We start from the raw sequence: 115,343 nt of genomic DNA, 5'->3' as shown, positions 1-115,343 counted from the left end.
GAACAGGTCGTTGATGAGTCCTTCGTCGCCCGCAAGGCTCCGGATAAGTGGAGGGATTTCTGGCTCGCAACCCAGGCCCGCGGCGGGCAGCCGGTCCGTATGGGCACTCAGGTAGCCACCGTCGACGAATGTTTCGAAGCCATCATGGGTGAGCGGGGCATTGCGTTCACTCAGGCCTCGACCCAACGCTTCTATGACCGTCCCGGGCTGTCTTTCATCCCGGTCAGAGACGTCCCGCCCTCTCCGCTGTCGATTGCATGGCGCACTGACGTCAATGACGGGCTGGCGCGCGAGTTCGTGGAGACGGCCCGGACCCTGGCCTCCTTCGGGGGCGTACCAAACCTCGTCGACTCCCCTCTGCCTGTCTCGCTGTCCTCTTCGCTCCAGTCCAATTAGCGCCACTGACGATCGCAGTGCAGCCAAGAAATGCCGCCAACGATCGCCTGGGCGACCTTGCCGTCCTCGATCAGCAGGGCATCGCCGGGATTGACGTCCTCGCGGAGGGACTTGAGCGTCTGGAACGGGGACACGCACGGCCCATAAGGGACGATAGCGGGAAACCGCCCGTCGTCGTCCGCTGTTATTGAGCTACTTCGTGAGTGCCCCCTCCAACCAGGACCTCAGCACCGGCGCGGGAGCCGCACCGGCCTGCCTCGCGACGATCTTGCCGTCGACGATGACCATTAACGTTGGCACCGCCTGAATGGCGAACCTGGCGGAGAGCTGCGGCGAGTGGTCCACGTCGACCTTCACAAGTTTGATCTGCCCCGCGCGTTCGTGTGCCAACTGGTCCAGCACGGGGCTCACCATCCTGCAGGGTCCGCACCACACCGCCCAAAAGTCCACCATCACCGGAACGCCGGACCGTTCGGCGATCTCGCCGAAGTCATCGTCGCCCGCTTCAACCACCCAAGGAAGCTCCCGGTGGCAACTCCCGCAGCGCGGCCGGCCCTCGGCGACAGCCGGAACCCGGTTGGATTTGCCGCAATGGGGACATTTGATGATGGCCTTGTTCATGCTGTTCCAGCCCCCTCCAGCTCCATCGTGCTGTAGTCAACCACTAATTCCCCTCCGGATTCGGTCACCGTGACGACTCCGCCCTCCGCGATGCTGCCACGCAGCAAGGCCCGGCCCACCTGCGTTTCCACCACATGGGAAATATAACGGCGCAAGGGCCGGGCTCCGTACACCGGATCGAAGCCGCGCTCGGCTATCAGAAGGCGCGCCTCCTCGGTTAGGTGCAGCTCTACTTGCTGCTCGGCCAGCCGCTGCCGCAGCTGCTGGAACTGCAGGTCAACGATGCGTTCGATTTGCGGCAGTCCCAGGGGAGCGAACAGAACCGTATCGTCCACGCGGTTGAGGAACTCGGGGCGGAAATGCGCCCGGAGCTCACCCATCACCATGCCGCGCGCCTCCTCGGTGATCGCTCCGCCTTCGGACGAACCCTCCAAAAGATACTGGGAGCCGATATTGGAGGTCATGATGATGACGGTATTGCGGAAATCGACGGTCCGGCCCTGCGAGTCCGTAATCCGTCCGTCGTCGAGCACCTGGAGCAAGGTGTTGAAAATGTCCGGATGGGCTTTTTCCACCTCATCGAACAGCACTACCGAGTACGGCTTCCGGCGTACCGCTTCCGTAAGCTGTCCTCCTTCGTCGTAACCGATGTAGCCAGGAGGCGCCCCCAGCAGGCGGCTCACGGTGTGCCGCTCCTGGTACTCACTCATGTCCAGCCGGATCATTGCGTTCTCGCTGTCAAAGAGCGCCGCAGCCAGAGCCTTGGCAAGCTCGGTCTTCCCGACGCCGGTCGGGCCGAGGAAGATAAAGGAGCCGATGGGCCGGCGGGGATCCCGGATCCCGGAGCGGGCGCGGATGATGGCGTCCGACACCGCGCTAATCGCTTCTTCCTGCCCCACAACGCGGGTGCGCAGGATTTCATCCAGGTGCAGGACTTTTTCGCGTTCGCCCTCCTTCAGCCGTGCGACCGGTATTCCTGTCCAGGCCGCGACGATGTCGGCGATCTCCTCCTCCGTCACTACCTCGCGGAGCAGGCGCTTTTCACCCTGTTTGGCGGTCAGCCGTTCTTCCTCGGCGGCCAGCCGCCGTTCGAGGTCGGCAAGCCGGCCGTAGCGCAGCTCCGCCGCCCGGTTGAGGTCGTAGTTCCGCTCGGCTTCCTCAGCCTCCAGTCGCAGCCGTTCCAGTTCGCTGCGGATTTCCTGCAGCTTGTGGATCGCCTGGCGTTCGGCTTCCCATTGGGCCCTCTTCGCGTCGGCCTCTGCGCGCAGGTCCGCCAATTCACGCCTCAGCTCCTCAAGCCGGGTCTTGCTGGCCGGATCGGTCTCCTTGGAGAGTGCCGCCTCTTCGATTTCGAGCCGCGTGACCTTTCGGGTGAGCTCATCCAATTCCGCCGGCATCGAATCAATTTCCGTCCGCAGCCGGGCGCACGCTTCATCCACGAGGTCAATGGCCTTGTCCGGAAGAAACCGGTCAGTGATGTACCTGTGGGAAAGGGTAGCCGCAGCCACCAGAGCACTATCCTGGATCCGTACGCCGTGGAAGACCTCAAGTCGCTCACGCAGCCCGCGAAGGATGGAAATGGCGTCCTCGACGTCGGGCTCGTCAACCGTGACCGGCTGGAAGCGGCGTTCCAAAGCCGCATCCGACTCAATGTGTTTGCGGTATTCGTCGAGGGTGGTGGCGCCGATCATGTGCAGCTCCCCGCGGGCCAGCATGGGCTTGAGCATGTTACCGGCGTCCATCGACCCCTCGGACGCGCCTGCCCCGACGACGGTGTGCAACTCGTCCACGAAGAGCAGGATCCTGCCTTCTGCCGCCAGCACCTCGGCCAGCACCGCCTTCAGCCGCTCCTCGAATTCGCCGCGGTACTTGGCGCCGGCCACGAGGGCGCTCAGGTCGAGCGAGAAAATGGTCTTGTTCTTTAGGCCTTCCGGCACATCCTGCCGGACGATCCGCTGGGCCAGTCCCTCCACAATGGCGGTTTTGCCGACTCCAGGCTCGCCGATAAGCACCGGATTGTTTTTGGTCTTGCGTGAAAGTATCTGGACGACCCGCCGGATTTCCGCATCGCGGCCGATGACCGGATCCAGCTTTCCGGTGCGGGCGTCCGCCACCAGATCGCGGCCATACTTCTCCAGCGCCTCGTAGGTCTGCTCCGGCGTTGCCGAGGTGACGCGCTGGTTTCCCCTGACCTGGGTCAGGACCGAGAGGAACGCCTCGCGGGTGATGCCGTGCTCGGCCAGCACCCTGCCGGCCGCCGTGGACCGGCCTTCCTCCGCCAGCGCGACCAGCAAGTGTTCCACCGAGACGTACTCGTCTTTGAGTCGTTTGGCTTCACGTTCAGCAGCGTCGAGGAGTGTGCCGAGCCTGCGGCTCACGTACACCTGCCCTGGCGCTGCCCCCGGGCCGGTGACCTTCGGCTTCCGCCGCAGCTCGGTCTCGACCGCCCTGTTCAGCTCGTCCACGTCCACCTGCATGCCAACGAGTAGTCGCGGGACGAGGCCCCCCTCCTGCTCCAGCAGGGCCGCCAGCAGATGCTCGCCGTCGGTCTCGGTATGGCCGTGTTGCTGGGCGATCCGCTGGGCCCGTGCCAAGGCCTCCTGCGACTTCTGGGTCAAACTCTCCATGTTCATCGCGAAGTAGTCCTTTCCACTTGCGTGATTTCAACCAAACGTCGTTCCAGCGTGTCCACCCGCGCCAGCAAGTCCAGTACCAGCGGGATTGCCGCATAGTTCAGCGCCAGCTCCGAATGCAGCCGCAGGACGCGCGCGATCAGTTCCGGGGCCCGCGGACTGAACCAGGGGCCGCCCGGAGCATCGCCTCCTAGCGGCCGAATCAGATCCAGCTCTACGAACCGCCTGACGACGTCGGGGTGGACACCGCTGCTGCGTGCCACCGCCTCGAGATTCAGGCGCCACGGGTAGGCGAGCGCATACACTTCGCTCATCGCTCCTCCCTCGGATCAAAGTCGGAGATGCTGGCGAGTTTCTCGTACAGCTTGCGCTCCTCCTTGCTGAGGCTCGGGGGCACCATGATCTTGATCTCCGCATACAGGTGCCCCGGTAATCCCCGCGGGTTGGGCATACCCTGTCCTCGCAGCCGCAGCCGGCGGCCGCTAGAGGAGCCCTCGGGCACGGTGATCGTGACTGTCCCGGTTGGCGCCTGAGCCTTGATCTTGGCCCCTACGGCGGCCTCCGAAGGCGATACCGGAAGGTCGATGTAGATGTCCCGGCCCTTTAGCCGGTACCTGCTGTCGGGCTGAAACCGCACGGTCAGTAGGAGGTCGCCCGGCGGGCCCCCTTCGCGGCCCGCCGCGCCTTCCCCGGCCAGACGGATGCGCTGCCCATCGAGCACACCGGGAGGCACGTCGACGTCATAATCGCGGGTCTCCCCGTCCGGCTGAGCCAACCTGACGGTGTGCTTTCCGCCGCGGACAGCTTCCTCCACGGTCAGCCAAAGCTCGGCTTCGTGGTCCGCCCCCAGGGACGGGCCCCCTGCCTGTTGCCGGAACCAGCCACCGAGCAGATCCTCCCAACCGACGTCGCCTCCCATATCGACATGGGCGTTGCCGTACGCGCTGCGTCCCGGGCGCGGGCCCGGCCGGGGGCCGGGGCGCGGCCCGCCGGAACCCCACCGCGTGCCGCCGCCCCCCGGGCCAGCCCCGCTGCCGGCGTACTGCCGGTAGTCGGCGCCGAACCGGTCATAGCGCGCCCTGGTTTCGGGATCTGACAAGGTGTCGTAGGCCTCGCCGATCTCTTTGAACTTGTCGGCGGCATCCGGCTCCCGGTTGACGTCGGGATGGTATCTTCTTGCCAGTTTGCGGTAGGCGCGCTGGATTTCGTCAGGCTTCGCGGTGCGCGGGACGCCGAGAACTGAGTAGTGATCCTTAGCCACGGTCCGGGGTCACCGCCCGGCTCACAACGACGGCGGCTGGCCTGAGGATGGCGTCCGTGCCACCGTAGCCCGGACGCAGTACGGTCAGCACAGTCCCAGGGGGAGCCTCGTCCGTCTCCGACACACTGACCACCTCGTGAATCCTCGGGTCGAAAGGGACGTTCTCGGCGTCGATCCGCGGGTAGCCCAGGCGGGCCAGGGTATCGATGGCCTGAGAACGGATAGCGGCTATGCCATCAACGAGCGGGTCCGCGGCAGACGGGGCGTGAGCTAGGGCCAATTCCAGATTGTCCAAGACAGGCAACCACACCAAAGAGACCGCTGCGCGCTCCTGTGCCCTTAGCTGTGCGCCGTCCCGGGCGGCGCGCTTTCGAACGTTATCTGCGTCAGCCAGCGCACGGCGCCACAGATCCTCCATTTTGGCCAGCGCCTCCGCCTGTGCCGCCGCTCCGGTTTCCCTTTCATCGGGTGCGGCGGCCTCTGCCCCGTCACTTCCTGGATGGGCCTGTCCAGCCGGCCCTGTCTGGTCGCTCATGGCCGTTCCTAGCCACGATCGAATTCTGCATCGACGATGTCATCGTCATTTACATCGTTGGAGTCTCCGGGGTGTGATGCGGATCTCTGGCCGGCCCCTGCAGTGGCCGCGGAGGCAGCGGAGGCACTCAGCGCCGACTGCAGCTGCTGAAGCTCGGAAATTAGTTCCCTCGCGGTGCCAACATCCGCCTGGTTGCTGACAGCGTCACGCGCCTGGCCAACCAGCAGTTCCGCTCGGGCCTTATCATGCACCGGGACTGCGCCACCAAGCTCATTGACGGCCCGCTCAACGCGGTAGGCCACCGCATCGAGTTCGTTCAGGGTGTCAATCCGCTCCCGGTTCTGCAGGTCCTCGCTTCTGTGGGACTCAGCCTCGGCAATCATGCGCTCGACTTCCTTGGCGTCGAGGTTAGAGCCTTCGCTGATGGTGATGCCCTGTTCCTTACCCGTGTCCTTGTCGCGGGCCGTGACGTTCAGAATGCCGTTTGCGTCCACGTCGAAAGTGACCTCGACCTGCGGTTCCCCGCGGGGCGCTGGCCGGATGTCGGTCAGTTGGAACCGGCCTAGCACCCGATTATCCGTCGCCAGTTCCCGCTCCCCTTGCAAGACCACCACGTCAACAGCGGGCTGGTTGTCGTCGGCGGTGGAGAACACTTCGCTGCGCCTTGCGGGGATGGTCGTATTGCGCTCGATAATCTTTGTCATCACGCCGCCGCGGGTCTCGACACCCAGGGAAAGCGGCACAACGTCTAGTAGCAGTACGTCCGAAACCTCTCCCTTGAGCACCCCGGCCTGGATCGCCGCACCGATAGCCACGACTTCGTCGGGATTGACGCTCATGTTGGGGTCTTTGCCTCCGGTCAGACGCCGAACGACGTTCTGTACCGCAGGAATGCGCGTGGAGCCGCCAACCAAAATCACTTCATCGATGTCGTTGGCGGTAACCTTGGCGTCCGTCATCGCCTGCTTGACCGGATCCATGGTGCGTTCCACCAGGTCATGGGTGATGTCTTCAAAAACCGAACGCCGAACGGTGGTCGTCAGATGCTTGGGTCCCGTGGCGTCGGCGGTGATAAAGGGAAGGTTGACCTGGGTCTGGGTCACAGAACTCAGCTCGACCTTCGCTTTCTCGGCCGCCTCGAAAAGGCGTTGCAACGCCTGGGCGTCCGACCGGAGGTCGATGCCCGCCTCCTTCTGGAAGTCGTCGGCCAAGTAATCGACAAGTCGGCGGTCAAAATCGTCGCCGCCAAGATGGGTGTCACCCGCCGTCGAGCGGACCTCCACAACCCCGTCCCCCACGTCCAGCAGACTCACATCAAATGTTCCGCCGCCAAGGTCGAAAACCAACACCGTCTCATGCTGACGTTTGTCGATGCCGTAGGCCAGGGCCGCTGCAGTAGGTTCGTTGATGATGCGCAGGACTTCCAGTCCGGCAATCTTGCCCGCGTCCTTGGTCGCGGTGCGCTGTGCATCGTTAAAGTACGCAGGAACCGTAATGACGGCCTCCGTCACCTTTTCGCCCAGCTGCTTCGCGGCGTCGTCCACCAGCTTGCGGAGAACGAGCGCACTCACTTCTTCGGGTGCGACTTTCTTGCCCTGAACTTGAAAACGCGCCACGCCGTTGTCGTCCGCTACGACGTCGAAACTCACGGCCTTGGCCTCATCCGTAATCTCGTCATAGTGTCGGCCGATAAACCGCTTGGCCGACGTGATGGTTCCCTTGGGGTTGAGAATCGCCTGCCGGCGGGCCAGCTGCCCCACAAGCCGTTCCCCGGTGTCCGTATACGCCACAACTGACGGAGTGGTCCGGGCGCCTTCCGCATTGGCGATGACGCGAGCCTCCCCGCCTTCCCAGACGGCGATCACCGAGTTGGTTGTGCCGAGATCAATTCCTACTGCTTTGGCCATGACGCACTCCGGTCCTAGAGGGCGATCGGTCCGGTGGCGGCCTCCGCCCGAGATTGCACCGCATGACTCACCCCCTGTCCTGTTGGGCGACGAGGCGCAACGGGCTTTGTCATGGGCCTTATGGGTTTGAGTCTGCCCCTTGGACCGGAGCGACGGCATGACCCTCCAGGGTCCAAATATGCTCCAGTGAATTGACCTCTCAAGGCTAGGCTCGCCAGGCGTATCCTTCGAGGCGCCGAGATAATCTGAGGATTCGCCAGGTCAAATGGGTCGCGAACGACGCAGCTCCGGCTCGCGGGTCCAAGAACGACGGCCTCACCATTCACCGGAGCACCCGCGATACCGGTTATAGTCCACGCGTCTCTGGCGCCCACGTGCGCACGGCCGCCGAGGGATTGCAGGACCCCGGTCAAGCGCGAGGTGGAAGCGCGAACGAGCTGCCTCGAGTTGACCTGGGGGATTCATATGCGGGCCGTTTTTGGGCGTCCCGGGGCCATGCGGACGCGATGGCAGCGGAGGAGACTCAACCTATTACCTGTTTCCTAGACAGCCAGGGAAGGCAACGGGAATCCAATGAGTAAGAGCAGACCTGCGGCCGCCGAGAGAACGGCCTCACACCCGGCGCTAGGACGCAAGGGGGCGTGGACCGCCGTTCTCTGCGCAGGGGTCCTTATATTCGGGTCGGCGTGCACAGGGGCGCCTCCGGCTCCGGCACCACAATCAGCCAGCGCGGGGGGGTCGAGTTCCACAGGGGACCTTTCAGCCGTTCCAGGTATCGTCAGAGAAGTCGAGCCCTCTGTGGTCACGATCGTGACGTCAGGCGGCGTCGGCAGCGGAGTGATTTACCGCAGCGACGGGACCATCGTCACGGACGCCCACGTGGTGGAGGACCAACAGAAGAAGCCGTTGAAGAGCGTCCAGATCCACTTCGCGGACGGAACTCAGGCCTCCGCCGTCGTCCTCGGTGTTGACGACGCAACCGACGTGGCAGTGGTGAAGGCTGACCGGGCCAACCTTCCGGCCGCCAAGTTCTCGACGGCGCTTCCCGAAGTTGGGCAGCTGGCGGTTGTTATTGGCAGTCCGCTCGGGCTGGAGCAGACCGTCACGGCGGGCATTGTTTCCGCACTTCACCGAAATATGCCGCCGTCCGAGGGATCGCCGCAGGGGCTTATCGACCTTGTCCAGACAGACGCGCCCATCTCCCCGGGCAATTCCGGTGGAGCCGTGGTCAACAGCAGTTCGGAGATCATTGGACTCTCAGAAGCGTATCTGCCGCCCAGTTCGGGCGCCGTGTCGATCGGATTCGTGACTCCGGCGGCCACGGTGACCGACGTGGCGGACCAGATTCTGAAGAGCGGAGTAGCCACACACCCGGTCCTTGGAATCATTCCGACCGACATCTCTCCTGAGGTCGCAAACCGCTTTGGCCTCCCTACAACGTCAGGAGCGCTGGTCATCGAAGTTGCCCAGGGGGGACCGGCAGCCAAATCGGGATTGCAGCCAGGAGACATCATCACCCAGTTCGACGGGCAGAAGATCGCCAGTGTGACCGACCTCCTTGCCGCTATCCGCAAGAAAGAGCCGGGCCAGCAGTCCGACGTCGAGTTCCAGCGCGGGCAAGACACAAAGTCAGTGAAAGTCACATTGGGCAGCACTGCAACGAAATAGACCTGTTCGTGTGGCCCCGCTCAGCAAGATTACAATGTACCCATTCCAGAAACAGAGGTATGGCCATGTCTGACCCACTGGCACAACAATTGTTTAAGGGATCAGGAGCTGCGTTGATTATTCGGGGCATTGCGGCCGTTCTATTCGGCATTTCGGTTGTCGTCTGGCCCGGTGTTTCCGTACTCGCAATGGTGATCCTCTTCGGAATCTACGCTGTCTTAGACGGCGTCACCAACATCGTGCACTACGTCACGCGCAAGCGGCGCCGGTCCGTCTGGCAACTAGTGGGAGGCATCATCTCCGTGCTCGCGGGTCTCGTCGCGTTCGTCTGGCCGGGCATCACCGCCCTTTCGCTGGCGCTCGTAATCGGCCTGTGGGCGGTTATGCTCGGTGTCTCCCAGATGGCGCTGGCCTTTGAAGCCAAAAAGGCTGTCGGGTCATGGTGGCTCTGGCTGATCACAGGTATCGTCACCACTGTTTTCGGCCTCTTCTTAGTCGTTCTTCCCGGCCCGGGCATACTCAGCCTCCTGGGGCTGCTCTCGTCCTTCGCAATTCTCTTCGGAATACTCCTGATCGCCTCCGGTGTTGGACTGCGCAGGTTGGGCGAAAGCCCTGATACCCGGCTCTCGATGGGCTAACAGCCTGCCAACGGGGCAAGGGCTTTCGGGCTTGCGTGATTGCCTAATCCCCGATCAGCCTCCCGAGGCAGCAGGTCCAAGGAATTTCCGCGGGGCCGCGACTTCATCACTCGGGTACCGGACTCACTGCAATTCCGAAACACCGGGCGCGTCGGTGACGGCGGGAGGGTCCCGCCGTCGTCTAGCTCCCTGCTCGACGCGGATCTCCCGTGGGCATTGACACGCCAACGTTCCGGGTCTACTACTGGGCATAACCGGTGCACCCAATCCGCCCCCATGATGGTGCCCATGCCGCCGATCAGTGCCAACGCAACGCCTATGCCAGCTGTCGCGGCGATGCCGGTTTCGTAGCCGGGGACTGACATAGGAGCCAACATGATTTCTGGATTTCGTGATCCACATCTCGCGCAGATTCGTCCGGTTCGGGTACGCTCGCCGCAGGGCTGCGAGGAGTGTCTGTCTTTGGGCACGCCATGGGTACATTTGCGTTTGTGTCTCTCCTGCGGCCATGTCGGATGTTGTGATTCTTCCCCGCTGCGGCACGCGCGAGCTCATGCCACCGAGTTGCACCCAATCGTTCGTTCCTTGGAGCCCGGCGAGGACTGGCGCTGGTGCTATCCCCATGAGGCATTCGTCTAAGGTACCGGGGCAACCAACTGATGGAACCTGTCCAAGGCTCGAGGATGATCGAGACACCGGACGTCTCCGGCGCCTATCCACGGCTCGGCCAAGCCCAGATTGAATTGCTGGGCCGTGCCGGCACCAGCCGGGCTACCTCCGCCGGAGAAGTCCTCATACAGGCGGGAAACTTCGACACTGACTTCTTCGTCGTCCTGCAGGGCACGGTACTGGTCGTGGAGGGGCTGCATGCCGCCGGGAGCAGACAGCCTGCTGATCTGGGCCCCGGAACGAGGATCCTCGAAGTTCACGGTCCGGGACGGTTCCTCGGCGAATTGGGTCTGGTCGAGGGGCAACCGGCCTTTGCCAGTACTGTGTCCGCCGAGGCAGGCGAAGTGCTCCAGATCAGCGGGGAGGATCTGCGACGTGTGGTCCTGACCGACGCTGAGGTGGGCGAGACCATCCTGCGGGCACACCTTCAGCGCCGGATCCTGATGATCAGCTGGGGCGCGGGCATGCGCATCGTTGGATCCCGTTTCAGCCGTGACACGATTCGCCTGTTGGAATTTGCGGCCGCCAACCGCCTCCCCCACCGCCTGGTCGATCTGGAGAATGACGAGCAGGCGCAGGCCATCCTGGACCGGGTAGGGATCCTCGCGAACGACCTGCCCGCAGTGGTGCTCAGCGCCTCGCGGGTCCTCAGAAACCCTTCAACCGCAGATCTGGCCGTTGCCATGGGACTACGGACGGTGAAAGAGCACTCGGCCTCCTACGATCTCATGGTGATCGGGGCCGGGCCGGCAGGCCTGGCGGCCGCCGTCTACGCAGCGTCCGACGGATTGTCGGTCGTCCTTAAGGAAGGCTTCGCGATAGGTGGGCAGGCCGGGACGTCTCCGCGGATCGAGAACTTTCTCGGCTTTCCCGCTGGGATCTCCGGCGGGGAACTCACTGAAAGAGCGGTCATTCAGGCCCGCAAGTTCAGAGTCCAGATCAACGTCGCCTGCCGGGCAAGCACCATCGAGTTGAGGGACGGCGAGTTCCGCGCCGAGTTCAACGGGAGTGGCCCTGCCACCTCGCGGGCTGCGCTGCTCGCAACCGGGGTTCATTACCGCCGGCTGCCAGTCCCCGGGCTGGAGGAATTCGAGGGGATTAGTGTCTTCTACGCCGCCACGGTCCACGAGGCCAGGCTCTGCGGATCGCAACCGGTTACCGTCGTCGGCGGTGGAAACTCCGCGGGACAGGCCGCGCTTTTCCTGGCTGGCACTGGATCACCAGTGCGCCTCGTGGTCCGCGGGGCGGACCTCCTCGCGGACATGTCGAGATACCTCGCGGAACGGATCAAAGAGCACGCGGGCATAGAGGTACTGCTGGGGGCCAACATCGTGGGCGTAGACGGTTCAGGCGCCCTCGAACGGATCGTCGTCGATCTGCGAGCCACAGGCGAACAACGCATCTTCGACTCCCGATACCTCTTCATTTTCATCGGTGCCACGCCGCACACAGAATGGCTGCAGGGTACTGTCACCCTGGATGACCACGGTTTTGTGCTCACCGGGGCTGACCTCGAGGATCTTCCTCCTGAGTTCAGCCATCTGGGACGCAGACGACTGCCCCTGGAAACCAGCGTTCCCGGGATGTTCGCGGCAGGCGATGTTCGGCATGGATCGGTGAAGCGCGTAACGGCCGCCGCCGGTGAAGGCTCAACAGCCGTGGCAATGATCCACGAGCACCTCCGCCTCCTCCGGGATGGAGCATCCGGTGCGCGTTGGAACGAGGCACAGTGAAGTCAAACAGGACCGTGCCGATCTCTGGGTGTGATAAGACGGCAAGGGCACCAATTCCGGCGATTTTCAGTCAAGTCACGTCGGCCATTAGGTTGTGCCTCTCCGAGATGGACGATCGAAAGGCAGATCCGGCTGGAGGCCATACGAGCGTAGCTTGGCGGTATTGCAGCGCCGATCCCGGCCTCGCCGCATCGGCCGCCGAATTGGCCGAGCCCGCAAGAGACAGCAATGGGTCTCCCGGCCAAGTACGGCGTTGGATGGCCTGCGTCGAGGGTCATGTTCACGACGGCGTACCGAAGGACCCGAAAATGGTCGATTCTAGACTCCGTGATGGGGACAAGCGGCTCAAGCCGAATCCCGATCACGGAGAGCAACGGACTACGGTCTGCCAGGCTCGTATTCCCTGTCAGATCCCCGTTGCTGTGGACAGAGACGAGGATCATTGTGTTCGATCGACGTATGGCAGAGGAAATCCTCAACTTGACCGCGCAGGCGGTGTCGGAGACGTCGTTCTGCGAGGTCACGGACCGTTACCTCGCAGTGAATGGCCAGTTGGATCCCGTCCCCGAACGCGCGGCGTTGCCTCAGGACCTGGACGTCCGGTGTCTCAATGGCAGGGACTCCGTTCTCCCTTGCGCCAGGCCGGGCTGGCGGTATGCGCTCTTCACCGTTGGGGACGGTGGCGAGCTCAGCGGGTGTCTGGTGCTGTCCGCTGCCGGCCCTCCGGATCTCCCGCAACTGATACAGCTGCGGACAGTGGCGGGGACAACGGGAACGAATCACGCCAGGGGATCCCCCGGGGAACTCCCGAATGACTCAATCGGTCAGCCGCTCCCCCGTGACGACATGAACCAGCGTCTCCTGTCCCTCTCGGCGACGGTACTTGAGCTTGAAGAACACGCCAAGATCCGGGATGCCCTGGACCAGGGCACGACTCCCGACCTCGGGGATACTGACTCCAGGGAGGGACTCCTGGCGGAGGTCCTTTCACGGCTGACGGGGCGGCCCATCTGTATTGAGGACGCGTTCGGGCATATTAGCGCGGCGGCTGGGACCGGGTCCAGACGCCCCTACCCTAGGCTTGGCGCGGCGGCCAGGTCGCGCACTGCGCAGCTCTGGCTTGCCTCCGGCGCACCGGTCCCCGAACCGCGAAGGCTCGTTGCCCTTGCCCTTTCACACGGCGAGGTGTTGGGAGCTATTTGTATGCTGGAAACCGACAGGCCGGTCACAGCCGCCAACGTCTTCGCTTTGAAGTACGCAACACGGCTCTTGGAGGTCGAGTTGTTGCACCGCCGCAGCCTGGCCCGGCTGGAACTGAGGCTGGGGCGCGACCTGGTGGACGAACTAGTGTCCGGAATGGATGGCGCGACCGCACGCGTTCGTACCGAGGCATTGGGATATGACATTAGTGGTCCGCAGCACGTCATCGTGGCGGAGTGGCAGCCGCCAAGAACCGACGACACTGTCGTGGTCGCACTGCGCAGGACGTTGCTGGAACTTCGTTCATCCTCGCTCGTTTCACGGCGCGCGGACATGGCTGTTGCCGTGGTTCGTGGAGATCCGTTGGGTGCCGAGGTCTTTTCCGTTGTCGCCAGGACCCTACGAAGTGCCACCGGGGCCATGGGCATCGGCGGTCCAAGCCTGGATGTCGCCCAGATTCCGCGCTCCTTCTCGGAAGCCCTGCACGCGCTGCACATTCGGGCCGGTTCAATCGATCGCTACGGTGTCACCCGCTTTGATCAGCTGGGGATCTACCGCATCTTGGACACAGCTGGAGGCGAACCGGATCTGGCGGGCTATGTCGACGAGTGGCTCGGTAACCTTCAACGCGCCGACGACAGCCGGGGGTCTGACCTGGTGCAAACCCTGGCCCAGTACCTGGACCACGGCGGCAACTATGACAGTACGGCCGAGAGCCTGAGCATCCATCGAAGCACTCTGCGTTACCGCCTGAAGTGCATCCGGCAGATCAGCGGCTTCGACCTTGCCGATCCCGAGACCCGACTAAACCTGCACGTCGCAACGCGTGCATGGCGCCTTCGTCCGCACGGTGCCCCGTTTCATGTCCCATAGCAGGCATCAACAGGCCGAACAGCCGCAGTGAAGGCGGTGCCGGCTGACCTGCCGGATTCGAATATCGGCAGTTCTGGACGGGCGGGGCAATGCCACTTCCATGGCGCCAGAGGAACTACCGGATGAAGCCGCGGCCGTCAGCCCCCGACCGATTGAGCGGGGGAAGCCGGTAGGGCCACGGGCCGCGGCGGCCCGGAACAGACCCCACGGAATGAGACATCGGAAACCCGTGTCCACTGCGACGGCGACCTCCAAGTCGCTGGTCATAGACACTGAATCATAGGAGGCAGGGTGTGCCGGAAAATTCGGGCGACGTAAACCCCACCATTGCCCGTACGCTGGGCGTTCTCGCCGAACCGGAGGTCACCGCGGAGTTTGCCGAGCGTAACGGCCGCGAAGTGGGCCATCTTCTCAACCTCGCCGATCAGCGCCACGACTGGTCTGTGGTGATCGAGTACCAGGATTTCACGGCTGGCAATGGGTTGGCGCCGATGCTGGAGTCCATGGCAAAGCACCGGATCCTCCGTGCCTGGGATGTCATGGTCTGCCTAACCGATCTTCCCATTCGTTTCGAGGGCCGTACCGTGGTCGCGGAAGTTGCGCTTGGGGAGCCGATCTCCCTGGTTTCCTTGCCGGCGCTCGGCGCCGTCAATATCGACCGCCGGGTCCGCACTGCCGTCGCCGACCTCGGCTGGGCGATGCACCGCCATTTCGATCCCCAAGATGACGCCGGGGAATTCGGTCCGCCCTCTCTGCACCAATCGCGGCATATCGAGCCCGCTGTTCTTGATGACGGGCCTATTGGGTTCCGATATGTCTCAGCGACCCGCCTCGGCCGCGGGCGGTTGCTGGCGGGCATGCTGCGGGCGAACCGTCCTTGGCGGCTGGTCTTCGGATTGAGAAGCGCAATGGCTGCCGCGATCGCCACGGGCGCCTTCGCGCTTGTCACGGACACAATTTGGCAACTCGCAGACCGGCTGGGGGCACCAAGGCTAACGTTGCTGATGATCCTTTCGATTGGTTCGATGGTGTTCTGGATCATCACCCAACACGATCTGTGGGAAAGCCCCCGGCGCGACGATTCCCTCGAACGATACAAGGCCTCCCTATATAACACCTCTACTGTGTGGTCGTTGATGATCGGCGTGGTGATCAGCTACGTCCTGCTGTTCGTGGCTGTGCTGCTGGCCGCGGCGTTCACTATCGACGATGTCTTATTGGCGCTGACCCTGCAACATCCCGTGTCTGTTTGGGACTTTGTGGAAGTCGCCTGGATGACGACATCGGCGGCGCTCATCGGTGGTGCGTTGGGGTCTGGATTCGAGTCAAAAGAGGACATTCTTCGGGCGGCGTACGGCCAACGGGAACGTCATCGTCGCCAGTCGACGGACGCGGGCGAATAATCCGGCTTTGCCGGAGGCCTGTGCGGGGCAAAATCGTCGCCCGGACACCCGGAGGCAGCTATGATCCTGGGTGACCTCCTGGGAACTAGGCTCGTAAGCGACCTCGCCGAAGCCACGGAGGAAAGATGCTGGCCAAATCCATCGCTGAATTCGGCGGCAAGGACCTGGTGTGCATCGACGGGCTCGGGTTCATGGAACTAGTCCGCCGCGGCGCCGAACACTCACACTGTCCCGACAAACCCAGCAATCCGCGTCCCGGACACCGCGATGAGGGGCACTGTGGCCGCCTCAGGCACTGCGGGCGTATCCTTCGCGGATCCAGGCAAGCAATTCGGCATCGACCTCCGAGGGGTCCTTTAGGATCACTTCGTTCTGCCACCGGATGGCCGACACACGCTCGGCTCGGTGAACCCGTGCCGAGTCTAGTTCCCTAGTCAGAACGATGTTGACCAGAATCCCGCCACGGCGGGGACGGACCGCAACCGGCCGGAGCCGTTGGACAGTTCCCGCAGCAACCCGTCTTCCTGTCGGCCACATCGTACCGCCCGGCTCCTCCGCCGGAAAGGTCGCCCTGTCCAGGTCGACCAGGAAGTCTTCGACGTCTGCCTGGGTGGTCTCCGGCGGCATGTGGAAGCCGAAGCGGATCACGCGGGCAAGAAGGACGAAATCTCCGCCACTTTATATTCGGACTTGATGCCCGGGGCCACGTCACCAGTAGACCCACTCCATACTCCGACAACGCGAACGGTCGTCAGACGGGACTAACCGGATGCATGCTGCCGCTCACTTTTTGTTTGGAGGCGTTTCAGGTGTGTTTTGGTGAGGTGCTTTGGGGGTGGCACGAGTGGCGCTGTTGCGCACTACAAGCGTCGGCGTGATTGGCGTACGGTCGACGTCCCGGCCCTCCATGGCGCCGAGGAGCACCTCCGTGCTCATAAGTGCCAGCGCGGTAAAGTCCTGGCGCACGGTGGTCAGGGGCGGCAGGAAATAGTCTGACCCTTCGATGTCGTCGAATCCGACGACACTGACGTCGTCCGGGACGCGGATGCCGTTTTCGGCGAGAGCGCGAATAAGCCCAAGGGCGGTATGGTCGCTGGCTGCGAAGATCGCCTGAGGGATCCTTCCCTCCCGGACGAGCTGGAGGCCGGTCTCGTAGGCCCATTTGGGGCTCCAGTCGCCCTCGATGCACAGTCCTGGTGCAAGTCCGGCATCACGGAGCGCGGCCTCCCAGCCGCGCTTGCGTACGCGTCCGTCGAACCAGTCCATGGAGCCGGCGAAGTGGGCGATGTCGGTGTGGCCCAGGTCTATGAGGTGCTGGGTGGCCAGCCTCGCTCCGAGCTCCTGGTTTTCTGAGTATGTGAAGACGTTTGGAGTTGATGATGCTCCGGCCGCAATCATCTCCACTGGTACACGGCATGAGGCATTCCACACGGCTGCAGCCATGTCGACGAGAGGTGCGATGACTATGATCCCCCCGACGCCGGTATCGTCCAGGGTGTCGAGGGCGGCTTGCACAGACTCTTCATAGGGTTTTTCGACGCTGATGACGGTTGTGGCGTAGCCCTTCTTACGCGCAATGTTCTCAAGGGCCATGAGCGTCCCGACAGGGCCGAATCGTGGCGAGCCGTCCGAGAGTATGCCGATGGAAGTTGACCGGCTGGTGACCAGCGCGGTCGCGGCCCGATTCCGCCGGTACCCGATGTCTTTAACGATCTGCAGAACTCGTTCGCGAGTTGAAGCACTGACGTCCGGCGCGTTGTTGAGGACTCGCGAAACAGTCCCGAATGAGACGCCGGCGATTTGTGCCACATCGTTGATAGTCGGCTTCCGCCGCAAGGAAGTGTCCGGAAGTCGCTCATTCGCCTCGCGGGGGATCGCTGTTCCTCTCACGTGCTCTCCTGTCCTGCACTGGCCGGGCCGAGTCCGCGGTCGTTGCGTGCGTCTTAATCTTACGTCGCCGCGGGCTTCCCGAAACTCAAACCGGCCCGGAGCGTGATGGTTGACACACACGCCCGTAAACGTTTACGATTTGGAGCGTAAACGTTTACGGTATCGGCGTAAACGTTGACGGAGTCAGACTTCAACGAAGAGGGAACGGTATGAGCAACACCATCGTCGATGCACTTTTACTCGATCCCAGCGTTGGGCTACGAAATATTGACCCTGTCCAGTGGGCCAATTTGGAAGTGCTCCTGACGGACGCAGCACGTGATGATCTCGCAGCCGCTGTCCGCACCTTCGTCTCCGCAGGCTCCTCGGGCGTCGTCGGCATCTTCGATGACAACCTCCTTTGGGCGAGCCTGGTGGTCTCCGTCGACCAATCAGGCGCGCCGACGTCACTGTCAACCATTGACGGCTCGGTCACCGAGACAGCCGGCGCTGAAATGACCAAAGCGGCAGGCGAAGCGGTCCGGTGGGTTCAAGCCCATCACGGACCGTGTTCCCTGGGCCTCTTCGTCGACAAAGTGCGGGCAGAGGCGGTCCTGACGTCGTCAGACAAGGCCGCTGCTATCCGCACGGCCGCCGCCGCCGGCGGGCTCGTCCTCTCGCCGGTTCCCCCGGCCCTCGCCATAGCCCTGGCCTGACCCAACACCTCCATCCCACCTATCCATACACTCACAAGCACTGGAGAACAATGATGATCCGCAGGCTTCCCATCGTGGCCTTGGCCGCAGCCCTGTCCCTTTCCGTCGCTTCCTGCAGCAGTTCGACAACGGTCACCTCAAACGCTCCCGATGCAGGGGTGTCCGAGAAAGCCCAGCAGGCCCTTGACAAGATCAAGGGACAGGTCCTGAGCAAGGGCCCCAACGGCGAGACGCCCTCCCCGTCATCCGTTGCGGATCTGACGCCCGACGAGATCGAGAAGGTCAAGGCACTCAACGCCAAGGCCGCAATCGTGATGCACTACGGCGGCAACGACTGGGCAACCGCCCAAACCAACGGGCTTAAGAGCGAATTCGAAAAGCTCGGTATCAAGGTCATCGCCACAACCGATGCGAACTTCAAGCCGGACAAGCAGGTTTCGGACATCGAGACTGTCATGACGCAGAACCCGGACGTCATCGTCTCCATCCCCACGGACCCCGTGGCAACGGCCTCCGCCTACAAGAAAGTCGCGGCCGCCGGAACCAAGCTCGTCTTCATGGACAACATTCCCCAGGGGCTGACTGCCGGCAAGGACTACGTCTCTGTCGTCTCCGCCGACAATTACGGCAACGGCGTCGTTTCCGCCCACCAAATGGCCAAGGCCATCGGTGGCAAGGGAAAGATCGGACTCGTCTTCCACCAAGCCGACTTCTTCGTGACCAAGCAGCGCTATCAGGGATTCAAGGAAACGATCACCAAGGAGTACCCCGACATCAAGATCGTCGAGGAAAAGGGCATCGCCGGGCCGGACTTCGCAGGAGACGCCCAGGCGGCTGCGAACGCCATGCTGAGCAAATACGCCGACCTGTCGGGCATCTGGGCGGTCTGGGACGTCCCCGCAGAAGGTGTCATGGCCGCAGCCCGTGCTGCAGGCCGACAGGATTTGAAGATCGCCACTGAGGACCTTGGCAAGAACGTCGCCATCGCCTTGGCCAAAGACCAACTCATCGTCGGCCTCGGGGCCCAGGTTCCGTTCGACCAAGGCGTTACGGAGGCCCGGCTGGCCGCAGGAGCGCTCATCGGGAAAAAAGCGCCGGCATATGTGGCGCTGAGTGCACTCCCCGTTGACCATTCCAACGTCCTCGAAGCCTGGAAGCAGGTTTACCACGAGGACGCTCCCAAGGACATTCAAGAGTCCTACAAAAAGTAGCCAGACCCGACGGCGGGGGCACCCACCCTCCCCCACTGTCCCGAAAGGGCAACAATGAACACCGCAGACAATGTCGTCGAGATGCGCTCGATTTCCAAGGGCTTCAACGGGGTTTCAGTCCTGAAGGATGTCAGCTTCGACGTCCGGAAGGGCGAGGTCCACGCCCTCGCAGGAGGCAACGGGGCCGGGAAGTCCACCCTTATGAAAATCCTCCAAGGCGTCTATCAGGCAGACGCTGGCGAGATCCTCATTGGAGGCAAACCGGTCGCCATCAACTCGATCCAGGACGCGAAGTCCGCCGGCATCGGGATGGTTTTCCAGGAATTCAGCCTCGTACCGAGCCTGACTGTCGCTCAGAACATCTTCCTTGCTGGTGAACCGCTCGGGGCGGCCGGCCTCATCGACGACCGCGCCTCGGAGCGGCGGGCCAAGGAGATCTTCGCCGAGATGGAGGTGAACGTCGACCCCCGTGCCGAAGTCTCCCGGCTCGGCACGGCCTACTGGCAGCTGACCGAGATCGCCAAGGCACTCTCGCAAAACGCCCAGGTGCTCATCATGGACGAACCCACCGCCAGCCTTGCCCGGCACGAGTCCGAAGCGCTCTTCGAACTGATCGACCGTCTCAAGCAGCGCGGCATCTCAATCATCTACATCTCCCACCGCATGGACGAGGTATACCGTCTGGCCGACCGGATCACCATCCTGCGCGACGGTCGTCGACTCCTCACCGAGCCGCTGACCGGCGTGACACCCGAACAGATCGTGGAAGGCATCGTCGGCAAGAAGATCGAGGGCCAACTTGCCTACCGCGAGCGGGACCAGGTGGCTCATGACAGCGCCCCGCTGCTGGAGGTCCGGGGGCTGAACGCCGGGCCGCGGGTAAGGGACATCTCCTTCTCGCTTCGACCCGGTGAGATTCTGGGCCTGGCCGGTCTTATGGGTAGCGGTCGCACAGAACTGGCCCGCGCACTCTTCGGCATCGACCGGCGGGACAGCGGTGAGATCTTCATCCGGGGGGAGCGAATCAATCTAACCTCGCCGCAGCAGGCCATCACTGCGGGTGTCGCCCTCATCCCGGAGGACCGCAGGGCCCAAGGTCTCGTCTTGGAGCACTCAGTCCAAGACAACCTGCTGCTGCCGCTGCTTGGCCAGATCCAGCGAGGACCCTTTCTTGACGGTGCCAGGGGCAAGGAGTTGTCCTCTTCGCTGATCAAGAGGTTCGCAGTAAAAGTCGCTCACCCCCACCGACCGGTGCGGCTGCTCTCGGGCGGCAACCAGCAGAAAGTGGTCATCGCCAAGTGGCTGGGCACTGATCCGGACATCCTGATTCTGGACGAGCCAACGGCCGGCGTTGACATCGGCACCAAAAGCGAAATTTTGGACATGATCCGCGAGTTGGCAAGCGCCGGCAAAGCCGTCATCGTCATCTCTTCCGAGTACCCCGAACTACTCGCGGTCAGCGACCGCGTCCTCGTCCTTAAGGACGGCTCCATTATCCGCGACATCCCCCGCAGCGAGATCGCTGACGAGGAATATCTCCAACTTGCAGTCCAGGGAGTCTGAACAGTGAGCAAGGCAAACACCATCGCGCCCCGGGACACCGCGGCACCACGCAATTTCGGCACCATCCTGAAAGAACTCGACTGGCGACGTTACGTCATCTACATCGGCTTTGTCGTCGTCTTCCTCTTCTTCGCCATTCTGCTCCGCGATCAGGGCTTCCTGTCGCCGAACAACCTGCTGAACATTTTCCGGCAAACTGCCACAATCACCGTCATCGCCGTAGGTATGACATACGTCATCTCTTGTGCAGAAATCGACCTAAGCGTCGGATCGGTGGCCGGGTTGTCCAGCGTCTGCACGGCCATGGCGTTGTCCCAGTGGGGCCTGATCCCCGGAATCCTTGCCGGCCTTGCCGTCGGCCTCGTGGTCGGGTCAATAAATGGCGCACTGGTCAGTCTCCTTGGCATCCCCTCCTTCCTGGTGACGCTCGGCATGCTGGGTATCGCCGTCGGAGTCGCCCAGTGGATCACGGCCTCAGCCCCCCAGCCGATCCTGAATGACACCTTCAACATGCTGTTCGGATCCGGTGACTTCGGCCCCGTACCGGGCCTGGTTGTCTGGAGCGCTATCTTCGTTGCCATCGGCGCCGTCGTATTGAACCGCACCAAGTTCGGCCGACAGGTCCTAGCTACCGGCGGTAACCGCAACGCCGCGGAATTCACGGGCATCAACACCAAACGAATCAAATTCCAGGTGCTCCTCATCTCCGGCATGGTCGCGAGCGTTGCCGGCATGCTGTACGCCGGCCGCCTCCAGTCCGGCCGCTTCCAGTGGGGATCGGGCGATGAGCTCTCCGCCATCGCCGCCGTCATCCTCGGCGGGACAAGCCTGTTCGGCGGATTTGGCTCCATCATGGGAACGCTCTTCGGCGCCCTCCTGATTGGCTTGATCAACAACGGACTGATCCTGGCCGGCCTCGACAGCAGCCAGCAGCAGGTGGTCCGCGGCGCCATCATTATCCTGGCCGTCGCCCTCGCCCGGAAGAAATAGCACCCGTGACCTTAAAACTACGAGCCGGAATTATCGGTACAGGATTCATGGGCTCCGTCCACGCGCACGCAGTGCGCGCAGCGGGGGGCGAAGTCAGTGCAGTCGCCGGGCGCAGTCCGGCTGCCGCTGAGGCAGCCGCAGCCGGACTCGGCGCCCGAACCGCGGCAGAGTCCCCCGAGGCGCTGATCGCAAGAGACGACGTGGATGTCGTACACATCTGCACCCCCAACACCACTCACGCCGACCTCGCACGCAAGGCCATCGCAGCCGGGAAAGCCGTGGTTTGTGAGAAGCCCCTCGCGACCAGTGTTGAGGACGCCCTCGAACTGACCGACCTCGCGGACAGGGCAGGCGTCGTCACGGCTGTGCCCTTCGTCTACCGGTTCTATCCGGCCGTTCGCGAAGCACGCGATCGTATCCTCCGCGGTGACGCCGGCCGGCTTTGGCTGCTCCACGGCTCGTACCTTCAGGATTGGCTGGCCGGCGCAGACGCCACAAACTGGCGGGTCGATTCGACGCTCGGAGGAGCCTCCAGGGCATTCGGTGACATCGGCGTGCACTGGTGCGACCTGATGGAATTCACCACAGGGCACAGAATCACCAGACTAGTGGCCAAGACCAGCCGGGCTTACGACCAACGCGAAACCGGAGGACAGTTGTCCTCCGTGGCTACCGAGGACGGGGCCGCGCTCCTATTCGAGACCGACCACGGAGCCACAGGCTCCCTGGTAGTCAGCCAGGTGAGCCCGGGCCGAAAAAACCGCCTGTGGTTCTCGTTCGACGGGACCGAAGCTTCCTTCAGCTTCAACCAGGAGCGGCCGGACACACTTCACATCGGCCGCACGGACTCCAGTGCCCAAATCGCCGTCGGACCGCAAACCCTCACCACCTCTGGCGGACGCCGCTACAACAGGCTCCCCCCGGGTCATCCGCAGGGATACCAGGACAGCTTCAATGCCTTTGTCGCGGACGCATACGCGGCCGTCCAGGGTCAAGAACCCGAAGGGCTGCCCACCTTTCGGGACGGACTCCGGGCAGCCCGCCTCACTGAGGCACTGGTTACCTCCGCCGCCCGGCAGGTGTGGGTCAACGTCCCCGGACCTACATCCCCCTCTAATATTTCCAACCTTCCTTCGGAAGTTGAAAGGCAAAAGCAATGAAACTTGGTTACTGTTCCATCACTTGGGGCGGCGTTGTCGGCCATCCCGGAGGCGTGACAAGCGTCAAAGACCTCTTCTACCTAACCCACGGATCCATGAAGGACGCCATCCACGACATCGCATCTGTCGGATACGAAGGCGTCGAGATGTTCGACGGCAACCTTGCGGAATACGCAGACAAGCCCGAGGTGCTTAAAGAGCTCCTGAACAGCTCCGGGGTCTCCCTGACTAGCGTGTATACCGGCGCCAATTTCATCTATGCCGACATCCTTCCCGATGAACTGCACAGAATCCACCGCTCTGCCGAACTAGCAGCGAACTTCGGAGCTGACCGACTGGTAGTCGGAGGTGGAGCACGGCGCGCAGCAGGTACCACAGACGAGGACTACCACCGCCTCGGCCGGGCGCTGGACAGCGTGACGGACATCGCGGAAAGTTTCGGGCTGTCAGCAAGCTACCACCCGCACCTGACCACGATCGTCGAAAGCCCGGACGAGCTGGACAAGCTGATGCCGCTGACCCGAATCGGCTTCTGCCCGGACACCGCCCATCTCGCGGCCGGCGGAGCGGACCCGGCCGCGGTCATCCGGAAGTACCCCGACAGAATCCGACATGTCCACCTCAAGGACTTCCGGCAAGACCCGTTTACTTTCCTCCCCCTGGGCCAGGGCGAACTCGACTTCCCGGACATCCTCGCCGCAATCCGAGAGAGCGGATACGACAGCTGGCTCATGGTCGAACTCGACAACTACGACGGGGACCCCCGGGAAGCTGCCGAACTGAGTATGAAGTACCTCGAGAAGCTCCTCTAACCATCCACCACTTTGACCGCAAGGGAAAGCCACAATCGGCACCTCCCGCTTTCTTCCGGAAGGAACAAGATCCAGATGCAAAACCTCAACGTCGGCCTCATCGGAGGCGGCTTCATGGGCAAGGCCCACTCCCTCGCTTACGCCGCCATGCCCATGTTCTTTTGGCCAGCACCGGCGCTCCCGGTCCGCAAAGTCATCGCTGAAGCCAACACGGAACTGGCTGCTGAAGCGGCCCGCCGCTTCGGCTTCGAGAACTCCACTTCGGACTGGCGCAGCATCATCGACGATCCGGACATCGACGTCGTAGACATCGCCACGCCCAACCACCTCCACGCCGAAATCGCCATAGCCGCCGCCGAAGCAGGCAAGCACATCATCTGCGAAAAGCCGCTTGCACGCACAGGCGAAGAAGCCAAGGCCATGTACGATGCGGTCAAAGACGCCAATATCGTCCACATGGTCGCATTCAACTACCGGCGGACCCCCGCAGTCGCGCTGGCGAAGAAATACATTGAGGAAGGATCCATAGGCCGCATCCTCAGCTTCCGCGGAACCTACCTGCAGGACTGGAGCGCCGACCCCAACTCCCCCTTGTCCTGGCGTTTCCAGAAGTCGGTCGCCGGTTCCGGCGCCCTTGGCGACATCGCAACACACGTCATTGACATGGCCAGGTATCTTGTCGGAGAGTTCAGCGCAGTCAATGCCGTCCTGTCGACCTGGATCCCGGAGCGCCCCCTCCAAACAGGCGGTGCCGATGCACTTGGCACCGTTCGCGGCGGTGAAGGCCCGCGTGGCCAGGTTGACGTCGACGACGAAGTCATGACGATGATTCGCTTCGCAAATGGAGCCGTGGGATCCGTCGAGGCGACACGTAACGCGCATGGGAGGAACAACTACATCACCTTCGAAATCCATGGAACGGAAGGCAGCATCGTCTTCAACTACGAACGACGCGACGAGCTGCAGGTGTGCTTCGCTTCGGACCAGGCCGACCGGCGGGGATTCCGGACCGTGTACACGGGGCCGGCTCACCCATACGGAGAAGGCCTCTGGCCCATTCCAGCTCTAGGCATCGGCTATGGGGAAACGAAGATCATCGAAGCGTACGACTTCTTCAAGGCCATCGCAGAAGGCGGATCAGTAAGCCCCAATTTCGCCGACGGCTACCAGACCGCGCTCATCGACGACGCCATCGTCGAATCCGCTCAAAAAGAGTCATGGGTCCAGGTTCCACTGATCACCGATTAATCCTCTTGGGAGGGACGGGCAAGAACCGTCCCTCCCAAACTCACCGACCATCACTAAGGAAGACTGATGCTCAATCCCCTCCCGGACCGCCAAGAGACGGCAGGAGTCTGGCTAATGCCGGTCTTCGTCGCCAAAGCAGGGCACGAAGCCGAACTTCGAAACGCCCTTCACTCTCTCCAGACGCTAAGCCGAAACGACCCAGGATGCCTGGAGTACACCGTATTCTCGGACGGGCAGCGGCCCGGCACCTTCATCCTCTTCGAAGGCTGGGCTGATAACGAGGATCTCGAAGCTCACAACAAAGAAGTCCATGTAAAGGAATTCTTGACAGGAGCGGAACCGCTGTTAGCTGTTCCTCTCGCCGTAACTCCGCTAACGCCTCTCACCTAACATTCCAACTCACCTAAAGGACTGACATGCCCCGCCCGTACACCCTGTTCACCGGCCAGTGGGCCGACCTCCCCTTCGAGGAAGTCGCACGCCTGGCTTCCGGCTGGGGCTACGACGGCCTCGAAATCGCCGTCTCCGGTGACCACCTGGACGCCTGGCGCTGGGACGAACCCGGCTACGTCGAATCCAAACTCGCCGTGCTGGACAAATACAACCTGAAGGTCTGGGCCATCTCCAACCACCTCAAGGGCCAGGCCGTCTGCGATGACCCCATCGACTTCCGCCACGAAGCGATCGTCGGATCCAAGGTCTGGGGCGACGGCGACCCCGAAGGCGTCCGCACCCGCGCCGCCGAAGAAATGAAACACACTGCCCGGCTCGCCAAGGCCCTTGGCGTGGACACCGTCGTCGGGTTCACCGGCTCCTCCATCTGGCAGTACGTCGCCATGTTCCCGCCCGTCCCCGAAAAGGTCATCGAGGCCGGCTACCAGGACTTCGCGGACCGCTGGAACCCCATCCTGGACGTCTTCGACGAATGCGGCGTCCGCTTCGCCCACGAAGTCCACCCGAGCGAGATCGCCTACGACTACTGGACCACCGTCCGCACCCTCGAAGCGATCGGCCACCGGCCCGCGTTCGGGCTGAACTGGGACCCGTCCCACTTCATGTGGCAGGGCATCGACCCCGTCTCCTTCATCTGGGACTTCAAGGACCGGATCTACCACGTGGACTGCAAGGACACCAAGCTCCGCCCCACCGGCCGCAACACCGTCATGGGCTCCCACCTGCCCTGGGGCGACCCCCGACGCGGCTGGGACTTCGTCTCCGCCGGCCGCGGCGACGTGCCCTGGGAATCGTCCTTCCGCGCCCTCACCGCGATCGGCTATGACGGTCCCATCTCCGTCGAATGGGAAGACGCCGGCATGGACCGCCTCCACGGCGCCCCCGAAGCCCTCGCCGCCCTCAAAAAATTCGACTTCCCCGCCTCCCAGACCAGCTTCGACGCCGCCTTCAGCAGCAAGGACTGAAGTTATGACCGTTCCCCCTCGCGTTTCGGCGGGAGAGGTCTTCCAGCATTTTCGTGGCACGTCACCGTTGACCCGTGCCCGGCTTTCAGAACTGACTGGCCTTTCGCGGGCCGCAACGACAGACAGGATGAGAACCTTAGAGTCGCGGGGACTCATTGGTCCCGCCAACGAGGCGCCCTCGACGGGTGGCCGGCGATCCGCTCAGTATCGACTCATGCCGAACGGCGGAGCGGTTATGAGCGTCCTGCTGGGTGCCAGCGAGGCAAAGGTACAGGCATTCGACCTTTCCGGACAGCCGTTATCTGCTACGAAGCCGGTGGCAACCGTACGTGGCGGGTCTGCCGCTATCTTGGATTCCTGCCTGGCTTCGGCGTATTCGCTCCTGAATTCCATGGACCACCTTCCTGTCCAGCTCGTAGCAACGGGCGTTGTTCTGGATGAAGGTGCGCCGGATCTGGAATGGCCTGAATATTTTGCTGGCCGCCCGGTCGTCGTCGACTCCGCGCTGGGGGCCATGGCAACGGCGGAGGCCCTGTCGCGAAACCCTCGTCTGCAGAACATGTTCTTCCTGGACGTGGGAAAGACCATTGACTGTGCCGTGCTGGTTCACGGTAGGACGCTGGGGGTTCTCAGGACTTCCAAGGGGGCGTTCGGGCACACGCCGGTGAAGGGCACGTCGATGCGGGCCTGTGCTTGCGGCATCATGAATTGCCTGCAGGCTATCGCAGGGGAAGAGGCAATAATTGCGGGCCTCTCGTCAGACTTTAGAGACGAACAGGACGCGATCAGCGATGCTGTCCGGCGGAGCGATGCGGCTGCAGTCAGGGCTCTGCGACAGGCAGGTCGGTACATAGGAGAAACCCTGTTAGCGAGCATCCACCTCCTTCGACCTGAGTTCGTCACTGTCAGAACCCGGTGGCCGGGTGCCGCCGACTTTTTGCTGGCCGGCCTTAGGGAGGCAGTATACGAAAGCGGCGCCCCCGCTGTGACGGAGAAGCTGGTGTTGGCGAGTTCAAGGACCGGGTCTCCCGCCACCGGGATTGCACTTCGAGCCCTGGACGCCGGACTGGCGGTGGATCCAGTGGACCAATTGCTGTCAGCTCCACCCAACCTCAGCGAACAGCGGATCTATTGGCCAGCACCGCCCAAGTCGACCGACCGTCATCGGCACGCCAGCTGACCGGCCGCGGGTAGAATCTACTGGCGATCGACAACCCATACAACACGATCACTTGCTGCTGCACACTGGGCTCATTGGATCTCGGTTCAGCTGGAAGGTCCCAAGCCCATGGATGAAGTGTTTCGCGACGACGACGTCGCCGGCGATCCGGACAGGTCACCGCACGATCAGATCAGACGCTATAGTGTTCCGGCCGGGCTGAACCCCGACGAAAAATTCGAACATTGGCGGAGCTGGTACGGCAGCGCGATTGACGCTCCCGTTCGGTTGGAAAAAACCGACAAGCTAGTGCGATCCGGCTTCAATCCAACCGCCCTGAGCCTCGAGAGCCCGGGCTTCAGTCTTGTTGACGTCACGAATGAACCCGCCAGTTGCTACTGGAACGGGGACACGAATCCCAGCGACTGGCTCGTGTATTTCAGGACTTCATGTGACAAGTTCAGCTTCTCAGGACGCTCCGAGGCCGTCTCTCCCGGAACAGTCAGGTTCTTTGATCTTTCTTTGCCGGGAAACTTCCATGCGCCCGCCGGCTTAAGCGCTGTGCGGGTTCATTTCGACCGGAGCCTGCTCGGCTTGGACGACAGATCCGTCAAACGGCTGCAGGGATTGGCCGACATCAGAGAAAACCCCATTATGCGTGGGCTGATTCTTCCAGCCTTGTCCGGCTGGCAGCAGTCGGTCATAGCCCAGGAGATGCCGCGTCTTCAACCGGTCGTCCGGTCGATGATGACGGCCTTGGTCAGCTCTTTGCTCGAAACCACGGCCGATCCCGGCGACATAAAACTGGCCCGCATCGCAGCGATCAAGAAATTCGTGCGCAGGAACTTCAGAAACCCTGCCCTCACAGTTGACGAGGTCGTGGCCTACTCATTTCTTTCACGCCGTGCCCTCTACTACCTCTTCGAAGACGAAGGGCTCCAGGTCAGCGGACACATCCGCGCTCTGCGGACCTTGGAAGCCCTTGAGCTCCTCGCCGAAGCAACCTCATGGAAACGCTCTCTGACGGACATAGCGGGTGCCAGCGGGTTCACAAGCCTGCAAGCCATGCGGCGTGCCGTCAGGGAACTAACAGGGCTCTCGCTTGTGGACGCGCAGGAGAAACCGGAACTCCTGCGGACTCGAGCCGCCGAACTAAGAAAATTGACCGGGCTGTGAATCGGCCGGACAGAATCCCGCCTGGCATATAGTCCGTTCCACGCTTTCGCCGGACTCCCCGCCTGCCTCGATATCTGATGGGTCCCACACGACTCGTCCGCTTCGAAGGTGCCGACGCTGTCATGGATTTCTGGACCCGGGACCAAATGTGCCCCAAAGAGGGTACGACGCGGGTCCGCTCCTTCTTTTCTTTGACCCGGAGGGTCTCCCGGGTGATTCTCCTACCCAGCGAAAGTGCTTCCATGGATCCGTGCGGAGCCTCGAGGGCTATTTGTGGTCCGAGGCCGGACGCTACGACGACGAGGCGGGGCCGCGTCGAAGGACGATGTATCCGCTGCCATTGATGGGAGCCCGGCCGGCTCCGGCGGATTGGCTCTTAGGTGTCAAGACCATCCGTATCACCATTCACTGAAGACCGGTTCCGCTGACTCCAACGGGACCAATCCGATGAAAGCAGGGATGGTCTACCCAGTAAGTAGCCTTGCCCGGTGTTCACGCCCATCTCGGTAACGGCGGCTAATTCTGCATTGGTTTGGATTCCCTCGGCGACAAGGCTTGCCCCGATCTGTGACGCGAAGCTGACCATAGCCGTGCACAGGGCTCTCTGGTTGGGGTCACAGTCGACGCCCGCAACGATGGTCCGGTCAAGTTTGATGAGTTCCGGGCTGAGCCTAAGGATGTGACGCATGGATGAGAACCCGGCTCCGACGTCGTCGATAGCTATGCGTACGCCAGCGCTTCTGAGTGGGGCCAGTGCTGCCGCGAGACGTGCATAGTCAGCCACGGCTGAGCGCTCGGTCAGCTCTACGACGATCCGCGTGGGGTCCAGACCGGAATTCGTCACGATATCACTCAGCCTCGGGTCGAGGCATGCCGACGGGGAGAGATTGACGGCTACATAGATGTGGTCGGGAAGATCCGTTGCGGCCTGCATCGCCGTTTCCAGGGCAAGGAATTCGAGTTCGGGGCCACGTCCGATTGAATCCGCTTCGATGAACCACTGATCGGGCGACCTGAAGGGAGCGCTGACGAAGCGAGTGAGCGCTTCGGCGCCGACAACCTCGCCGGTTCCCAAATTACAGATGGGCTGAAACGCCGTGATCAGTGTCCGAGTGGCGAACAGGCGATCGAGGCGCGCCTGGATTTCCAAATCTGCAGGGCTCTCTGCCATGAAAACATCCAGCGGTCGCGCGATTCCCTCAAATCCTGATCCTCGGCCCTCCCTGTCGAATCGGCGCCGGCAGAAGACCTCGATGCTCAGGCTCCGACCACCGCGGTGGCGGGCCGAAAGCAAAAGTCCTTCCCGGCCCGCGCGTGCATCTGGTTTCCGCGCGGTCTTGAGGTCAGCGAGGTCGATGACGAGACTGCACGGGCGTCCCACCAACTCGGAGGGCTCAAAACCAAGTAGTTCCCGACTCGCCCGGCTTGAGAAGGTGAACCTACCGTCTGCTCCCACGGCCCACAGCCATTCACGGGTCGTGCTTAGTACTGGTTCCATGAGGCTGGCTGTAATTGACGCCTCCAACCGGTCGCGGCGCTGTTGCCGAATAAGGCGCCAAGCGGCATGAAGGACGGCCGGAAGGAGCAGGATCGAGGCGAGGGCCGACACTCTGGTGGGGACCTCGAGGCCGTTCCACGGCTCAAGACCAGATAGCAAAGGAAGGAGCAATGACAACACCGATACCAACTCGAGGGATAGAACGGCCAGCAACCGTCGACCGTCAGGGGTTGTCCAAGGTTGGCCGTTGTCAGTCCACGCCGGAGATGTGAACTCCGGGCGCCGAGAAAGTGATGATTCCAAGAGCGCGTTATGCTGCCGCAACAGTCGTGGGGCACCGCGTTGATGTATCGCGTCTGGTGACATGCGAGTCTTCTTCCGTGCTCGATTCGGAATTAGGTAAGCATCGCTAGATGTTCGTCTACCGCACGCCATAACGCGGCAGGGAATGCCCGGGATCGGGCTGGCCGCACATCGTTTTTCCCGGCACTGGATCGGTCCTAGGCGAGAGATCGCGTTCCAGAGTGATGCCGTAGGGAACGTCTGTGCTCAGAGTTACTGCGAACGAGGTCGGCCCATAGCGCGCCACAAGAATTCCGTGACGTCCCTCCCTCAGAGCCCGTTCCTGAGCCGATTTCTCCGCGGCGTCAAGGCGTTCGGCGACCAACTGGGGCTGGTCGGCCGTGACGTGGTAAGTCGGCGTGGTGTTGGCGGTGATCATGGGGTCGTTCCTGTTCTGGTAGTGCTCATAGGCAGTTCGATTCACGGCCGGTATCCCTGGAAGGAACCACCAAGTGGCGGCAGGGAATGGTCTCTAGGAATCGCGGCGCCGCGTCATGGCGTCACAAACGGCCGAAACCTTCCACCAGGAGTTGCCCGGTCAAATGCCGCCCGGCCGCTTTCAAAATCCTACGGTTGATGGTCGCGCAAGGAAGCGGGCAAGTGTTCCAAAGCGTGCATTCTTTGATCCCGGACCGCTCATTTCGTGCAGTAGTCTCCTCACCCTGAGCCTCAGCTCTCTCATACAACCAGGTCGATCCACCCGGCCTACCGTCATCTTTGCCTACACGATCAAGGGCCGCGGCCTTGCCACCGAAGGACACCCCAACAACCACTCAGCGCTCCTGACCAAAGGTCAGATGGAAACACTCGCGGAGACCTCCGGAATGGACCTTGGTAATCCCTGGCGCAAATTCCACCGGGCACCGTGGAAGAACGGGCCTGCGCCCGGACATCCCTCCGGCTCAAGCGCCGGCAACCCGCACTGGCCTCGTCCCTCCAGATCCCGGCTTCCCTGCCATGGGGCTACGGCGACAGAATTTCCACCCAAGCCGCCCTGGGACGGTTCCTGTCCGACCTGAAACGGGCAGCGCCGGAGGTGGCCCACCGTGTTGTCACGTGCAGTCCCGACGTCGCGTCCTCAACCAACCTTGGCGGCTGGATCAACAAAACCGGAGTGTGGTCCGTCGGTGAACGCCAGGACTGGCTCGCGGAAGACCTCGAACGGATCCTCCGCTGGATTGAAAACTCGGAGGGTCAGCATATCGAACTCGGCATAGCCGAAAGCAACCTGGGTGGGCCTGGTCTCGGAACTCGGAACAACCTGGAGCGGTGGGGCCGGCCGCTGATTCCTATCGCCACCATGTACGACCCGTTCGTGGCCAGCGCCCTCGAACCGTGGTCCCTCGGCATGTACGCCGGCGGCCAGTCAATCCGGGTTGGGACGCCGTCAGGGGTGACTCTGGCACCGGAGGGCGGCGCGCAACAGTCCATTACCACTCCATCCATCGGCTTGGAACAGCCCGAGTGCACGGCCTGGGAGCCAGCCTTCGCGCAGGACCTGGAATGGTGCATGCTCGAAACCATGAGCCCCATAGGCATTCCCGGAGGACGCTCGGCCTACTTCCGGCTCACGACCCGTCCACTGGACCAGGCTCACGCGGCCATGCCGACGGATGCGGTGCTGCAGGAGCGGCGCCGCAGGCACGCGGTGGCCGGCGGTTACCGGCTGACCGACCACGACCCAGTGGAGGACAGGGTCACTCTGGTCGGTGTCGGCGCAATGATGCCCAAAGTCATAGCGTCCGCCGCCCGGCTGAAGGCACTTGGCATCATGGCCGACGTCGTCTGCCTCACCAGCCCGGACCTGGTCTTCGAATCCCTCCAGCGGCGCAACTCACTAAACGCCGCCACGGGCAGCAGTGGGCCCGACATCATCGACGCACTCCTTCCACGACACGCCCCCGCGCCCCTCGTCACCGTCCAGGACGCCCCCCACACCTTGTCCTTCTTGGCCGGTGCCCGAGGCGACCGCACAGTCTCCCTGGGAGTAAAGGACTTCGGCCAGTCCTCTGATCTCCAGGACGCCTCCCGGATCCACGGCATCGACGAAGCGTCCATCGTCAACGCGGCGCTGAACCTAGTTCGCTAACATCGGCCGTCTACCGGTACCGGGGCGGGAGAGAGTCGTCTGGCGGGTCAGGAAGCGCGGCTACGTCCACGTCGAGTCAGCGGATCGCCGCGAGTTGGCGCCCTTGACTTCTCCGCTGACCGTTGTCAGTCTTTTCGACAAGAGGAGGGGGTGTCCGCCCGCTCCTGGCCCAATGGAGGCTACTGATGTTCCGTGCCAGGTCGCTGATGCGTTACGCAACCTCCGAAGACCGGGTCACGCGCCTTGAGTTATTCTTCGACCTGGTATTTGTCTTCGCGCTATCGCAACTGTCCCATCATTTGCTGGAGCATCCTTCATGGGTGGGGGCCGGTGAGACATTTGTGCTTCTTCTTGCGGTCTATAAGGTGTGGGTGTACACGACCTGGTCGGTGACGTTGCTGGACACTTCGCGGCTTGAGGTGCAGTGGATGCTGCTGGTCATCATGCTTGTCACACTGTTCATGAACGCCTCAGTCGGCTCAGCGTTTGGTGACTTCGGCTGGCTCTTTGCTGCGAGCTACCTCCTGGTCCAGCTGGGCCGAGGTGCGTGGATGCTCACTGCCGGACTTGACCGGACCACCCACGACCACTTCGTGCGCACGCTGATTTGGGGGTGTATGAGCGCGCCTTTTTGGATTGCCGGCGTCTTCTTCGCTCCGGGGCCGCGTTTGATGTTCTGGAGTGTCGCTGCCGCGATCGATCTGGGTGGCCATATGGTGGCCCACCGGTTGCCGGGCCGGAAAACCGAAGGCAGCCGTGTCCCGCTCCCGGGAGAGAGGATCTTTGAGCGGTTCGGGCTGTTCTACCTGATCGCGCTCGGCGAGACGATCCTTTCAACCGGCCTGGCGATTTCAGGCAATCTGGAGGACCCCTTGATATTTCTGACCGGGACCGTAGGTTTGGCCGGAAGCGTCGCGATCTGGTGGTGCTACTTCCATGGCCTCGAACAGGACATTCTGGAAAAGCTTGCTTCTGTCGATGATCAGTTCCGGCACGGCATTTTGGCGGGCAACACCTTGGTCATGTTGCTGGCAGGCCTGATCCTAGTGGCGGTTGGTGATCAGCTCGTGATCAGCGATCCGGCCGCCCGCCCCGATCTGGCCACCGTTCTACTTCTTTTTGGTGGGCCGGCTCTCTTCCTTGCCGGCCGGGGCTTCTTTATTCGACAGGTACTGGGCCAACGCCAACCATCTGATCTCGCCGGCATCGGAGCCTTGGTGGTGCTGGCAAATTTGAGCTTTCTCTTCCCGGCCTTCGTTGCCGCTATGGGGGCCGTCCTTCCCCTCATAGGCGTAGCAGTTTCCGACACCGTGAACCGCCGCCGCCGAACGCAACAGGGAGCGCGCTGACGGCCTATTTGGATGCCAGGGAACGTATCCCCGGCCGGCTTTGACAGCTTAAGGAGTCTTCTGCCAGTCCCCTCCCCCACTGTCCCGGGGTGCACCGTTACAACATTCGCAGCCCGACGTTCGACGCGTCGTTTGCGGAAAATGGGGCCTGTCGGCTTGGTCGACACGCGGCCCGGATATGTTCAGCGCATGAAAGATGGGCACTACCTTGGCGGCATGCAGGATCCGGGGTATCAGCCGGAACACTGGGAGCCGTTGGTTGAACGGCCGCAATGGCGTTCCCGGGTTGCGTCAACAGGCACTGGATCCGCGTCGGTGGCTTCCTGTTCCGGTCGTCAACGGGTCCAGCCATTACCTGTCCGAAGATGAGCGGATGTTGATCGCGGACCGTTTGTTGGCGCGATCAAGCGTTCGGTCGATTGCCCGGAGATGGACCGTTCCCATCAACGATCAGCCCGGAGCTGGCCCGCAACCGACCGGACACCAGACGCTATCATCCGTTTCGTGCTCACAAGATTGCCGACGACAGGCGCCCGAGAACCCGGCTCTCCAAGTTGGCCGGCGACCGCGAGCTGCGCGAGTTCGTCGTGGAACACCTGGCGCAGCGGTGGAGTCCTCAACAGGTCTGCCAAGCGTTGACGAAACGGTTTCCCGGGGCGTCCCACCGGCATCTGGCTCTCGCAAATCTCGGTCCTGCGTTCGATATCTGAGAGCGACCGTTTGTTCCTCCCAGCGCCTGCGGCACTCCGGCATCCCCATAAGTTGTCCCGATTCGGGTTGCCAAGGGCCGAGGGTGGCGCTACAGCCGCGGGCGCACAGGAGTCCTGGGGGCCTCCCCCGCTGGCGAGGAGCCCATTTCGTCTTGAGAAACGGGTACCGTGCCTTGACGATTCAGGCCCGGTGGACCGTGGGTGCAGTCTCTAGTTGGTCGGCCACGTGCTGCCAGCTGTCCGTGAACATGCCGTAAGCGGTTTTGATCTGGACGTCGACCGGGAGTTCGGGGCACTCGTTCTCGCCGTTGGTTCCCCAGTTGACCCAGCCGGATTGGCGGCGCTGGACAATCTGGAAGGCTCCAGACGGCGCAGAGGTCCACCAGATCATGGCTCTGTCGAGTTCGGAGTGGAATTCGGCGGTTTTGGATGCTGGTCCGGGGAAGATGGTTTCGTGTGGCAGGGCTGAGACGTCGATGGGCGCTTCGGTGATGGCCCACTGGCGGTCGGGCAGGTCGGCGAGCACGTGTGAGTCTGCCCGGACCCGGGCGAGGCGTTTGCGGATCTCAGTGTTGTCCAAGGCGCCTTCCCAGCTGCTGAAGAGGCGCCAGTATAGGTCCCAGTGGGCGGCTTCGATGGTGCCGGTAAGTTGGCGGCGGAATTCCTCGAATTTTGCGGTGTTTGAGGTTGAGGTGGCGATGGTTTCGTCGACCATTTTTGCGAGTTCGGCCGCGTAAGGGTCCCCTGCGCGGTATCGGGTGCCGCCGTATGCTTGGAAGCGGTCGAAGACGACGTTGCCCTGGCCGGCCTCGAATTCATCGCCGACGGTGATTTTGTTGGTTATTGAGCGCCCGTTGATGACGGTCTGGAAGTCGTCCACGCGGTAGCTGCGCGTGAAGTACGGGGTGCCGTGGGTGAATTTCCAGTCGATGGAAAATGTCTTGCCTTTGAGTTCGTCGAGCAAGCCGTCCGGGATGGTGCCGTTCATCCGGTAGTGGTGCAGGACCGGGCCTCGTTCAATGATTTCGATGTCGACGGTGGTGTGCTCGGGGGGGTTGATGAGGCCGTTCTCGGGTGTGAAGAAGGGCCCGTAGAAGCCGCCGATGGCGTTGTTGCCCGAGGGCAGCAGATCAATGCCTTCCTTCAGGGTTGAGAAGTGGCGCAGGCCCCATTTGGAGGAGCCGGTGCCCTCGGCCGTCCCTGAACACATTTCAAGGTCAAAGTATCCGGTGTCGAGGCGGACAAAGGCGTCGGTTTCGACGGGTTCCCGTTCCGTGATTCCCTCGACGTGTTGAGTTGCCGGCCCGGTCAGGGTGAGTTCGACGCTTCCCTCAAAGGTCGCGACCGTGATGAAGTTTGTCTTGCCGGGCACAGGGTTGGCGCGCAGTCGCTGGCAGGTGAGGGTTTCTCCGGTGTTGGTGGTCGCCGTCCAGAGGTCCTCCTGCAGTTCAGAGTCGACGGTGAAGGTCACGGGTTCGTTGGTCCGGCGGCCGGGAAGGGTGTCCTTCAGGACGATGGTGGGCAAAGCCACGGGCGTTCCTCTCGATTGATTTGGGGTGCGGGCTGCCTGCCCCACCTTGCTCCCGTAATAGCCGGGTTTGGTGGCGGGCTGGGCAGGGGGTAGCTGTCTGCCGCGTGGGGAGTAGGTTTATGCCGGTGTCTGGGCGGCGATGGCCCGGGACCACGGCATGCGGAGGGTGCGCTGTTTCAGGCTGTCGATGGCCACTGCCAAGATGATGACGAGGCCCTTGATCAGCAGCTGGGTGAAGAACTGGACGTTCATCAGGATCAGGCCGGTGCTCAGGACGCCGAGAATGACCGAACCGATGAGGGTGCCGTAGATCCGGCCTCGTCCGCCGACAAGACTGGTGCCTCCCAGGACGACTGCTGCAATGGCATCGAGCTCGTAGCCGGTGCCGGCTGTGGGCTGGGCCGAGACTACCCGGGCGGAGAAGATGACGCCTGCGAGCCCGGCGCAGGCCCCGGCGATGACGTAGACGGAGGTGAGGACGCGCTTGACGTTGATGCCGGCGAGTCTGGCGGCTTCGGCGTTGCCGCCAACGGCGTATACGTGCCGGCCGTAGCGTGTGCGCTCCAGGACGAACCACGCCACGATGTAGACGATGACCATGATCACCACGGGGACCGGTATCCCGGCCATGTACCCGTTGCCGACATCCCGGAAATTGAGGGTGTTGGAGACGATGGGCTGCCCGTCGGTCATGGTGTATGCCGCGCCGCGCAGGAATGTCATGGTGCCGAGGGTGACGATGAAGGCGGCCAATGACAGGTAGGCGCTGAGCATGCCGTTGATCAGTCCCGCGGCTGCCCCGGTGAGGACGCCGACCAGGATCGCGACGGGTGCAGGCAGTCCGGCAATGCCGGTCATGACCGATGCGACGCCCGCGACGGCCAGGATGGAGCCGACGGAGAGGTCGATGCCGGCGGCGAGAATGACGAATGTCATTCCGGCGGCGAGAATCGCGTTGATCGAGATGGACCGGGCGATGTTGAGCAGGTTGTTGACACTCGCGAAATTTGGCGCGATAACTACCATCAGCGCCACGAGTGCGACCAGGACGACGAGGATGCCGACGCGGTCCCACCAATACGCGAAGTCGAAGCCGCGACGGGGCGGCGGTGCTGCCTCTGGCCGGACGTCGGCGTCCTGCGGGTTGAGGGCCTTGTTAGTCATGGAATTCTCCGTTTGTCTGTGCTGCAGTACCGGTCGCGTGGGACATAACGTCCTCTTCGCTGGCGGTGCGGGAGTTTAGTTCGTGGACGATCCGGCCGGAGCGCATCACGAGGAGCCGGTCGCTGATGCCGATCGCTTCGGGCAGATCGGATGAGATGACCAGGATTGCTTTGCCGGCCCTGGCCAGGTCATTGATGACTTCGTAGATTTCGCTCTTCGCTCCGATGTCCACACCTCTAGTGGGCTCGTCGAGTATGAGCACGTCGGATTTGCGCATCAGCCAGCGGGCCAGGACCGCTTTTTGTTGGTTGCCGCCCGAAAGTGCGCTCACCGGCAGGCGCAGCGCGTTCTGCCGCAAATGGAGGCGTTCCATCTGCTTTGTCACCGCCGTCCGGATTTTGGTCCGCTGGAGCACCCCGGCGATAACGTGGCTGCCCAGGGAGCTGACGGCGATGTTGTCCTCCACGGTATGGGACACGAACAATGCCTGGTCTTTGCGGTCCTCGGGAACCATGGCGATTCCCCGGGCGATCGCCTGGGCAGGGCTCGACGCCGATGCCACCTTGCCCTGGACGGTGACCGTTCCGCCGCGGGACCGGTCCGCGCCGAAGATCATCCGTGCAGTTTCGGTGCGCCCGGCACCGATCAGCCCGGAAAGAGCGACGACTTCGCCCGAGCGCACGTGGAAACTGACCGGCCCGATGCCGGCTCCGTCGGTGAGCTCCTTGACGTCCAGCATGACGTCTCCTGGGCTGTGCCGGTCGTGGTGGTACAGGTCATCGAGGTTGCGTCCTACCATCATCCGTACGACGTCGGGCGGGCTGATCTCGTTCTTTTCCCGGGTGCCGACGTATGTCCCGTCGCGGAAGACGGTGACCCGGTCGGCAAGTTCCCAGACCTCCTCCATGCGGTGAGAGATATAGACGAGGCCGACTCCGGAGGCGCGCAGTTCGTTGATGATCGCGAAAAGGTGGAGGGTTTCGGTGCGTGAGAGAGCCGCCGTTGGCTCATCGAGGACGAGGATTCTGGCGTTCTCGCTGACGGCCCGGGCGATTTCAACCATCTGTTGCATGCCGATGCTGAGCTCGCCGAGCTCTCGGCGGGGATCGACCCGTGCGCCGACCCGGGCGAGCTTTTCCCGGGCCTGGGAGATCATGGCACGCCGGTCCAGTGCTCCGAACCGGGTTACCGGTTCACGTCCGAGGGCCAGATTTTCCGCTACTGTCATCGCCGGAACGGTGTTCAGCTCCTGGTGGATGATGGCGATGCCATGGGACACGGCCTCCTGCGGGGAGCGGATGTCGATTTCGTTGCCGTCCATCAGGATGCGGCCCGAATCGCGGGCAACGTTCCCGGCCAGGATCTTCATCAGGGTCGATTTTCCGGCGCCGTTCTCGCCCATCAGGGCGTGTACTTCACCGGCACGGAGGTCGAATTGGACGTTGTTCAGCGCGAGCGTGGCGGCAAAGCGTTTGGTGATGCCTTCGAGCTGCAGCAGCGGCTGGAGGGAGGGTGTTGTGGTCATGGTGGCCTATTTTCGGTCCGGCTGTGTGGGGCGGCTGGGAGTTCAGCAGCCCCACACAGCGATGGTGGAGCGTTACCAGCCTTTGTATTGGCTAACGGTGTCCCGGGTCACCAGTTCACTCGGAATCAGGATCGTGGTCTCCGTCGGGGGCTTGTTGTCGATGATGTTCTGGGCGACCTCGACGGCCTTGCGGACCATCTCGGCGGGGTTCTGCGTAGCGGTCCCAATGAAGGGCGATCCGGCCTGCTTGAGTTCGGCCACGGACTCCGGGCTTCCGTCCACGCCGGTGACCTTAACGGTGCCGCCCTTGTGGGCCTGCTGGACCGCCAGCACGGCGCCGAGGGCCGAGGGGTCGTTCATGCCGAAGATCCCCTGAACATCCGGGGTGGCAGTGAGCATGTCGGTGGTCACGGCCAGACCGGAGGCTCGGTCGTTCTTTGAGGCCTGCTGACCGACAACCTTGATGTCGGGGAATTTCTTCACGACGTTCTTGCATCCGGTGATCCGGTCACGGATCGTCTGGAGCGGGGTTCCGTCCACCATGAGAACGTTGCCCTTGCCCCCCATCTGCTCGAACAGGTACTGGCAGGATTTTTCGCCCGCCTGCACGGCGTTGGTCATCACCACTGCATCGGCGCTCTTGGCCGGGGTGTCCACGGCGATGACGATGATCCCGGCCTGCTTCGCACGTTCAATCGCCGGCTGGATGCCGCTTTCATCCACGGCACTGATGACGATCAGGTTCACGCCTTGTTGAATGAAGGTGTCGATCTGGGAATTCTGGTTAGCCAGGTCAAGCTGCGCATCCTGGGTGTTGGACGTCGCGCCGATCTTCGCGGCGGCTTCCTTGGCTCCCTTGTCCATGGCCGAAAAGAAGGGGTTGGACATGTCCTGCACCATGAGCCCGATTTTCTCGATTTTCTTCGGCTTATTGGCAGCGGGCTGCGCGTCGCCGGAGCTGCAGGCGGTCAGGCTGAGCGCGGCCAGTGTTGCGCTGGCGGCGAAGATTGCGGACTTCTTGGCGAGTTGATTCATTGTCGGATCTCCTTTGAACCGGAACCTGCCGGCCGTCGTGAAGCCGGTCAGGTCGGTGAAATAATTGGTAGGTGTTGTGTCGGCTCCCTTTGGGGCCGGGATCTTTCGGTTCGGTTCGGACATGATCACCGTCGGCGGGATCATCTTTTGTCGAACCAGGTTCGCCTCAGCAGCCGCAGGACCGCCGCACGATCAGGTCGGCGCTCACCTCCCGCCGGTCCTCGGGGCGGTAGTCGGGTGTAGGAGGCACACCGCGCCGTTCGGCATCGATTTGTCCGTCAAGGATTCGGGTCAGCGTCTGGGCGGCGAGAACGCCGATGGATTCGCTGTCCTCATCCACCACCGTCAGCGGCGGATCCAGCAAGGGGGCCCAGGCAAATTCGTCGAAGGCAATGAGTGCCACCTGATCGGGAACAGCGATCCCGCGTTGCTGGAGCACGGTGAGGACACCGTGGAGCAGGGGGTTGTTTCCCGCAATGATCGCCCTCGGCAGAGCCTGTCCGGGAGCATCCAGGTGGGCCCATAGCGACCGATGCGCCGATTCGGAGTCGTTTTCGGTCTCCAGCACCCGAAGTGAAGCACCGTGCTTGGCGGCGGCCTCACGGAGGCCGCGCTCCCGCTCTGCACGGGTGGACCAGCGGCCCGGATAGGCCAGGAAAAGCCAGTCCGTATAGCCGTGCTGGGCCAGGTGCGCTCCGGCTTTCATGCTGGCCGCAAAGTTGTCGGTCAGGATGCTCGGAACTCGAGTCGCGTCCACCGGTGGTGCCGAGTCCACGAACACCACCGGGATGTCCCAGCTTTCGAGGAGCTTGATGTTTTCCGTGCTCAACGTCAGTGTCGTGATGATGCCGGCAGTCCGCGACTGGATCAGGTCCTGAACAGTGGCATCTTCCACCTCGGCCGTGTAGACGCCCTCTGCGGCGATGTCTGCGACGACGGCATTGCGGTTGGATCCGCGCAGGACCCGCTGGATGCCCTTCATGAGGTCCAGGTAGTAATAGTTTGAGGTACTCGCCGTAATGACGGCGATGGAACTGCGCGTTTTCTTGCGGAGTTCCTGCGCGGCGCGGTTCGGAACGTAACCAAGCTCCCGGGCGGCCTTCAATACGAGCTTCCGGCTCGCGTCCGAGACATCCGCGCCGTTGCTCAACGCCCGGGAAACCGTGTAGGAAGACAGGCCCGTCACTTCGCTCAGGTCCCGCAACGTGGGTTTCTTTGCCACTTGCTCGATCGCCTCCTAATCGTTTAGGGGAAGGTTCGGCAAAATCTCTTTCGCGTTACCTAAAGGATTAGGGTCAACCATAATGTGATTATGCGCACACGTCAAGAAGCCGTCATTCACGAACGCCTCCAGGCCGCAGCGTGGGCTGAAAGCAAGCTGGGGGCCCGTTCAGCGCGGTAGCCTTAAAGGCCAGATATCGGCCCTGGTGGTGGAGCCGCCAGCTGGTCTCCTCGACCTCAGCGGGTTCAGTCCATTCCAGGGCGGCGACAAGGTGTCTCTCGTTTGGGAGAGCTTGTTGTTCGGCTTCGGGAAGCTTGTCGTAGGTGTAGGCAGCTACGCCATGGGGGACGTGGAGCTGCCCAGGCTGTAGCGAACGCTACGGTCGTTTTTAGTGCCGCAGATCAGGATGCCGAGGGTTTCGTTGTGGTATTCCCGGCGCAGCAGGTCATCGACGAGAGCGACGTAGAAGTTGAGTTTTCCGGCGTACTCGGGCTGGAACTTGCCCGTCTTGAGCTCGATAACGACGTAGCCCGTTAACCACACTAACGACTCACGTCTCAGTTCCTTCCTGCACCGCTCCCCGCGAGGAGTCTGCCAAATTGTGCACTATCTCTGAGGGGATCTGAAATTACGGTCTGCCCGTGAGGGATGTCGCGGTTACCAGGCCCGGCAGTCTGTCACTACCGCAGTCTGTAAGTCCGTTCCTGCAACCGATAGTGGAGATTACCTAAACCAGTAGGCTGGTTGTTGTACACAACGACTTTTCAGCCAGTCGAGCTCGCCGTTGTGCGGTAGACGCGGTTCCCTCGACTCGCCCCCTGTTGCTCGGCGAAGGGAACACAGGCCGTCACTGGTCGGTGGCTCCGAGGCATTCGTACGATGCAAGCACCCTGACACCGTCACCGCGGTGAATCAATCTGCGTCCGTTCCCACCGTCGAGCCATGCCCAGAATGCGGAACCGTTGGGCATGACGGCATCGATAACGGCGCCGGTCTCCTCCCTGCTGTCGACCAAGAGGACTCGGCTTCCCTCAGGAAGCTTGAGCCAGTCTTCTGTTTCCTGTTCACGCGGCCGATCGGGCTCAGGTACGGCGGGAAGCAGAACGGCGGCCGGGCCGTCCTCGGCTTTCAGTTCGGCGCTGGCAGGATTTGCCGGTGCGGTCACCCCGGATTGATCTTCGAGGGTCTCTGGTTCCTCGGTTGCCGGCGCCACGCCGGATGTCTCTAGAGTGGAGGGGGCAGCGGGCACTCCGGGCTCGGTGGACACTCTGGTTGCGGGCCCCCTGAGGGATCCGGAACGCAGCAGATAGGCCTGCTCATTCCTTTGGTAACCCAACTCAGCAATGACAGTCATTACTCTCTCCCGGGTCGCTGCCTTCACCAGGTGAGGGGTATTGATGACGTTCGAAACTGTTGCGACAGACACCGAAGCGGCGGCTGCTACGTCGGCCATGCGGCAAGACGTGGACATTTGGATACTTCCTCTGTATGGCTGAAGGGACACCGGGGAACGGGGAGCGGGCTGAAGCTAACGGACCGCCGCGCCTTGGAACACGTCGGTCTCGTCATCCCTGACGCCAGGAGTGCTCGGCCGGAAGGCATTGGCCACCCATTCCAGGCCGGGATGCTCGGCCAGCGAGACAATCCATTCGGCTGCCGCACGCTGCCGTGGTGGTTTCCTGATCGTGGCGACCAGTGAGTGCGTTCCGGCCGACAGCTGGACGTCCTTCCCGGATCCGGCCGGCGGACGGTGCTGGGTTGGCATGATCATAGAGGGCTGGTTGCCGAAGCAGAATTCCCCGTCGACCCAGACTCTGACGTCTTCGGAGCAGTTGAACATCAGCCGGCCGTCAACTGGACGGTCAAGATTGATCGTGTAGCGGATCACTAGGATGAGGTCCTCGAACTCCTCGCGCGGCCAGGTAGTCCAGGTGCCCGGGAGTGCTACTTCCTTGCTGCCTGCGGGCATCGGCGGTTCGGCCGAGCCCTCAAGGGGAAGAGATGAAATGTCGCGCTGGCCCCAGATCTTGCCATAGGGCGAGTCCCATCCGATTGTGACGGGCACCGAGAATTCCTGTGGGTCGAACGTGTCTTCCGGCGCTGGGGCGGGCCATTTTCCGTTCAGTGCATCGCGGAGCTCGGCCACTTGGTCTGCGAGGGCGTCCAGGGAAGCAGGGGCTTCGATGCCGACGACTTCCTTGTTCAGGACGAGTTCCCGACCGATCGGAGCGAGCCATCTGTCCGGAATGGATTCGGGGTCGATGATGGCCATGAGCGCACCGACGGATGCCGTGGAACTGTCCGTGTCGGCGCCGCAGCCGTTGGTAATGAGGATCGCCTTTTCGAAGTCCCCGCCGGAGGCGAGCCAGCCCAGGACCACAAAGCCTGTATTGATCCGGGTGTCCATGAAGTCGCCCGTGGCATATTTGTCCATGATCAGGTCCATCACATGTTCCCACGGGTGGCCTTGGGTCACCCATACCCGCGTATCGTGGACCACCTGGCGGATGCGGCTGCTCACGGGCAGAAGAGAGGATGCCTTGTCCAAGAGTACGTCCGGGCGGCTTTCGACGAAGGCATACGACTGAAGGGCGGCCATGAAGACTGCAGCCCAGATGCCGTCGCCAGCGTGGTCGAAGCAGGAGTCCTCGTAGGCGTAGGCTGCCGCCCGGTCGGGATCGGCGGGGGCAAGGCAGGCCCACAGCTCCGAGCGGATGACGGCGCCTTCGCCGCAGGTGTACCAGTTGTCGAAGGAGCCCGTGTAGGGAGGCACGAGGCCCTCGGCGAGGTTTCTCTTGGCTACGCCGTATTCGCACCAGGGGAAGCGGATGTGGTCCCGCCATGCCTGCGCTATCACGTGGCGGTCCACGGCTGGTTCCTCCATCTGGCTGAGCACTGAAGCGTAGACCACCTGCATGTCCAGGTCGTCATTCGGGACCATCGCGGTCGGCACCGGTGTGTAGAAGTCGGCAAGGATCGGACCGTCCAGGCCCTCGAAGGATTGTCCCAGCGAACCGCCTACGGCTTTGCCGAGCCAGCACCCGAGTACCTTTTCCCGGTAGCCGGCTACGAGCGGCGGGGCTGCCGTTGAAGTATCTAACATTCAAAATCTCCTGTGATTGTGCGGAAGTGGGACTTAGCCCTTGACCGACCCGGCCGTGAGTCCGCTGATGAGGTAGCGCTGGATAAGCATGAAAAGGACGACGGCGGGAATGGCAGTGATGATGCCTGCAGCCATGAGGTTGTTCCACTGCGGAAGTCCTCCGTCGGCCGCGGTGCTGACGAAGAGCTGCATGCCGATGCCTACCGTCCGGGTGTCGTTTTTGGTGAGGACGCTGGCGAACAGCACGTCGTTCCAGGCTAGGACGAAGGAAAAGATGGCGGTCACCACCAAGGCAGGGAGCGTGAGCGGAAGCACGATCTTAACCAGCGTCTGGAAGCGGCTGGCGCCGTCGATCGCGGCGGCTTCTTCGATGTCTGCCGGGAGCGTTGACAGGTAGCCGCTGAGCATCCAGATGGTGTAGGGAAGGCTGAAGGACATGTAGGTCAGGATGAGCAGGCCGTGCGATCCGATGATCTGAACACTCACCGCGTTCTGGATCTGGACGTAGATGACGTAGAGGGGAATGAGCAAGACGATCCCCGGCGTGGTGTAGCAGGCCAGCAGCGACAGGCGCAGGAAATTGCGGAATCTGAACCTGAACCTCGCCAGGACGTACGCGGCTCCAAACCCGACCAACGAGGACGCCACGGCTGTGACGGAGGAAATGATCAGGCTGTTCGCCAGGTAGCCGGCCAGGTCGATCGTCTTCCAGACCTCGACGAAGGATGTCAGGCTCAGCCGTTCGGGGACAAGTGTGGATCCGGCCACTTCGACAGGCTGCAGCGCCACGAGGAGCATGTAGCCCACCGGGAGCAGCACCACCAGTGCGAAGAACGCTCCGACGAGATACAGGATCCCCTTGTTCGGGCCCCTCTTCCTGGGGCGGTTCAGGCTCCCCGGAGTCCGGCCGGGATTCGACTCGGCAGGAGTGCCCGTAGCAGGGCCCCCTGTCCGGGGCCCGGTGGTTCTGGTGTCAGTTCTCATCGCTGCGGGCTTTCTTCAGGTAATACGCGATCGGAATGAGGAGCACGAGCAGGTTCACGACGGCAATGGCGGAGGCATGTCCATAGTCATTTGCGGTAAACGACGTCGTGTAAATCTCAATCGGCAAAACATTCGCTTCCTCGGACGGCGGGTGACCGAGCAGGACGAACGGCAGTGTGAAGCTGTTGAACTCGTTGATGACCGACAGGCACACGGCCAGGACCAGAGTGGGCTTGATGGACGGCACCGTGATGGACCAGAACCTTCTCATGATCCCTGCCCCGTCGACTTCGGCCGCGTCGTAGTACTCTGCTGGAACTGCCTGCAGGGCGGCGAGGGCCATGATGTAAACGAAGGGCCACGCGGACCAGATGCTGGAAATGGTCAGTGCCCAGAAGGAGTTGGGTCCTATGAGCCAGAGGTTGTAGTCCGCCCCGATTCCCAGGAAGCGAAGCACTTGGTCGATTGCACCTGTGCCGGACTGAAACATCAAACGCCAGATGAGGGCAGTGACGAAGTGCGGCAGGATGAAGGGAATGAGCATGACTGTCCGAAGTACCGCGCGGCCCCGGAACTTTTGATTTACGAGCACGGCGGCGCCCACGCCCAGTGGCACGGCCACCAAGGTGGTGATGACGGTGAACAGGATGCTGACGCGCAGGGGTCCCAGTACCGAGAGCGGTCCCGCAGGGTTCAGCACGTCCAGATAGTTCGCCAGGCCGACGAGGCCGGCCTGCCCGACGTCGCCGATGGAGAAGATGCTGAGTGCGGTGACGCTGATGACGACGGCAAGGAATAAGGGAACGTAACTGACCACCGTCATCAGCGCGAAGCTGGGCATCAACAGCCCGAACGGAACCCGCCCCGAGGCGCGGAGCCGCCGTCGTGGCTTTACTTCAGGCGACGGCAGTAGCGGGGCTGTCGGCGTCACCTCCAAAGCTTGTTGGGACATTAGCGCTTCTCACTGTTCAGTGCAGCCTTGAGCTTTTCGTTTGCCGTATCAAGCTGGGCTTTAAGAGTGTCGGTGTTGTATTTGCCGTTCGCAGCAAGTTCGGAGAAGCTGGGCTTGACCGCGGCGGCAAGGAGCGGAGACACCTGACCGAATGACGGCGACCACGGTGTTGCCTGTGCGCTGACGGCAGCGTCGTAGATGACCTTCCAGTCACCTGCCCGGGTTTCAGGGTGTTTGGTGAATGTTTCGTTCGTGGTGGGAAGTCCGCCCACTTCCTTCCAGGTCAGCTGCTGGACGTCGGGGTCGCCCATGATCTTTGCCAGCCCCAGAGCCAGGTCGCGGTTCTTGCTGAATTTGGAGATCGCCCAGGTCGCACCGCCCAGGTACGACTGGACCGGCTTGGCGCCGCTGGGCATGCTCTGCTGGCCGTAGGGAACGGTGGGGTTTCCGGCCAGCGCCCATTCCTTCTCCACAGGCGTACCAGGCATGCTGCTGATGGCCTGCGTGAAACCGCAGGGGAACATGGCGTTCTGCTTGTTGACGAACTGCTGAATCTGCTGGGCGGAGGTGTTCGTGGCGTCCTTCTGATTGACGATCTTGTGCTTGGAGATCCAGTCCAGCCAGAAGGAAATGCCCTGCACGACTTCCGGAGAATTCAGCTGCGCCGTCCTGCCGTCCGCGCTGATCAGCTGGCCGCCGAGCTGGGTGGTGAGAAGCCAGATCACGTGCCACGGGTGTGAAGGCTCCCCTGCCGCGTCGCCCACGGCAAACTTGCTTCCGCTCGCGTCGGACAACTTCTGGCCGGTTTCGATGAAGTCATTCCACGTGGTGGGCGCGCCCGAGATGCCGGCGTCGGCGAACATCTTCTTGTTGTAGTACATGGCCATCGTCGAGGCGTAGTACGGGATGGCGACGTGGTCCTTGTTGTCCTTGCCTGTCACGGCCAGCACCGAGGCGAGGTACCTGTCCTTGCCGCCGAGGTCGGACCATTCGCTGTCCGAGAGCGCGGTGAACACGCCCGTTGCGGCGCCCGTCGGCAGAACCTGCGGGCCGACTTCGAAGATGTCCGGGCCTTCCTTGGTCGCTGCGGTGTTGATGACAGCGTTTGAGACTGCTGATCCCAGCTGCACGACGTCGAACTTGACTGTATTGCCAGGATGCGCGGCCTCGAATTTCTGCCGCATCAGGTTCAGAATGCGCTTTTGGCCTTCCGGGGCGGTCGGGCTCTGGGACACCATGACGGTAATCGTCTTCGAACCGCCGCCGGAACCGGATCCGGTGCTGCAGCCGGCCAGCACGGAGGAACCTGCTGCTGCCGCAATGCCGAAGCTTCCGAGCTTCAGTAGGCTGCGGCGCGAGACCGGCGTTCCGAGCTGCTTGGTGAGGCTTGCAACATTCCCGCCTGCTTCATTGACGAATGGGATCTTGGTCATGCCTTTGCTCCTTGTATGTTGTCCGGCTGCTTTGCAGGACAGTTGGATGATGCTGATCGGGGCGGGCACAGGGCGTACCGCCACCGAAGTTCTTGGGGCCGGCCCGAAACGGGTTGCGGGGCCGCTTTGCTGATTGTCAGCCCGCACTGGCTGTTGAGCTTGCCGGTTACTCAGTTTGCCAGCCGAGCGGGCTCTGCCTTGGCGAGCATGTCTTGCAGCGACCGGATGTCCGCCAAGGTGTTTTGCTGGAGGACCGGGTCTTCTTCGGGTTTTCGAGGGTGGTAGACACGTTCGGCCGTGAACCACCCTGAGTAACCGATCTCGAACAGACGCCCGATAATCGCCGGGTAGGGGATGTCACCCTCGCCGAGTACGACTTGCTCGAAGGCCGGCGCATCCGGCTTCCCGGTTTGGCTGCGCGCGTCCTTCGTCTGGACGTCAACAATGTTCAGATCGCGCACCAGCGGCCACCCCTCTTCCAAGGGCAGTTCGCCGGACCACCATCCGTTGCAAACGTCCCAGCACAGTGCCAAGGCCGGATTCTGTACATGGCGCAGCAGTTCCCTGGCCTCGGCGACCTGTCCGATATAGCTGGCGCCCTCAAGCTCGACCATGAGAGTCACCCCTGCTTCCTCGGCGATGGACAGGGATGGAGCCAGCCACTCGGCAATCGCCTCGAGCCGGTCCGCCAGTAGGGGCCGGTCGGCCCAACGCTCCAGCGGATCATGGCAGTGAAGCCAGGGGCCGAACATCCGGACATTTGCAGCGCCCAGTACCGCTGCGTGGCCGATGACCGGGCGAAGCAGTTCTGCCGCCTTCTTGGCGGAATTTGCCTCCTCCAGGAAACTGTTGCGGCCCAGCTGGGACCCGAGCGCGGAGATTTCCAGTCCATGGGCATCGGCCACCCGCTTAACTTCCGCGACCTCGCGGTCACCAATCGCGGCGATGTTCCGTCCGCCCACGTTCCGGACGGCCAGACCGTCGAGTCCCGCCCCTCCGGCCAGCGCCGCTGCCTGGGCGAAGACCGATGACAGGTCATCGCTGAAAGCTGCCGTCTTGTAGCTCACGTAAGGTCTCCTCTGCCGCTTGGAGGAATCCGGAGCACTGCCGGGCGCTGCCATAGCGAACATGTCGATTATTCATATTGATGTATCGTTACATCAAGTGCTGGATGTTTATCGATACAGCTTCGGTGATGTGCGACACTCTATGGCAGGGTTTTCGGCCATGTCAATAGCAAGAGTATTTGCTGTATCGATAAATCCTGATAGTCTGCTGCTTGTCCGCCGAGGGAGTCGGCCACGCATATTGGATTGGAAAGAGATGTCAGTATCGGAGCTGGGCGCTGCGCCGGCATTCACGCGCTACGACCTGGGGGTAAGCCCGTTCTGGCAGACCGCCACCCCCGCCGAACACGAAGCCCAGCGAAGCTGGCAGTCCGAACTCCGGCAACGAGGTGCGATGCAGTTTGGTGAGGATTCCTTCATCTCATCCTTGGCTGCGGTTTACGCCGACAGCCTGGCCCTGGGCGCACGATCCTATATCGCCGCCCACGTGTGCCTGTGGGGCAACCACGAACTGGGCGCCGATTGCACCCTGAATCCGTTCTCCGAACTGCGAGGCCGTGTGCGGCTGGGCGACGGTGTCCGGGTGGGGGCGCACACTTCCATCCTCGGCTTCAACCACGCCATGTCAACGGACGCGCCGATCCATGAACAACCCCTTGTGTCGGAAGGCATCACGATCGGCGACGACGTCTGGATCGGCTCGCACGTGGTCATCGTCGACGGCGTGAGCATCGGCGCCCACAGCATTATCGGTGCCGGCTCAGTTGTCACCAAGGACGTCCCGGAGTGGTCCGTCGTTGCCGGCAATCCGGCCCGCCGGATCAGGGACAGGAGGGAGGAACGCCCGGCCGCATCCACGGGTCTGGACGGCAGGCTGCACACCTTGGCAGGGAAGGCCCGGACGCAGCTTGACGACGTCGTCGGCCGTTGCTGGACACCAGCCGGTGCGGTCGACGCAGCTTCCGACGCCGGGGCGCCGGCCGGCGGGACGTACCGCGACAGCCCCGGCGAGCCGCCCACCCTGAGGGCCTGGGCCGATGCTGTGGAACTATATGACCTGCTGCGTGGATCCGCACCCACACAGACGTCAAAAGGGAACATCGCCGACGTGCTCAGGCGCGGTCAGGACCCGGACACCGGTCTGACCCCTGAACTCCACCTTCAAGGCGAGCCCGCCAACGCGGGGCCCAGCATAGACGGCCATGCCGCCGTGAACTACCACATCCTGTCCGCCGGATACGCGCTGGACCTACTCGGTTCCCGTTCCGAGCACCCTATCCGATCTTTTCATGAACTCAGCTCCGCGGACCTCACCCGCTGCCTCGCGGAACTCCCCTGGCGCCGCGAGGGCTGGAAGGCCGGCGCCTGGGTGGATGCGGCAGGCACAGCATATTTCCGCAACGCGAAGGATTTCGGCCTGCATGGGGAGCTCGAAACCCTGTTCGGATGGCTGACCCTCCACTGCGACCCGGCCACTGGGCTGTGGGGCACGGCCGACGCCCGATCCGGACTGCTTGAACCAGTTAACGGTTTCTACCGCCTCACTCGCGGTACGTACGCCCAGTTCGGCGTGCCGCTGCCGTACCCCGAACGGACCATCGACAGCGTGCTTGCCCATGCCGAGGATGCGAACTACTTCGGCCCGGATAGGGGCACCGCCTGCAACGTCCTGGATGTGATCCACCCGTTGTGGCTGGCGGCGAAGCAAACAAACCACCGCAGGAGTGCCGGCCAGGACTGGGCCAAGCAACAGCTTGAGCGCGCACTGCACTCCTGGAATGAAGGGGCCGGATTCAGCTTCGCACTGCACCACGGGTATGGCCCGCAAAGGGTCCCGGGGCTCTTGGGTACTGAAATGTGGTTGTCCATCATCTGGCTGCTGGCCGACTACCTCGGCATCGAAGACGCCTTGGGCTACCGACCGCGCGGAGTCCACCGCCCCGAGCCCGCCCACACCCTCGAATCGAGACTTTGGTAATGCAAGCCGCCGTCTTTGCCTTGGAAACAGAACTGGAGTCATCCCGGATGTCAGAGCTAAACATCGTGGTCGCCATGACCGAGAACCACGCCCGGGGAACACTCACCGAAGCGATGAGGCAGCAGTTGAGTGCGTTCGGGCAGGTCAGCTTTGTTTCTTCCGCGACCGACCACCGGTCCGAGGAGAGCGCCGAACTGCTGTCCGCCGCCAATGTCATCCTGACGGGAACCGGGACGGCCATGCTCGACGACGACGTGCTGGACCGGGCGCCGAAGCTGAAGGCGATCATCCATGCCGCAGGCACCGTACGCCCGATCGTTAAGGACACGATCTATGACCGCGGGATCCGCATCTCCTCCCAGGCAGCCGCCAATGCGATGCCGGTTGCGGAATACACCCTGGCCATGACCCTCCTGGAACTCAAAGGGGTTCCGGTCGCCGAACGACTCTACCGTGCCGCGCGTAACGGCATCGATGTCGATGACGCCTTGGCGAACCACGGCAGCTACAGGCGCACGGTGGGCATCATCAGCGCCTCCAACATCGGCCGGCGTGTGATGGAGCTGCTCCATCCCTTTGACCTCAACGTTCTCGTGTTCGACCCCTTCCTGAGCGAGGAAGCGGCCACCGAACTAGGTGCCGCCAAAGCAGAACTCGCGGAACTAATGGCAGTGTCCGACGTCGTCTCCGTGCACGCCCCCCTGCTTCCGGAGACGACGGGGATGATCGGTGTCAAGGAGCTTGCGCTGTTGCGCGACGGAAGCGTGCTGATCAACACCGCCCGTGGGGCGATCCTGGACCAGGATGCGCTGGTCGCGGAACTCCTGACCGGCCGCATTCGAGCCGTCATCGATGTGACCGACCCGGAAGTACCGGAAGCTGATTCTCCGTTGTGGGAGCTGGAGAACCTGGTGCTGACGCCGCATGTCGCGGGTTCCCGGGGGCTGGAACTTCACCGGATCGGTCAGCGCGCCGTCGAGGAAGTGGAAAGACTGTGGCGTGGCGAGGACCTCCGCTACGAGGTCACGCGCGAACGCTACCGGACGAACGCCTGAATCAGGGAAGGCCGACATGCCATTAAATGCTGAAGGAAAAGGCCCGGGAACGCGGAAACGGAAGACCCCCGGTGGGGTACGCATTAAGGATGTGGCCAAACACGCCGGCGTCTCCGTAACCACCGTCTCCAACGTCCTGAACGAGTGGGGCAGAACCTCTGACGCAACCCGCAAACGGGTCATGTCATCGATTGAGACACTCGGCTACATCCGCAATGCCGCCGCATGGCAGCTCCGGGCCGGCTACAGCACCACCATCGGACTCATCGTCCAAGACGCGGACAACCCCTTCTACACCGCCGTTGCGCGTGGCGCCGAGGACCACGCCCTGGAAAACGGCAGCGCGGTGATCGTCGGCAACAGCGATCACAACACTGAACGGCAATCCCGCTACATCGACCTGTTTGAAGAGCAGCGCGTCCAGGGCCTGCTCATCGCACCCGTCGGGGACATTACGGACCGGATTGAACTGCTGAAGAAGCGCGGGATAACCGCCGTCGTCGTAGGCCGCCCGGAATACGGCACGCCCTACAGTTCGGTATCGATGGACAACGTGGCAGGCGGCTACCTCGCCACAAAGCATCTGCTCAGCACCGGGAAGCGGGCCATCGGCTTCGTAGGAGGACCACTGAACCTCAGGGGGGTCACTGAACGCTTGAACGGCTGCAAGTCCGCAGTGCAGGAAGTTCCCGGCGCAACCCTGGAAGTTTTCGCCACTACCGAGCAGAGCGTCATGGCTGGACGCGATGCCGGCTCACAGCTTCTGGGCCGTAGACCTGGGGACATACCGGACGCCTTGTTCTGCGCCAACGATCTGCTGGCCATCGGTGCCATGCAGACGATCCTGCAAGACAGCACACTGCGCATCCCGGAAGACATCGCCATCATCGGCTACGACGACATCGATTTCGCCCAATCGGCGGTTGTTCCGTTGTCATCGATTCGCCAGCCGGCCCGCCTGATTGGCCAGACAGCGGTGGACCTGCTGCTTCAGGAACTGAAGCAGCCCGGGAATGACCATCGGCACATCGGGTTCGAACCCAATTTGGTGGCGAGGGAAAGTACCCTCGGCTCCAGGCATCGACTTCCAAATCCGGAGCAGACCGCGACGATTTGAAAACTCGGTAAATCCGCGCCCTTGGCGCAGGCTCGCTGGCAACCGTCTCCCGTTCAGTGGCCTCGACGGCCATTCCCCCCGTTTACGGTGACGCCGATCAGGGCCAGCCGCGGTTCCGGGCTCGTCCTGGCTTAGCCGACCGATCCCCCGCGCGGCCGGTGAGCGGGTGGTCTTATACTCAAAATTTCGCTCGAACCACGCCTCAGGAGCAAGTTTGAAGGAAGCTCGTGGCATCAGGGCGCGCCTGGAAAGTCACGGTGTGGCCGCTGTCGTCGTGGAAGACGGCCTGCGAGCCTGCCCCGGTGATGGTGCCCGATTGGTTGATCGGTCCCAGACCGCCGGCCGCGATTCGCCTGTAGGTGACCCAGGCGAAGATTGCCAGGATGGCAATCGTCATCGGAGTGGCGTATTTCAGGATCAGGCGATTCAGGCTGCACCTGTTTGACCGGAGGAACCTCGTACGGGCCCTCTACGATGGCCGCTCCGGGTAGATAGGCGCGGAGCATGAGCTTGAACCGGCCGGGCGGTGTCGCTATCCAGGTCTGCGCCGCATGAGACAGGACAGCTGCCCTGCTACCGAGAAGGGTGACCTATCCCCCGGCGCGTTCTATAGCTTAACGGAAGATCCGTTATCGGCCTTTCGAAACCGCGGCAGAGGGTGGGGGATCCAAGGTCCTGCTCGCAAGGCCCGATCAAGGGCCTCACCTCAGTCATTGAACTGGGTGAGAAAAAAATTACGGACCGGCAACGGCCGTGAAATCAGCTCCGGCGCTCACCACTGATCAACTGGATTCATTCGTTTTTCTGAACCCTTCAGAAAGGGCTCCTGATGCCGCATCTCTTCACCCCCTACACGCTGAAGGGCGTCACGCTGCGCAACCGCATCGCGATGTCTCCCATGACGATGTACCGGTCAACCGACGGGAAACTGGACGACTTCCATCTCATGTACCTTGGCGCACGTGCCGCGGGCGGATTTGGTCTTGTTTTCCCCGAGCAGATCGCCATCACCCCCGACGGCCGCACCACAACGCATTGCGCCGGCCTTTACGACGATGACCAGATCGAAGGCCACAAGCGGGTCGTTGACATGATCAAATCCATGGGAGGGGTCGCGGCAATCCAGCTCGGTCACACCGGTCGCAAGGGCAGCCTGGTCACCCCATGGGAGGGTGGCCATATGTTGCCCCCCGAGCACGAAGCGGGCTGGCAGACACGCGCGCCATCTGCCATCGCCTACGGCGGAGACCTGCCCTACGTCCCCCGCGAACTGACGACCGACGAGATCGCCCAGCTCATGCAGGACTACGCCGACACCACCCGTCGCGCCGTAGCAGCCGGTTACGAGTGGGTGGAGATGCATTTCGCCCACGGCTACCTCGGCTCCGAGTTCTTCTCCCCGCTGGCAAACCAGCGCACCGACCAGTACGGCGGGAGCCTGGAAAACCGGACCCGCTTCCACCTCGAAGCCCTCGACGCGGTCCGCAACGCTCTCCCCGACTACATCCCACTCACGATGCGACTGGGCATCGATGACCTGCACCCCGATGGCGCCACCGTCGATGAGTCGATCACGGCAATCGGCTGGATGAAAGAACACGGCCTGGACCTCGCCGACATCAGCATCGGCTTCAATACCGACAACATGCAAGGCGAGATCCCCATCGGCGCTCTGGGCGGCATGGTAAACAACGCCACACGTGTCCGCACCGAAGTAGGCATCCCGGTCGCTACCAGCTGGAACCTGGGCCAGCCCGAGCTTGCCAACAAGGTAATCGAAGAAGATCTGCTCGACCTCGTCTACCTCGGGCGCCCCGCCCTCGCGAACGCGCACTGGCCCGTCTACGCCGCGCGGCTCCTAGGCTACCAAGACCCCTTCAGCCTCGTCCCGGAGGACTGGGCCTGGTGGCTCCGCAACCTCCGCGGCGCCGACGAAGCCATCGGCTGGCCCGCAGCGGCTAACGGCGCAGCGCTCCGAGAGGTGGCCGGTGTTGCAGCAGCAGCTCCCGTCATCGAAGAGACCGCTCTTTCCGAAGAACTCGCCGAACTGGAAGCAGAACTCGAAAACGTTTGACTAGTGGTGGCATCGAGCAAAGCCCTGACCTTCTCTAAAGTCAGGGCTTTGCTAGCGACTGGGGTCCGGGCAACGGGGCGCAGCATAATCAGCGCCTGCCTCGCCCACCCGGAGATATCGGCGGCTCATCGCTTTCCCACGCAGACTAGTGGTTGCTTTCCGATCACGATCGTCCTGCCGATTCGGCGGTGACCGTTCATTCTAGATTGGGCTAGAACACACCCCCGTCACTACGAGCCCTTCGAGTCGCAACTTAGTCACTTCCAGCCCCGTCCACTCCAACCCGCCACAGCCATCTGAATAGGGCACACCCCAATCTGACGTCACATAGGTAGCCGAAGGGCTGTCAGAATAGGGTCCGATTCGGCATCTCTGACCTTGGTTCCAGAAAGTCTCAGATCCTAACCGGGCAGAAGTGTCTCGTAGGACTTGGCGAGGACACCGATATGGAGCCTCCGTTGCGAGACATAGCAACGAGACGCTTCAGCAGACGGTGGTGACGGGCAGCCGATGTCTCACTGTGATGTCTTGCGACTCTCGACTTGCGAGATCCAGAGACCACGTGGCGTAGAGGCGCGTCCAAACCACAGACAGGAACCGGTAATTGCGTAGAGCCGTAGCCCGGTCTCCTAACGGTCAGATGCCGATGGATCGTAAACGGACCTGCGAGAGTCCTAGGATGGCCCCAGAATCTGTGGGCACCATCGGGGCCGGACACGAGAGTCCCGGCTAAGGGCAACTGGGGTGCGGCACAACACGGCGTTTACAGACTCAGGGGACAGCGGTTCAGGTTCCGCAGAAGGTTCGGTAGCTTCCGAAATCTTCCGGGGCGCCAACGGCGTATGGTTCGAGACCGGGGCGCTCGTCAAAGGGGTGGGTGACCGCGTTCAAAAGCCGGTACAGCGGGCCCTGGGCGCCACCAGTGGCGGCATCCAGGGCCTCCTCAACCAAATGGTTGCGGGGAATGTAAGCGGGATTGACCCGGTCCATCGCGTCGGCGTCCGGGCCCAAGGCACGCCAGCGATCGGCCCAGGCATCAAACGCTGCCACATCCGGAACAAGTTGCCGTGCAGGATCAGAGTGGCCACGGGCGGATTTGCCAAGGCTACGGAAGATCGAGGTGTAGTCGACGTGTCCCTCCTGCAGGAGGGCCAAGAGCTCTTCGACGAGGGGCCAGGTCACGTCGTCACCGAGCCCCGGACGGAATCCAAGCTTCGCGTTCATGCCCGCCGCCCAAGCAGCACTGTACTGTCGGCGGAAATCATCCAGTGATTCCACCGCGAGCTGGATGGCCATCTCCTGGTCCTCGTGCAGCAGGGGCGGTAACGACTCGGCGAGACGGGCGAGATTCCATTCCGCCACCACTGGCTGGTTCCGATAGGCGTATCGTCCGCTTTCGTCGACCGAACTGTAGACGGCAGCGGGATCGAACGCGTCCAGGAAGGCACACGGCCCGTAATCGATCGTCTCGCCCGAGATCGTCATGTTGTCGGTGTTCATCACGCCATGGACGAATCCCACCAGCATCCAGCGGGCCACCAGCGAAGCCTGCGCAGCAACCACCGCTTGGAACAGGGCAAGATAGGGGTTCTCGGCTCCCGCCACGGCCGGAAAGTGCCTGGCGATCGCGTACTCGGCAAGGCGGCGAACGAGGCCGGTGTCCCCCGTGGCCGAGGCGTACTGGAAGCTGCCCACGCGCACATGACTCATCGCGACGCGGGTGAGCACGGCCCCGGGCATTACGGTCTCACGCTGCACCCGACGCCCCGTTCCCACCACGGCCAGGGAGCGTGTGGTGGGAACGCCCAACGCGTGCATGGCTTCGCTGACCAGATATTCACGCAGCATCGGTCCAACAACGGCCAGGCCGTCTCCCCCGCGGCCAAACGGTGTGCGCCCCGAACCCTTCAGGTGCACGTCCCGCAGCAGACCATCAGCGTGCGTGACCTCGCCCAGCAATAATGCACGCCCGTCCCCAAGCCGCGGGGCGTACCAGCCGAACTGGTGACCTGCATACGCCTGCGCGACCGGCGTGGCATCAACGGGCAGCCGATGCCCGGTCAGCAAGCCCATCCCGTCAGCACTGCGTAAGAAATCCGGATCCAAGCCCAATTCGGTGGCCAACGGCTCGTTGAGCACCAGCAATGCAGGCTCGGGAATGTCCTCCGCCCGCCACGAAATGGCCATCTCCGGAAAGTCCCGAGCGAAATCGCCGCTCAACGTGACGGCTGACAGGGACACAGCATCCATTCATCCACAATAGCCGTCACACGATGACCGGTGACGGTTCCCCCGCACCGCCGCAACCCGATTTCAGAAGTTCGACACAGCTACGGCAGTCTAAGCTCTTCCTCAGCCGACTGCCCGGCCCCTAGCCACGCCCGGCTACAGACAGTTCAATCCGACAGCAACATCGCTGAGCACACTTCCCCGCCAGACTTCCTGGCCGGCAGCCAGCCGGCAGGCAGGCAACCAATTCTCGCGGCTGACCACAATCGGGCTAGAAAACGTGAAATCATGCCGCCCCGCTCCCCCGCCTCCATGAACGACCAGAAGCAACTTCGCTGTTTGTCATCCTGATCCCCATCATCGCTGGGCGGGCCCTCCACGCAACCAGGGCGCTCCGCGCCGGTCACGATCCAAAGTTTCGTTCGGCGCTCCTACGTCGCTTATTCCTCCCGAAACTTTGAACCGCTCCCGGTTCCCCAAGTTGCACTCCGGACCCTCAAACCCAGCGGTGACTCCGTGTATCAGAACGACGCACACATCTGACAGACACATCCGGTGCCCGCCAGCCGCTGAAGGAGAAGGACCATGGAACCGCTCACCATCAAAACCCCGGCCGACGTCCTCAGTTTCGTAGGGCACACCCTCGGGTTCTGGCCGCACGAGAGCCTCGTGTGCATCACCCTGGACGCCAACCGCGTCGGCGCAACACTCAGAGTCGACCTCGCCACACACGAAGGCGGACTCAGCTACGCCCGCACCGTCGCCGACTACCTCGCCCACGACACCAGCGCCGCCAGCGTCCTCTTCGCCGTCTACACCTCCGAGCCCCACAAACCCGGGCAGCCCAAACCGCACGCAGCAACCATCGCAGCACTGACCTGCGCCTTGGCCGAACGCGGCATGACCATCCGTGACGGACTCCTCGTCGGAGACAACACCGTCTCCCCTTACGACGGCGACCCCCAGGACGGACTGACACTCCCGCTGAAGGCGACCCAGTCCAGCCAGATCAACGCCGAATTCGTCTACCGCGGCAGCACCATCGCACCGACAAACCACATCACCCTGCCGGCCCCGACCAAAGAAAGCACAGCGGACGCCGTCGATAACCGTGTGAAAGCCATCCACAGGATGAACCCGGGCGAAGCCCTCGAACAAGCCAGAACGCTCTGGGACAGCATGCTGGACGCGATCTCCTATCCGAACGACGATGAGACCATCAGCCTGATTGCCAACTTCCAGGCCCCAGCGATCAGAGACCAGCTCATGGCCGATATCCCGGGAATCGACGAACCGATGGATCGGGTTCTCTTGGCCCAAACGCACGGTGGGCCTCAGTAGTCCCGGGTCGAATGGTCACAGCAGCTGCTGGTCCACGCGTACACCCACAGCAGCACCAAACACTCCGCGCCCATCCTCACCGCCATCGCCTTCGTCAATTGGTGGGAAGGCCGAGGCAGCAAAGCCCATCAGTTCCTGCACCTCGCCCTCGAAGCAGACCCCGCCTACCGTTTGGCCAGGCTCAGCGACCTCATGATCGGCTCCGGAATGGTGGCCGGCTGGAACATGGACAAGGACCGGGCCTTCCGGCCCTGGGGCCTCGAAGCCTCGTAGGCCCACAGTCATAGGGATACGGACGACGACGGCGGGACGTTCCTGAGCCAGCTCTCCACCGCCGCATCCCACCCATCCGGATCCGAATTCCACTCCTGCGTATGCTCCGCAGACGGGAAAGTCAGCAGCGTTGCCAGCTCGGGTCTCCAAAGTCAGGCGGATCAACCAAACCAGGACCGGCCCCGGAAGAAGAGTCCAGATCCCACACACCTGCACTCTGTCGACGGATCGGACGCCGGCCACAGACACCTCCGGAGACGTTCCCGCTGAACCCGGCTCGTCCGCCGACGCCGACGAACTAAGCCGCAAAGTCATGTCGTCTGAAACAGAGAACTGCATGAAGTAGTGAAGGCAGAGCCAGGATGAGGGGATCAAAATGCGGGTCGAAAAGCCGGTTGTGGACAAAGTGTGGACAGTGTCCACACCCCCTTTGGCCGGACAAACACACGATGAGCGCACCCTGCCTGTTCGCAGAGGGCAGCCATCCAAGGAAGATCCTCGAAGAAAATTCGTCTTGGTCATGTCGTCACCACAACTCTTGGCCATGAATGTGTGAGGGCCAACAACTGGCCGCCAGTACAACCAGATAGGACGGCATACCCCACATCCCAGCAGGCGCGGGGCCCACCAGCCAAGGCCCGCCCCCGCCACCCACACAAGCGAACAGGCGACCGCGGCGCAAGGCACAGACCGCGGACAAGGCCAGAGAGACCCGCCGAGTCAAAATGTCCACACATTAAAGCAAAAACCCCTCTGACGAGGGGTCATGCGTGCCCGAGGTGGGACTCGAACCGGGTTCCAGCCCTTGCGAACGCTGGGAAGTCCCGGAAACATGCGGAATCCGGCCCGATCCGACGCCTGTACGACCCGATCCGACGGCAATAGTGTGGACATTGTCCACACGCCGCTTCAAAGCCTTCAGACCAACGACTGGCGCGATTCTGGTCGTCCAGTTTATTCAAGCGGGAAATATGGTGGCTCCACCTCAATTGTCCAGACTGTGTCTGGACAATCGATTCCGGGCCGTTCCAAGCCGCGGGGAAGGCGCGCATGTTGTAAAAGGTTGCTTCGGGTGCATCCGTGCCAGCCTCGGCCCATCGTCCGCAGCGAATCGTGCGATTAGTGTGCGTTTCCCGTCCTTGCGGGGGCTTTTCAGGTGGACCATATCGGCGGTTCTGCTGAGGGCCGGCCCAGTACGTATCCTTGACCTGAGTACATGCCCAGTCGGGTCACGGCTGCCAGCTCAGCCTCGCTTCCCACTTCGGCGACGAGCTGTGCCTCTGTCGAGCGAATTCGACCACGACCGCGCGGAGGCGCGTTTGCCGGGGTCTTGGTCGACGCCGGCGATGAGGCTCCGATCCAGTTTGATGATGTCAGGGTGAAGGCTCAGGATATGACGCACGCAGGCGAGCTCTGCTCCGGCGTCGTCGACCGCTATCCTCAGACCTTGCCCGCGTGGGGCCAGTGCCCCTACAAGCGAGGCATACGCCGCCACGGCCAGATTTGGATCGCCCGTGCCGGAGGGTGTGGTTGCGCAGACCAAGCCGCGCAACCGCAAATGCGCCTGCGCGCCATTGCGGCCGGCCACCACTGGGCGGCTGTCCATTTGTTAGTCCTTGCTGCTGAAGGCGGCGTCGAAGCTGGTCTGGGAGGCGGGGAAGTCGAATTTTTTGAGGGCGGCGAGGGCTTCGGGGGCGCCGTGGAGGCGGTCCATGCCGGCGTCCTCCCATTCCACCGAGATGGGGCCGTCATAGCCGATCGCGGTGAGGGCGCGGAAGGACGATTCCCAGGGCACGTCGCCGCGTCCGGCGGAGACGAAGTCCCAGCCGCGTCGGGGGTCGCCCCAGGGCAGGTGGGAGCCCATGACGGTGTTGCGGCCGGTGGGGCGGAGCTTGGTGTCCTTGCAGTCCACGTGGTAGATCCGGTCCTTGAAGTCCCAGATGAAGGAGACCGGGTCGATGCCCTGCCACATGAAGTGGGACGGGTCCCAGTTCAGCCCGAACGCGGGCCGGTGGCCGATCGCTTCGAGGGTCCGGACGGTGGTCCAGTAGTCGTAGGCGATCTCGGAGGGGTGGACTTCGTGGGCGAAGCGGACCCCGCATTCGTCGAAGACGTCCAGAATGGGGTTCCAGCGGTCCGCGAAGTCCTGGTAGCCGGCCTCGATGACTTTCTCGGGGACGGGCGGGAACATGGCGACGTACTGCCAGATGGAGGAGCCGGTAAACCCGACGACGGTGTCCACGCCAAGGGCCTTGGCGAGCCGGGCAGTGTGTTTCATTTCTTCGGCGGCGCGGGTGCGGACGCCTTCGGGGTCGCCGTCGCCCCAGACCTTGGATCCGACGATGGCCTCGTGGCGGAAGTCGATGGGGTCATCGCAGACGGCCTGGCCCTTGAGGTGGTTGGAGATGGCCCAGACCTTCAGGTTGTATTTGTCCAGCACGGCGAGTTTGGATTCGACGTAGCCGGGTTCGTCCCAGCGCCAGGCGTCCAGGTGGTCACCGGAGACGGCGATTTCGAGGCCGTCGTAGCCCCAGCCGGAAGCCAGGCGCGCGACTTCCTCGAAGGGGAGGTCGGCCCACTGGCCGGTGAACAGGGTGTACGGGCGGGGCATGTCAGGCTCCTTCGGTAACGGGGACGGGGGAAGTGGCGAGCTGGATGATGGAGGATTTGGCGTTGGCGGATTCTTCGATGGCGGCCAGCACCCGCTGAACGGCGAGTCCGTCCTCGAACGACGGCGACGGCGGGGTGCCGCCGTCGATCGCGGCGAGGAAGTCCCGGATCTCGTGGGTGAAGGTGTGTTCCCAGCCGATCACGTGGCCCTGCGGCCACCAAGCGGCCATGTAAGGGTGTTCGGGTTCGTTGACCAGGATCCGGCGGAAGCCTTGTTCGCGGACGGGGACGGTGGCGTCCAGGAAGCCGAGTTCGTTGATGGCTTCGAGGTCGAAGAGCAGGGAGCCTTTGTCCCCGTAGATCTCCAGTTTGAGCGAGTTCTTTTTCCCGGTGGCCATCCGGGAGACCTCCACCGAGGCGATGGTCCCGGAGTCCAGGGTCAGCGTGGCCCAGGCGGCGTCGTCGACCGTTACCTCTTCCGGCCCGTCCGCTCCGGGGCGGTGGGAGACGAAGGTGTGCAGCCGGCCGGACACCTCGGTGACCGTGCCGCCGAGGAGGAACATGACCTGGTCGATCGCGTGGGACGCGATGTCGCCCAGCGCCCCGGACCCGGCGGTTTCCTTGTTCAGCCGCCACGTCATGGGGGAGTCGGCGTCCACCAGCCAGTCCTGCAGGTAGGCGGCGCGGACATGCCGGACCGTCCCGAGCCGGCCTTCGGTGATGAGTTCCTTCGCGAGGGCCAGGGCCGGGACACGCCGGTAGTTGAAACCGATCATCGACTGCACGCCGCGATCCCGGGCGGACCGGGCAGCGTCAGCCATGGTTTCGGCTTCGGCGAGGGTGTTGGCCAGCGGCTTCTCGACCAGGACGTGCTTGCCGGCCTCGAGTGCCGCGATGGCAATCTCGGCATGCATCCAGCCCGGCGCGCAGATATCCACGATGTGGATGTCGTCCCGGTCAAGGACCGAACGCCAGTCCGTCGCGGACTCGGCCCAACCGTATTTGGCGGCGGCCGCCGCGACCTGCCCGGCGTCCCGGCCCACGAGCACTTTTTGCTCGAAAGCCGGGACGTCGAAGTAGGAGGCCACGTTGCGCCAGGCGTTCGAGTGGGCCTTGCCCATAAACGCGTAGCCGATCATCGCCACACCCAGGGTTCTGGGCGGGTTGCTTGGGTGGGACATCGTTTTGTTCTTTCTCATGCGAGTTCGCGAGGGCAGTATGTGAAACGCTGACAGGATCTGACTGAGGCTATCGACGGGATTATTGACCGCCGCTGATCCCTTCGGCCACTCCTGTCAAGGCTCGGGCCTTTCTCTCAGCATGCTTTTGACAAAAGCCAAACCGTCTTCCGAAAGGCTTTCCATCGATGGCGCCACGGGACGCCACAGGGAGACGGCTCGGGCGATCTCCTTCACTGTGGGCAGGAATGACTCGACCACAATCTGACCTGAATAATTGATGTCCTTCAGCGAATCGAAAAAGCTGTCCCACGGCACGTGGCCCGATCCGGGGGTTCCCCTGTCATTTTCTGACACCTGCACGTGGAAGATCCGCGATCCGGCCCTCCGGACCGCATCGGCGATGTCCTTTTCTTCGATGTTCATGTGGAACGTGTCGACAAGAAGTCCGACGTTTTGCCTGCCGATGTCATCGCACAGGTTCAGCCCCTGCTCGATGGTGTTGACCATGTCCGTCTCGAAGCGGTTGAGCGGCTCGATGGCGAGACGCACTCCGCGGTCGCCGGCGTAATCGGCTACGGCGCGGAGGCTTTCCACGGCGTTTTGCCAGCGGGCCTGCCGCTCACCGGGCTCCAAGAGCTCCGCCCGGCCCGTCGCCGAGAACATGGGACCGGCAACATGAGGGGAACCGACTGCTGCTGCTACGTCAACGCAGCCGCGAAGGTAGGCTATGCCGCTGTCACGTCGGCGGGGATCGGGATCCGACACGTCGCGGTCTGGGCCAAACGCGCCGCAGATTCCGACCTCCGTCCCTGTCCTCTGGGATTCGTGAACGAGCCATTCTGCCGTGATCCTCTGCGGATCTTCGATACACACTTCGATGACGTCGTAGCCAAGCTCCGCTACGCGGTCGAAGGCCCACGCCTCTTCGAAGGAGAAGGGCGAGGCAAGGATGAAGGTGCTGAGCCCAATGGGATTGGCCGGCATTTACAGACCTCCCAACCGACGTTCGATCGCCCGCGTGTGCTGAATTGCCGCTGCTGTGTATTCGTCTTTGAACTCCGGCGCACCGGCACCGCTCAGCACTCCCCAAACGTCTCCCGCTGCTGGCAGCAGCTCATAGGAGACCCAGCCCTTGTAGTCGGCGTCGACGATGGCCTTGATGATTGGCTCGAAGTCCAAGTGCCCGTATCCTGGAGCGGCCCGGTTACTGTCGGCGAGATGCACGTGCGCTAAGCGATTTCCGGCTTTGCGGATGGACTCTGCGATGTCCCGTTCTTCAATGGACATGTGGAAGGTGTCGACCATGTAACCGATATGGGGGCTGCCAACTTCGTCCAAGAACTGCAGAGCCTGTTCGGTCCGGTTGATGAGGTACGTCTCGTAGCGGTTCCACGGCTCGAGGGCCAGGCGCACGCCGTTCTCCCCGGCGTATGCCGCGAGTTCGCCCGCGGCGTTAACGGCCCAAGCCCATTCTTGTTTGATGTCTGCTTCCGGCACGATCTTCATACACGCTGTGGGCGTGAACGTCACGACTTCCGCACCAAGCCTTGCCGCGTAATCGATGTTTCCCTTGACGTATTTGATGGCGTTCGCGCGGACCTCCGGAGACGAACTGACGATGTCACGTTCCGGCGTGTAGATGCTGACGATTGACGAGGCAGCTACCTGGTGCTGGTTGAGGGCAGAACGGAGTGCGGCTTCGTCCTGTTGTTCTGGTTCTCCGACCAGTTCGACGCCGCTATATCCAGCTTTGGCGATGCGCTCAATGCCGGTCTCGATGGCTTCGCCGCCGTAGACGAGGGTGTTGTACGTGTAACGGAACATGATTGAACTGCCTTTCAGGCTGGGTATTGGGGGGTGTTATTTGACCGCGCCCAGGGACAGACCGCGGACCAGGTATTTCTGCGCGGCCAAGGCCGCCAGCCATACCGGCACCGCAACTACGGTGCCCGCCGCCATGATCAAGGTCCACTCCGTCCCCACCGGGGTCACATACTGGGTCAGGGCCACCGTGACGGTTTGGCTGCCGGCGTTGGACAGGACACTTGCGAAGAGAAACTCGTTCCAGGAGAAGACGAAACACAGCAGCGCGGTTGAGGCGACGCCTGGCATGGCCAACGGAAGGACCATCCGGAAAAAGATCCCGATGTTGCCCAGGCCGTCGATAGACCCCGCTTCCTCGATTTCCTTGGGAACGTCTTCGTAGAAGCCGCGCAGCAGCCAGACAGCCAGTGGCAAATTCATGAAGACGTGAAGAATAATGATCGAGAGCAGCGAGCCGTTCAGGCCGATCGTCCGCATGACCAGGAAGAGCGGGATGATGGTCACAATGGGAGGAACGATACGCAGGGACAGGATTGTCCCCGCGATCTGGTCCCGGCCCCTGAACTCGTATCGGGCCAGCGGGTAAGCGATGCCTGAGGCGAGCAAGATCGCCACAATGGAGGAAATCACTGAGACCTGCAGGCTGTTTATCAGCGCGTAGGTGAGCCTGGTACCGCCAAGCACTTCAGCGAAGTTCTCCAGGGTAGGTGTGAAGAACCACTGGATTTCTCCGGAGAATGCCTGGTTTCCGGTCTTGAAGGCCGTCGTGACCATCCACAGGACGGGGGCGATGAAGACAAACGTGCAGATGACGGCCACGGCAGCACGCACTCCCACGTTCCAGTTGATGGTGCGTCGGTTGGCTACGGACATGACTGAACCCTTCAAGAGCGCGCGACCATTCGCCGGATGAGCGAATTGACGGCTAGTAGAACGAGCAGGAGCAGCAGCCACGAGAAGGCGGCAGCATACGAGATATTAAAAGCGCGGAACCCCATGTTGTAGATCTGCCAAGACATGGTCGAAGTTGCATCTACCGGTCCGCCACGGGTCGTCATGTAGACGATGTCGTAGACACGGAATGAGTCAATGATCCGCAGGAGCACGCCAACAAGGATCGGGTAGCGCAGGAGCGGAAGGAACTGATGCCAGATGATGCGGGGCCACGAAGCGCCGTCGATCTTGGATGCCTCGATGACCTCCTCGGGGAGGCCCTGCATGGCGGCGAGAAGGATGAGGAACAGGAACGGAGACCACTGCCAAACATCAATTGCTATCAGCGTTGGCAGCGCCAGGTCGACATTTCCAAGGAATTCTGTGGTTGGAAGACCGATGCTACGCATAAGTTGATTGACGATCCCGTACGTAGGTTCAAGGCTGAAGCGGGCGAGCAGGCCCACGACCACCGGCGCGCAGAGCATGGGCATCATGATCAAGGCCCGGAGCAACTTATCCCCTGGAAAGCCGCGGAAGAAGAGCAGAGCTAACCCAAAGGTGAGAACGAGCTCTATGAGAACCGAGAAGAAGACAAACACCAGGGTTACGCGAACCGAGTTCCAGAACAGACCGTCGGTCAGCAGACCGACAAAGTTGTCAACGCCGGCGAAGCGAGCGGCTTCACCGCTCGACAGGTTCCACCGCATGAAGGAGACGACGAGAGAGTACAGCGTGGGGTAAAGGGAGATCGCGGCCAAAAAGAGCAGGCCGGGAGACATCGCGAGGTAGCGTCCAAGTTTCTTGGGCCGGCGCCCCCCGGGAGTCCCGGAAGGCCGAGCGGCTTTCCGGGACACCCGAGGCTCTGTGATTGATGTCGTCATTACTGTGAAAGGTTCTTGTCTATGGCTTCGTTGGCGCGCGAGAGACCATCTTGTACACCGCGCTGGCCCAACGAAATGGCGCTGAGTTCGGTACTCAGGGCCGTTTCCCAGGTTTCTTCCCCGGGGAAGAATGGCCTGGGCTGTGCCGTCTTCATGGCCTCCAAAGTCACGGGCAAACGCCGGAACCGGGCCGCTCCGTTGCCCTCGAGCTTCTGCTCAGTCAGCGTCGGATCGGAATAGCTGGAGACGCGCACGGGGTCGCCGCCGCCATTGGCTGCCTGCAGGACATCGTTCTTCTTCGACTCCAGCCAAACAGCGAACTTCGTGGCCTCCTCGGTGTTCTTCGAGTACTTGGAAACCGAGATCACCCATTCTGCAAGATGAGCCGAACTGAGCCCGGTCGGGCCTGTCGGAATCGTCGTCATCTGCCAATCCCCGACGGTCTTGGACGCGGATGGGTTGTCGGTGGCGAACTGGCCCCAGGACCACTGGATGGCTGTAGCAATCGAACCCTGCTGGGCCGCTGTCGTGACGCTGTCGTACGTGAAGTCGTTGGCTCCCGCGGGCATGTACTTCATCATGTCGGACCACCGCTCGGTGGCCCCGATGCACTCAGGCGTCGTCAATGTCGATTTGGTGAACTCGGCGTTGAACGGCTGGCAGCCGAAGGAATAGGCGAAGCTCAGCCACGTGTGCACGTTGCCAAAGCCCTTGGCCGCCTGGGCGGCCCAGCCCGAGAGCTTCTGGCCCTTGAAGGTCTTGCCGTTGAAGAACTTGACCTGGGTCAGCCACTCGTCCATCGTCTTTGGTGCAGCAAGCGCGTTCCCTGTTTCCGCTTCGTACTGGTCTTTCATCGTCTGGTCGCCATAAAGTGCGCCGTTGTACCAAAGCGTCGCCGGGTGGACCGTCTGCGGAATTCCCAGGAGCTTGTTATCCCACGTGGCGACCTTGAGGCTCAGCGGAAGAAAGTCCTCTTTGTCCTGGAGGGCATTGTCCAAGGGAACGAGATGGCCGCCCTTACCGAATTCTGGGATCCAGTTGTAGTCAACGTTGAAGATGTCGTAGCTGGAGTCCTGTCCGGCGAACAGCGTGGCCATCTTTTCGTGGATCGCATCACGACCCACGAGTTCGACATTCACCTTCACCCCGGTTTCCTTCTCATACTCGGGGGCGAGTTTCTCCTGGACAACCTTGCCCCAGTCGGCAGGGAGGAAAATGGCATTCAACGTCTTCTTGCCTGAGTCGTTCTGGGGCGCGCCGGCAGCGCAGCCGCTCAACGCAACCGCCGCAGCGGTAATCGCACCAAGAGCCCCGATACGCAGCTTTGCGGTTCGTTTCTGGCTAGCTTTCATGTTGTTCTCTTTCTTCATCGAAATAGGACGGTTGGTAAGAGCGTCATGAGGTGATCGAGCTCATTTGGATGTGGACCTTAACAGTCGACTTGTCCGTCTCCAGGCCGCGGATGGCTTCGATGGCTTCGCTAAGCGGTCGGACGGAGTCAACAATCAGCGCCGGGTCGAATCGCCCTGAAGCGAGAAGCTCTATGGCCCTGGGCCAGGTGTCGTAGGTTCCCGCGTACGAGCCGACGATGGTGAGCTCTTTGGAATAGATATCGAAAGGCCGCAGAGACATGGAGGCCGTCTGAGGCGCCGCACCGTAGGCCAGCACCCGGCCACCGCGACGCACGAGGGAAATCGCCGCTTCGTAGGTGGGGATAGAGCCGACGGCTTCGATGACCACGTCGGGCCCAACACCGTCAGTCATGTAGGCGACCTCGTCGGCGAACCCGCTGCCGAAGGGGCTAAGGACGTTGTCGGCACCGAGCCGTTCGGCAACCCCTCGACGGTCCGGATCCGGTTCTGAGACGATCACGTTGCTTGCCCCGCCGAGTTTGGCCAAGGCAATGTGAGCTAGCCCCATCGGACCGCCCCCGATGATGAGTACTCGCTCACCGGACTTGATCCCGATCCGGTCCTGGCCATGAATTGCGCAGGCAAGCGGTTCAACGTATGCCGCCGCGTCCAGGTTCAGGGATTGCGGCAGAACGTAGACGTTCGATACAGGGACGACGACGTATTCCGCGAGGCCGCCCGAGGAATGGACCCCGAGTTGCGAGACCGCCGGGCAGAAGAGTTTTTGGCTCCGCCGGCAGAAAAAACATTGGCCACAAGCGATGTTAATGTCGACGACCACGTTGTCATTCACTGCCAGAGAACCGGTATCCAAACCGAGGGCTGCAATAGTTCCAGAAAACTCATGCCCCAAGGTCAGCGGCAGGTTGGGCGCGGGAAATGTGCCTTTGGCGATGTGCAGGTCGGTGCCGCAGATTCCGCTACGCCAGACCTTGACCAACACTTCACCCGAGCGAGGCTCGGGTACAGGGACTTCGTCAAGTCGGAGGTCTCCTGGCGCGTGAAGTCGCACCGCTGTCATTGTGTCTCTCATAGGAATTGCTTCTCGTTTCGCCGTGTTGCTTGCCAATGGGGAAGGTATCTGCTGCAGGTTTCCGGACGGCCTCACGAGAGGACATCGGTAACGTCGGTTATGTCGTCCTCGACGACGTCTGGATAGTCACCTCGACGACGCCCGAGCGGTTGCGCCGACGGCACTGTCGTGCCTGACTGACGCTCTGCCGGTATGTCCGCTTCGGCTGCCGAACTGCTCTGCTACTAACCTGAGCCATGAAGCCGACATCGACGGACCGGCCCATGATGGAAGGGGCTATGTTGACTCCGTCGATTCCCATGCCGAAACAGTGACACGCACCACGTGTCTTTTGTCAGCCGCCAGCAAAAGTCTGCACTTTTTGACGCTGAAGACACCGGAGTGGACACCGAAGGTGCACTTTTTGATGCTTCGAACAGCGCCAACTGGACGGGATCGAGCGGGGACCTGACACTGAGTGGACAGGAGGCCCCCGCGGGTCTCTGAGCTGGATGTCTTAGAGCTCGAGCTCACCAGCCAAAATTCTTCCGACCCCCGAAATGGAGAGACATGGACAACGGCGGCCCGGGCGAACTTTTGCATCTCCTGCGGGACGGGCACCCGCGAACGAGGGCAGACTTGGCTGCGATGACGGGCTTGGGTCGAGCTGCCATCAGTTCTCGCCTTGAGCCGCTCCTAAAACTCGGGCTAGTTGTCCCCGTATCGGATGCGGCTTCCACCGGAGGCCGCCCCTCAGCGCGTCTAGCCTTCAATCCTGCTGCGAAGGTGGTCGCTGCCGCTGACGTCGGGGCTACACATGCGACCGTAGCGCTCACGGATCTGTCGGGAAGGGTCCTCGTGGAAACCACTGAGCGACTTGAGATTTCGTGCGGACCAGAAGCTGTTCTGGACTGGCTAACAATTACGCTGACGGGTCATTTGAAAGCGATGAAGCGTCCGGCAAGGGACATCATCGCCGTCGGCATCGGGCTACCTGGTCCTGTTGAACACTCCAGCGGAAAGCCCACCAGCCCGCCGATCATGCCGGGATGGGACGGATTCGATGTTCCCGCTTACGTTCGGCAGACCTTAGACGTACCCGTACTCGTCGATAACGACGTCAATCTCATGGCCCTCGGCGAGCGGGCGACACGCTGGCCCAATGAAGACAACATGATCTTTCTTAAAATTGCCACCGGTATCGGCTCGGGGGTGATCAGTGGAGGAATATTGCAGCGAGGCGCGGCAGGAGTCGCTGGAGATGTCGGCCATATTGCTGTTACCAGAGGGGCAGGCATTCAATGCCGCTGTGGCAAGACTGCCTGCCTGGAAGCCGTAGCAGGCGCTCCGGCCGTCGCCGCACGACTCCGCGAAAACGGACTCGAGGCCATCACCGCAAATGACGTCGTCGCGTTCGTCCGTTCCGGCGATTTGGCTGCCATTCAAGCCGTCCGGCAGGCTGGCCGCGACATTGGAGAAATGCTCAATATGTGCGTGAGCTTCATCAACCCCGCCCTCGTTGTCGTGGGCGGATCGCTTGCACAGTCCGGTGAACATTTGATCGCCGGGATACGCGAAACGGTCTATGCACGCTCAACGCCGCTGGCGACCCAGCACCTGAATATCACCCAATCCGAAACCGGGCCGGAAGCTGGCGTGGTTGGGGCCAGCATCTTGGCCCTCGAACATGTCCTCGCCCCTCACCGAGTCAACGACCTCGCAATCAGGCTACATTCCGGGAGACAAGAAGATACTCACGGCCTCCAGAAAGTGGAGCACGTCGCCCCGATGTCCCAGCCGTTCCCTGACGTGCTGTACAAACAATTGCAGGACACATTTCCGTGACCACGTCTCCGACTAAAGGTGCGTAAGACAGTCACGCCAAGGTGTAAGCGGCGGATGGGGTCATTTCGCCCAGCATCCGCCGTATTCCAGGGCATCCTCACCCAGGCTCAGGCGGCGGCGCCCACACTCGTCGGGTGGGGTGCCGAAACCAAACTCATCAACGCCCCAATCAAGGGGTTCCATGGAAGTAAACTAGCCCTAACAGCTGAGGTCCTTCGGCCAGCCTTATTGAGCCACTGCAACCGCTTCCTCAGGCGCCGCGGCAACTCCCAAGTCCGCCATAATGGCTCAGCTGGTGAAGGAGGATGGCATGCCTCAATCTGGTAACGGGAACACCGGCCGTCTGCGACGATATGCAGTGCAGGAGGAGCTGAACCCCGAACAAAGGTTCGAACATTGGCGAGTGTGGTACGGCAGCGCCGTCGAAACCCCAATGCGGTTGGAAAAAGCCGTACGTGAGACTCCTGTGTCCTTCAATCCTTCAGCCATTAATCTCGCCGGGCCGGGCTTCAGCCTCATAGAAATGCACAACGCCCCCGCATTGGGCTCGTGGGCGCCGATTCCCGACTCCGCAGACCTGCGCCTGGCCTACTTCCGCAAGGCGCAGGGGCTAACGCTCACTCTCAACGGTGTTCCGGAGCCAGTATCACCGGGCTCCGTCAGGTTCATCGATACCTCGCGGAGCGGAAGTTTTGATGCGCCCGAAGGGTTTCACGCCTTGCAGCTTAACATCGACCGCAGCAGCCTAAATGTGAGCGAAGCCGAACTGCGTTCCCTACTTCGAGTGCCTGACCTAGCAAAACACCCAATTGTGGGCACCTTCGTGATCCCTGCGCTAATGAGTTGGAAACGGCCGGGCATCGATCGAGCGGCATCGGGGACCGCGGACATCCTCCGATCCGTGATGGCAACCCTGGTGGGCTCCCTGCTCGAAACGCCGGTCGACGATGAGGCGCACAAACCAGCCCTAAGCCGGGCGGTGAAGAAGTACCTTGAAGCCAGTTATAACGACCCAAATCTGGACGTGGCAATGGTCGCCGAAAGGTTTAACCTCTCCCGTCGCTCTCTGTTCTACTTTTTCGAGAACGAAGAACTCCGCCTGGGTGAGCGGATACGCGCGTTGAGAACGCGCAAAGCCCTCGAGCTCCTCCTTCATCAGCCCGGCCCCCACGGGATCGCCTTCTCTGAAATCGCGACAACGTGCGGATTCACCAATGTGCAAAGCATGCGCCGTGCAGTGAAGGAATTTACGGGGATGAATGTGAGGGAGATTCATCGATCCGAGACCGACGTTCGTGTCGCCCTGCGACAACTGCGCGAGTCACTGAACCCCTAACACCTGACCGTGGAGAATAGTCAACTTCCCCACCACTCGTCAGACGTGCGTTCGACGTATCGGCTAGGTCATGTCCAACTTTGACCATGTCGCAGCACTGCCTGATGACAATAATACCAACAGCCGCTTTGGCGACAAGCAGCAAGACACTAGGTGGTGAGACTCTCAAGGACCGTTGGTGTTTCATTGAGTAGGTCCTTGCAACCCGCCGCGTGCGCGACTGGTGTCCCTTGCAGCGGAGCGGACAACAGCTTGAAATACACCCCCGAACTGGCGTCACGGACGTAGCCGAAGGCCGTCAGAGTTGAGTCCAGATTCTTCTTTTCTGACATTGTCTTGGGAACCTCTCAGATCGCAACCTGACACCACCAATTCGATCTTTGGGAAGCCCGTCGTGTGGGCCAATATCGGCGGTCCGCCTGCTTTCGCGTATGACATGGAGCTCGGCCCCATGAGCACGCAAATGTGGCTCTTCAGACTGCGCAACGACACCGAAATCGAGGGCGGCTTACGACATGACAGATGACAACGACGCTCTCTCCGATGCCACCAATTGGACGGCCCCTGTCTCGGGTCAACATCTTTCAACTCTCGCCTTGCGGGCATTTCTCCGTTTTCCTATCAACCCGCGCTGATCCACCGTACGTTTCTGGTCGTCCACGCCAGCCGGCTCATGGGCCTTCGAAGAGCAGCCTCAGAGAGGCATGCACATGGGCCCCCTGGCCGGGTTTGGCCACGTATGACGAATCAACCAAACCAGGACGGCCCGGAAGAAAGTTACGGATCCCCCACACCTGAATTCAGTCGACGGATCCGACGCCACAGCCGCAGATTCACAAAAGATGTTCCCGCTGAACCCGTAACGTCCAACGACACCGACAATACAAGCCGCAAAGTCATGTCGCCTGAAACGGAGAACTTCACGAAGTGGTGAGGACAGAACCATGAGGAAGGGAGCAAAACGCGGGTCGAAAAGCCGCCCGTGCACGGGTGTGTGCACGAGGTGCACACCCCTTTGGCCGGACAAACACGCGATGCGCGCACGCTGCGCGACTCGCAGCGAGCAGCTATCCGAGGAAGACCCCCGAAGAACATTCGGCTTGGTCATGTTGTCACCACAACTCTTGGCCATGAATGAGTGACGGCCGCATCTAAAGGGCTGGCAGCTCTCAAATCTAACGTATGGGTCGAGTTATGACCTGACGTGACGACGGCTGAAGTTCCCCCTGCCCATAGTTATCTTGACGGCACGGTCAACAGCCTGGGCAGTTGACCGTGCGGTCTCGTACTCGATTTCGAACTCCGTGATGAGCCTTACGACCTTGGTGGTGTATATCTCGGGCCATCGGCGGCAGTCCTACTGGCCGTCAGCGGTTATTTTCGTGGCCGCCTACTCAGTTTTCATGGCTGCTAACAAGAATCCGCCGATGGGATCGGTTTCTGGCTCCCATCCGAGATCGGGCGGATCCGGGCTCGGACAGGTCAGAGTGCCGGCCTTGCTGCCGGAATTGCACGTTTGGTGTTCGGTGGCCCTTGTTGTCGGCCCGGCAGGGCGCGTTGCCAGCCTGCAGCGAGTGGCGCGTGGACGGGGCCGAAAAGCTGCTCCCATGAGGCCTGCCAAGGTCCCATCCAAACATGTTGGTGTCAGTGCGCCAATCAGGATGGAGCATTCGTTCGGTAGCTGCTCTCCAGAACGTCGGTGATGAACATGTGCCCGGGAGCGTGGCTAATGGCGAACTCTGGCTTGGAAGCCATGACCGCGCTCTGCGGCGTTACGCCGCAGGCCCAAAAGACCGGAACCTCGCCCGGGCGTATCTCCACAGCATCACCGAAGTCCGGGCGGTTGATATCCAGAATGCCGATCTTATCCGGAGAACCAACATGGATGGGTGCGCCGTGTACTTGCGGCACCTCACCCGTTATACGGGCTGCCGTCGCAACCAATTCCGACGGCATCGGGCGCATTGAAACTACCATTGGGCCGTGAATCCGCCCGGCCGGGGTACATTCGATGGTCGTGCGGTACATCGGGACGTTCCGACCCATCTCTACATGACGCAGTGGGATGCCTTCCTTGACCAACGCAGCCTCGAAGGTGAAGCTGCAACCGATGAGGATCGCTACCAGGTCATCGCGCCAGACTGAAGTGACGTCATCGGTCTCCCCAGTCAGCTCGCCGTTCTGCCAGACCCGGTAGGCGGGAATGTCGGTGCGGATGTCGGAGCCAGCAGCCAGTGCGCTAGTAACTTCACCCGGCTGGATGACGTCAATAACCGGGCAGGCCTGGGCATTTAGTGCACAGAACTCCAATACTTCTTTGGCGTAGTCAGCGGGGACCGCTATTAAGTTGGCTTGAGTGAAACCGTCGCTCCATCCGGCCGTGGGGGTGACTAGCCCCCTGCGAAATTTTCCGCGGGCTTTTGAGGGCGCCATGCGCGCGGGGAGGTCGGTCATGCTGCCAGTACCTTCGTTCCGTAGAGAGTTATTGTGCCATCTTCTGTGGTTAGCAGTCCTGTATGGTCCACCTTCGAGACCTGAAACGGCAGGTACTCACCCCAGGAGTCTCGAATATAACTTTCGTACCCGCGAGACGTGCCTGAGGGCCATCCGTAGCACCACCAAAGGGTGCCCTCAGCCGGGACGATGATCTCACTGGATATCGTTCCGCTGTCCTTGCCGTGAGCATCGACGGTCCGCGCCTCCTGGCTGTTGGCGTCTTCCTGGTCATCATTTTGGGCAAGGGCCGAATGTAGGGCTTGACGGACATCCTGTACTTCGAGGAGGGGCGTGGACTGGACGACGGCGGCCTGGCCGAGGCGTTCTCTGGAGAAGCTCTCCCTTACCCAAGCGTCATCGTCAGGCTCTTGTCCCTCGAACCAGGAATTGGTGCAGGCGATGTTTTGCCCGGGTTCAATTGTTCTCCGGGTCGAGCGTTGACCATTGATGGTCACCACAACAACCCCCTTGCCATCAGCTATCAGGTAGTTCCCGTCGTTTAGTCTGGACGCCCGCTGTTGCAGGAACGAAACGAATTCCTCCGCTGAAGCCGCCTGGCCCAGTGCATCTCGGGTTCCGCCCCGGTCTACTAACTTCCTGTATCCATTGAATTCCGATTTGGATTCGGGCACGAAGGAATAAGTGAAAGCGACTCCACAGGTATTCAAGCCCCTGGTCATCACCGAGTTCCAAGGGACCGCCTCAGCGGCCCTGTAGGTGGTTACTTCCGTTCCGATGAATGGATAGGCCCCTTCGGTTGATGCCATGACCCGGCTGCCAACGAGATATGGATTATCGCTGTTGCTGCCTAGTACCGGTCCGGCCGTGGATTGTGCGGCAAGGAGGGTGCACATTCGAGTTACCTGCTTTCAGCCCACGCGGCCCGGCAGAGCCGGGACGGTGAAGGTCGGAAGTTCCCCGATTCGGCCGGGGTCGGGCATCGCATCGAGAAGGGCCTGCGAATAGGGATTGCGCGGTTTGCGGTAGAACTCTTCGGCAGGAGTCGCTTCCATCAGCCGTCCCTTGTACATCGTTATTACCGTGTCGGTCATGTCCCTCACCAGCGCGAGGTCGTGGGACACCATAATCAGCGTGAGGTTGTTTTCGTCCACGAGTTCCTGGAACAGACCCATGATGCGTTGCTGGTTGGTGACGTCCAGGGCGCTGACCGGCTCATCCGCGACAAGGATTTCCGGATTCGGCGCCAGCGCCCGCGCGATGGCGACGCGCTGGCGCTGGCCTCCGGATAGATGGGTGGTGCGCTGCCCGAGAATGGTCCGGGGGAGGTGTACCCGATCGCACAGCTCGAGGACCGCAGAAGGTGAAGCCTTCCGGTGTGCCACGCCCAGCGCCTCGAGGAGGAGCTCTTCGGCTGTGTAACGGGGGTCCAGGCTTCGGCTGGCATCCTGAAATACCAGCTGGACTTTACGCCGGAACTCCCGTTCCGATGCCGGGTTAAGCCTCGCCATGTCTTGACCTGCGACGGTGACGCGGCCGGCTGTCGGCTTTTCGAGGCCTACCAGCAGACGCGTCAACGTTGACTTGCCTGATCCGGATTCACCGACGATAGAGGTGGTGCTGCCGCGCGGGATTTCAAAACTGACGTCACTCAGGGCGTGAACAACTGTTCCTCGGCCGAAAATACCCGGGGTGCCGTACCGCTGGCTGGCGCCTTGTACGGAAATGGCGGCAGGTTCATTCGTCCGGGCTGCTTTGAGGGGAGCGCGCAGAACGTGCGGCGATGAGAGGCGGGGCGAGGCATTGAGCAGCTCGATCGAGTAGGGGTGCCGCGGATTTTTCAGGACCGGTGCAACGTCGCCCGATTCGACGATGAGCCCATGCTCCATGACGCTGACCTCGTCACAGAGCCCCGCCACAACGCCGAGGTTGTGCGTAACGAAGACAATACCGAGACCGTCGTCGGCCAGCTGGCGCAGGAGACGGAGTACTCCTGCCTGAACTGTAGGATCCAGGGCGGTTGTAGGCTCGTCAGCGATCAGGAGACTGGGACGGTTGGCAAGTGCGAGGGCGATCATCGCCCGTTGGCGCATCCCACCGGACAGCTGGTGCGGAAAACGGTTTGACACCTTCTCTGGCTCAGGCAGGCGCGCCTGACCGAGAACTTCGAGCACTCTTGCCTTTGCGGATTCCTTTCCAACGCCATGATCCTGTAACGAGTGCAAAATCTGCTTCCCTACCGTGAGCATCGGGTGGAAGCCGCTCAGCGGATCCTGCAGCACCATTGATACGACGGACCCTCGGAGACGGCGCTGTTCGTTCGGGGCGAGATCCAGGATCGGTTGCCCTGCGACAAATACCTCTCCACCCGTGCGCTCGATGCCCTGCGGCAGCATCCCGAGACAACTCAGCCCGGTAAGCGTCTTACCGCTGCCGGACTCGCCGACCAGTCCCAGCACTCGACCAGGGGCGACCGAAAGTGAAACTCCCTTAACCAGGTCCCGGGCTCCCTGGGAGGCAGTTAGCCGGAGATCCTCAATTCTCAACACGTGTCTGTCCAGGTTCTCCCTACCTGGAGTGTGGACGTTGGTCATGATGTCCTCTCGGTTTGTCCGGTGGAAAGTGTAATTTCTTCGTTGGCAGCCGAACTTGACCCAGCACCGGCGAGCCATTCCCTGACGGCCTCGCCGGTCAAGGCAAAGGACACCACTGACAGGCACAGCACCAGACCCGGCATGAGGCTAATCCACCACTGACCTGTGGCGACATAGTTGGCTCCCATGGAGATCACGTAGCCCCATTCGGGGGTAGGGGGACGGACGCCGGCCCCTAGGAAGCTCAGTGCGGCGGTGAGGAGTACGGAGACACCGAGGCTGACCGAGATATTCGCCACGGCGCTGTCAATGGAATTGGGGAGGGCGTGCCGGGTAAGTGTACGCATTGTTCCGAGGCCCAATATCCGGCACGACGCCACAAGGCCTCCTTGCACTACTGAATGCAGGGATGAACGGATCAGCCGGGCGAAGACCGGGGTGGTGACAAAGATAACTGCAGTAATCACAGCACCGGTTCCTCGACCAAAAATCGCCGTTAGCGCCAGCGCAAAGACGGTCACTGGAATCGACTGGAAAACATCGAGGGCAGCATCGACGATCCGGGCGAGTACCTTCCAGATCCGGCCGCCAGCGGCGGAAAAGCCACTGATAGAGCCGAGCAGGAGTCCGAGTACGAACGAAGCGCCAACGCCAAGCAGGGCGATCGAGAGATCCGTACGGAAGGCCGCGATGACGACGGAAAAGATGTCGAGACCGGATGCATCGGTTCCGAAAGGGTGGGCGAAGCTGGGTTCCTGGAGGACATCCACCGTGGGCTTTTCCGGGTCGTAGGGAGCGATCCAGGGGCCGATGACGGCAAGGACGACGGAGATGAAGCTACCAATGACTCCTACCTTCCCCGCAAGTGTGGTGGGTATCAGGCTTTTCATGCTTTCCTCAATTGCGGATCGACTGCGGCGTGTAGAAGGTCGTTGGCGAGGTAGACCATGGCTGTAAACAGTCCAGCAATGAGAACGAAGCCCTGCACGCCCACGTAGTCGGAGCGGGTCACAGCTGCCACTGCATACTGTCCTACACCGCCCCAGGAGAAGACCGTTTCGACGAGGACGGCTCCGCCGACGAGGAAGACGGTGGTGGAGGCCAGCGTCGTAACCATAGTTGGCGACGTGAAACGCAGAATGTACCAAACACGTCGCCACGGAGAAATACCCCAGGAATCGGCGAAGCGGGCGAAATCCGACCCGTTGACTTTCTCGGTCACTGCGGACATGATCCGTACGACGGGTGCCAAGTAGACAAAGATCAACGTGATGCACGGCAAAATCAGATGTGCTGTTGCGTTTGCGACAGCTGGTGGATCACCGGCGATGGCGGCGTCGATCAGTCCAACGTTCGTAACCGCAGGGACAGTAATCCTCGCGTCCAGCTGGCCGCTCGGCGATGCGCCGATTCCGAGCTGCACGTAGAGTAGGGAGACCAGGCTGAGGCCAACCCAAAAATCGGGGACGACGCCAGCGAGGAACCCGTATCCGCTGACGACCTTGCGGGCGAGACCGTGTGGCCGCCTGAGCAGCCATCCGACTAGCAATAGCGCCAGCAGGATGATCATGAGTAGGGAGAAGAACATCAGGAGGAGGGTTGCGGGCGCCCTCTGCACGAGGTCCTGTACGACGGGGCTGCTGGTTTGAATGGAGGTCCCCCAGTCCCCCTGGAGGACACCCGAGACGTAGTGCCAGAATTGGACCCACAGAGGCTCGTCCAGTCCCATCGACTGGCGAATTCGCTCTACCTGCTCGGCTGTTGCCTGACCTCCGGCGAGGGCATAGGCAGGATCGCCGGGTATCAGTCGAGTGAGGAAAAAAACAAGGACGAGCAAGCCAAAGAGCTGGACGGGTAGTAGGGAAAGACGTCGGAGGATGAACCGGCCCACGACACGGCCTACTTCACGAGCTTGAGATCGGCGAAGCGGACCCCATTATTCGGATACCACGTGACGTTGGAGACGCGCTTTGAATGCGCGACGTGCCATCCGGGGTTGGCGAGGAGCACCCAGGGCTGTTCCTGCATCCAGATCTGCTGGGCCCGGTCAGCCTTCAGGTTACGGGCTGACGGCTCGGGCTCGACCAACATCTCTTCAATAAGCGTGTCGAACTCTGCATTCTTCCAGGACCCGACGTTGAGGTAAGACGTGGACTTCCAGTAGACACCGAGGGCATATGCTGGGTCGGCGACGAAGGGCCAGAATGCCGCGAGATAGGCTTGACCCCCGCGCTTGTACAGCTTGTCAAAGTAGCTCGACGCCGGCAATCCTTCGAGCAGCACGTTGATGCCGATTTGCTTGAGGGCGGACGCAACGATCGGTGCTATCAGCGGATCTTCGTAGTTGTCGTTGGAAAAGGTCAACGTCAAGTTGAATCCGGACACGCCGGCCTCTGCCATTAGGCTCTTGGACTTGTCGAGGTTGGTCTTGTACTCGTTGTACTTGGCGACGTGGCCCGGGTAGTCCTCCGGAAGGGGGCTGTTCAAGCCGGTCGCCGTGCCTAGGTACACACTGCTCAGAATGTCGTCGTACGGCAGGGCGTAGGCGATCGCCTGGCGGATCCGGGGATCCTTCAAGTTCGGGTCGAGCGCATTGAGCGGCATCACTTGGATCTTGTTCGACTTATAGGACGTGACGGTGAGCCCCGCCTCCTTGGCCGCCTTCAACTGGCTCGGGCTGAGGTTCATGGCGATGTCCGCTTCGCCGGACTGCAGCAACGCGAGCCGGTTCGCACTGGTCGGCACAGAGCGCCATACGACCTTGTCGAAGTCAGGCCTTGTCAAGGAATGCGGGTTGGCGGAGAGCGTGACCGTTTGGCCTTCTTGGAAAGCCGCAACGGCGTAAGCACCGAAGCCGGCGGTGTTCTTGCCGAGCCAACCCTGCGCCCACGGATCGTCGGCGGTTGCGTGCTGCTTTGCGGCGACCGAGTCAAATAGTCCTGCATAGAGCTTGGCCGCATCAACCTTAAAGAAAATGCTATTTGGCTTATCGAGGGCGAACCTGACTGTGCGCTCGTCCAGGGCGACTACTTGGTCAGCACTTGTGATTCCCATCGAATTGGCCATGAACAGGCCGGTTTGCTTGAGGGCGAAGTTGCGTTGAAAGGACCAGACGACGTCGGCAGACTTCAACTTGTTGCCCAAATTTGAGACGATGTCGTCCCTGAGAGTAATGGTGATGGTTCGCTGATCAGCCGAGACGTCGATTGTCTCGGCAAATCCATTCTCAAGGCCGCCCTTTATTCCACTCGCAAGGATATCGGCGATGGAGGTGCCATTGACCTGCGTCTTGCCGAATGCCACGATGTCACCGCCATAGGTGTTTCCGACTATGTTTTCACCGGCCACGTTCGCACCGGCAGCGCTGTCGGTATCAAAGTTGGCCGGGAAATCGGAGCCGACATACACAAGAGTGGAACTGGAACCGCCGCCGGCCGTAGCCCCGCGCGACGAACAGGACGCGAACAACGGAGTCGCGCCAGCCAGAACACTCAGTGCAAGGAAGCCGCGCCTCGACAAATTAGTAGCCATTAGATCCATCCTCAGGATTTTGGGAGAGGGGACACGCCCAGACGGAAGCGGAAGCAGCCGTCTTTTGCCCCATATTTATCTGAACCCGCAACCGGGAAGCGGCTGTTGTGGTTCTGTCGTTTTCCATGCCAACAGTGACACGCACCACGTGGCTTTTTCAGTCAGCCAGCAAAAGTCTGCACCGTTTGACGCTCTTGGCGATGGAATGCGCACCGAAGCTGCACTTTGTGATCCTGGCGCGTCGAGGAGTGGACGGGAGTGAGTGGGCGCCGTGACACTGAGTGGAGATGAGGTCCCCCCGGGTCCTGTGAGCCTGATGCGTCAAGTCCTCAGTCTCCATATGACAGAGCAAGCAAACCAGACTTGCCCGGAAGAAAGTCCGGATCCCACACACCTGCGCCCTGTCGACGCCAGCCACACGGACCCCCGGAGACGTTCCCGCTGAACCCGGAACGTCCAACGCCACCGACGATCCAGGCCGCAAAGTTATGTCGTCTGAAACAGAGAACATCATGAAGTAGTGAAGGCAGAGCCAGGATGAGGGGACCACAATGCAAGTCGAAAGCCGTCCGTGCACAAAGGTGTGCACAATGTGCACACCCCCTTTGGCCGGACAAACACACGATGAGCGCACGCTATCTGGCTCCCGGAAGGCAGCCATCCGGGGAAAATCCTCGAAGACAATTCGGCTTGGTCATGTCGTCAGCACAACTCCGCCCCATGAATAGGTGAAGGACCAACCCCAACGACCTCAAGAACGGAGACCCGAATGGCCGCATATCCCAGCAGGCGGAAGGCCCATAGGCCAGGACCCTGACCCCGCTCCCCACACAACCTAATAGGCGATCGCGGCGCCAGGCATAGACCGCGAACAGCGTCAGAGGGACCCGACCGAGGGACAATGTCCGCACATTAAAGCAAAAACCCCTCTGACGAGGGGTCATGCTGTGCCCAAGGTGGGACTCGAACTGCATTCCCTCCCCCGCAAACACTGGGAAGTCCCGGAAACATGCGGAATCCGGCCCGATCCGACCTCTGTACGACCCGGTCCGAGGCGAAAGGTGTGCACATTGTGCACACCTCCTTTTTACTTGTATGCGTGGCATCTTGGACCAGTTCTTGGTAGTAGAAACCAACGCAACGGGGCGCCCGACTAGAACTCGTCGGCTGCCGGTTGACTCGACCAGTGTGGAGTTAGACGCCTTCATCAGTTTTCCTCCTTTCAAACGTCCATAGCGGTTCGACCAGGCACTGACATGAAGCGGACTGACACCACAGATGGCAAGCGCATGTTCTTCACCCAGAAGACGAGGCGAAAGCAGGAATCGCGACAGAACCTCAAGCAGGGTGATGGGGTGCCCAATAGCAGGGCAAGATCTGTAACGCACCTGCGGTGCGTGGCATCGCCGCCCCCACAGTTTTGTCGAGCCTACGATATCGAGGGCCGCCCACCTGCAAAATGTTCTTCATACAAATCATCACCTGGAACGGGCCTTATACAGTTCGTCGTTCGGTTCCTTTGAAAGGCTCAGTTCTCGCAGGTTTCGCTGTGTTCATGACCAAGGCATTGACCGCCAAGCTGGGATGGTTCAACGCAAACTCCGAGTCGGCGGCCAACCAAGCCGTCCCCCCTATGACGTTGCCGTCGCCCCAATCCATCCCGTCATACCGAGGTGTCGCTGTAATATCAACCTCCTCCCCGCGATAGCTGGCCGTCAGCGTCCACTCATGAGCCGCACTCCCGCTAAAAGTCAGTTGAAGGGTATCGCCGTCTACGACGTAGCTTGTCTCCACGGGTTCACAAAAACTCTCTGCCCACTCGAAGTCTTCAAGTCCTGGAACGACTCCTAGGTTTTCCAGAATGATCAACGGTCCGTCGTCTTCGTAGACGTCTTCGGAACCTACATTGACGTTGACAAAATTCACTTCGCCCATGGTCAGGCTCGTTGGCCCATCATCGCCCAAAGCGAACGTTAAGCCGACGTGCACGTTGGCATCTTCGTAGAGTCGCAGGGTCGCAGCGTCAGTATGTTTGTCGCCGTTGATGTCGTAGCTGACTTGCGGGCCAACCAGGTCAGTAAGAACCCATGCCTCGGCTGTCACAAGCCTGGCTTCCTTATCCCACTTGGCATCACTTAAGCCCGCCAGGACCTTCCCGCCGATCGCAGCAAACGATGACGTCGACCCATCCAGTTCCCAATCAACAAGAGTGCTCGGGGCTTCAAATGATGCAAGGTCGACACTCTCCAAGTGCACCAACAGATATGAGGCACAGGCAGCCACAAGAGATGCGGATGCCGGCATCACCCGGAAGAGGTCCTTGTCCAAAGCCTTAGTGCCATGAACCACCCTGACGTTGTCTACGCCCCAAGCCTTATGCGCCTTATGGATATCGCTATCTCCGCTCAGGACAACGTAGGTGTCCGTCTGGCCACCAGCCTGCCTGAGGTAGGTGCGATAGATGGCACTGTCGGCCGCGCCCGTCTTGACAGCTTTACCTCCGCCCTTGGTAACGGCTTGGCCATCCCTGTTGACCCGTTCACCGGGTGACCGGACAAGAATCTGATCCATGATGGCCTCGACGGCAACCGATTCGATTGTGAGAATCTTGACATGGTCTCCGAGGGACCTGATTCCGTCGCGGACGAATGTGAGAGCATCGTTGATATCAGCTGATTGCGCTTCCAATTTCATACCAACGGCAATTAGATTGGACCGCGCTTCATTCAGCTTCGCCCGGTCTAGTCGCAGGTGTTCGGCCCATTCCCACATCACAGGTTCGGCTATCCATAGTTCCATTTTGTTGTGCTTCTTGGACTGGTGCGCCAACAACTTCAGCTGTTCAAGATCAAAGGTTCCTCTGCCCACAGCATTTGTATCGATCGCTACGGCTCGGATCTTCCCAACCCATTCCTGCACGGATTCCTGCTGCATCTGGGTTTGATCATTCGTCATGGAAGATATCGTGGTGCAGGCCTCCCATGAAATCAAACCGAAGACTTGGCCATCTGTGGGACCCGACCAGCGACAAGATTATGCCACCATAATGCGGTCGAGGAGGAGGTTTCGTCGTGTTGGCTGTCGTGCGCGCAGAAATGACACTGGACGAACGCCGTGGGCCCGAAATGTGGGGCTACGTACATAGGGCGCACATCGAATCCTCAAAACACGGCATCACAGCCTAATAACCACAGCGATTTCGGTGCAGATGCAATGACATTCTTTATCCTGTCACTGAACTTGGCGGACTGGATCGCCCGGGACGAGGATGATGACATCTCTCAGGACGAGATCAACCGCGAGATGGGCGGCTCACACATAATGTCTGTGGCCAATGACTTCGCCAACACGTCCAATCATTTCGGTCGCGATGAGGGCAGACGTGATGACATCAAGCCTGTCACCAAATGATCTCCGTTGGCTTCCACTAGCAAAGCGGCTATTCGTCCCCCTGTGAACTCACGGCTCGCCGCAGCCCTCTGCTGAGCCGTCGACAAAGTTCTGCCCGTGAAACTCTGGCGGGTGGTCCTTGGACCGGTCCCCTTTTTGTTTGAGGACCACAGCTTCCTTGTGCCCCGGAGACGGGAGCAATTTGGACCACGTACGGAAGAGGGTTGGACCACTCAAGGCCCGGGAAATGGAACGCCGAAGAACCAGTACCAGGGACCGCCTGCACCCCCATGGCCCGAGCGTAGTCGGCCAGCTGAGTCCACGTCCCGGCGTCGGCAGCAAGCATCATTGTCTGTCTACATTCCTTCAGGTCCCTCGTGGCGATGTCCATGATGATCTGCCGTGCGTGCTTTTCCACTCGCAGGCCGCACCCAGGACAGCCAGGGGTACAAATATCTAACCTTCATCCGGTCCCTGGTCAGTGGCTTCGCGGCAAGCCCTTCACCGAACTTCCCGTTCAATCCGCTACCTTGGTTTCATGGCAACGACAGGTCTTGAACTACGCCTCACGGAGGGCCGGGAAAAGGCCGCCGTCCACAGGTTCACCAAGACTCTCGAAGATGTCGTGCTTGCCCTCGGCGAGATTGACCGCCTGTACCTGCATCGCGGGTCGCGGCCGACGTGGATCATCGAGTCGCTGCAGCATCAGGCAAATGATGCAATCATCCGCCTTGAGCCACGGAGCTCGTCCCGCACCCGCGATCTGTCGGACATGCGCCGGCCGATCGATGCGTTGGTAGAAGGAGTTTCCAGCCTCGGTGAACGCGCCGAGATCCCGAAGCTTTACAGTCCCGAAACTGTGGAACGCATCAAGCGCATAGCAACAGGCGGGGACGAATATCACCAAGTCTCGATCGCGGCGTACAACGGCCGGGTCGGTTCGGTCGCAGTACTCTCCGACGCAGTACGGGACAATGCTGCATCAGCTGTCAAAGGCAAAGAAACGGCACGCGGAGCCCTCTCTGGTGTTCTCGACACCGTGGGATCAACCCCGCGTCGAAACTTCCTTCGTGTCCGGCTCTTTGACCGGCAAACTGAACGTGCCGTGTCCGGCCACGCCCCTCCGGCTCTTGCGGAATCTCTCCGTGAGCATTGGAACCACAGAGTTCTTGTGGGCGGCGATGTGACACGCAACGCTCAAGGACAGGCGATCCGCATTGAAATATCTGAAATTGAGCGGTTGCCGGAAGACGACTCCAATATGCCCTCAGCCCACGACATGTTGGGCATCGCTCCGGATTGGCTGGACGGGATGACAGTGGACGATTACATGCGGGGAGTCCGTGGTGCCTAAGAACAGCAACAAAGTACCGGTCCCTCTGATCTATGTGGACGCCTGTGTCTACCTGGACCTCATCACACGGAATGAGGATGAGGACAGACACACTGGAGAGCCACGGTGGAAGAGCGCCCTTTCAGTGTTCAACGCGGCTGAAGCCGGACAGATACGCCTGGCCGCATCGCCTCTTCTTGAGGCCGAGGTCTCCTGCAACGGGGAAGCCCGGAAGAATTCCGAGCGCATCCACAAGATGCTTCAGGGCTGGTTTCAAGCAGAATCGACGGCCTGGACCGAACTCGACCGTTTCTTGGCTCGTGATGCTCTCCAACTCATCAAGGATTTCGGCCATCTTCGCTTCAACCCCGGAAAGAAACTCCACGCGGCAGACGCCCTTCACCTTGCCGCAGCGGCACGGCTCAACTGTGACTACTTCTTCAGTCACGACGGCGGCTTTCCTCTGAACCGGAAAGTCGAGGACATGGTTGTCCAATCACCACGAGTCGTATGGCAGGAATCGCTGTTCGACCACTCCACTGGAAAAACGGCCTAGCGCCCGCCGAAGACGGCAGAAAGTTGTCAGACCACGCAATTTCCCACGACCGGGTAAGGACTTCCTTTCAGTGCATCTGATCGAGCACCTCACCGAGGCAGTAGATCGTTATTGGACTGTCGACGTGGAGATCATCGGCACCTCGGACGACGGACCAGCCGCCAGCGTGATGCATCGGCGAACTCCTGCCGTTAGGTCACGCTCGGGTCGGTCTTTGCGAGAGTCGGTCCGCGGTACCGCAGCCCGGACTGTAGCTTTATATCGTGAGCGGTAAACGAGCGAAGGGGAGCGGCAGGCCCGATCAGAACAACCTACGGTCCTAGTGAATGCCGAATGGATTGTTCGATCGGCAAGGGCTGTTCTCGCGGTCGACCTCGCCGACGTACCACTCACACGAGTGACCCAATTCATCGTTGGTTGGTGCCGAGCAGCATTTGCGCAGAGCCAAGTCGTTGGGCAACTTGCCATCAGCGGCACGTCTTCGGCTTCTGCGCCGAACAGGAGACTTTTCGCAGAGTTAGCCATCCGGCTCCAGTGGATGCTTGACCTCCCGAAGGAAGTTCGTCCCGCCGCGGTGGATGAAATTCTCGAAGTTGCTCGTGAGGCCAAGCGTGGCACCCTTAATCACTTACGGGACATGGGCTGGGATGTAGGGTTCGACCCGACCGAGATGGACGCCTTCGTTCTCGCACGCGCCACCGGCGACGTCAAGAACCAGGCGCGCAAGTTCACGGCAGCAGCACACGCAACTGAAGTCAAGAACGGCCCAGTGTTCGCGATGTGGCGGGAGGATTCCTATCTTGCGCATCCCACAGGTCCTCTTGCGGGAGAGTATGCCCCTGCCATCGATAACGAGGTACTCGGGCAGGGTTTACCCGATGTTGTCGATCAAGACCTAGCCGGGCATCGGGACATTTCAATGCTGGTCATCATGACGACCTGTTCGCTCCTCAAAGATGAGGGAGTGGAGGATAAAGCGGTCACTCGACTGAGTGGTGCATTCTTCTCGGACTAAGAGCTTGAGATCCTCAGAACTCACACGATCACCGCGTAACAAGCGCGGTGCCTGCCCGGGGGCTTCGGCGTTTCCCCGTCGTTTGAACCGCAGCAGCTCTCCGGAATATGGGGCAGGCGCTTCTGCGTCCGGCGGCTGTAGTTCGCCTTCGGTGCACATTGGAAAAACGCCTCGGTCAGCTCGATTGCCCGCACAGTTCGGGGAATGATGCAGCAAACTTCTGACATGAGGAAGAGGGTCGACAGTTCATCGCCAATCATCCGATTTCCATGGGTTCGACCGCTGGCCCCGTGGAGCAGTCTTGTCCCAGCGGATATATACCCCCAGAATGTCTAGTGCTCAATCGGAGACATTCCGGCGGCCGGTGATGGCTATCAGTTGGACCTCCGTCACGCAGAGGGCCGATAACGGCGCATCTGTCGCATGTTGAAGTCACTCCGGCACTGCCCTACGGAGTCATCCACGAACGAGACCACGCGATCAGCGTGATAAAGGATCTTTAGCTAGACCTCATACGCCTGTTTGTAGTACACCCCAAGCTGACGTCAGCCAGGTGGCCAGGGGTCGTCCGAATAGAATTAAATTCTTCTTTTCTGACGAGGGGTAGGCAAACTCTTAGACCGCTGCCTGACACCTGACTCGTACCTAGTGGCACCGCGACACCTGGCAGGATATGGGCGTCTCCCATAGGTGCCAGGTCAAGGGTTCGACGGAGCCGTTCGGCTTGATGTCACAGTTGTCATTCTGATCCCCATCATCGCTGGGCGGTTCCTGCACGCAACCAGGGCGCCATGCGCCGCTCACGATCCAAAGTTTCGATCGGCGCTCCCCCGTCGCTTATTTCCTCACGAAACGTTGAACCGCTCCCTGTCCCCCAAGTTGCCCTCCGGACCCTCAAACCCAGCGGTGACTCCATGTATCAGAACGACGCCCAAATCTGACAGACACATCCGGTCCCGGCAGCGACCCAGCAGCCTCGTCCACAACGCCAGTGCCGCCAGCATGCTCCTCGCCGTGTCACCGGAACGACCTTCGGCGACCAGCCCGCCTCTGAGAGGCGCGGCAGCCGCCCCATCTACCGCAAGTCTGAGCGGGACGCCTTTCTTAGCGCGAACGGCATTGACCCTAGCCGCGACCAACTATGGACCGGTCTTACGGATCAACCAAACCAGAACCGTCGTCGGAAGAAGAGTCCGGATCCCACACACCTGGACTCTGTCGACGGATCGTACGCCAGCCGTAGATACCCCAAAGAGGTGCCCGCTGAACCCGGAACGTCCAACGACACCAACGATCTAAGCCGCAAAGTCATGTCGTCTGAAACAGAGAACTTCATGAACGGGTGAGCCGGAACCATGAGGAAGAGATCAATATGCGGGCCGAAAAGCCACGCGTGCACAAAGGTGTGCACAATGTGCACACCCCCTTTGGCCGGACAAACACGCGATGAGCGGACATTGCCCGGTCGCCGAAAGCAGCTATCCGAGGACGATCCTCGACGAAGATTCGTCTTGGTCATGTCGTCACCACAACTCTGGGCCATGAATGAGTGACGGCCAACAACTGGCCACCGGAAACAGCTTGAAAGGACGGAACATACCCTAGATTCCAGCAGGCGGAGGGCCCATCAGCCAGGGCTCTGATCCCGCCACCCACATAACTTCACAGGCGACCGCGGCGCTAGGCACAGACCGCGGACGTGTCAGAGGGACCCGCGGAGGGTGAATGTCCACACATTAAAGCAAAAACCCCTCTGACGAGGGGTTATGCGTGCCCGAGGTGGGACTCGAACTGCATTCCAGCCCTTGATAACACTGGGAACTCATTAGAACATCAGCAAACCAGCCTGGTCCGAGCCATCTACGACGCAATCCGAAGCCGAAGGTGTTGACAGTGTCAACACCTTCTTTATTGACCATTTCCTGCACAATTTGTTGGCATCGGGGCGAGAGCGTCAGAGCAGGCCTTCCCCTTCACGATCAAGGCCCCGCGCAGGAGTTCGCTGCCAATACGTCCTTAGCCAGCAAGTCAGCCACCGCTTCCTCCTCCAGCGCAAGACCAGATTCGGCCATGGCAAGAGCCAGTTTCGGATCCCACGGGGATTCCGCTGGCTTCCCCGCCAAACGAAGCGAAGGCTTGCCGTCGTGCAAAGCGGCACGGTAGTCGGCGTCCGTGTAGCGCCACGGCATCCATTTCACGTGCGCGCTGAGCGAGCGGGCGATCCGTAGACCTGCCCAGTCGAAGTCACCGTGGTACCGAGTTTCTGCCCCATCTCCGGCGAGTGTTCTCAGGAGCTCGACCACTGCCGTGCTCGGCTGGCCGGACGTGCACACAAGGACTGGTCCTTCCGCACCGGGCGTTCCGGCCTCGGCCTTAGTTCGCGCCCAGCTGTTCGCCACGACTTCGACGACCGTCGGGTTCTCGCAGACGTGAATGACACTACCTTGCGGGAGCGCTTGTACTCCGCCGGAGCGCACTTGGTCAAGCGTCAGGAGCACGGGCATGCGGGCTACGCGCATGGCCTCCAGGGAGATCGCCGTCGCGGTCCGCGATGGTTCACTAATAATCGCCGAATCAGCGAGACTCGCTCCTGGGACGCCCAGGCACAGGACGGTTGAGGCCAGGTTCGACAGCACAACTCCGGCCGCAGCCCATATATCGCGGGGAGACGACTCTCCGTCCGAGACCGCCTCGTCGGGCAGGAACGCCGCCCGAATCACGGAAACGCACAGCCGGCCGAGCGGTCTCGAGGCGTCCAGGGCATGAGCGTCACCCACCGCTTTTCGAGCGAGGATGGCCAGCGGCTCCTCGTGCGCCGGCAGCAACTCAAGCACGGCGGCTAACATGCTCACCAGGACGGCACCCACCGCAGCCGACGGTGTCGCACCGGTCCGGCCCGCTTCGGCCCTAGCAGCGCGTTTGAGTCCACCGGCCGAGCACCAGGCGTCCCACCAGGCTGGGAGCCCAGGGAATTTGGCAGCCGCCGGAGCTAGGACATCCCGAGCTATGTCCCACGCGGCTGCTTCGCCTTCCCGCTCAGCCCTGCCGTCGACGACCGGCCCGGTCAGTGTCTCGACGGCGTCGGCCAGGCCATCGGGCCATGGTCCACGCCGCAGGATCTGTTCAACATCGGCGAGGTCCACCCGCAGTGCCGTCCCGGCTCGCTTCGGCCGTCCGACGAGCCTCATCGCAGCGGAACGTTGTTCGACCGTGGCCTCCTTCAAGTGGACGACGCCCCGGAGCGGTTCTCCCCCGCAGTCGATGATCCGCCCCCGCACCCTAGCGACGAGCCAACCCATCTCGGCGACCCCCAAAAGCCGGTCCAACGCGGCACGATCACCGGTTCCCACGGTCATCGGCACGGCCGGCTGTTCTGCGGTCATCCGAACAATGCCGGATCATCAGACGGAATCGGGGAGGGGCCCCCTGCATGGGCCATTCCATCCACTTCCCCGGCCCGGTGCCGTCGTCGACCGTCCCACCGCCATCGGGTGACCCCCACGGCGTCGACCCCCTCAACGCGGGACAGTTGAGCGATCGAGAGGCCGGGCACCTGCGGATAGCAGGCCCATTCACGCTCGCTGGTCATCACCACGTCAAGGTCGAAGGTGGCCAGCAGCCCCAGCGATTTAGCTCGGGAATCATCATCCACACCAGCAAATGCCTCATCGAGCAGGATGAGGCGCGGCGCCTGTGGGCTGGCCGAGTTGTAATGGGCCGACGCGGCGGCAAACAGCGGCACAGAGACCGTCAGCGCCTTTTCACCGCCTGATGCCGGACCGGATGCCGCCCGCCACTGTCCGTTCTGCCGCCGCTCGACCACGAAAGTATGCCACTGCCGGTAATCGAGGGCCTGCTCCAGGTGCTCCTGCCAACCACCGGTCGGGTTGGCCTCACGGACCTCCGCGATCTGCGTTTGCAGAAAATCGCCGATCACAACGCGGTCCTCGGGCGTCCACGTGGCGTCGGACCGGATCATGAGGCCCTTAGTTGCCGCCAGCCCAACCGGACCATCGGCACGCTCGCGCCACCGGACACGCAACTGCATGCCTGTCGAGGTCTTGCGCTCAGCCAGCTCGCGGTTCATCCGCTCGATCTGCTCCTCTGCCGTCAGAAGCAGCTCGTGCAGATGTCCGGCAACTTCGTTGACCAGATGGTTTTCGAGTATCTCCCGTTCACGGGCGCTGAGCAGGCGCTCACGGTTCCCCACGTCTGCCGCAAGCATGTCCGCCAGTTTATCGACGTCGACCTCGTCGTGCAGGTAGCGCACCCGTGCCACCAGCACCTCGCCGTGTTGCTCGACGAAGGCGGTGTGCCCGTGCCGAGTCATTTGCGCGGCCAGTTCAGTAATCGCGCTCGAAGCCCGTTGCTGGACACGAGCCCAGTCGTCGTCGGACTCATCAACCTCGTGCAGCTGCTGCTCAACATTGCGGGAGAGGCTCAGCGCAGCGGTAATATTCCACTCGTCGGGCGTATCGGGCGCCGGTACGAGGAGCTCGGGCAGCGCGACCCGCAGCAACCCTGTCGCGGTGAAGGTCCTTAGGCTGCCAATCTTCTCCTCTCGCGAAGTCGCGGCCTCCTCGCGGCGCCGTTTGAGCTCAAGAACCATCCCCTCCAATCGTCCATGCTCCGCTGCGGCCGTAAGCTGTTCCTTCGCGATCTGCTGGAGCTTTTCGCCCACCTTCCCGAGGGCAGCTGTGATCTCGCCCAGCTTCGCCTGAAGCTCGGCAACTGACGCTCCGACGGTAGCCTTCAGCGCCTCGTACTTGGATCGCAGGCTGATAGCCTGGGCCTTCAGGCCGCGATATTCGGACTCCTTCCGTTCTCGAAATTCATTGGCCTCAGCGGCACGCTCGATGGCTTGCTCCCGGGCAGCCGCTGCGCTGGCCAAGGTATGGGCTGCGCTCCGAACCTCCGCTAGCGCCTCCGCATAAGCCGAGATATCCGCTAAAGCCGCATCGATCCCGCCGACTGAGGTGCTGACCCCGAGTTGCGCGGCCTGCTCGGCGAGGTCATCCTTGGCCTGATCCGCTTCCTCGGCTGCACTCTCCCAGACCTCGAATGCTTGTGTCCGCTTCTGCCGTGCCCGTTCCGCTTCCTCTTGCGCAGTCGCGACACGATTGTGCGCCGAGCCGAGCGCGCGTTCAAGCTGTATGGGATAGGCCGCACGTTCGGCCCGGACGTCTTCGGCTTTCCGGACGGCATCGGCGACCCGCTCCTCTGCAGCAGCGCGCTCACACTCCAGCTCCTCGGCGGAGGCACGCATGCTCGTGAGTAGGTCGCGCCGGTTGGCCTCCCGGGCACCGGCGCCTACGAACTCGGCCCGCTCTTTGGACCAAGAGCCACGAGCGGGGCCGGATCCCCAGCGCCCAGCCTCGTCCACCCACATGGCGGCACCTGATGTAACGCCCCACCCAATTCGGTCGAGGACGGCCATAACTGCGTCGGTACCGACAGCGTCGTCGGGGCCGGCGGCGGGTAACAGCACTGCTGACAGCGATGGACCCACTGCAGGGCCGTTCGGGCCGAGCACCACATCGCCATCGACCTGCACAGTGCCGTCTGGGAAAACCCAGGCATCGAGCAGCCCAGCCGACTGCAGGGCTGCCTCTATGCCCGCCCGATCGGTATCAGAAACAGAGTCGGCGAACTCTGTCAGCCGCCACAGCGGCGCGCCCTGGCGGGCCTCCCGGGTTCGATGATCCCGTCCTGGAGCTGACGGCGGCTCTGGATCACGTCCTTCCTCCAGAGCAGAAATCTGTGTGCGAACCTTGGCCAGCTCGTCGGCAAGCCGTGCCTCCTCGTGCTCGGCCGTGACCCGCTCCCGCCCGACCCGATCCAGCGCTTGGGTGGTGGCGGCCTCCACCACGGAACGGAGGGGTGATTCGCCCAACATACTCTTCGCCCAGCCCTCAGCGAGACCGGCGAGCTCCTCCGCATCCATATCCAGGACGGTGGTGGTAAGACCGTCGACGTAACCCTGGACGCCGTTGCTATAGGCGTGAACGGCTGTCTCAACCCTCTCGTGAGCGGCCCGCAGGTCTTCGGCACGCGATGCCAAGTCGGTTTCGGACGCATCGAGCAACTTCCGCTGTTGAGCGGCAGTCGTCTCGGCCTGCGCTGCCGCCTCCAGCAGGCGACGAACGTGCGTTACTTGCCCACGCCGCCGAGCCACAGCCCGGCGGGCAGCATCCGGATCGGCCGCGATCACGGCGTGCTCCGAATCCAGCCCTGCCGCAAGGGCCAGCTCAACTGCTGCCGCATCCTGCCGCTTGGCTTCGGTATCCGCTTCCTCGTGGCGACGAGCTGCAACGGTCTCGGTCTGACTCTCTCTCCGGGCCTTGATGGACGCCTGCTCTGCTTCGCTGCCGACGCCCGCGGCCCGGGACTCCATCTCTTTTGCGGCGCGCGAGGCCTGGTCCAGGCGGTCGGCATCGCGCATCTCCGGGCTTGCCCGCAGCGCCTGCTCCTGCCCCTGCAGGGAACTCTGCGATTCCTCGCTGTCTTTCTGCTGCACGGCTAGCTGCTGCACCTGGTCCACAGCGGCAGCCAAGTGCTCCTCGGCTTCGCGTAGGTCACGTCCGGCGTGCTCGTAGACCGAGTTGGCCAGCCGCACCGGCGTGGTGTGCCGCCGGGATGCCACCTTGGCGTAGAAGCGATAGTGCCGAAGGAAGCTTTCGGCCGCGGCGAGCGTCTCTTTGGCTTCCGCAATACCAGAGCGCTCCTCCTCCAGGGACCTGAATGACTCTGCGACGTCTGCGACCACGGCCTGGTCAAGCGGCGCGAGCGCCTCGGTGAGTGCCGCCGACAGCGCCTTTTCGTCAAGCTTCTTGGACAGCTGCGGCTGACGCAACTGGATCAGGAGGTCGATGAGGGCTGCGTACCGCTCCTCCCCCAACCCGAACAAAGTCTCGTCTACCGATCGCCGGTAGGCCTCCTGAGTGGTGTGGACTTGCCCGGACACGGTGGACGTCAGCTCGTCACGGAGACGTTCCTGGCTCAGCACAGTACGGTTCTGGTCCAGCAGGCGCAGGTCTCCAATCCGGCGCGTACTGATGAAGTACCATGTCTTGACGATGCCGCGGCCCGCAGCTGCCTTGAGACCGATACCCAGCGTCGTGAAGTGCTCCGTTCCGTCGGCGTCCACGCGCCCGAACTCGATCCACGAATAGCCGGTTCGCTCCGGGTTTCGATGGGCGCCGCCCAGTAGCAGGTTCCACTCCATACGCTTTTTGGGATCGGCGTCCGGCTCTACACGTCGCGGCGCGGTCGATCCGTCCAGCAGGAACGGTAGCGTCAGGGCCAGTACCTTTGACTTTCCGGTCCCGTTGTTGCCGCGCAGGAGCAGGCGCCCGTCGTGGAACCAGAACTGCTCGTCGTCGTAGTAGAACATGTCCACCAGACCGAGCCGCAGGGGCTGCCAGCGCTCGTTGCCGGGGCGGGGTAAGACGAGGCCTGACCCCACCCCGGGTGCGTGGGCCAGATCGATAGCTCCATGGAGGCTACTCATCGTGCTCTCCTCTCCGTGATGGTCGGGGTAGTCACAGCGAAACGCCGAAGTGCCGGCAGAGGGTTTGCGATTGCGCCTGGCCCCTGACCGGTAACCCGTACCAGTCCCAGACCCGCCAGACGGTCGAGTGCCTCGGCCACGATCGCGTTCTCCGCTCCCGGCTCCCGGGTCGTCTTGCGCCAATAGGTTGCATGGACCTCGGCGAGCTCTCGTACCCGTTGTCGAAGGGCCGCTACTTGGGCAGAGCCCGTGGCCGCCAAGTGCTCGGCCAGCAGCAGGGTGGCGTGCCCGTCGGTGCCCTGGTCCGGCATCCTCACGTCTGTGAGCTGGTCCTCCGGGTCCACCAGGGCGACACCTTCGGCGCGCAGCTCGGGCACCAGCCCGGTGGCCTCGGCCAGGCGGCGCGTCAACGGCGCCCGTTGGCTGATGAGGTAGCTGCGCTCATCGTCGGGCAGCTCGTCGTAGTAGACCACCGGATCACACAGCAGACGCCGCGTGATCGCGTGCCGCAGCCTTCTGGTGGACTCCTCTTCGGTATACGCCGGCGGTGGCTCGTGCAGGGCTGCCTCGATTCGGTCGATCGCCGGAACGGGACCTAGCGCGGAACCGACCAGACCGGGCCCGTGGACGGTAGACAGCATCGTGGCCAGCACCCGCCGATGGACGTCGTACAAGGCATCCCCGTCCGCCGACACGTACAACTCCTCGTCGCCGGCCACCCTGACGAGTACCCCATAGTTCAGCAGCAGCCGGATCGCCGCGACTAAGTCGGAGCGCTCTTCTCGACCGCGAAGGGTGAACTCCACCCCTTCCAGACCCGGCTGACGGGCGGAGAGCACGATCTCTTCGGCAAGACGGCCAAGCGAGATCTGCGGGTCGGACCGTTCCAGCACGGCCAGGGCCAGGCACAGCAGGATGTAGCGACGCCGGGTAAACGGCGGGTCGCCCCTCCGTGCGCGAGCCGGATGTCGCTCGGCGATGGCATTCGCCGAGGGGCCATGCGGGACGTACGACTTCAACAGACGCACCATCTCCGGTTCGACCATCAGGCGCCAGCCCGTCTCCCGGTCGAACCAGTCGCGCAGCCCGTCAGCGTGGCGCCGAGCCAGGCGGAACAGCTCGCCGTCGGCCTGGGCGCTCAAGGCACCGCGCATTAACAGCGCACGGAGTGCCCGAGTACGGCCATCCACCTCACGGGTCTCCAGCGCCGCCGAGACGCTCGGGGTCAGGTCTACCCAGCTCACGCGTACGCCTCCGCGGACAGCTCGGGGGCAGAACCTGCATCCGGGGCGTAAACAGCCGAAACGATGTCGACGAGATGATCCGGCCCGGACAGCTCCCCACCGGGCGTGGTGATCACAGCGGTCCCCATTCCCGGGGTTCGGGTGAGGGTGACGGTGAGCTCGCCGTCGGAAGTGTGGACCTGCGAGGTAGTTCCCTGCGGCCCCATGGCGGCCAGCGCATCACCGAGCAGACCGAGGAAGAGTTGGAAGGCCTCCGGGTCCAGATCGCCGAACGCAGACAGCGGCCGTGGCCCATTCGTCAGGATCCGGCGCCGCGCTGCTTCCGTCTGCTCGACTTCGAGCCGAGCGCGCTCGGCCAGCAGGTCCTTTGCCCCGGTCCGGTCCATAACCCGGACCGACTTGCCGCGGCGCTCGTACGATCCGCTCCTGCGCAGCTGGGGGCTAATCTCCAACGGCGGCGCTTCAGCCCACGGTGTGGTGTTCCCAAGCTCTGCCGAGGCCCAGGCGTCCTCGGTTGCGGCGGTGACACTCAAGTGCCGCACAGGTACCAGTCCGAAGGCCGAACGCCACAGCCGGTGACGATCCCCATCTGTTGGCAGTTCTGCGAACCATCTCGCCAGGGTGAGGAAATCCTGCGTACGATCGCTGCGGCCACCTGCGTTCTCGTGCAACGCACGCACCACGGCAAGCAGTGCAGGAATCGCCGCCCTCGCGCGTGCCCTCAGCAACTTGGACTCGCTCTCCCGTGAGGGCGTGCTGACGAACCAGTCGGTCAGGCCCGACCACTGCCGCAGCCAGACCTCCCTCGCACTCGTGAAGGCTAAATCGGACTCCCCCGGCGCGGCGTCGAGGGCCTCGCGCTCGGCGGCGGTTGCTGCCAGCAATTGAACTCCGCTTTGAGGGATACTGCCGAGCAGTTCGGCGATGGACGCCCCGCGAGTGAGCAGGTCATTGATGAAGCGCTCCAAATAGTCGATGAGCTGCTCCTTGTAAGCCAGGAAGGCATCTACGTCGGCGTTGTGGAGGTCGATGGTGCGCTGGATCGAACCCATAAATGCCACCGCGTTCTCGGCCAGCTCGGCGAAGCGTTCGCGCAGGCTGCGTAGAGTCTGATGGGTCAACGCCGCGTCCACGGGCTCGCCCCCGCTGTGAGCGGTGACGGTGTCGCGAAGATTGGTGAGCAGCACCACGATGTCCTCCAATGCCACCGATTGCAGCGCTCCCGTAGTGCCCAGTGCCACGTCATACTGCGCGAGCGCACGCTCGGCTGCCTCGCCCTGACGCGACATCTGATACAGCATCCGCCGCCGGTAGAAATCCGCCAGCGCCGTGACCCGGCTCGAGTCGGGAAAGGCAAGCAGGTTCGCCCAACCGGGCTGGGACAAGCGCTCCAAGGCCTCGCTGACCGTCTCCTCCTCGACGGACTCGCCGCCGTCGGCCCTGAGCGCCAGGCAAACCTGCTCCGGGCGAACATGAACCGTGAACCGTTCCTTCTCCGCCATCAACGCACGCATGACGCGCCGGTACAGGGGCGCGTTGGGCGTGCTGAGATAGGCAAAGGGGCCGTAGCTGCCTGACGTGCCAATGGCATCTGGGATCAAAGAATCTTGAGGATCCGTCATAGCAACAGATCCTTCCATGACGCACTGACATTCCTAGGTCTGTCAGGCGAAAACATGTCCATGTGGGATGCCGGCACAAAGAGCGAGCGTGCTCGCGACTCTTGGCCCTGTACGGGGGCCCAGGCCGTTTCAGGCGATGCCGAAGCCTTCGTATAACTCTCGGGCTATGCCAGCGACTCGTTGCTGGCAATGGCCAGGAAAATCCTGGCGCAGTGAGCGCGCCGTCCCCTGCACACCTTCCACAAGCCCGCGTGTTAGATCGCTGATCTTTACCTTGAACTTGAAGTCGGTGACTGTGACTGGCCAGGCCATGACCGCGCCATCACGGATTCGGGCGACTATCCAGGCACGGTCGGTCATGAAGTAGTAATCGGTTGCTGCCTCGACTTCAGGGGCAGCGCGCTGCATGACAGATACACCAAAGAGCGACCGCACATAGTCACTCGCCGACAGTCATCCTCGTCAGGCGCCGCTTCAATTCCCTGCGGCTCCCGCCTGCGCGACTCCACCATCCGCACAAGGCTGAACCAAAGGGAACCGCGCCCGTAACTCCGGCAAAAACGGTGGCGAACAAACCGATTGAGTTCCGAGAGGCTGCATCAAACACGGGCTACTGACTCTCTTGCGAGTTGTCCGTGCTCGCTCTTGCGGCCCGCTGTTCCCGAAGCTGGCGGATGCGTTCCGTCTGCCTCGCGTCCTTCGCTTCCCCATCTCGTGTCCAGACTTTGACTCCGCCTTGGAACTCAGACCAGCCTTTTTGGTTATCGCGAATGTCACGAAGCGCGCGGGCGGCATGATGGATGCCGAAAATCTCCGTGTAGATGCGGGACTTGTAGACATCTAGGTCTATGACGACATCGCTGTTTTGGTTGACGCCATCAATGCCTTGATAGGTCACCGTCCCCTTGTACATTGTCGGCAGATCATCTCGATTGGCCCGATCGGTGCCGGAATCAAAGAAGGTCCGCCACTCCTGTCCTGGAGCTAGGAACGAGATAACATCAGGCAGCTTGACCGGCTCATCCTCTCCCTCACCGTCGGTTCGGTTCAGGATTGGATCAAAGGACAGCCGGATGTCCCGACCGGCAGTCTGCCCGAAGTTTTTGACAACGAGGTCAAGGATATGAGGACCGACGGGGTTCTCTTCCAAGAAGGCAACTACATACGGCTGGGACTTCTCACGTTCCAGCTGTTTGGTCTGTCGGCGAGCTGATGCGGCCTCTCTCAACTGGTAGAACGCAACTACGCCAGCCCCGATAGCAATGAGCAACGTCAACGCCGTCGAAACCGCGGAAATCCAATCAGTCACGCTCGGCGCATCGTCCTTAACGGCGTCGATCAGCTGGCGGGCAAGGTCTGCCCATTGTTCGTCATTCACTTCGCTCCCCCCTGGATTGCTTTGCTTCTGCCCGTGGAACTCGCGGCTCAATCAATACCCGTTGAATGGCCCGTGGAGGTCGATTGGATCTTTTCATCACATCGCTTGGAAGTGGCGACCAATCGAAGTCATAGTCGGTCTCATCGAAGGGGTTGGCCACTGCCTTTGAGATCTGCCAGAGGGATCGGACAACGCTGATGCCGGCCTGCGCGATCGCGAGATTGGTTGCAGGATCGGAGTTGTCCGTGCGCAAGCTGAAGCCAGGCTCACTGTCCTTCTCGTCTATCCATTGCCGAGTCACGTACGTCACCGAGTGCGCATTGATGACCGGCACCTGTCGCTCCAGGTGTTCCGCAGTTGGAGCATCAGGAACTTCCTCGTTCGCTTCAAGCGTGATCAGGGAGCACACGAAGTCGGTCCGTGGGATGAATATCGCTCCATGTTTCAGTTGGTTGTTGCCCTGAGCTCCTGCGAATTTGCTGTCTGAATAGAAGGCCGCGAAGAAGTTCAGCCATTGCACCATGAACAAGACGTGCTTCATCGTCTGGTCCCTGTCACCGCCTGCCGCATTGATCAGGTTGGCAGGGAAGATCCGTCCTGGAACTGCAGTGAGTCCAGCGTTCGTTAGAAGCTCGTCAATCGGCTCTCTAAGGTCCTTGGGTCTTCTAATATCAAGCAGTGCTCGAACGGGACTTCGCCCTTCCCGTCGTTCCTTGGCGGCCACATAGAAGCGTAGAGCCGTTTCAATTACGTGTGTCATCAGCGCATATGACTCAACTGAGGCAAGGGTCATCTGGTCGAGGGTTCGACCCGTTGCAGTGTTGAAGTCCGCATCTTTCCCATAGATGACCCTGAACTGGTTATACAGCGAGGACTCATCGCTTTTCCGCCATGGGTCGACCGAAGTGTCGTCCAAATGGGCCGCTGCCATAATTGCCCACATGCGCCGCTCGAAGTACTCTGCAGGGTCGACTTGGAAGTAGTAGTCCGTGAGATCTGCTTCCATCGATTCTTCGGGATCGATTTGGGGCCGCGAGTCTCGGGGAATTTGGAAGATGTGGAGCGGTTCGATCATTCAATGAACCTAACCGATTTCACTCCGACACTGTTTGCGAACTGCAGTGGTATGTCCTAGATTTGACGCCTCGTCAAGAAACAGCACTCCGCGGTGTGGTATCGTCCGCGAGCAATAGCCCGCAGTCTAGGTACGGGCGGGGCACTACAGGCCTATAAGGCTTGGATGTTGCGTGCCCTGGTTTTCAGCTCGCACCGCCGACGAATCGGTTGACCGTGGAAAGAGCAATTTGATCTGCTCTTACAGGGGACGCCGAACTGAAACGACGAATTCCAAAAAGTCAAGCTTTGTCAACACTAAAAAGCCAAAAGGCCTTGACCTGCAGAAACACTGTGCCCGAGGTGGGACTCGAACTGCATTACAGCCCTTGAAAACACCGGGAACTCCTGAAAACACGGGCACTCCGAGCCAATCCGGTCGATGTACGCTCCAGTCCGAAGCCACATGTGTTGACAATGTCAACACACCTTTGAGGGCAGATTTTAAGACAAATGTGGCGCCTAGGAAATTCTCTTTTCCCGCGGCAGAATCGCCAAAATGATCAAGTGCCTTCCGCTGTAGAACATCACGTCCCGCACGCCGCATGGGTGACGCAATAGGATGACGTCGATTCCGTAGGGAATACTTCTCGCAGGGGCCAGCCGGCACCACAACATTCGTGCCGAAGATGAGGAGAGACCGATGGACGACCAGGAACCGAACCGCGCTGCCGATGACGCCGGGTCAGAAGGCACGCAGGCCCCTGACCCCGCGCTTCTGAACAAAATCAACTCGATCCTGAGCAGCCAGGCACTTTCGGCAGCTGCGCATGTCCGGAAGATGCGCGCCAAGAAGCCTAATCTCACGCCGGCAGCCGCCATAAATAAGCTCAACCGTCAACTTCTCGCGACCTCCACCGCTGCCGGTGCTGCATCTGGCGCCGCCGGAGCTGCCCCGGGCGTCGGAAAGGCAGTCAACGCTGCGATGACCCTCGGCGGACACGCAGTTTCGTTGCCGGCCGCACTCTTCTACATTCTCGCGGTGGCCGAAGTACACCAGGTCCCTCCTTCAGACATTGAACACCGCAGGAAACTTGCGCTGTCGATTCTCATCGACAAGAGCGCCACCTCAGCGATGCCAGGGTTCGCGAAAAAGACCAGCAGAAACTGGACACGAAAGGCGCTGGATGCCATCCCTGGTTCGGCCCTGAAGCCAATCAACAATCTTGTGCACAGAAATTTCATCACGAAGACCGGTCCGACAGGCACTATCGTGCTGGAAGTAGTCCTGCCATACGCACTGGGTGCTGCGATTGGCGCCACCTCTAGTTTCGCCACCACTTCGGCTGTCATCGGCGCCACCAGGCTGGCCTTTGGGCCTACGAAGGCTGAGTTCGATGATGAGGTACTCGAGGAGGATCCGATCACCGACTGATACGGTTCTTCTTTGCGCTTGCGGTAGTGGGACCACGGACGGGTTAGCTCGCCCCATGTTGTGGTTGACTCCGCCTGCAAGTTACGGACCATGCAAGGGTCGGAAGGCCGGCCCAACAGAGAAGCACATAATGGTGGCAACACTACGACCCCGCCCAACGACTCGAACACCCAGTGCCCTGTACGGACCACAACGTTCTCGGTCCTGCCGGAACACATCCGTGGCGGTAATGGTCCTGGCGAATTCCCAGGCCCGGTGGGCCGCGATACACGACCATTTCCGCTTGGACGAACCCGGAAGCGTTCCCATCCCCGGCTTTGCGGACCCTGATGGAGATGCGCCGCCGTTACGCAGCTTTCGTCGCGAACAGCCCTTTGAGGTGCTGGGCGGCCCCAACCATGCGGGCTTGGAACCGTGTTGGCGTTCCACCCATGCGGAGCTATCGGGCCGGTTAGCTGATCGTACGGCACGTCAGCCACAAGTGGATCGTGCGTCCGTCACGTGGATAGCTACGCAACTCGCCCCTCGACCAGTGCCAAATTCAGCAAACCGATGGGATTGTCCGACGCGCAACTGCCGATCTCAACCTCTGAGATAGTTGTGGCATGTCAGATACAGCAGTACCGCCCGCAGTCACCTGTAGAAACCAGGCTAACTGCGGCGTGCGGGTACATGTTGCGGGCAGTGTAGCTCACGTGAAATGCCTGCAGTCAGTGCTAAGAGCAAGACGAAGCGATACATCCATAGCAAGACTACGGACCCACAGAGAGCGAAACTTCGGCCATGACGCCACGAAGGTGAGGAGCAACAATGCCCTCGCGAAGTTGGTGCTCATCGAAATTTTCGATGCACGCTGCGTGATCTGCGGTGGCTTCCTTGGGGCGTCGCGCGGCACGAGCGAGAGCTCGATCGAGCAGTTGATCAAATCGGCAAGCGCCACAACGATCCTAATCGGCACAATCAACCTCGACCACATGCGTCCGGCTTCGGCGGATGGGCCCGACCACTTACTGAATTACGCCCCGGCGCATGAATCCTGCAACAAGGGACGGGGCAACCGCCCTCCAACGGATGAGCATCAGGCGCGCTTTCGGGAAGCCTGGCTCGGCTACGAGTCGAACGGACACTCACAGGTCCTGAGCCGAATGATCGTCGCCGCCCAGGACGTCGAGCTTAATCCGGCCCGCCACGTCTACATGAGCGGAGATACCGAGGAGGTCCGTACTGCAGTGGCGGCAGAACTCGCCGATGACCAGCTAGCGCTGAGGTTCGAGGTCCGACCGTGTTCGCGCGGCCACAACTTCCACGTGTACCCCAACGATCCGGACTTCTGCATCAATCGCGGCCCGGCACACCAGTGTCAGATGGATACCTGCCGTATCTTCTCGCGAGCAGACCACTGCTGGCTAGAAGGTGGGATGAAGCGCGACTCTACCTATCCCTTCACAGTGTTCGTAGATGGATTCGGACGCGGTCACTCTCTTGAGCTCGCCCGGTTTTTGGAAGCCTTCGTCGCCATCGACGAGGAAGCGTAGACCCTGCGACCACGCCGTTTATCTGAGACGTCCCGTGGCCATGAACGGACAAACCCGCGGCTACTTGCCCCCGCGCGCATTTTCCTGACCGCCTTTGGATGCCGCTTACACCCGAACTTTCCCCCACTTTTGGCTCTCAGAATCTGCAGGCAGCTGTAACGTCGCCCGCGGGTCATCTGAATCCGGGGGCTCGGCCGTCCCATCGGTACGCAGCCCCTCCGACAACGCAACTTTCGCGGTCAACGCAGGCACTGCCGCGCAACTGCTGGGCTGGGCCGCGCAGTGGCCCGAACGCGGATTCGCCATTGAGGGCACCAACGGCCTCGGCAGCCGAGTTGCCCAGATCCCTATTCGCCGCGGCCTCCACGTCGCCAAGGGCTTCAGCCGGCGAAGGCAGTCGTCCCACAGATGTCGGCGCCCGTCAGTACGCTTGAAGGGTGACTTCAAATGATCCGCTGCGCGAGACCAACTCCGTCCTCAACTCGGCCACGTCGACCGGTCTTGCCAGCGTGTGGGCAACGATGGACGCGTCGCCTCTCTTGGCGAAGCCCTTGATGTTTAACATGAGCTCCCTCATGCCCGATTACAACAAGATGATGTCGCCACTGCTTGCAGACATCTCGAAGACCGTGGCATCGGCGATAGAAATGGCATACCCGTCGGCCCAGCTGGCCGGCATCCAGAAGATGATCATCGACGCTTCCGGCGTGAATAACGTCGCGAAGATGTTCCTCGACTCCCACACCGAGATGATGCGCGGACTCTATCCTTCGCTCAACATGGTGGCTGGCTTGGGCTTGAAAGAGCAGTTCCAGTTGCCTGTTGCAGCACTTACCAAATCCTTGGCTGCATCCATTGACACCTCCTACATCAACGGCGTCCTGGCCGACGCCATCAGGTTCCGAGCCGAACTAGCTGAGCAGCATCTTGATGACCTGGCCGATGACTTTTTCGAGAATCACCCCGACCTCGCGGAATCCATCGAAGAGCTTCCCGCCCTATATGCGCTGTCTAAGACCGACCGAACGGTTGTGATCTGGTTCGTGCGGTTCGCAGTAATGATGGCAGTCACGTGCGTCATCTTGAACATCAACACGGAGTATCCCGACCTGGAAAAGATTGTCGCCGCACTTGGTCTCAGCGGAGGATGGGAAGCAGGTAAGAAGGCTGGCGAGTTCACCGGTAAGGCGTTGGATAACTTGCCGCGAGCTGAGGAGTATTAGCCCAAGCCGTCGATGGCGGACTGCGTCATAGCACCTAGCGCGTCAGCCGCACCGCCGGCTGTCCCAAGTGCAATGAGCTCCAAGGACTTGAAGAGAAGGTTCTTGATGCGGCTCTGCTTCGGCTCTGGAGCCGAGGCTTCTTCTTCAAGGTCCGCTATTACTTGTACGGCTTCATCGTGGCTGCCTTCGGGAACACCAAGGATCGGCAGCATCTGACGAAACGCAGTGGCAACCTTACGAGCCTCATCAACCTGCGCAGCAGTGAGGGTGTTGCTTTGCACGGCGCCAGGACTGTTGAGAGCGAAGTTCATCGAGTGGGAGTCACGGATGTTGAAGTTGTTGTTCACGATCATTCCTTCGGGCGTTGCTGCTGATCCGGCCGATTCTGTCAGTTCGACGATGTGGATGCCGCTGGCCGTGATCCTGGGTGACATGACCTTGCCATTTATTGGAGTCCAGGCCTGAATGTAGCCCTTGTCCTTCAACCACTTGGCCGTACGTGTGATCTCATCATGGGTGTAAGTAAGGCCTAGGTAGCTGCCCACGGGACCGTCCTTGAAGGACACAAAGTCTTTCGGTTCCTCCCCGGCGAGGTACTGATCGTAGAGCCAGTTGAGGAGTCCAGTTTTTAGTGACGAAGCTCGTTGGCGAGGGTTGCTCCGCTTCACCTGGTACTCCAAGGCAACATCAATGCCCTCCTGAGTTATGAGGATTTCGTCCACGCCGGCAGCACTCGCCTCAAAGTAGAGCCAGCCGGCAGCCATCAGTGCGGTGAAGTCACTGCGGAGTGCGGAGACATCAATCCCCCAGTCCTGTCCTTCGTTGTAGAGGCCAGCTGTCGGGATCTGGCGGCGGTTCCAACCTTCAGACAACCGATAGATCTCGGCAAGGAGATGCAGCTGCCGCAGCTTTGACGGGGACTTTGCAGCGATTTCTAGATCGAGCATTTACTTTGAGACACCTAACGTGCTTGGATCAGTACTTGATCCGAAGCCTACCTGTGGGGGCTGACATCTTTAGTCCCTTCTTAGGCCAGAACGAATTAGAGATACTTCGGGTCCTCGTCAGGTTCATCAAGCATCGTGAGCCGAAACTCAAATTCGATCTCGTTCTTCGTTGAAGTCGGTACCTCCAAAAGCTCTTGCTTGACCTCATCCGGTAATGACACGTCACTGTAGACGACATAATGAAAAGGATTTACGCGCTGCACATGTGCGCGGTCATAGGACCCTCGCGCGATTAGACTATTATTGATGATTTTCTCGAAGCGGGACTGCCGGCTACTCATCTCCTCTGAGAAGCTCCCGTACGCCAGGCTTCCCTTCCGCTCTAGAATTTCATCAATCCCGTCTATAGCTGCGTTTGCTGCTGACCTATGGGCTTCCGTCAGAGTCAATACCGATTGATGGATGTCTTCGAGCTTGCGCTGTCCAGGCGACATCTCGGACTTATAAGCGTAGGTGTTGGAAGCTACATGCTCAATTAGGCGTTCAAGTTTAGGCCATTGCGTTTCAAACGATTCGTCAAGAACTTGCTCGTTAACTGGGCTATCACGTGCTGCATTAAGAGAGGTGACAAGCTTCTGAGCCTCAGACTTACGAGTTGCTGGGCTGGTAAGTGTCCGCGACTGAAAGTTTTTCAGTGGGCTATTGACTGCACTACGCTCGATATCAATGAGTAACGGCACAACGTTCGTGGATGAATCCAGAGACTTCCACAGCACACCAGCTTCGTAATTAACCCAGGGTTTCGCTTGGTTTTCGGCCGTTGTACAGATGATGCCGTAGCGCGTATCGAGTAGCTGCGTGTGAATTGACTCCATAGACATGGTTCCTGAGTCGATGTCCGCATCGCTCACCCAGGGCTGAAGATCGTGGATCACGAATGGAAGCCAGCTCTTCAGTCCAAGCGCAAAGTCCTTTGACTTCTCGCCCGACCAACTTATAAAGACCTTCAAGAAACTGCCCCATCGTCGTCATGAATGCTCAGGTAAGCGTACCAACGCAGCTCATTGACACTCTGTGGGTCTATAGCAAAGCCGGTGGCAGGGTCGTAGGTACAAACTGGCTCGCTCGCCCAGCGCTCAATAGACGCAGCCCCACCATCTTTTGGTGCATCGGCTGGGGCAGGCAAGCAGCCTTCATCGTGTATTTCCACCTCACAATCATCACGTATGACGACTATCTCAGCTCGAGAAGGCTCGCCGGCTAACCCTCGTGGGACTGTCCGATAAACGGTGTGTGGGTCCGGCCGGTCAACCGACTCATCTGAGCAAGGCAGCAGTGTTTTGGAAAACTGTTGTTTTTCGAGGCATCCAAGCGCTTGGGTTCTTGCCTCTGTGGTGCCCAGCGCGCGTAGGCGAGGTGGCGCACGAGCGTGATGCTCTCGGTCTCGCCGACACGGCCGGCGAGGGAGGGTGCCGCAGTTGGGGCGTGATGCGACAACAATGCCACTGCCGGTCTGCGTCTATGGGATCAGCGTTGTCTGCGAGCTACCGGCATCGGTTGCGGATGTCCGCTTCGCTGGTTGCTCCAATTGTCGCGAGGTGAGTGAGTGCCATAGCCGGATCACCGATGTAAGGGCGGGCGGCGGCAATCCCACGAGTCTTGGAATCGTATGAGTTCCTGTCCCGAGCCCAGCGGATATCAAGAACCAGGAAGTCTCAGACATGTACTCCCGGCTTCAGCTTCCCACGTTCCCTGGCTGCCACGAGCTGACTCGTGACAAGCTTCTTCTATGTGCGATATGGATCGATAGGAGTTAGCTGGCAGTCCGGTGGCTGGCGCGGGCGGCCTACACTATTGATTTCGGTCCATACTGGGACCATTTAGCCAAGTGATGCTCTCCGTCGATCCTTCGGATGGTCCCCGACTGGGAACGCATGACGATGGAGTGCGTCGTGATTTTCGATTGTTGGTATCTGACGCCCCTGAGCAGGTCGCCGTCGGTGATGCCGGTGGCAGCGAAATAGCAGTTGTCGCTGCGGACAAGATCGCTTGTCGTCAGTATTCTGGACGTGTCATGGCCAGCTTCGACGGCTTTGGCATGTTCTTCGTCGTCCGTGGGCGCTAGCCTGCCCTGAATGACCCCTCCCAATGTCTTCAATGCACATGCGGTGACGATTCCCTCCGGGGTGCCTCCAGTGCCCATCATGGCGTCGACGCCTGTGCCGGGTACGCAGGCCGCGATCGCGGCCGCGACATCGCCGTCGAGAATGAACTTCGTTCTGGCGCCCGCGGCCCTAATGTCCTCCACTAGGCGGGCGTGCCGCTCACGCTCCAGAACAGCGACGGTGAGCTGGTTAACGCTGACTCCTTTGGCTTTGGCGATGAGATGCAGGTTTTGACGGACAGGCAGTCGAAGGTCTACGAACTCAGCAGCCTCCAGGCCGGTGACCAGCTTCTCCATGTAGAAGACCGCGGAAGGGTCGAACATCGCTCCTCGTTCAGTGACAGCCAAAACGGCCAGTGCGTTGTTCATTCCTAGCGCCGCCAACCTAGTGCCGTCAATCGGGTCCACGGCCACGTCGCAGGCTGCTCCACTGCCGTCACCGACGTTCTCTCCGTTGTAGAGCATAGGGGCTTCGTCCTTCTCCCCTTCGCCGATGACGACCGTGCCGTGAAACCTGACGGTGGAAAGGAGGGAACGCATCGCATCGACGGCGGCACCGTCGGCAGCGTTCTTGTCACCTATGCCAACCCATTGGCCCGCGGCGATGGCTGCCGCTTCCGTGACGCGGACTAGCTCAAGCCCTAGGCTGCGGTCAATTGTTCCGGCGTCGAGCTCTGTGGTGATCGTGGACATGCTGTCTCCTGTGGTGTGTTGAGGCGGTAAGACGGAGGCAATTTTCGGACGGACCGGATTGTCACCCGGTCAGTTGACCTGACATTGTCTCGTCGTAGCCCAGCAATGTCTTGGCGGCGGCGTGCTGCTCCACGATCTGGGCTTCCAGGGCGACTGCGGGCAGCTCGGCCACTGAGACCTGCCAAGAAGGAAATGAGCCCGTCAAGGCAACGGCGGCCTGCATTGCAGCTCCCTTTGTTACGTACTCGTCGAATTCGGGCACAACGACGGGTATGTCCACCATCTGGTTGAGGATTCTTTGCACGGCGGGACTCTCCGCGGCGCCGCCGATGAGAAGCAGCCTGCCGGCGTTGACGTTGCAATCCCGGAGGGTGTCGAGCATTGCTACTTGGCTGGCCAGAGTGCCCTCGATGACTGCGCGTGCGAAATTGGGGCGGTTGAAATTCGTCAGGGACGCACCGTGGAGCGAACCGCGGGCATTGGGCAGGTCAGGGGTTCGCTCACCTTCGAAGTAGGGCAACAAGGTCAGTCCGTTTGCCCCGGGGGCGGCTTGCAGCGCCAAGTTGGACAGTTCCGTGTAGTTGCAGCCCAGCAGTGCTGCGCCCAGGTCGAAGTTGCGTGCCGCGTTCAGGGTGGCGACCAGGGGCAGGTGGGCGCCTGTGGCGTCGGCGTAGCTGCAGACGTACCCGGCGTAGTCATGGACTGGTGTTGCCGATTTGGCGTAAACAACGCCTGACGTGCCGAGGGAGAGCACTGCGTCTCCCTCCGCAAGTCCGAGGGCAAGTGCGGCGGCTGCGTTGTCGCCGCTGCCGATGCCTATGGGAATGCCTGCAGGGATGCCCGGGATCCCTGCGCCGGTCACTCCTGCCTTGTCCATTGGGCCAAGAACGTGAGGCAGGACGGCGGTTTTGCCGAATGCGTGCTCAAAAAGATCCATGCAGTATTCGCCAGTTTCACCGGACCAGTACGCAGTGCCGCTGGCCTCGGACCGGTCGGTGATGAGCTCGTCGACGCCGCCGGTTCCCGGGCCGAAACCCATCAGACGCCAGGTCAGCCAGTCATGGACGACGGCTACTGCAGCCGTCCGACCCGCGGCTTCCGGGTTTGTGTCCCGCAGCCAGCGCACTTTCGTGACGGTGTCGGAAAGCGTCAGCGGCAGGCCGGTGCGACGGATCCATTCATCCCGGCCAAGTTCGTTGTTCAGGTCGACCATCTGAGAGTGGGACGCGGTGTCATTCCACAGAGGTGAATCGCAGACGACGGCGCCGCCCGCGTCGAGGAACACCGGCGTGTGCTGTTGTCCGCTGACGGAGATGCCGACAACGTCGTCCAGTCCGCCGGCGCGTCGCACCGCGGTGAGCAGTGCTTTCCACCAGGCATCGGGGTGGACGATGGTTTCTGGCGGATGCGAGGCTTTGCCTTCACGGACCCGCATTCCGGTGGCAAGGTCCCTCACGGTGACCTTGCAGGTCTGGGTGGACGAATCAACTCCTGCAACCAGCATCATTGCTGCCCTCCTAGACCTTGGTCGCTCGTTCCGGCATTCACGCTGGAACTCCTTTCAAGTACTCCCACTGTGGTTGGATCTCGGCATACCACTCGCCCAGGCGGGCATGTTGGCGGTCGTTGACGAGCACGTCTTCGGGTTGGCGGGAGTCCCAGTCGCAAGAGACGTCGGAGGCCAGCGCCTGTGCTCCTCTGGAAACGACTTCGTTGAGCCGTGAGACGCTCAGCGGTGTTCCCAACAAATCTGCCTTCAGTTGCAACCACAGCGGGTTGAGGCTGGCAGGACCGATGACCTTTATGCGATCCGGTTGGGTGGGGAAAAGCCTGAGGACGTCCTGGAACTGCAAAGCCATGCCCAAGAAACACCCGAGAACGACGTCCTCGGAGCTGGTGTCGGTCCGTAGGCCGGCGATGACTCCACGCGCGGAGGCGCGTTTCGTCGGTGGCGGGCTTCCCCGAAACTGAGGCAGGACCAACGGGGCGGCATCCAGGTCCACCTGTCCTGCGACGTATCGTTCGTGCACGGTGCTGATGCACCCGGCCAGCTGGTCCGCGGTCATTCCGAGCATGCTCTGCAGCGTGGCGAATGCCGAGCCGCCAGTAGGTATTGACGCAAACAACGTGTAGTCGGCTCCGGTGCAGGAAAGCCCGTTCGCCAGCTTGTTTTCAGCTGAGGACTCATCAAGGCTGGGCGCATCACGGAGGAACAGCAATCCTTCCGTGGTCCCGGTTGAGTTCAGCAGCTCTCCGTGTTGGAGGCCGGCTCCGACAGCACCGACCATGTGGTCATGGCCGGCCACATGGACGCGTACGTCGCCGGGGAGGCCGGTTTCACCGGCAAAGTCGCCAGTGATGGGCGATCCGTCCAGGGCGCTGCGCAGCTCAGGGAAAATTCCGACATCGAGGCCGACTAGCGCACAGGCCTCGGCCGACCATTTGCCCACCCTCAGATCCAAGGCCATCGTGCGGCTCGCCAAGGAGTATTCTGACCAGCGCTGACCTGCCATTATCGCGGCCAGATACTCGGCAATATTGAGCCACTGAGCATCGTCTCCGGCATCCCCGACCCTCCCGGCGGCCCAAGCCACCTTCGACAACCCGTAATTGGCGTTGACCGGCAGCCCGGTGATCCGGTAGATCAGCGCACGGTCGGCCGCATTCAACGGCGCAAGGTAGTCGGCCCCCCGATGGTCGTGCCAAAGAATCATCGGGGACGCGAGCGAGAGGTCCGGGCGGACGAGCCCGCCGGACTCTCCAACGCCGGTGATGGCTACCCTCTTCACGGTGGCCCGTGCCGATGGATCCAGACCGCGAATGAACTCGGTGATGCCGTTCGTCACGGATCTCAGGTCGTAAATCTCTCCCCAGGCGTCCTGGACGGTAGGCGTGGTGTGGCGCGCGGAGGCCATCAGCCCCCCGCCGTCGCCGAACATGCATAGTTTGATGCTGGTCGTTCCAACGTCGACCGTGATTGTGGGTAGCACCGTTTGTTCCTCGCTATGCCACAGACGGGTTAAGGGTGCGGATGCGAGCCTCAACAACATCTGTAATAGCGGAGACGGCGTCCATGGAGACGCGAATGAGGGAGTTCTCGTTGGGGTTGGCCGCATAGGCTTCACCGAACGACCGGATCATGGCGCTGCGGAGGTCGGCCGCGACGTTCACCTTGACCACGCCGAATTCGTGCAAGCGCCCGAGCTGCTCGGACGGCAGCCCGGAAGCGCCATGGATGACCAGAGGGACGGGGCTTTCGGCCTGCACCTTGGCCAGCAGGTCGAAGTTGATGCGGGCCTTCGGGGCGTAGCCATGTTGGTTGCCGACCGAGACTGCGAGCATGTCGCAGCCCACGGACTCGACAAAGTGCTTCACCTGGTCCGGGTTGGTGTAACTGGCGTGTTCGGGAGCGACATCGTCCTCTTTGCCGCCGATGCTGCCAAGTTCCGCCTCAAGCGACACACCTGGAGGGCACATCTCCCGGGCCCGGGTGGAGACCCTGATGTTCTCCTCGTACGGGTACTCCGAGTAGTCAATCATTATCGACGTGAACTGCGCGGCAAGGGCGCCTTCAACGGATTCGAGAGACTTGCCGTGATCCAGGTGCAATGCGACCGGCACGTCGCAGGTCGCCAACCGGCGGGTCACCATGTCGTAGATGTACTCGTAGCCGGAGAGTGCCACGTTCGTCGGAGCCACCTGAATAAACGTCGGGACACCCGCGCGTTCAATCGCCGCGATGATGCCCATCGTTGTCTCGATGTTGGTGGTGTTGAACGAACCAGCCACGAGCCCCCGGGACGTGCATTCCTTGATGATGTCCATGCCACTGACCAAAGCCATTGTGAGTCCTTTCCAAACCCGCCGCCGCGTCTAGGCGGCGACAGGGACACGAGCGATGCGCCTGATCCGGCGGCCGTGCCTACGTATGAATCTGAGAGAAACGGCCTCGCGAACGCCAAGCTGTTCCGTCAATCACAATAAACCGTCATGTACATATTGTCGAGCCTGTACGTACAGTAGACCCTTGGTGTCAGAGTTCACCGACGTGAGCCGGATTACCGAGCGCTGTGACGAAAGCCCAAGGGATATTGACCGCTATCACCCTCGGCCCTATGCTATAGACAGTCCAGCCGATACGCCCTGTACGTACAAGCTCGATAACCAGTGTTGTTTATCCAGGAAGGTTTAAGATGCAAATCGGACCCCAGCGCACCAAGGCAGCCGCCCGGGTGCTAGCAGTAACTGCGGCGGGAGCGCTCCTCGCGGGCTCGTTCACCGCCTGCTCGACAGACAATAAGGGCGCTACCCCCGGCGGTGAGGTCACCATCAACGTGGCCCTCGCCGCCAACCCCCAGATGAAGACCGCCGAATCCCTTATCAGTGACTTTGAACAGAAGAACCCGGGAATCAAGGTTAAGTTCACGACGCTGCCCGAGAACGATCTCCGCCCCGCAGTCACCAAGGACGTCGCCACCAAAGCCGGCCAGTTCGACGTGGCCATGATGGGCAGCTACGAGGTCCCGATCTGGGCGAAGAACAACTGGATCATCCCGCTCGAGGACTACGCCACCAAGGACACTGCGTGGAAGAAGGATGACCTTCTGCAGCCCATCAAGGACATCGTCTCCTCCGACGGAAAGCTCTACGGTGCTCCGTTCTACGGGTCATCCTCATTCCTGTTCTACCGCAAGGACCTCGCCCAAAAGGCCGGGGTCACGATCTCCCAGACCCCGACCTGGGAAGAAGTTGCAGCAGCAGCGGCGAAGATGGATGACAAGGCCAACGGGACGTCCGGCATCTGCCTCCGCGGCCTGCCGGGCTGGGGCCAGAACCTGGCATCACTGACTACCGTCATCAACACCTTTGGTGGTCGCTGGTTCGACGAACAATGGCAACCGCAGCTGACCTCACCCGAAACCACAAAGGCCGTGCAGTTCTACGTTGACCTTCTCCGTGAACACGGGCAGGCCGACGCCGCCAAGGACGGCTGGGAGGGCTGCCTCCAGAAGATGAGCCAGGGAACGACGGCCATGTGGTACGACGATACGGTCTTCGCCGGATCAGTCCTCAACCAGGCCACGCCCGCCGTCAAGGAAAACCTCGGTTTTGCGATGGCACCAACCGGACCGGCCAACATCAAATCCGGCTGGCTGTGGTCCTGGGGCCTGGGCATCACCTCGAGCAGCAAGAACCCCGACGCGGCCTGGAAGTTCATTTCATGGGTGACTAGCCCTGAATACATCAAGCTCGCCGGGCAGAAGTCCGGCTGGGACTCCATCCCGCCGGGATCGCGTACCTCGACCTACGAGCTGCCGGAGTACAAGAAGGCAACGGCCGCTTACGCTGACCTGACGCTGGACTCCATCAACGCCGCGAACCCGAATCAGCCGACCAAGGACAAGGTCCCCTACTCCGGCGTCCAATACGTCCAGATCCCGGAGTTCGTTGACATCGGAGACTTCGTCTCACAGCAGGTCGCAGGCGCCATCAGTGGCACGCAAACCGTAGAAGAGGCCCTGAAGAAGAGCCAGGACTACGCCACGAACGCGGTCAAGACCGCGGGCTATCTCAAGTAGGACACCCGTGGTGTCCGTGGGAACCGTCGCTGGTTCCCACGGACATCGCTAGCTACGATCGGACCCCCAATTGGCTAAGACCATCACCGCACCCCGGCCCCCGGCGCTCGTCCGCGAGCTCACCCAGGCCGAACGCTGGAAGATCCGCGGCCCGCTTCTGCCGGCCCTCATCTTTACCATCCTCCTCACCCAGCTCCCGTTCCTGCTGACCCTGATCTACAGCTTCCAGAGCTGGAGCCTGCTAAGTAACAAACCTGCACAGTTCAACGGCGGAGCGAACTACCTCAAAACCGTCCAAGACGAAATCTTCTGGCGTTCTATCGGGAATACGGGAGTAATGACCGGCGTCTCCACCGTCGCCTGCATCGTGATTGGCCTGCTCCTGGCGCTGCTTCTCAACCACACCTTCCCGGGGCGCGGGATCGCCCGAACCTTGGCCATCACCCCGTTCTTCGTGATGCCGGTAGCAGTCACACTGTTCTGGCGCTCCGCCATGTTTGACCCCGGCTTCGGGCTTCTGGGCTGGTTCTCGCGCCTGATAGGGCTGCCCGCGGTTTCATGGCTCAGCGAATACCCCATGGCGGCACTGATCATCCTGTTGACCTGGCGGTTCACCCCGTTTGCCATGCTTATCCTTATTGCCGGACTCCAGTCGGCACCGCAGGAACAACTGGAAGCAGCCCGGGTGGACGGCGCCGGGCCGCTGCGCCAGTTCCGCTTCATTCTAATTCCGCACCTGCGCCCCTACATCGAGCTGGCCGCATTGCTCCTGGCCATGAACCTCATCCAAACCTTCGGCGAAATCGCCCTGCTCACCGCCGGCGGCCCGGCATTCGGGACCACCAACATCACCTATTACATCTACCTGAAGGGCTTCAACGCGTTCGACTTCGGCACCGCGTCAGCCCTCGGCATCGCGGCGCTGCTGATCACTATCGCCCTCGTACTGCCGGCGCTGCGCCTGCTCTCGGGCATCTTCCAGAAAGAAGGACGTCGATGACCGCCACCACCAGCCTCCCCCCGGCAGAGGTCCGGGCGCGCAATCATGTAGTGATCCGCCGCAGGAAACCGACCAAGCAGATCAAGAATGTTCTGATGGGAGTGGGTGGATGGTTGGGAAGCCTCATACTGTTCCTACCGATCGCCTACATGCTCCTGAAAAGCTTCCAGACGGAGAGCGATGCCGCTGCGGCAACGCCGAAGGTCTTCTTCAGCCCGACCATGGAGAACTACCAGGATGTCTTCTCGGCCGGCTTCTGGCCCTACGCCATCAACTCCCTGATCGTAGTGCTGGCGTCGACGCTGGTTGTCTTGGTCCTCGCTGTGCCCGCGGCCTATGCCCTCTCGATCCGACCCGTCGAGAAGGCCCAGGACGGCCTGTTCTTCTTCATCTCCACCAAGATGATGCCGATGGCCGCTGCAATCATCCCGGTGTATGTCATAGCAACCGCCCTGGGTGTGCTGAACACCCTCGGAATTCTCATCGTGATGCACATCGGCATGAACCTGCCACTGGCGATCTGGATGATCCGGTCGTTCATGCAGGAAATCCCGGAGGAAATCCTTGAGGCCGCTTCCGTTGACGGGGCTTCCAGGTGGCGGGCTGCCCGGTCGATCATCCTGCCCCTGGTTCGTCCCGGCCTGGCATCCACAGCGCTGCTGTGTGCTGTCTTCTCCTGGAACGAATACTTCTTCGCCGTGAACCTGACAAACTCCACTTCCACCCTTCCGTTGTTCCTGCAAAAGTTCCTCAGCTTCGGCGAGCTCTATACGGCCCACGTCGCGGCCGCCGCGACACTACTGAGTATCCCCGTCATCATCGCGGGGTGGATGGCGCAGAAGTCCCTCGTCCGCGGCCTGCTCTTCGGCGCCGTGAAGTAGGAATGGACCACGCTCGTCCTGCTTGAAACAGCACGAACTTCCCGAGGCGCCACAAGAAAGGCCTCCGCATGCGGGGGCCTTTCTTGTGCCTTACCGCAACCCGCCGGACCGTCGACGGAGATCTGATGACCAAGAGTCAGACCGTGACAGGGCTCTCATTCAGGAGAAAACTCAGATTTTGTACGTACAGTACGCTTCGTCTAGACATTTTAGGTTGGCCTGTCGTATTCTTGTGACCC

General features: G+C 61.6%; 88 protein-coding genes and 3 pseudogenes (1 of these 91 only partly in view). 37 read left to right on the top strand and 54 right to left on the bottom strand.

What is annotated here, in order from left to right; translation table 11 throughout:
* A protein-coding gene (locus tag AC07YR_RS05670; protein WP_494733378.1) for a LysR family transcriptional regulator crosses the window boundary here: on the top strand, positions 1-396 show its 3' end. The gene continues 567 nt to the left of window position 1, outside the view; 396 of the gene's 963 nt are visible here — the last part of the coding sequence; the start codon falls outside the window, past its left edge; it ends in the stop codon at positions 394-396.
* Here AC07YR_RS05670 and AC07YR_RS05665 read toward each other — a convergent pair.
* The 7 genes from AC07YR_RS05665 to dnaK are packed head-to-tail and all read right to left on the bottom strand — an operon-like array spanning position 393 to position 7,353.
* Positions 393-530, bottom strand: a complete 138-nt coding sequence (locus tag AC07YR_RS05665; RefSeq protein ID WP_494733377.1) for a hypothetical protein — start codon at positions 528-530, stop codon at positions 393-395. The two genes, AC07YR_RS05670 and AC07YR_RS05665, sit on opposite strands and share 4 nt — an antisense overlap.
* A gap of 58 nt (positions 531-588) precedes the next feature.
* Positions 589-1,017, bottom strand: a complete 429-nt coding sequence (gene trxA / locus AC07YR_RS05660) for a thioredoxin (RefSeq protein ID WP_494733376.1) — start codon at positions 1,015-1,017, stop codon at positions 589-591.
* Positions 1,014-3,650: an ATP-dependent chaperone ClpB gene (clpB, locus tag AC07YR_RS05655; RefSeq protein WP_494733375.1), complete on the bottom strand. Its 2,637-nt coding sequence runs from the start codon at positions 3,648-3,650 to the stop codon at positions 1,014-1,016. The genes trxA and clpB overlap by 4 nt, the downstream gene beginning before the upstream one ends.
* Positions 3,647-3,964: a chaperone modulator CbpM gene (locus tag AC07YR_RS05650; RefSeq protein ID WP_476913871.1), complete on the bottom strand. Its 318-nt coding sequence runs from the start codon at positions 3,962-3,964 to the stop codon at positions 3,647-3,649. The genes clpB and AC07YR_RS05650 overlap by 4 nt, the downstream gene beginning before the upstream one ends.
* Positions 3,961-4,911, bottom strand: a complete 951-nt coding sequence (locus AC07YR_RS05645) for a DnaJ C-terminal domain-containing protein (protein WP_494733374.1) — start codon at positions 4,909-4,911, stop codon at positions 3,961-3,963. Before AC07YR_RS05645 ends, AC07YR_RS05650 begins: the two co-directional genes overlap by 4 nt.
* Entirely contained in the window at positions 4,904-5,446 is a 543-nt protein-coding gene (locus AC07YR_RS05640) for a nucleotide exchange factor GrpE (RefSeq protein WP_494733373.1), read from the bottom strand. The genes AC07YR_RS05645 and AC07YR_RS05640 overlap by 8 nt, the downstream gene beginning before the upstream one ends.
* Before the next feature lie 8 nt (positions 5,447-5,454).
* Positions 5,455-7,353 carry a molecular chaperone DnaK gene (gene dnaK / locus AC07YR_RS05635; RefSeq protein ID WP_494733372.1) on the bottom strand — a complete coding sequence of 633 codons (1,899 nt, stop codon included), beginning with the start codon at positions 7,351-7,353 and terminating at the stop codon, positions 5,455-5,457.
* A gap of 798 nt (positions 7,354-8,151) precedes the next feature.
* Here dnaK and AC07YR_RS05630 point away from each other — a divergent pair.
* The 6 genes from AC07YR_RS05630 to AC07YR_RS05605 all read left to right on the top strand — a co-directional run bounded on the left by AC07YR_RS05630 (position 8,152) and on the right by AC07YR_RS05605 (position 15,537).
* The gene (locus AC07YR_RS05630) at positions 8,152-9,021 is read left to right on the top strand and encodes a S1C family serine protease (RefSeq protein WP_494733371.1); all 870 of its coding nucleotides are present in this window, start codon (positions 8,152-8,154) and stop codon (positions 9,019-9,021) included.
* 65 nt (positions 9,022-9,086) lie between these two features.
* Entirely contained in the window at positions 9,087-9,659 is a 573-nt protein-coding gene (locus AC07YR_RS05625) for an HdeD family acid-resistance protein (RefSeq protein ID WP_494733370.1), read from the top strand.
* 375 nt (positions 9,660-10,034) lie between these two features.
* Positions 10,035-10,298 (top strand): UBP-type zinc finger domain-containing protein, encoded by a 264-nt coding sequence (locus AC07YR_RS05620; RefSeq protein WP_494733369.1) that lies wholly within the window; start codon positions 10,035-10,037, stop codon positions 10,296-10,298.
* A 44-nt stretch (positions 10,299-10,342) separates the two neighbouring features.
* Positions 10,343-12,061, top strand: coding sequence for an FAD-dependent oxidoreductase (locus AC07YR_RS05615; protein ID WP_494733368.1), 1,719 nt, complete (start codon positions 10,343-10,345; stop codon positions 12,059-12,061).
* A 1,203-nt stretch (positions 12,062-13,264) separates the two neighbouring features.
* Complete coding sequence (locus AC07YR_RS05610; RefSeq protein WP_494733367.1) at positions 13,265-14,134, top strand: PucR family transcriptional regulator; 870 nt, start codon at positions 13,265-13,267, stop codon at positions 14,132-14,134.
* Between the two features lie 293 nt (positions 14,135-14,427).
* Positions 14,428-15,537 (top strand): hypothetical protein, encoded by a 1,110-nt coding sequence (locus tag AC07YR_RS05605; RefSeq protein WP_494733366.1) that lies wholly within the window; start codon positions 14,428-14,430, stop codon positions 15,535-15,537.
* 783 nt (positions 15,538-16,320) lie between these two features.
* On the opposite strand, the gene AC07YR_RS05600 is transcribed toward AC07YR_RS05605, so the two are convergent.
* Positions 16,321-17,427 carry a LacI family DNA-binding transcriptional regulator gene (locus tag AC07YR_RS05600; RefSeq protein WP_494733365.1) on the bottom strand — a complete coding sequence of 369 codons (1,107 nt, stop codon included), beginning with the start codon at positions 17,425-17,427 and terminating at the stop codon, positions 16,321-16,323.
* Between the two features lie 209 nt (positions 17,428-17,636).
* Between AC07YR_RS05600 and AC07YR_RS05595 the strand changes: the two genes are divergently transcribed.
* From AC07YR_RS05595 to AC07YR_RS05545, 11 genes are all read left to right on the top strand, one after another.
* The gene (locus tag AC07YR_RS05595) at positions 17,637-18,122 is read left to right on the top strand and encodes a hypothetical protein (protein ID WP_494733364.1); all 486 of its coding nucleotides are present in this window, start codon (positions 17,637-17,639) and stop codon (positions 18,120-18,122) included.
* 50 nt (positions 18,123-18,172) lie between these two features.
* A complete protein-coding gene (locus tag AC07YR_RS05590) occupies positions 18,173-19,333 on the top strand; it encodes a substrate-binding domain-containing protein (protein WP_494733363.1) in 1,161 nt (386 codons plus the stop codon).
* Positions 19,334-19,387: 54 nt separating this feature from the next.
* The gene (locus AC07YR_RS05585) at positions 19,388-20,896 is read left to right on the top strand and encodes a sugar ABC transporter ATP-binding protein (RefSeq protein WP_436065235.1); all 1,509 of its coding nucleotides are present in this window, start codon (positions 19,388-19,390) and stop codon (positions 20,894-20,896) included.
* A gap of 3 nt (positions 20,897-20,899) precedes the next feature.
* Complete coding sequence (locus AC07YR_RS05580; RefSeq protein WP_011691762.1) at positions 20,900-21,886, top strand: ABC transporter permease; 987 nt, start codon at positions 20,900-20,902, stop codon at positions 21,884-21,886.
* Positions 21,887-21,891: 5 nt separating this feature from the next.
* Complete coding sequence (locus AC07YR_RS05575) at positions 21,892-23,046, top strand: Gfo/Idh/MocA family protein (protein ID WP_494733362.1); 1,155 nt, start codon at positions 21,892-21,894, stop codon at positions 23,044-23,046.
* Positions 23,043-23,858: a sugar phosphate isomerase/epimerase family protein gene (locus tag AC07YR_RS05570; protein ID WP_011691760.1), complete on the top strand. Its 816-nt coding sequence runs from the start codon at positions 23,043-23,045 to the stop codon at positions 23,856-23,858. The genes AC07YR_RS05575 and AC07YR_RS05570 overlap by 4 nt, the downstream gene beginning before the upstream one ends.
* Positions 23,859-23,933: 75 nt before the next feature.
* Positions 23,934-25,106 (top strand): levoglucosan dehydrogenase, encoded by a 1,173-nt coding sequence (locus tag AC07YR_RS05565; protein ID WP_011691759.1) that lies wholly within the window; start codon positions 23,934-23,936, stop codon positions 25,104-25,106.
* A 66-nt stretch (positions 25,107-25,172) separates the two neighbouring features.
* Positions 25,173-25,496 carry a putative quinol monooxygenase gene (locus AC07YR_RS05560; protein ID WP_494733361.1) on the top strand — a complete coding sequence of 108 codons (324 nt, stop codon included), beginning with the start codon at positions 25,173-25,175 and terminating at the stop codon, positions 25,494-25,496.
* A gap of 26 nt (positions 25,497-25,522) precedes the next feature.
* Positions 25,523-26,524, top strand: a complete 1,002-nt coding sequence (locus AC07YR_RS05555; RefSeq protein WP_494733341.1) for a sugar phosphate isomerase/epimerase family protein — start codon at positions 25,523-25,525, stop codon at positions 26,522-26,524.
* Positions 26,525-26,759: 235 nt separating this feature from the next.
* Positions 26,760-27,704 carry an ROK family protein gene (locus AC07YR_RS05550; RefSeq protein WP_494733360.1) on the top strand — a complete coding sequence of 315 codons (945 nt, stop codon included), beginning with the start codon at positions 26,760-26,762 and terminating at the stop codon, positions 27,702-27,704.
* Between the two features lie 108 nt (positions 27,705-27,812).
* Positions 27,813-28,859, top strand: a complete 1,047-nt coding sequence (locus tag AC07YR_RS05545) for a helix-turn-helix domain-containing protein (RefSeq protein WP_494733359.1) — start codon at positions 27,813-27,815, stop codon at positions 28,857-28,859.
* Between the two features lie 376 nt (positions 28,860-29,235).
* Here the strand turns inward: AC07YR_RS05545 and AC07YR_RS05540 are convergent, their stop codons facing one another.
* The 3 genes and pseudogenes from AC07YR_RS05540 to AC07YR_RS05530 form a co-directional block, all read right to left on the bottom strand.
* A complete protein-coding gene (locus AC07YR_RS05540; RefSeq protein WP_494733390.1) occupies positions 29,236-30,030 on the bottom strand; it encodes an EAL domain-containing protein in 795 nt (264 codons plus the stop codon).
* 24 nt (positions 30,031-30,054) lie between these two features.
* Positions 30,055-30,357, bottom strand: a pseudogene (locus AC07YR_RS05535) (PAS domain-containing protein); the annotation flags it as partial.
* Positions 30,358-30,778: 421 nt separating this feature from the next.
* Complete coding sequence (locus AC07YR_RS05530) at positions 30,779-31,078, bottom strand: hypothetical protein (RefSeq protein WP_494733358.1); 300 nt, start codon at positions 31,076-31,078, stop codon at positions 30,779-30,781.
* Between the two features lie 486 nt (positions 31,079-31,564).
* Between AC07YR_RS05530 and AC07YR_RS05525 the strand changes: the two genes are divergently transcribed.
* Both AC07YR_RS05525 and AC07YR_RS05520 read left to right on the top strand, forming a co-directional pair.
* Entirely contained in the window at positions 31,565-32,788 is a 1,224-nt protein-coding gene (locus tag AC07YR_RS05525; protein ID WP_494733357.1) for a transketolase-like TK C-terminal-containing protein, read from the top strand.
* A gap of 185 nt (positions 32,789-32,973) precedes the next feature.
* Entirely contained in the window at positions 32,974-34,137 is a 1,164-nt protein-coding gene (locus AC07YR_RS05520) for a low temperature requirement protein A (protein ID WP_494733356.1), read from the top strand.
* Between the two features lie 891 nt (positions 34,138-35,028).
* Here AC07YR_RS05520 and AC07YR_RS05515 read toward each other — a convergent pair.
* The 12 genes and pseudogenes from AC07YR_RS05515 to AC07YR_RS05460 form a co-directional block, all read right to left on the bottom strand.
* Positions 35,029-36,378 carry a hypothetical protein gene (locus AC07YR_RS05515; protein ID WP_494733355.1) on the bottom strand — a complete coding sequence of 450 codons (1,350 nt, stop codon included), beginning with the start codon at positions 36,376-36,378 and terminating at the stop codon, positions 35,029-35,031.
* A gap of 117 nt (positions 36,379-36,495) precedes the next feature.
* A complete protein-coding gene (locus AC07YR_RS05510) occupies positions 36,496-37,542 on the bottom strand; it encodes an ABC transporter permease subunit (RefSeq protein WP_390246971.1) in 1,047 nt (348 codons plus the stop codon).
* Entirely contained in the window at positions 37,535-39,067 is a 1,533-nt protein-coding gene (locus AC07YR_RS05505) for a sugar ABC transporter ATP-binding protein (RefSeq protein ID WP_390246973.1), read from the bottom strand. Before AC07YR_RS05505 ends, AC07YR_RS05510 begins: the two co-directional genes overlap by 8 nt.
* A 72-nt stretch (positions 39,068-39,139) precedes the next feature.
* Positions 39,140-40,102, bottom strand: a complete 963-nt coding sequence (locus AC07YR_RS05500; protein ID WP_390246975.1) for an ABC transporter substrate-binding protein — start codon at positions 40,100-40,102, stop codon at positions 39,140-39,142.
* Between the two features lie 166 nt (positions 40,103-40,268).
* On the bottom strand, positions 40,269-41,324 hold the full coding sequence (locus tag AC07YR_RS05495) for a LacI family DNA-binding transcriptional regulator (RefSeq protein WP_390246977.1): 1,056 nt from the start codon (positions 41,322-41,324) through the stop codon (positions 40,269-40,271).
* A 238-nt stretch (positions 41,325-41,562) separates the two neighbouring features.
* Positions 41,563-41,852 (bottom strand): annotated as a pseudogene (locus AC07YR_RS05490) (PDDEXK nuclease domain-containing protein); the annotation flags it as partial.
* A gap of 319 nt (positions 41,853-42,171) precedes the next feature.
* Positions 42,172-42,777 carry a LacI family DNA-binding transcriptional regulator gene (locus AC07YR_RS05485; protein ID WP_494733354.1) on the bottom strand — a complete coding sequence of 202 codons (606 nt, stop codon included), beginning with the start codon at positions 42,775-42,777 and terminating at the stop codon, positions 42,172-42,174.
* 75 nt (positions 42,778-42,852) lie between these two features.
* On the bottom strand, positions 42,853-44,427 hold the full coding sequence (locus tag AC07YR_RS05480; protein ID WP_494733353.1) for an ADP-ribosylglycohydrolase family protein: 1,575 nt from the start codon (positions 44,425-44,427) through the stop codon (positions 42,853-42,855).
* Between the two features lie 33 nt (positions 44,428-44,460).
* Positions 44,461-45,411 (bottom strand): carbohydrate ABC transporter permease, encoded by a 951-nt coding sequence (locus AC07YR_RS05475; RefSeq protein WP_494733352.1) that lies wholly within the window; start codon positions 45,409-45,411, stop codon positions 44,461-44,463.
* Positions 45,401-46,363, bottom strand: coding sequence for a carbohydrate ABC transporter permease (locus AC07YR_RS05470; protein WP_494733351.1), 963 nt, complete (start codon positions 46,361-46,363; stop codon positions 45,401-45,403). The genes AC07YR_RS05475 and AC07YR_RS05470 overlap by 11 nt, the downstream gene beginning before the upstream one ends.
* Positions 46,363-47,796, bottom strand: coding sequence for an ABC transporter substrate-binding protein (locus tag AC07YR_RS05465; protein ID WP_494733350.1), 1,434 nt, complete (start codon positions 47,794-47,796; stop codon positions 46,363-46,365). Before AC07YR_RS05465 ends, AC07YR_RS05470 begins: the two co-directional genes overlap by 1 nt.
* Before the next feature lie 170 nt (positions 47,797-47,966).
* A complete protein-coding gene (locus AC07YR_RS05460; protein WP_494733349.1) occupies positions 47,967-48,863 on the bottom strand; it encodes a sugar phosphate isomerase/epimerase family protein in 897 nt (298 codons plus the stop codon).
* Positions 48,864-49,119: 256 nt separating this feature from the next.
* Here AC07YR_RS05460 and AC07YR_RS05455 point away from each other — a divergent pair, with 256 nt between their 5' ends.
* The 3 genes from AC07YR_RS05455 (at position 49,120) to AC07YR_RS05445 (ending at position 53,013) form a co-directional block, all read left to right on the top strand.
* Positions 49,120-50,841, top strand: coding sequence for an acyltransferase (locus AC07YR_RS05455; protein WP_494733348.1), 1,722 nt, complete (start codon positions 49,120-49,122; stop codon positions 50,839-50,841).
* A 47-nt stretch (positions 50,842-50,888) separates the two neighbouring features.
* On the top strand, positions 50,889-51,896 hold the full coding sequence (locus AC07YR_RS05450; protein ID WP_494733347.1) for a hydroxyacid dehydrogenase: 1,008 nt from the start codon (positions 50,889-50,891) through the stop codon (positions 51,894-51,896).
* Between the two features lie 91 nt (positions 51,897-51,987).
* Entirely contained in the window at positions 51,988-53,013 is a 1,026-nt protein-coding gene (locus AC07YR_RS05445) for a LacI family DNA-binding transcriptional regulator (RefSeq protein ID WP_494733346.1), read from the top strand.
* Between the two features lie 202 nt (positions 53,014-53,215).
* On the opposite strand, the gene AC07YR_RS05440 is transcribed toward AC07YR_RS05445, so the two are convergent.
* On the bottom strand, positions 53,216-53,410 hold the full coding sequence (locus tag AC07YR_RS05440; protein WP_494733345.1) for a hypothetical protein: 195 nt from the start codon (positions 53,408-53,410) through the stop codon (positions 53,216-53,218).
* Positions 53,411-53,842: 432 nt separating this feature from the next.
* Here AC07YR_RS05440 and AC07YR_RS05435 point away from each other — a divergent pair, with 432 nt between their 5' ends.
* Positions 53,843-55,087 (top strand): NADH:flavin oxidoreductase/NADH oxidase, encoded by a 1,245-nt coding sequence (locus AC07YR_RS05435; protein WP_494733344.1) that lies wholly within the window; start codon positions 53,843-53,845, stop codon positions 55,085-55,087.
* A 786-nt stretch (positions 55,088-55,873) separates the two neighbouring features.
* Here the strand turns inward: AC07YR_RS05435 and AC07YR_RS05430 are convergent.
* Positions 55,874-57,337: a protein adenylyltransferase SelO gene (locus AC07YR_RS05430; RefSeq protein WP_494733343.1), complete on the bottom strand. Its 1,464-nt coding sequence runs from the start codon at positions 57,335-57,337 to the stop codon at positions 55,874-55,876.
* A gap of 564 nt (positions 57,338-57,901) precedes the next feature.
* Between AC07YR_RS05430 and AC07YR_RS05425 the strand changes: the two are divergent.
* Positions 57,902-58,807, top strand: a pseudogene (locus AC07YR_RS05425) (DUF4192 family protein); the annotation flags it as partial.
* Positions 58,808-60,173: 1,366 nt separating this feature from the next.
* Here the strand turns inward: AC07YR_RS05425 and AC07YR_RS05420 are convergent.
* The 9 genes from AC07YR_RS05420 to AC07YR_RS05380 form a co-directional block, all read right to left on the bottom strand.
* Positions 60,174-60,536, bottom strand: coding sequence for an EAL domain-containing protein (locus AC07YR_RS05420; RefSeq protein ID WP_494733342.1), 363 nt, complete (start codon positions 60,534-60,536; stop codon positions 60,174-60,176).
* Between the two features lie 3 nt (positions 60,537-60,539).
* Entirely contained in the window at positions 60,540-61,541 is a 1,002-nt protein-coding gene (locus tag AC07YR_RS05415) for a sugar phosphate isomerase/epimerase family protein (RefSeq protein WP_494733341.1), read from the bottom strand.
* A 1-nt stretch (position 61,542) separates the two neighbouring features.
* Complete coding sequence (locus AC07YR_RS05410) at positions 61,543-62,739, bottom strand: Gfo/Idh/MocA family protein (RefSeq protein WP_494733340.1); 1,197 nt, start codon at positions 62,737-62,739, stop codon at positions 61,543-61,545.
* 96 nt (positions 62,740-62,835) lie between these two features.
* On the bottom strand, positions 62,836-63,705 hold the full coding sequence (locus AC07YR_RS05405; RefSeq protein WP_494733339.1) for a sugar phosphate isomerase/epimerase family protein: 870 nt from the start codon (positions 63,703-63,705) through the stop codon (positions 62,836-62,838).
* Entirely contained in the window at positions 63,706-64,545 is an 840-nt protein-coding gene (locus tag AC07YR_RS05400) for a TIM barrel protein (protein WP_494733338.1), read from the bottom strand.
* 36 nt (positions 64,546-64,581) lie between these two features.
* Positions 64,582-65,418 (bottom strand): carbohydrate ABC transporter permease, encoded by an 837-nt coding sequence (locus tag AC07YR_RS05395; protein ID WP_494733337.1) that lies wholly within the window; start codon positions 65,416-65,418, stop codon positions 64,582-64,584.
* Positions 65,419-65,429: 11 nt separating this feature from the next.
* A complete protein-coding gene (locus tag AC07YR_RS05390; RefSeq protein WP_494733336.1) occupies positions 65,430-66,260 on the bottom strand; it encodes a carbohydrate ABC transporter permease in 831 nt (276 codons plus the stop codon).
* A gap of 101 nt (positions 66,261-66,361) precedes the next feature.
* Complete coding sequence (locus tag AC07YR_RS05385) at positions 66,362-67,714, bottom strand: ABC transporter substrate-binding protein (protein WP_494733335.1); 1,353 nt, start codon at positions 67,712-67,714, stop codon at positions 66,362-66,364.
* A 43-nt stretch (positions 67,715-67,757) separates the two neighbouring features.
* Positions 67,758-68,717, bottom strand: a complete 960-nt coding sequence (locus tag AC07YR_RS05380) for a zinc-binding dehydrogenase (RefSeq protein ID WP_494733334.1) — start codon at positions 68,715-68,717, stop codon at positions 67,758-67,760.
* 639 nt (positions 68,718-69,356) lie between these two features.
* Between AC07YR_RS05380 and AC07YR_RS05375 the strand changes: the two genes are divergently transcribed.
* Both AC07YR_RS05375 and AC07YR_RS05370 read left to right on the top strand, forming a co-directional pair.
* Entirely contained in the window at positions 69,357-70,631 is a 1,275-nt protein-coding gene (locus tag AC07YR_RS05375) for an ROK family protein (protein ID WP_494733333.1), read from the top strand.
* A gap of 310 nt (positions 70,632-70,941) precedes the next feature.
* The gene (locus tag AC07YR_RS05370) at positions 70,942-71,967 is read left to right on the top strand and encodes a helix-turn-helix domain-containing protein (RefSeq protein ID WP_494733332.1); all 1,026 of its coding nucleotides are present in this window, start codon (positions 70,942-70,944) and stop codon (positions 71,965-71,967) included.
* 1,656 nt (positions 71,968-73,623) lie between these two features.
* On the opposite strand, the gene AC07YR_RS05365 is transcribed toward AC07YR_RS05370, so the two are convergent.
* The 7 genes from AC07YR_RS05365 to AC07YR_RS05335 form a co-directional block, all read right to left on the bottom strand.
* Complete coding sequence (locus AC07YR_RS05365; protein ID WP_494733331.1) at positions 73,624-74,421, bottom strand: putative hydro-lyase; 798 nt, start codon at positions 74,419-74,421, stop codon at positions 73,624-73,626.
* Positions 74,418-75,317 carry a carcinine hydrolase/isopenicillin-N N-acyltransferase family protein gene (locus AC07YR_RS05360; protein WP_494733330.1) on the bottom strand — a complete coding sequence of 300 codons (900 nt, stop codon included), beginning with the start codon at positions 75,315-75,317 and terminating at the stop codon, positions 74,418-74,420. The genes AC07YR_RS05365 and AC07YR_RS05360 overlap by 4 nt, the downstream gene beginning before the upstream one ends.
* 15 nt (positions 75,318-75,332) lie before the next feature.
* Positions 75,333-77,015: an ATP-binding cassette domain-containing protein gene (locus tag AC07YR_RS05355; RefSeq protein ID WP_494733329.1), complete on the bottom strand. Its 1,683-nt coding sequence runs from the start codon at positions 77,013-77,015 to the stop codon at positions 75,333-75,335.
* Entirely contained in the window at positions 77,012-77,905 is an 894-nt protein-coding gene (locus AC07YR_RS05350; protein ID WP_494733328.1) for an ABC transporter permease, read from the bottom strand. Before AC07YR_RS05350 ends, AC07YR_RS05355 begins: the two co-directional genes overlap by 4 nt.
* On the bottom strand, positions 77,902-78,906 hold the full coding sequence (locus tag AC07YR_RS05345) for an ABC transporter permease (RefSeq protein ID WP_494733327.1): 1,005 nt from the start codon (positions 78,904-78,906) through the stop codon (positions 77,902-77,904). The genes AC07YR_RS05350 and AC07YR_RS05345 overlap by 4 nt, the downstream gene beginning before the upstream one ends.
* 8 nt (positions 78,907-78,914) lie before the next feature.
* Positions 78,915-80,546, bottom strand: coding sequence for an ABC transporter substrate-binding protein (locus AC07YR_RS05340; RefSeq protein ID WP_494733326.1), 1,632 nt, complete (start codon positions 80,544-80,546; stop codon positions 78,915-78,917).
* A gap of 1,494 nt (positions 80,547-82,040) precedes the next feature.
* Positions 82,041-83,501, bottom strand: a complete 1,461-nt coding sequence (locus AC07YR_RS05335; protein WP_494733325.1) for a hypothetical protein — start codon at positions 83,499-83,501, stop codon at positions 82,041-82,043.
* Between the two features lie 258 nt (positions 83,502-83,759).
* Between AC07YR_RS05335 and AC07YR_RS05330 the strand changes: the two genes are divergently transcribed.
* From AC07YR_RS05330 to AC07YR_RS05315, 4 genes are all read left to right on the top strand, one after another.
* Positions 83,760-83,957 carry a hypothetical protein gene (locus AC07YR_RS05330; protein ID WP_494733324.1) on the top strand — a complete coding sequence of 66 codons (198 nt, stop codon included), beginning with the start codon at positions 83,760-83,762 and terminating at the stop codon, positions 83,955-83,957.
* Positions 83,958-84,474: 517 nt separating this feature from the next.
* On the top strand, positions 84,475-85,290 hold the full coding sequence (locus tag AC07YR_RS05325; protein WP_494733323.1) for a hypothetical protein: 816 nt from the start codon (positions 84,475-84,477) through the stop codon (positions 85,288-85,290).
* Complete coding sequence (locus tag AC07YR_RS05320) at positions 85,280-85,825, top strand: PIN domain-containing protein (RefSeq protein ID WP_494733322.1); 546 nt, start codon at positions 85,280-85,282, stop codon at positions 85,823-85,825. Before AC07YR_RS05325 ends, AC07YR_RS05320 begins: the two co-directional genes overlap by 11 nt.
* Positions 85,826-86,147: 322 nt before the next feature.
* Positions 86,148-86,840 (top strand): hypothetical protein, encoded by a 693-nt coding sequence (locus AC07YR_RS05315; protein WP_494733321.1) that lies wholly within the window; start codon positions 86,148-86,150, stop codon positions 86,838-86,840.
* A gap of 1,979 nt (positions 86,841-88,819) precedes the next feature.
* Here the strand turns inward: AC07YR_RS05315 and AC07YR_RS05310 are convergent.
* The 7 genes from AC07YR_RS05310 to AC07YR_RS05280 all read right to left on the bottom strand — a co-directional run bounded on the left by AC07YR_RS05310 (position 88,820) and on the right by AC07YR_RS05280 (position 99,669).
* The gene (locus tag AC07YR_RS05310) at positions 88,820-90,223 is read right to left on the bottom strand and encodes a TIGR02679 family protein (protein ID WP_494733320.1); all 1,404 of its coding nucleotides are present in this window, start codon (positions 90,221-90,223) and stop codon (positions 88,820-88,822) included.
* On the bottom strand, positions 90,220-94,350 hold the full coding sequence (locus AC07YR_RS05305) for a TIGR02680 family protein (RefSeq protein WP_494733319.1): 4,131 nt from the start codon (positions 94,348-94,350) through the stop codon (positions 90,220-90,222). The genes AC07YR_RS05310 and AC07YR_RS05305 overlap by 4 nt, the downstream gene beginning before the upstream one ends.
* Complete coding sequence (locus tag AC07YR_RS05300) at positions 94,347-95,594, bottom strand: TIGR02678 family protein (RefSeq protein ID WP_494733318.1); 1,248 nt, start codon at positions 95,592-95,594, stop codon at positions 94,347-94,349. The genes AC07YR_RS05305 and AC07YR_RS05300 overlap by 4 nt, the downstream gene beginning before the upstream one ends.
* Positions 95,591-97,216 carry a TIGR02677 family protein gene (locus tag AC07YR_RS05295; RefSeq protein ID WP_494733317.1) on the bottom strand — a complete coding sequence of 542 codons (1,626 nt, stop codon included), beginning with the start codon at positions 97,214-97,216 and terminating at the stop codon, positions 95,591-95,593. Before AC07YR_RS05295 ends, AC07YR_RS05300 begins: the two co-directional genes overlap by 4 nt.
* A gap of 129 nt (positions 97,217-97,345) precedes the next feature.
* Complete coding sequence (locus AC07YR_RS05290; protein ID WP_494733316.1) at positions 97,346-97,651, bottom strand: hypothetical protein; 306 nt, start codon at positions 97,649-97,651, stop codon at positions 97,346-97,348.
* A gap of 175 nt (positions 97,652-97,826) precedes the next feature.
* Complete coding sequence (locus AC07YR_RS05285) at positions 97,827-98,594, bottom strand: DUF8453 domain-containing protein (RefSeq protein WP_494733315.1); 768 nt, start codon at positions 98,592-98,594, stop codon at positions 97,827-97,829.
* A complete protein-coding gene (locus AC07YR_RS05280; protein ID WP_494733314.1) occupies positions 98,587-99,669 on the bottom strand; it encodes a hypothetical protein in 1,083 nt (360 codons plus the stop codon). The genes AC07YR_RS05285 and AC07YR_RS05280 overlap by 8 nt, the downstream gene beginning before the upstream one ends.
* Before the next feature lie 681 nt (positions 99,670-100,350).
* On the opposite strand from AC07YR_RS05280, the gene AC07YR_RS05275 reads away from it, so the two are divergent.
* From AC07YR_RS05275 to AC07YR_RS05265, 3 genes are all read left to right on the top strand, one after another.
* Positions 100,351-101,082 carry a hypothetical protein gene (locus AC07YR_RS05275; protein ID WP_494733313.1) on the top strand — a complete coding sequence of 244 codons (732 nt, stop codon included), beginning with the start codon at positions 100,351-100,353 and terminating at the stop codon, positions 101,080-101,082.
* A gap of 827 nt (positions 101,083-101,909) precedes the next feature.
* Positions 101,910-102,617 (top strand): hypothetical protein, encoded by a 708-nt coding sequence (locus AC07YR_RS05270; RefSeq protein ID WP_494733312.1) that lies wholly within the window; start codon positions 101,910-101,912, stop codon positions 102,615-102,617.
* A gap of 437 nt (positions 102,618-103,054) precedes the next feature.
* Positions 103,055-103,840 carry a hypothetical protein gene (locus tag AC07YR_RS05265; protein WP_494733311.1) on the top strand — a complete coding sequence of 262 codons (786 nt, stop codon included), beginning with the start codon at positions 103,055-103,057 and terminating at the stop codon, positions 103,838-103,840.
* On the opposite strand, the gene AC07YR_RS05260 is transcribed toward AC07YR_RS05265, so the two are convergent.
* The 6 genes from AC07YR_RS05260 to AC07YR_RS05235 all read right to left on the bottom strand — a co-directional run bounded on the left by AC07YR_RS05260 (position 103,837) and on the right by AC07YR_RS05235 (position 111,487).
* Complete coding sequence (locus AC07YR_RS05260; protein ID WP_494733310.1) at positions 103,837-104,787, bottom strand: hypothetical protein; 951 nt, start codon at positions 104,785-104,787, stop codon at positions 103,837-103,839. The two genes, AC07YR_RS05265 and AC07YR_RS05260, sit on opposite strands and share 4 nt — an antisense overlap.
* Before the next feature lie 95 nt (positions 104,788-104,882).
* Positions 104,883-105,797: a toll/interleukin-1 receptor domain-containing protein gene (locus AC07YR_RS05255; RefSeq protein WP_494733309.1), complete on the bottom strand. Its 915-nt coding sequence runs from the start codon at positions 105,795-105,797 to the stop codon at positions 104,883-104,885.
* Between the two features lie 836 nt (positions 105,798-106,633).
* Positions 106,634-107,644, bottom strand: a complete 1,011-nt coding sequence (gene glpX / locus AC07YR_RS05250) for a class II fructose-bisphosphatase (protein WP_494733308.1) — start codon at positions 107,642-107,644, stop codon at positions 106,634-106,636.
* A gap of 61 nt (positions 107,645-107,705) precedes the next feature.
* On the bottom strand, positions 107,706-109,151 hold the full coding sequence (locus AC07YR_RS05245; RefSeq protein WP_494733307.1) for an FGGY family carbohydrate kinase: 1,446 nt from the start codon (positions 109,149-109,151) through the stop codon (positions 107,706-107,708).
* A gap of 37 nt (positions 109,152-109,188) precedes the next feature.
* Positions 109,189-110,694, bottom strand: coding sequence for an FGGY-family carbohydrate kinase (locus AC07YR_RS05240; protein ID WP_494733306.1), 1,506 nt, complete (start codon positions 110,692-110,694; stop codon positions 109,189-109,191).
* Entirely contained in the window at positions 110,648-111,487 is an 840-nt protein-coding gene (locus AC07YR_RS05235) for a class II fructose-bisphosphate aldolase (protein WP_494733305.1), read from the bottom strand. The genes AC07YR_RS05240 and AC07YR_RS05235 overlap by 47 nt, the downstream gene beginning before the upstream one ends.
* Positions 111,488-111,837: 350 nt before the next feature.
* Between AC07YR_RS05235 and AC07YR_RS05230 the strand changes: the two genes are divergently transcribed.
* The 3 genes from AC07YR_RS05230 to AC07YR_RS05220 all read left to right on the top strand — a co-directional run bounded on the left by AC07YR_RS05230 (position 111,838) and on the right by AC07YR_RS05220 (position 115,104).
* On the top strand, positions 111,838-113,223 hold the full coding sequence (locus AC07YR_RS05230; RefSeq protein ID WP_494733304.1) for an ABC transporter substrate-binding protein: 1,386 nt from the start codon (positions 111,838-111,840) through the stop codon (positions 113,221-113,223).
* Positions 113,224-113,293: 70 nt separating this feature from the next.
* Positions 113,294-114,223, top strand: a complete 930-nt coding sequence (locus tag AC07YR_RS05225) for a carbohydrate ABC transporter permease (protein WP_494733303.1) — start codon at positions 113,294-113,296, stop codon at positions 114,221-114,223.
* Positions 114,220-115,104 (top strand): carbohydrate ABC transporter permease, encoded by an 885-nt coding sequence (locus AC07YR_RS05220; protein WP_494733302.1) that lies wholly within the window; start codon positions 114,220-114,222, stop codon positions 115,102-115,104. The genes AC07YR_RS05225 and AC07YR_RS05220 overlap by 4 nt, the downstream gene beginning before the upstream one ends.
* Positions 115,105-115,343 lie beyond the last annotated feature (239 nt).

The organism is Arthrobacter sp. GW460-12-1-14-TSB2, from assembly GCF_059423525.1.
The sequence above is the reverse complement of the archived record's forward strand: the minus strand, read 5'-3'. Positions and strand labels throughout refer to the sequence as shown.

What these genes read in the sequence shown, in the direction of transcription:
- AC07YR_RS05220 (WP_494733302.1), top strand. Translation starts at nt 114,220, where the DNA reads ATGACCGCCACCACCAGCCTCCCCCCGGCAGAGGTCCGGGCGCGCAAT.
- AC07YR_RS05475 (WP_494733352.1), bottom strand. Translation starts at nt 45,411, where the DNA reads ATGAGAACTGACACCAGAACCACCGGGCCCCGGACAGGGGGCCCTGCT.
- AC07YR_RS05465 (WP_494733350.1), bottom strand. Translation starts at nt 47,796, where the DNA reads ATGACCAAGATCCCATTCGTCAATGAAGCAGGCGGGAATGTTGCAAGC.
- AC07YR_RS05280 (WP_494733314.1), bottom strand. Translation starts at nt 99,669, where the DNA reads ATGATCGAACCGCTCCACATCTTCCAAATTCCCCGAGACTCGCGGCCC.
- AC07YR_RS05310 (WP_494733320.1), bottom strand. Translation starts at nt 90,223, where the DNA reads ATGACCGCAGAACAGCCGGCCGTGCCGATGACCGTGGGAACCGGTGAT.
- AC07YR_RS05240 (WP_494733306.1), bottom strand. Translation starts at nt 110,694, where the DNA reads ATGTTGTTGAGGCTCGCATCCGCACCCTTAACCCGTCTGTGGCATAGC.
- AC07YR_RS05370 (WP_494733332.1), top strand. Translation starts at nt 70,942, where the DNA reads ATGCCTCAATCTGGTAACGGGAACACCGGCCGTCTGCGACGATATGCA.
- AC07YR_RS05520 (WP_494733356.1), top strand. Translation starts at nt 32,974, where the DNA reads ATGTTCCGTGCCAGGTCGCTGATGCGTTACGCAACCTCCGAAGACCGG.
- AC07YR_RS05230 (WP_494733304.1), top strand. Translation starts at nt 111,838, where the DNA reads ATGCAAATCGGACCCCAGCGCACCAAGGCAGCCGCCCGGGTGCTAGCA.
- AC07YR_RS05585 (WP_436065235.1), top strand. Translation starts at nt 19,388, where the DNA reads ATGAACACCGCAGACAATGTCGTCGAGATGCGCTCGATTTCCAAGGGC.
- AC07YR_RS05450 (WP_494733347.1), top strand. Translation starts at nt 50,889, where the DNA reads ATGTCAGAGCTAAACATCGTGGTCGCCATGACCGAGAACCACGCCCGG.
- clpB (WP_494733375.1), bottom strand. Translation starts at nt 3,650, where the DNA reads ATGAACATGGAGAGTTTGACCCAGAAGTCGCAGGAGGCCTTGGCACGG.
- AC07YR_RS05510 (WP_390246971.1), bottom strand. Translation starts at nt 37,542, where the DNA reads ATGACTAACAAGGCCCTCAACCCGCAGGACGCCGACGTCCGGCCAGAG.
- AC07YR_RS05455 (WP_494733348.1), top strand. Translation starts at nt 49,120, where the DNA reads ATGTCAGTATCGGAGCTGGGCGCTGCGCCGGCATTCACGCGCTACGAC.
- AC07YR_RS05590 (WP_494733363.1), top strand. Translation starts at nt 18,173, where the DNA reads ATGATGATCCGCAGGCTTCCCATCGTGGCCTTGGCCGCAGCCCTGTCC.
- AC07YR_RS05420 (WP_494733342.1), bottom strand. Translation starts at nt 60,536, where the DNA reads ATGGACAGCCGCCCAGTGGTGGCCGGCCGCAATGGCGCGCAGGCGCAT.
- AC07YR_RS05560 (WP_494733361.1), top strand. Translation starts at nt 25,173, where the DNA reads ATGCTCAATCCCCTCCCGGACCGCCAAGAGACGGCAGGAGTCTGGCTA.
- AC07YR_RS05395 (WP_494733337.1), bottom strand. Translation starts at nt 65,418, where the DNA reads ATGTCCGTAGCCAACCGACGCACCATCAACTGGAACGTGGGAGTGCGT.
- AC07YR_RS05485 (WP_494733354.1), bottom strand. Translation starts at nt 42,777, where the DNA reads ATGGCCGACGTAGCAGCCGCCGCTTCGGTGTCTGTCGCAACAGTTTCG.
- AC07YR_RS05430 (WP_494733343.1), bottom strand. Translation starts at nt 57,337, where the DNA reads ATGGATGCTGTGTCCCTGTCAGCCGTCACGTTGAGCGGCGATTTCGCT.
- trxA (WP_494733376.1), bottom strand. Translation starts at nt 1,017, where the DNA reads ATGAACAAGGCCATCATCAAATGTCCCCATTGCGGCAAATCCAACCGG.
- AC07YR_RS05305 (WP_494733319.1), bottom strand. Translation starts at nt 94,350, where the DNA reads ATGAGTAGCCTCCATGGAGCTATCGATCTGGCCCACGCACCCGGGGTG.
- AC07YR_RS05595 (WP_494733364.1), top strand. Translation starts at nt 17,637, where the DNA reads ATGAGCAACACCATCGTCGATGCACTTTTACTCGATCCCAGCGTTGGG.
- AC07YR_RS05505 (WP_390246973.1), bottom strand. Translation starts at nt 39,067, where the DNA reads ATGACCACAACACCCTCCCTCCAGCCGCTGCTGCAGCTCGAAGGCATC.
- AC07YR_RS05650 (WP_476913871.1), bottom strand. Translation starts at nt 3,964, where the DNA reads ATGAGCGAAGTGTATGCGCTCGCCTACCCGTGGCGCCTGAATCTCGAG.
- AC07YR_RS05640 (WP_494733373.1), bottom strand. Translation starts at nt 5,446, where the DNA reads ATGAGCGACCAGACAGGGCCGGCTGGACAGGCCCATCCAGGAAGTGAC.
- glpX (WP_494733308.1), bottom strand. Translation starts at nt 107,644, where the DNA reads ATGTCCACGATCACCACAGAGCTCGACGCCGGAACAATTGACCGCAGC.
- AC07YR_RS05365 (WP_494733331.1), bottom strand. Translation starts at nt 74,421, where the DNA reads ATGACCGACCTCCCCGCGCGCATGGCGCCCTCAAAAGCCCGCGGAAAA.
- AC07YR_RS05480 (WP_494733353.1), bottom strand. Translation starts at nt 44,427, where the DNA reads ATGTTAGATACTTCAACGGCAGCCCCGCCGCTCGTAGCCGGCTACCGG.
- AC07YR_RS05610 (WP_494733367.1), top strand. Translation starts at nt 13,265, where the DNA reads ATGCTGGAAACCGACAGGCCGGTCACAGCCGCCAACGTCTTCGCTTTG.
- AC07YR_RS05410 (WP_494733340.1), bottom strand. Translation starts at nt 62,739, where the DNA reads ATGAGAAAGAACAAAACGATGTCCCACCCAAGCAACCCGCCCAGAACC.
- AC07YR_RS05335 (WP_494733325.1), bottom strand. Translation starts at nt 83,501, where the DNA reads ATGACGAATGATCAAACCCAGATGCAGCAGGAATCCGTGCAGGAATGG.
- AC07YR_RS05260 (WP_494733310.1), bottom strand. Translation starts at nt 104,787, where the DNA reads ATGCTCGATCTAGAAATCGCTGCAAAGTCCCCGTCAAAGCTGCGGCAG.
- AC07YR_RS05530 (WP_494733358.1), bottom strand. Translation starts at nt 31,078, where the DNA reads ATGATCACCGCCAACACCACGCCGACTTACCACGTCACGGCCGACCAG.
- AC07YR_RS05620 (WP_494733369.1), top strand. Translation starts at nt 10,035, where the DNA reads ATGATTTCTGGATTTCGTGATCCACATCTCGCGCAGATTCGTCCGGTT.
- AC07YR_RS05350 (WP_494733328.1), bottom strand. Translation starts at nt 77,905, where the DNA reads ATGAAAAGCCTGATACCCACCACACTTGCGGGGAAGGTAGGAGTCATT.
- AC07YR_RS05235 (WP_494733305.1), bottom strand. Translation starts at nt 111,487, where the DNA reads ATGGCTTTGGTCAGTGGCATGGACATCATCAAGGAATGCACGTCCCGG.
- AC07YR_RS05390 (WP_494733336.1), bottom strand. Translation starts at nt 66,260, where the DNA reads ATGTCTCCCGGCCTGCTCTTTTTGGCCGCGATCTCCCTTTACCCCACG.
- AC07YR_RS05275 (WP_494733313.1), top strand. Translation starts at nt 100,351, where the DNA reads ATGGACGACCAGGAACCGAACCGCGCTGCCGATGACGCCGGGTCAGAA.
- AC07YR_RS05440 (WP_494733345.1), bottom strand. Translation starts at nt 53,410, where the DNA reads ATGACGATTGCCATCCTGGCAATCTTCGCCTGGGTCACCTACAGGCGA.
- AC07YR_RS05565 (WP_011691759.1), top strand. Translation starts at nt 23,934, where the DNA reads ATGCAAAACCTCAACGTCGGCCTCATCGGAGGCGGCTTCATGGGCAAG.
- AC07YR_RS05325 (WP_494733323.1), top strand. Translation starts at nt 84,475, where the DNA reads ATGGCAACGACAGGTCTTGAACTACGCCTCACGGAGGGCCGGGAAAAG.
- AC07YR_RS05375 (WP_494733333.1), top strand. Translation starts at nt 69,357, where the DNA reads ATGGACAACGGCGGCCCGGGCGAACTTTTGCATCTCCTGCGGGACGGG.
- AC07YR_RS05540 (WP_494733390.1), bottom strand. Translation starts at nt 30,030, where the DNA reads ATGGCAGAGAGCCCTGCAGATTTGGAAATCCAGGCGCGCCTCGATCGC.
- AC07YR_RS05500 (WP_390246975.1), bottom strand. Translation starts at nt 40,102, where the DNA reads ATGAATCAACTCGCCAAGAAGTCCGCAATCTTCGCCGCCAGCGCAACA.
- AC07YR_RS05400 (WP_494733338.1), bottom strand. Translation starts at nt 64,545, where the DNA reads ATGTTCCGTTACACGTACAACACCCTCGTCTACGGCGGCGAAGCCATC.
- AC07YR_RS05405 (WP_494733339.1), bottom strand. Translation starts at nt 63,705, where the DNA reads ATGCCGGCCAATCCCATTGGGCTCAGCACCTTCATCCTTGCCTCGCCC.
- AC07YR_RS05385 (WP_494733335.1), bottom strand. Translation starts at nt 67,714, where the DNA reads ATGAAAGCTAGCCAGAAACGAACCGCAAAGCTGCGTATCGGGGCTCTT.
- dnaK (WP_494733372.1), bottom strand. Translation starts at nt 7,353, where the DNA reads ATGGCCAAAGCAGTAGGAATTGATCTCGGCACAACCAACTCGGTGATC.
- AC07YR_RS05470 (WP_494733351.1), bottom strand. Translation starts at nt 46,363, where the DNA reads ATGTCCCAACAAGCTTTGGAGGTGACGCCGACAGCCCCGCTACTGCCG.
- AC07YR_RS05545 (WP_494733359.1), top strand. Translation starts at nt 27,813, where the DNA reads ATGGATGAAGTGTTTCGCGACGACGACGTCGCCGGCGATCCGGACAGG.
- AC07YR_RS05360 (WP_494733330.1), bottom strand. Translation starts at nt 75,317, where the DNA reads ATGTGCACCCTCCTTGCCGCACAATCCACGGCCGGACCGGTACTAGGC.
- AC07YR_RS05550 (WP_494733360.1), top strand. Translation starts at nt 26,760, where the DNA reads ATGAGCGTCCTGCTGGGTGCCAGCGAGGCAAAGGTACAGGCATTCGAC.
- AC07YR_RS05435 (WP_494733344.1), top strand. Translation starts at nt 53,843, where the DNA reads ATGCCGCATCTCTTCACCCCCTACACGCTGAAGGGCGTCACGCTGCGC.
- AC07YR_RS05615 (WP_494733368.1), top strand. Translation starts at nt 10,343, where the DNA reads ATGATCGAGACACCGGACGTCTCCGGCGCCTATCCACGGCTCGGCCAA.
- AC07YR_RS05355 (WP_494733329.1), bottom strand. Translation starts at nt 77,015, where the DNA reads ATGACCAACGTCCACACTCCAGGTAGGGAGAACCTGGACAGACACGTG.
- AC07YR_RS05555 (WP_494733341.1), top strand. Translation starts at nt 25,523, where the DNA reads ATGCCCCGCCCGTACACCCTGTTCACCGGCCAGTGGGCCGACCTCCCC.
- AC07YR_RS05245 (WP_494733307.1), bottom strand. Translation starts at nt 109,151, where the DNA reads ATGATGCTGGTTGCAGGAGTTGATTCGTCCACCCAGACCTGCAAGGTC.
- AC07YR_RS05570 (WP_011691760.1), top strand. Translation starts at nt 23,043, where the DNA reads ATGAAACTTGGTTACTGTTCCATCACTTGGGGCGGCGTTGTCGGCCAT.
- AC07YR_RS05330 (WP_494733324.1), top strand. Translation starts at nt 83,760, where the DNA reads ATGACATTCTTTATCCTGTCACTGAACTTGGCGGACTGGATCGCCCGG.
- AC07YR_RS05295 (WP_494733317.1), bottom strand. Translation starts at nt 97,216, where the DNA reads ATGACGGATCCTCAAGATTCTTTGATCCCAGATGCCATTGGCACGTCA.
- AC07YR_RS05415 (WP_494733341.1), bottom strand. Translation starts at nt 61,541, where the DNA reads ATGCCCCGCCCGTACACCCTGTTCACCGGCCAGTGGGCCGACCTCCCC.
- AC07YR_RS05625 (WP_494733370.1), top strand. Translation starts at nt 9,087, where the DNA reads ATGTCTGACCCACTGGCACAACAATTGTTTAAGGGATCAGGAGCTGCG.
- AC07YR_RS05340 (WP_494733326.1), bottom strand. Translation starts at nt 80,546, where the DNA reads ATGGCTACTAATTTGTCGAGGCGCGGCTTCCTTGCACTGAGTGTTCTG.